At 64.0% G+C, this 115,343-nt stretch carries 96 protein-coding genes and 2 pseudogenes (1 of these 98 only partly in view); 65 read left to right on the forward strand and 33 right to left on the reverse strand.

Annotated features, from left to right (window positions below; genetic code table 11):
- Positions 1 to 189: 189 nt before the first annotated feature.
- The 5 genes from AB4Y42_RS07720 (at position 190) to AB4Y42_RS07740 (ending at position 7,662) form a co-directional block, all read left to right on the forward strand.
- On the forward strand, positions 190 to 1,689 hold the full coding sequence (locus tag AB4Y42_RS07720; RefSeq protein WP_368693821.1) for an AAA family ATPase: 1,500 nt from the start codon (positions 190 to 192) through the stop codon (positions 1,687 to 1,689).
- Between the two features lie 230 nt (positions 1,690 to 1,919).
- Positions 1,920 to 4,289, forward strand: coding sequence for a DUF2345 domain-containing protein (locus tag AB4Y42_RS07725; protein ID WP_368693822.1), 2,370 nt, complete (start codon positions 1,920 to 1,922; stop codon positions 4,287 to 4,289).
- A gap of 6 nt (positions 4,290 to 4,295) precedes the next feature.
- The gene (locus tag AB4Y42_RS07730; RefSeq protein ID WP_368693823.1) at positions 4,296 to 6,620 is read left to right on the forward strand and encodes a hypothetical protein; all 2,325 of its coding nucleotides are present in this window, start codon (positions 4,296 to 4,298) and stop codon (positions 6,618 to 6,620) included.
- The gene (locus AB4Y42_RS07735) at positions 6,617 to 7,372 is read left to right on the forward strand and encodes a hypothetical protein (protein WP_368693824.1); all 756 of its coding nucleotides are present in this window, start codon (positions 6,617 to 6,619) and stop codon (positions 7,370 to 7,372) included. The genes AB4Y42_RS07730 and AB4Y42_RS07735 overlap by 4 nt, the downstream gene beginning before the upstream one ends.
- A gap of 122 nt (positions 7,373 to 7,494) precedes the next feature.
- On the forward strand, positions 7,495 to 7,662 hold the full coding sequence (locus AB4Y42_RS07740) for a PAAR domain-containing protein (protein ID WP_368693825.1): 168 nt from the start codon (positions 7,495 to 7,497) through the stop codon (positions 7,660 to 7,662).
- A 525-nt stretch (positions 7,663 to 8,187) separates the two neighbouring features.
- Here AB4Y42_RS07740 and AB4Y42_RS07745 read toward each other — a convergent pair.
- Positions 8,188 to 8,493 carry a hypothetical protein gene (locus AB4Y42_RS07745; protein WP_368691008.1) on the reverse strand — a complete coding sequence of 102 codons (306 nt, stop codon included), beginning with the start codon at positions 8,491 to 8,493 and terminating at the stop codon, positions 8,188 to 8,190.
- 352 nt (positions 8,494 to 8,845) lie between these two features.
- On the opposite strand from AB4Y42_RS07745, the gene AB4Y42_RS07750 reads away from it, so the two are divergent.
- Positions 8,846 to 11,056 carry a TonB-dependent siderophore receptor gene (locus tag AB4Y42_RS07750; RefSeq protein WP_368693826.1) on the forward strand — a complete coding sequence of 737 codons (2,211 nt, stop codon included), beginning with the start codon at positions 8,846 to 8,848 and terminating at the stop codon, positions 11,054 to 11,056.
- Between the two features lie 62 nt (positions 11,057 to 11,118).
- Here the strand turns inward: AB4Y42_RS07750 and AB4Y42_RS07755 are convergent, their stop codons facing one another.
- The 10 genes from AB4Y42_RS07755 to AB4Y42_RS07800 all read right to left on the reverse strand — a co-directional run bounded on the left by AB4Y42_RS07755 (position 11,119) and on the right by AB4Y42_RS07800 (position 20,324).
- Positions 11,119 to 11,784, reverse strand: coding sequence for a DUF2278 family protein (locus AB4Y42_RS07755; RefSeq protein ID WP_368693827.1), 666 nt, complete (start codon positions 11,782 to 11,784; stop codon positions 11,119 to 11,121).
- Between the two features lie 159 nt (positions 11,785 to 11,943).
- Positions 11,944 to 12,297, reverse strand: coding sequence for a RidA family protein (locus AB4Y42_RS07760; protein WP_368693828.1), 354 nt, complete (start codon positions 12,295 to 12,297; stop codon positions 11,944 to 11,946).
- Between the two features lie 55 nt (positions 12,298 to 12,352).
- Complete coding sequence (locus tag AB4Y42_RS07765; protein ID WP_368693829.1) at positions 12,353 to 13,534, reverse strand: NAD(P)/FAD-dependent oxidoreductase; 1,182 nt, start codon at positions 13,532 to 13,534, stop codon at positions 12,353 to 12,355.
- Positions 13,527 to 14,957 (reverse strand): FAD-dependent oxidoreductase, encoded by a 1,431-nt coding sequence (locus AB4Y42_RS07770; RefSeq protein ID WP_368691003.1) that lies wholly within the window; start codon positions 14,955 to 14,957, stop codon positions 13,527 to 13,529. The genes AB4Y42_RS07765 and AB4Y42_RS07770 overlap by 8 nt, the downstream gene beginning before the upstream one ends.
- A complete protein-coding gene (locus AB4Y42_RS07775; protein ID WP_368691002.1) occupies positions 14,947 to 15,321 on the reverse strand; it encodes a (2Fe-2S)-binding protein in 375 nt (124 codons plus the stop codon). The genes AB4Y42_RS07770 and AB4Y42_RS07775 overlap by 11 nt, the downstream gene beginning before the upstream one ends.
- A gap of 7 nt (positions 15,322 to 15,328) precedes the next feature.
- Complete coding sequence (locus tag AB4Y42_RS07780) at positions 15,329 to 16,471, reverse strand: NAD(P)/FAD-dependent oxidoreductase (RefSeq protein ID WP_368693830.1); 1,143 nt, start codon at positions 16,469 to 16,471, stop codon at positions 15,329 to 15,331.
- Entirely contained in the window at positions 16,468 to 17,265 is a 798-nt protein-coding gene (locus AB4Y42_RS07785; protein WP_368691000.1) for an ABC transporter permease, read from the reverse strand. The genes AB4Y42_RS07780 and AB4Y42_RS07785 overlap by 4 nt, the downstream gene beginning before the upstream one ends.
- Before the next feature lie 12 nt (positions 17,266 to 17,277).
- Positions 17,278 to 18,150: an ABC transporter permease gene (locus AB4Y42_RS07790; RefSeq protein ID WP_368693831.1), complete on the reverse strand. Its 873-nt coding sequence runs from the start codon at positions 18,148 to 18,150 to the stop codon at positions 17,278 to 17,280.
- Positions 18,137 to 19,207 (reverse strand): ABC transporter ATP-binding protein, encoded by a 1,071-nt coding sequence (locus AB4Y42_RS07795; RefSeq protein WP_368693832.1) that lies wholly within the window; start codon positions 19,205 to 19,207, stop codon positions 18,137 to 18,139. Before AB4Y42_RS07795 ends, AB4Y42_RS07790 begins: the two co-directional genes overlap by 14 nt.
- A 49-nt stretch (positions 19,208 to 19,256) precedes the next feature.
- Positions 19,257 to 20,324 carry an ABC transporter substrate-binding protein gene (locus AB4Y42_RS07800; protein ID WP_368693833.1) on the reverse strand — a complete coding sequence of 356 codons (1,068 nt, stop codon included), beginning with the start codon at positions 20,322 to 20,324 and terminating at the stop codon, positions 19,257 to 19,259.
- Positions 20,325 to 20,515: 191 nt separating this feature from the next.
- Here AB4Y42_RS07800 and AB4Y42_RS07805 point away from each other — a divergent pair, with 191 nt between their 5' ends.
- On the forward strand, positions 20,516 to 21,463 hold the full coding sequence (locus tag AB4Y42_RS07805) for a LysR substrate-binding domain-containing protein (protein WP_368690996.1): 948 nt from the start codon (positions 20,516 to 20,518) through the stop codon (positions 21,461 to 21,463).
- Between the two features lie 9 nt (positions 21,464 to 21,472).
- Here the strand turns inward: AB4Y42_RS07805 and AB4Y42_RS07810 are convergent, their stop codons facing one another.
- On the reverse strand, positions 21,473 to 22,402 hold the full coding sequence (locus tag AB4Y42_RS07810) for a LysR family transcriptional regulator (protein ID WP_368690995.1): 930 nt from the start codon (positions 22,400 to 22,402) through the stop codon (positions 21,473 to 21,475).
- A 128-nt stretch (positions 22,403 to 22,530) separates the two neighbouring features.
- Between AB4Y42_RS07810 and AB4Y42_RS07815 the strand changes: the two genes are divergently transcribed.
- From AB4Y42_RS07815 to AB4Y42_RS07825, 3 genes are all read left to right on the forward strand, one after another.
- Entirely contained in the window at positions 22,531 to 23,481 is a 951-nt protein-coding gene (locus AB4Y42_RS07815) for a hydroxymethylglutaryl-CoA lyase (RefSeq protein WP_368691416.1), read from the forward strand.
- A gap of 16 nt (positions 23,482 to 23,497) precedes the next feature.
- Positions 23,498 to 24,649 (forward strand): CaiB/BaiF CoA transferase family protein, encoded by a 1,152-nt coding sequence (locus AB4Y42_RS07820; RefSeq protein ID WP_368693834.1) that lies wholly within the window; start codon positions 23,498 to 23,500, stop codon positions 24,647 to 24,649.
- Positions 24,650 to 24,811: 162 nt separating this feature from the next.
- A complete protein-coding gene (locus tag AB4Y42_RS07825; protein WP_368693835.1) occupies positions 24,812 to 26,251 on the forward strand; it encodes an MFS transporter in 1,440 nt (479 codons plus the stop codon).
- A 49-nt stretch (positions 26,252 to 26,300) separates the two neighbouring features.
- Here the strand turns inward: AB4Y42_RS07825 and AB4Y42_RS07830 are convergent, their stop codons facing one another.
- The 7 genes from AB4Y42_RS07830 to tssK form a co-directional block, all read right to left on the reverse strand.
- Positions 26,301 to 26,639 (reverse strand): DUF2322 family protein, encoded by a 339-nt coding sequence (locus AB4Y42_RS07830; protein WP_368691421.1) that lies wholly within the window; start codon positions 26,637 to 26,639, stop codon positions 26,301 to 26,303.
- A 279-nt stretch (positions 26,640 to 26,918) separates the two neighbouring features.
- On the reverse strand, positions 26,919 to 27,350 hold the full coding sequence (tssE, locus tag AB4Y42_RS07835; protein ID WP_368693836.1) for a type VI secretion system baseplate subunit TssE: 432 nt from the start codon (positions 27,348 to 27,350) through the stop codon (positions 26,919 to 26,921).
- 13 nt (positions 27,351 to 27,363) lie between these two features.
- A complete protein-coding gene (gene tssH / locus AB4Y42_RS07840) occupies positions 27,364 to 30,090 on the reverse strand; it encodes a type VI secretion system ATPase TssH (protein ID WP_368693837.1) in 2,727 nt (908 codons plus the stop codon).
- A 153-nt stretch (positions 30,091 to 30,243) separates the two neighbouring features.
- On the reverse strand, positions 30,244 to 30,729 hold the full coding sequence (locus AB4Y42_RS07845) for an Hcp family type VI secretion system effector (RefSeq protein WP_266229202.1): 486 nt from the start codon (positions 30,727 to 30,729) through the stop codon (positions 30,244 to 30,246).
- A 92-nt stretch (positions 30,730 to 30,821) separates the two neighbouring features.
- Entirely contained in the window at positions 30,822 to 32,600 is a 1,779-nt protein-coding gene (locus AB4Y42_RS07850) for an OmpA family protein (protein ID WP_368693838.1), read from the reverse strand.
- A gap of 13 nt (positions 32,601 to 32,613) precedes the next feature.
- Complete coding sequence (locus AB4Y42_RS07855; protein WP_368693839.1) at positions 32,614 to 33,327, reverse strand: DotU family type IV/VI secretion system protein; 714 nt, start codon at positions 33,325 to 33,327, stop codon at positions 32,614 to 32,616.
- Entirely contained in the window at positions 33,324 to 34,676 is a 1,353-nt protein-coding gene (gene tssK / locus AB4Y42_RS07860) for a type VI secretion system baseplate subunit TssK (protein WP_368693840.1), read from the reverse strand. Before tssK ends, AB4Y42_RS07855 begins: the two co-directional genes overlap by 4 nt.
- A gap of 508 nt (positions 34,677 to 35,184) precedes the next feature.
- On the opposite strand from tssK, the gene tssB reads away from it, so the two are divergent.
- From tssB to tssJ, 17 genes are all read left to right on the forward strand, one after another.
- Positions 35,185 to 35,697: a type VI secretion system contractile sheath small subunit gene (gene tssB / locus AB4Y42_RS07865; protein WP_368693841.1), complete on the forward strand. Its 513-nt coding sequence runs from the start codon at positions 35,185 to 35,187 to the stop codon at positions 35,695 to 35,697.
- Between the two features lie 73 nt (positions 35,698 to 35,770).
- Positions 35,771 to 37,303, forward strand: coding sequence for a type VI secretion system contractile sheath large subunit (tssC, locus tag AB4Y42_RS07870; protein ID WP_368693842.1), 1,533 nt, complete (start codon positions 35,771 to 35,773; stop codon positions 37,301 to 37,303).
- A gap of 84 nt (positions 37,304 to 37,387) precedes the next feature.
- On the forward strand, positions 37,388 to 39,736 hold the full coding sequence (locus AB4Y42_RS07875; protein ID WP_368693843.1) for a type VI secretion system Vgr family protein: 2,349 nt from the start codon (positions 37,388 to 37,390) through the stop codon (positions 39,734 to 39,736).
- Complete coding sequence (locus AB4Y42_RS07880) at positions 39,733 to 40,536, forward strand: DUF4123 domain-containing protein (protein WP_368693844.1); 804 nt, start codon at positions 39,733 to 39,735, stop codon at positions 40,534 to 40,536. Before AB4Y42_RS07875 ends, AB4Y42_RS07880 begins: the two co-directional genes overlap by 4 nt.
- Positions 40,537 to 40,954: 418 nt before the next feature.
- Positions 40,955 to 41,443 (forward strand): DUF3304 domain-containing protein, encoded by a 489-nt coding sequence (locus AB4Y42_RS07885; protein ID WP_368691404.1) that lies wholly within the window; start codon positions 40,955 to 40,957, stop codon positions 41,441 to 41,443.
- Between the two features lie 9 nt (positions 41,444 to 41,452).
- The gene (locus tag AB4Y42_RS07890; protein ID WP_368693845.1) at positions 41,453 to 43,069 is read left to right on the forward strand and encodes a DUF2235 domain-containing protein; all 1,617 of its coding nucleotides are present in this window, start codon (positions 41,453 to 41,455) and stop codon (positions 43,067 to 43,069) included.
- A 78-nt stretch (positions 43,070 to 43,147) separates the two neighbouring features.
- Positions 43,148 to 43,396 (forward strand): PAAR domain-containing protein, encoded by a 249-nt coding sequence (locus tag AB4Y42_RS07895; protein WP_368691402.1) that lies wholly within the window; start codon positions 43,148 to 43,150, stop codon positions 43,394 to 43,396.
- Between the two features lie 10 nt (positions 43,397 to 43,406).
- Entirely contained in the window at positions 43,407 to 44,645 is a 1,239-nt protein-coding gene (locus AB4Y42_RS07900; protein WP_368693846.1) for a hypothetical protein, read from the forward strand.
- Positions 44,642 to 48,175 carry an ImcF-related family protein gene (locus AB4Y42_RS07905; RefSeq protein ID WP_368693847.1) on the forward strand — a complete coding sequence of 1,178 codons (3,534 nt, stop codon included), beginning with the start codon at positions 44,642 to 44,644 and terminating at the stop codon, positions 48,173 to 48,175. Before AB4Y42_RS07900 ends, AB4Y42_RS07905 begins: the two co-directional genes overlap by 4 nt.
- On the forward strand, positions 48,172 to 49,755 hold the full coding sequence (gene tssA / locus AB4Y42_RS07910) for a type VI secretion system protein TssA (RefSeq protein ID WP_368693848.1): 1,584 nt from the start codon (positions 48,172 to 48,174) through the stop codon (positions 49,753 to 49,755). Before AB4Y42_RS07905 ends, tssA begins: the two co-directional genes overlap by 4 nt.
- 20 nt (positions 49,756 to 49,775) lie before the next feature.
- Entirely contained in the window at positions 49,776 to 50,099 is a 324-nt protein-coding gene (locus tag AB4Y42_RS07915; RefSeq protein ID WP_368693849.1) for a type VI secretion system baseplate subunit TssF, read from the forward strand.
- Positions 50,086 to 51,660 (forward strand): esterase/lipase family protein, encoded by a 1,575-nt coding sequence (locus AB4Y42_RS07920; RefSeq protein ID WP_368693850.1) that lies wholly within the window; start codon positions 50,086 to 50,088, stop codon positions 51,658 to 51,660. The genes AB4Y42_RS07915 and AB4Y42_RS07920 overlap by 14 nt, the downstream gene beginning before the upstream one ends.
- Positions 51,657 to 52,727: a T6SS immunity protein Tli4 family protein gene (locus AB4Y42_RS07925; RefSeq protein ID WP_368693851.1), complete on the forward strand. Its 1,071-nt coding sequence runs from the start codon at positions 51,657 to 51,659 to the stop codon at positions 52,725 to 52,727. Before AB4Y42_RS07920 ends, AB4Y42_RS07925 begins: the two co-directional genes overlap by 4 nt.
- Before the next feature lie 10 nt (positions 52,728 to 52,737).
- Complete coding sequence (locus AB4Y42_RS07930) at positions 52,738 to 53,106, forward strand: hypothetical protein (RefSeq protein WP_368693852.1); 369 nt, start codon at positions 52,738 to 52,740, stop codon at positions 53,104 to 53,106.
- A gap of 20 nt (positions 53,107 to 53,126) precedes the next feature.
- Positions 53,127 to 54,938 (forward strand): type VI secretion system baseplate subunit TssF, encoded by a 1,812-nt coding sequence (gene tssF / locus AB4Y42_RS07935; protein WP_368693853.1) that lies wholly within the window; start codon positions 53,127 to 53,129, stop codon positions 54,936 to 54,938.
- Complete coding sequence (tssG, locus tag AB4Y42_RS07940) at positions 54,935 to 56,047, forward strand: type VI secretion system baseplate subunit TssG (protein WP_368693854.1); 1,113 nt, start codon at positions 54,935 to 54,937, stop codon at positions 56,045 to 56,047. Before tssF ends, tssG begins: the two co-directional genes overlap by 4 nt.
- A 13-nt stretch (positions 56,048 to 56,060) precedes the next feature.
- Entirely contained in the window at positions 56,061 to 56,591 is a 531-nt protein-coding gene (gene tssJ, locus AB4Y42_RS07945; protein ID WP_368693855.1) for a type VI secretion system lipoprotein TssJ, read from the forward strand.
- Between the two features lie 10 nt (positions 56,592 to 56,601).
- On the opposite strand, the gene AB4Y42_RS07950 is transcribed toward tssJ, so the two are convergent.
- Positions 56,602 to 58,068 carry an MFS transporter gene (locus AB4Y42_RS07950; RefSeq protein ID WP_368691395.1) on the reverse strand — a complete coding sequence of 489 codons (1,467 nt, stop codon included), beginning with the start codon at positions 58,066 to 58,068 and terminating at the stop codon, positions 56,602 to 56,604.
- 236 nt (positions 58,069 to 58,304) lie between these two features.
- On the opposite strand from AB4Y42_RS07950, the gene AB4Y42_RS07955 reads away from it, so the two are divergent.
- Entirely contained in the window at positions 58,305 to 58,553 is a 249-nt protein-coding gene (locus AB4Y42_RS07955; RefSeq protein WP_368693856.1) for an EAL domain-containing protein, read from the forward strand.
- 162 nt (positions 58,554 to 58,715) lie between these two features.
- On the opposite strand, the gene AB4Y42_RS07960 is transcribed toward AB4Y42_RS07955, so the two are convergent.
- Positions 58,716 to 59,252, reverse strand: coding sequence for a hypothetical protein (locus AB4Y42_RS07960; protein ID WP_368693857.1), 537 nt, complete (start codon positions 59,250 to 59,252; stop codon positions 58,716 to 58,718).
- 336 nt (positions 59,253 to 59,588) lie between these two features.
- Positions 59,589 to 61,016, reverse strand: a complete 1,428-nt coding sequence (locus tag AB4Y42_RS07965; RefSeq protein WP_368691392.1) for a PLP-dependent aminotransferase family protein — start codon at positions 61,014 to 61,016, stop codon at positions 59,589 to 59,591.
- A 367-nt stretch (positions 61,017 to 61,383) separates the two neighbouring features.
- On the opposite strand from AB4Y42_RS07965, the pseudogene AB4Y42_RS07970 reads away from it, so the two are divergent.
- The 3 genes and pseudogenes from AB4Y42_RS07970 to AB4Y42_RS07980 all read left to right on the forward strand — a co-directional run bounded on the left by AB4Y42_RS07970 (position 61,384) and on the right by AB4Y42_RS07980 (position 64,880).
- Positions 61,384 to 62,423, forward strand: a pseudogene (locus tag AB4Y42_RS07970) (amino acid permease).
- A complete protein-coding gene (locus tag AB4Y42_RS07975; RefSeq protein ID WP_368693858.1) occupies positions 62,423 to 63,655 on the forward strand; it encodes an NAD(P)/FAD-dependent oxidoreductase in 1,233 nt (410 codons plus the stop codon). Before AB4Y42_RS07970 ends, AB4Y42_RS07975 begins: the two are co-directional and overlap by 1 nt.
- A gap of 76 nt (positions 63,656 to 63,731) precedes the next feature.
- Positions 63,732 to 64,880: a branched-chain amino acid ABC transporter substrate-binding protein gene (locus AB4Y42_RS07980; RefSeq protein ID WP_368693859.1), complete on the forward strand. Its 1,149-nt coding sequence runs from the start codon at positions 63,732 to 63,734 to the stop codon at positions 64,878 to 64,880.
- Between the two features lie 17 nt (positions 64,881 to 64,897).
- On the opposite strand, the gene AB4Y42_RS07985 is transcribed toward AB4Y42_RS07980, so the two are convergent.
- Positions 64,898 to 67,834, reverse strand: coding sequence for a PAS domain S-box protein (locus tag AB4Y42_RS07985; protein WP_368693860.1), 2,937 nt, complete (start codon positions 67,832 to 67,834; stop codon positions 64,898 to 64,900).
- A gap of 243 nt (positions 67,835 to 68,077) precedes the next feature.
- Between AB4Y42_RS07985 and AB4Y42_RS07990 the strand changes: the two genes are divergently transcribed.
- The 11 genes from AB4Y42_RS07990 (at position 68,078) to AB4Y42_RS08040 (ending at position 82,043) form a co-directional block, all read left to right on the forward strand.
- The gene (locus AB4Y42_RS07990; protein ID WP_368693861.1) at positions 68,078 to 68,938 is read left to right on the forward strand and encodes a Ku protein; all 861 of its coding nucleotides are present in this window, start codon (positions 68,078 to 68,080) and stop codon (positions 68,936 to 68,938) included.
- Positions 68,939 to 68,983: 45 nt separating this feature from the next.
- A complete protein-coding gene (gene ligD, locus AB4Y42_RS07995; RefSeq protein WP_368693862.1) occupies positions 68,984 to 71,587 on the forward strand; it encodes a DNA ligase D in 2,604 nt (867 codons plus the stop codon).
- Positions 71,588 to 71,721: 134 nt separating this feature from the next.
- Complete coding sequence (locus tag AB4Y42_RS08000; protein WP_368691386.1) at positions 71,722 to 73,134, forward strand: PLP-dependent aminotransferase family protein; 1,413 nt, start codon at positions 71,722 to 71,724, stop codon at positions 73,132 to 73,134.
- A gap of 109 nt (positions 73,135 to 73,243) precedes the next feature.
- Entirely contained in the window at positions 73,244 to 74,224 is a 981-nt protein-coding gene (gene eutB / locus AB4Y42_RS08005) for a hydroxyectoine utilization dehydratase EutB (RefSeq protein ID WP_368693863.1), read from the forward strand.
- 1 nt (position 74,225) lies between these two features.
- Positions 74,226 to 75,263, forward strand: coding sequence for a cyclodeaminase (locus AB4Y42_RS08010; protein ID WP_368693864.1), 1,038 nt, complete (start codon positions 74,226 to 74,228; stop codon positions 75,261 to 75,263).
- A gap of 9 nt (positions 75,264 to 75,272) precedes the next feature.
- The gene (doeA, locus tag AB4Y42_RS08015) at positions 75,273 to 76,481 is read left to right on the forward strand and encodes an ectoine hydrolase DoeA (RefSeq protein WP_028203796.1); all 1,209 of its coding nucleotides are present in this window, start codon (positions 75,273 to 75,275) and stop codon (positions 76,479 to 76,481) included.
- A gap of 5 nt (positions 76,482 to 76,486) precedes the next feature.
- Positions 76,487 to 77,515 (forward strand): N(2)-acetyl-L-2,4-diaminobutanoate deacetylase DoeB, encoded by a 1,029-nt coding sequence (doeB, locus tag AB4Y42_RS08020; protein WP_368693865.1) that lies wholly within the window; start codon positions 76,487 to 76,489, stop codon positions 77,513 to 77,515.
- A 7-nt stretch (positions 77,516 to 77,522) separates the two neighbouring features.
- A complete protein-coding gene (locus tag AB4Y42_RS08025; protein WP_368693866.1) occupies positions 77,523 to 78,005 on the forward strand; it encodes an Lrp/AsnC family transcriptional regulator in 483 nt (160 codons plus the stop codon).
- Positions 78,006 to 78,134: 129 nt separating this feature from the next.
- Entirely contained in the window at positions 78,135 to 79,613 is a 1,479-nt protein-coding gene (locus AB4Y42_RS08030) for an NAD-dependent succinate-semialdehyde dehydrogenase (protein WP_368693867.1), read from the forward strand.
- 20 nt (positions 79,614 to 79,633) lie between these two features.
- Positions 79,634 to 81,025 (forward strand): aspartate aminotransferase family protein, encoded by a 1,392-nt coding sequence (locus AB4Y42_RS08035; RefSeq protein WP_368691380.1) that lies wholly within the window; start codon positions 79,634 to 79,636, stop codon positions 81,023 to 81,025.
- Positions 81,026 to 81,386: 361 nt separating this feature from the next.
- Entirely contained in the window at positions 81,387 to 82,043 is a 657-nt protein-coding gene (locus AB4Y42_RS08040) for a helix-turn-helix domain-containing protein (protein ID WP_028203801.1), read from the forward strand.
- 81 nt (positions 82,044 to 82,124) lie between these two features.
- On the opposite strand, the gene AB4Y42_RS08045 is transcribed toward AB4Y42_RS08040, so the two are convergent.
- Positions 82,125 to 83,774, reverse strand: a complete 1,650-nt coding sequence (locus AB4Y42_RS08045) for an alkaline phosphatase family protein (protein ID WP_368693868.1) — start codon at positions 83,772 to 83,774, stop codon at positions 82,125 to 82,127.
- A gap of 298 nt (positions 83,775 to 84,072) precedes the next feature.
- Here AB4Y42_RS08045 and AB4Y42_RS08050 point away from each other — a divergent pair, with 298 nt between their 5' ends.
- Complete coding sequence (locus tag AB4Y42_RS08050; RefSeq protein WP_368693869.1) at positions 84,073 to 85,068, forward strand: Gfo/Idh/MocA family protein; 996 nt, start codon at positions 84,073 to 84,075, stop codon at positions 85,066 to 85,068.
- 22 nt (positions 85,069 to 85,090) lie between these two features.
- Here AB4Y42_RS08050 and AB4Y42_RS08055 read toward each other — a convergent pair whose 3' ends face one another.
- On the reverse strand, positions 85,091 to 86,026 hold the full coding sequence (locus AB4Y42_RS08055; protein WP_368691376.1) for a LysR family transcriptional regulator: 936 nt from the start codon (positions 86,024 to 86,026) through the stop codon (positions 85,091 to 85,093).
- 138 nt (positions 86,027 to 86,164) lie between these two features.
- On the opposite strand from AB4Y42_RS08055, the gene AB4Y42_RS08060 reads away from it, so the two are divergent.
- The 3 genes from AB4Y42_RS08060 (at position 86,165) to AB4Y42_RS08070 (ending at position 88,099) form a co-directional block, all read left to right on the forward strand.
- Positions 86,165 to 87,001 (forward strand): MFS transporter, encoded by an 837-nt coding sequence (locus AB4Y42_RS08060; RefSeq protein ID WP_368693870.1) that lies wholly within the window; start codon positions 86,165 to 86,167, stop codon positions 86,999 to 87,001.
- A gap of 49 nt (positions 87,002 to 87,050) precedes the next feature.
- Entirely contained in the window at positions 87,051 to 87,572 is a 522-nt protein-coding gene (locus AB4Y42_RS08065; protein WP_368691374.1) for a hypothetical protein, read from the forward strand.
- Positions 87,573 to 87,670: 98 nt separating this feature from the next.
- Positions 87,671 to 88,099, forward strand: coding sequence for a nuclear transport factor 2 family protein (locus AB4Y42_RS08070; RefSeq protein ID WP_342919983.1), 429 nt, complete (start codon positions 87,671 to 87,673; stop codon positions 88,097 to 88,099).
- Between the two features lie 79 nt (positions 88,100 to 88,178).
- Here AB4Y42_RS08070 and AB4Y42_RS08075 read toward each other — a convergent pair whose 3' ends face one another.
- Entirely contained in the window at positions 88,179 to 89,585 is a 1,407-nt protein-coding gene (locus tag AB4Y42_RS08075; RefSeq protein WP_368693871.1) for an MFS transporter, read from the reverse strand.
- 467 nt (positions 89,586 to 90,052) lie between these two features.
- Between AB4Y42_RS08075 and AB4Y42_RS08080 the strand changes: the two genes are divergently transcribed.
- The 6 genes from AB4Y42_RS08080 to AB4Y42_RS08105 all read left to right on the forward strand — a co-directional run bounded on the left by AB4Y42_RS08080 (position 90,053) and on the right by AB4Y42_RS08105 (position 96,823).
- Positions 90,053 to 91,021 carry an AraC family transcriptional regulator gene (locus AB4Y42_RS08080; protein ID WP_368693872.1) on the forward strand — a complete coding sequence of 323 codons (969 nt, stop codon included), beginning with the start codon at positions 90,053 to 90,055 and terminating at the stop codon, positions 91,019 to 91,021.
- Positions 91,022 to 91,156: 135 nt separating this feature from the next.
- The gene (locus tag AB4Y42_RS08085) at positions 91,157 to 92,215 is read left to right on the forward strand and encodes a sugar ABC transporter substrate-binding protein (protein WP_368693873.1); all 1,059 of its coding nucleotides are present in this window, start codon (positions 91,157 to 91,159) and stop codon (positions 92,213 to 92,215) included.
- 60 nt (positions 92,216 to 92,275) lie between these two features.
- Positions 92,276 to 93,106: an ATP-binding cassette domain-containing protein gene (locus AB4Y42_RS08090; protein ID WP_368693874.1), complete on the forward strand. Its 831-nt coding sequence runs from the start codon at positions 92,276 to 92,278 to the stop codon at positions 93,104 to 93,106.
- An 11-nt stretch (positions 93,107 to 93,117) separates the two neighbouring features.
- Positions 93,118 to 94,413 carry a sugar ABC transporter permease gene (locus AB4Y42_RS08095; protein WP_368693875.1) on the forward strand — a complete coding sequence of 432 codons (1,296 nt, stop codon included), beginning with the start codon at positions 93,118 to 93,120 and terminating at the stop codon, positions 94,411 to 94,413.
- 34 nt (positions 94,414 to 94,447) lie between these two features.
- Positions 94,448 to 95,176: an SDR family oxidoreductase gene (locus AB4Y42_RS08100; protein WP_368693876.1), complete on the forward strand. Its 729-nt coding sequence runs from the start codon at positions 94,448 to 94,450 to the stop codon at positions 95,174 to 95,176.
- An 18-nt stretch (positions 95,177 to 95,194) separates the two neighbouring features.
- Positions 95,195 to 96,823 carry an FGGY-family carbohydrate kinase gene (locus tag AB4Y42_RS08105; RefSeq protein WP_368693877.1) on the forward strand — a complete coding sequence of 543 codons (1,629 nt, stop codon included), beginning with the start codon at positions 95,195 to 95,197 and terminating at the stop codon, positions 96,821 to 96,823.
- 23 nt (positions 96,824 to 96,846) lie between these two features.
- Here AB4Y42_RS08105 and AB4Y42_RS08110 read toward each other — a convergent pair whose 3' ends face one another.
- The gene (locus AB4Y42_RS08110) at positions 96,847 to 98,112 is read right to left on the reverse strand and encodes a multidrug effflux MFS transporter (protein ID WP_368691366.1); all 1,266 of its coding nucleotides are present in this window, start codon (positions 98,110 to 98,112) and stop codon (positions 96,847 to 96,849) included.
- Between the two features lie 213 nt (positions 98,113 to 98,325).
- On the opposite strand from AB4Y42_RS08110, the gene AB4Y42_RS08115 reads away from it, so the two are divergent.
- Positions 98,326 to 98,589: a DUF6723 family protein gene (locus AB4Y42_RS08115; RefSeq protein WP_368691365.1), complete on the forward strand. Its 264-nt coding sequence runs from the start codon at positions 98,326 to 98,328 to the stop codon at positions 98,587 to 98,589.
- A 37-nt stretch (positions 98,590 to 98,626) separates the two neighbouring features.
- Here AB4Y42_RS08115 and AB4Y42_RS08120 read toward each other — a convergent pair whose 3' ends face one another.
- Complete coding sequence (locus AB4Y42_RS08120; RefSeq protein WP_368693878.1) at positions 98,627 to 99,742, reverse strand: Kelch repeat-containing protein; 1,116 nt, start codon at positions 99,740 to 99,742, stop codon at positions 98,627 to 98,629.
- 325 nt (positions 99,743 to 100,067) lie between these two features.
- Between AB4Y42_RS08120 and AB4Y42_RS08125 the strand changes: the two are divergent.
- Together AB4Y42_RS08125 and AB4Y42_RS08130 are read left to right on the forward strand one after the other, a co-directional pair.
- Positions 100,068 to 101,201 (forward strand): annotated as a pseudogene (locus tag AB4Y42_RS08125) (cysteine desulfurase family protein); the annotation flags it as partial.
- Positions 101,202 to 101,271: 70 nt separating this feature from the next.
- Complete coding sequence (locus AB4Y42_RS08130) at positions 101,272 to 102,078, forward strand: sulfite exporter TauE/SafE family protein (protein WP_368693879.1); 807 nt, start codon at positions 101,272 to 101,274, stop codon at positions 102,076 to 102,078.
- A gap of 20 nt (positions 102,079 to 102,098) precedes the next feature.
- Here AB4Y42_RS08130 and gcvA read toward each other — a convergent pair whose 3' ends face one another.
- The gene (gene gcvA / locus AB4Y42_RS08135) at positions 102,099 to 103,028 is read right to left on the reverse strand and encodes a transcriptional regulator GcvA (protein ID WP_368693880.1); all 930 of its coding nucleotides are present in this window, start codon (positions 103,026 to 103,028) and stop codon (positions 102,099 to 102,101) included.
- Positions 103,029 to 103,185: 157 nt separating this feature from the next.
- Here gcvA and AB4Y42_RS08140 point away from each other — a divergent pair, with 157 nt between their 5' ends.
- From AB4Y42_RS08140 to AB4Y42_RS08150, 3 genes are all read left to right on the forward strand, one after another.
- Entirely contained in the window at positions 103,186 to 103,989 is an 804-nt protein-coding gene (locus AB4Y42_RS08140) for a hypothetical protein (protein WP_368691361.1), read from the forward strand.
- 162 nt (positions 103,990 to 104,151) lie between these two features.
- Positions 104,152 to 104,421, forward strand: a complete 270-nt coding sequence (locus tag AB4Y42_RS08145) for a MoaD/ThiS family protein (RefSeq protein WP_266228259.1) — start codon at positions 104,152 to 104,154, stop codon at positions 104,419 to 104,421.
- Positions 104,422 to 104,479: 58 nt separating this feature from the next.
- The gene (locus tag AB4Y42_RS08150; protein WP_368693881.1) at positions 104,480 to 105,598 is read left to right on the forward strand and encodes a WD40/YVTN/BNR-like repeat-containing protein; all 1,119 of its coding nucleotides are present in this window, start codon (positions 104,480 to 104,482) and stop codon (positions 105,596 to 105,598) included.
- Positions 105,599 to 105,619: 21 nt separating this feature from the next.
- On the opposite strand, the gene AB4Y42_RS08155 is transcribed toward AB4Y42_RS08150, so the two are convergent.
- On the reverse strand, positions 105,620 to 106,537 hold the full coding sequence (locus AB4Y42_RS08155) for a LysR family transcriptional regulator (protein ID WP_368693882.1): 918 nt from the start codon (positions 106,535 to 106,537) through the stop codon (positions 105,620 to 105,622).
- Positions 106,538 to 106,668: 131 nt separating this feature from the next.
- Here AB4Y42_RS08155 and AB4Y42_RS08160 point away from each other — a divergent pair, with 131 nt between their 5' ends.
- From AB4Y42_RS08160 to AB4Y42_RS08185, 6 genes are all read left to right on the forward strand, one after another.
- A complete protein-coding gene (locus tag AB4Y42_RS08160) occupies positions 106,669 to 107,958 on the forward strand; it encodes an MFS transporter (RefSeq protein WP_368691358.1) in 1,290 nt (429 codons plus the stop codon).
- A gap of 75 nt (positions 107,959 to 108,033) precedes the next feature.
- Positions 108,034 to 109,536 carry a M81 family metallopeptidase gene (locus AB4Y42_RS08165; protein ID WP_368691357.1) on the forward strand — a complete coding sequence of 501 codons (1,503 nt, stop codon included), beginning with the start codon at positions 108,034 to 108,036 and terminating at the stop codon, positions 109,534 to 109,536.
- Between the two features lie 209 nt (positions 109,537 to 109,745).
- On the forward strand, positions 109,746 to 110,066 hold the full coding sequence (locus AB4Y42_RS08170) for a DUF4148 domain-containing protein (RefSeq protein WP_368691356.1): 321 nt from the start codon (positions 109,746 to 109,748) through the stop codon (positions 110,064 to 110,066).
- A 123-nt stretch (positions 110,067 to 110,189) separates the two neighbouring features.
- Entirely contained in the window at positions 110,190 to 110,591 is a 402-nt protein-coding gene (locus AB4Y42_RS08175; RefSeq protein WP_368691355.1) for a PPC domain-containing DNA-binding protein, read from the forward strand.
- A gap of 163 nt (positions 110,592 to 110,754) precedes the next feature.
- Entirely contained in the window at positions 110,755 to 111,198 is a 444-nt protein-coding gene (locus tag AB4Y42_RS08180; protein ID WP_368693883.1) for a hypothetical protein, read from the forward strand.
- A gap of 89 nt (positions 111,199 to 111,287) precedes the next feature.
- Positions 111,288 to 113,405 (forward strand): phosphocholine-specific phospholipase C, encoded by a 2,118-nt coding sequence (locus tag AB4Y42_RS08185; RefSeq protein ID WP_368693884.1) that lies wholly within the window; start codon positions 111,288 to 111,290, stop codon positions 113,403 to 113,405.
- A 90-nt stretch (positions 113,406 to 113,495) separates the two neighbouring features.
- On the opposite strand, the gene AB4Y42_RS08190 is transcribed toward AB4Y42_RS08185, so the two are convergent.
- The 3 genes from AB4Y42_RS08190 to AB4Y42_RS08200 all read right to left on the reverse strand — a co-directional run bounded on the left by AB4Y42_RS08190 (position 113,496) and on the right by AB4Y42_RS08200 (position 114,726).
- Positions 113,496 to 113,789 carry a hypothetical protein gene (locus AB4Y42_RS08190; RefSeq protein WP_368693885.1) on the reverse strand — a complete coding sequence of 98 codons (294 nt, stop codon included), beginning with the start codon at positions 113,787 to 113,789 and terminating at the stop codon, positions 113,496 to 113,498.
- A gap of 46 nt (positions 113,790 to 113,835) precedes the next feature.
- A complete protein-coding gene (locus AB4Y42_RS08195; protein ID WP_368693886.1) occupies positions 113,836 to 114,336 on the reverse strand; it encodes a Spy/CpxP family protein refolding chaperone in 501 nt (166 codons plus the stop codon).
- Between the two features lie 246 nt (positions 114,337 to 114,582).
- The gene (locus AB4Y42_RS08200; RefSeq protein ID WP_368693887.1) at positions 114,583 to 114,726 is read right to left on the reverse strand and encodes a hypothetical protein; all 144 of its coding nucleotides are present in this window, start codon (positions 114,724 to 114,726) and stop codon (positions 114,583 to 114,585) included.
- Positions 114,727 to 114,760: 34 nt separating this feature from the next.
- On the opposite strand from AB4Y42_RS08200, the gene AB4Y42_RS08205 reads away from it, so the two are divergent.
- Positions 114,761 to 115,343 carry the 5' portion of a phospholipase A gene (locus AB4Y42_RS08205; protein ID WP_368691350.1) on the forward strand. It continues 506 nt past the right edge of the window, so 583 of the gene's 1,089 nt are visible here — the first part of the coding sequence; its start codon is at positions 114,761 to 114,763; its stop codon lies beyond the right edge, outside the window.

The raw sequence follows: 115,343 nt of genomic DNA on the forward strand, positions 1-115,343 counted from the left end.
CCGCAGTGTGCTGCACTGTAACTATCACAGCCGGCTTGGCATGACCGGCAAGTCAGCGACCAAAAACGCGTATGCCTGCACCTGGTTCAACCGCTGCCGATGCACCTGGAACTCGAATCTGCGCTGTCTTCGCGGATCCGTAGCGGATCCGTCCGTCGCAATCCACTTGCGCACTCGACGTGGCAGCACATGTATGCGCAAGCCCATGGCCAGGCCTCGGAAAGTGGTTTCCGGTCCATCGCATCCACACTGAGCGTTGCGGGACTGAGCGGGATCGCCAAATCGACGGCACTGGAATCCATTCTCCGGCTATATCTGCAGGCTATCCGTCACCAGCAGTACAGTGGCCACGAGCCTGTTCAGGTGCAGATCCACTGGCTGAAGATCGAATGTCCGTTCGACGGTTCGCACACTGAGTTGTGCCACGCTTTCTTTCGGGCCGTTGACCCGGCGATTGGAGATGAGCGCTATGCCAAACGCTACCGGTCAGTACGCAGGATCGTCCCGCTTGTTCACCAGATTGAGCAGATCGCGAGCATGCATTTCGTCGGCGTACTGATCATCGACGACCTGAAGCATCCGCGTGTGGCGAAGACCGGTGGCAAGAAAAACATGGTCAGCTGCTTTGTGAACCAGGCAGGCACGGAAGACACGGGTGCGTTGGACGTGCGGGGCATGCTTGATTGCGTGCATTTCGTTCACGATCTGCTTAACTCCCCATTGGGTCAGGTAGGTCGCCTTCGCCTGCGTGTTGCGTATCAGAACCGTATTCGTGAATTGGGCTTTGGATGGGGATTGCAGGTACACGCGAAAGCATTCCAGGAACACTTGAACGGAGAATTGGATGATGCATTTCTTTGCACGGTAGTGCTGGCCCTGCAAAGAGTGTCCGATGAGGATGCAGTTCGCAACACGAGCACGAGGGCCGCTGAATCTCAATCTGGGCGTTCCCTGGCGTCGCCTCCATCCAAGCCACATGCGGCGCACCGAGGCCGGATACGCGACGAGCTGTCAAAAATCCCGAAAACGACGCTCGAAGACCTGTGGCGCAGAGCGAATCGCATCACGCCGTGGGTCTACGAGCATGACCGCACATGGCTTGTTGAAACGCTCTCAATGCCGGCAACGGACGGAACGCGCCGAAGATCGTCCTCAGAAACTGCGTCACCGGACGACGAGCGTTTCGCAGCGTACGTTGACACGGTGGCCGCCGAGTTACTCGCCCGGTCCGGCAAACCACAACAGGTAGCGAAGGAGCGCTTGCTCGCAGCGCTTCCAGTGTCTGTCGCGGACACACACCGACACCGCGAACACTATCCGCGCACGCTCGAGCGGGTTACCGACAACCGGGAGTCGACGTGGCACTTCAGCGCAAGGCGGTTGTGGTGGGCATGTGCGGTGCTAGGCGCACGCGGAGACGCGCCGCTGATGTTCGGAGCTGTAGTTCTGTCCGGTGTAGGACTATACGCTGCTCAGGCAATCATCGAATACTGCGGATGGGAGCATTTGCTACCTCTGGCTGCAAATATCGATGTGCCGGAAAACTGTCCGGCGCGGGAATTACGATCAAATGGGAAGGTCCCCCTGCGTGGCGAGGTCGGGCTATCGGGGGGGGCGGGCATATCGACGTCGGAAGTGAGGTGGATCGAGAGTCTTCAAGCGAGGCAGTTGGTGCGAACAGCTCCCTGAAAGTGCGTGGACGGTACGCCCTTCAGTCAGTGCCTCTGCTACCAAGAGATTCGATCCCGGAAAATAGGATAAATCGCATTTGTCATTTATTAACAAAAAGCGTTGATTATTTTAGACGTCTCCGTTCAATTCGATTGACGTTTTTTTGCCGTAACCCCTAAATGCCGGAGCCGATAGCTGCGAAGCCACGATTCTAACCTCGTGCCTTTCAACCGGAATGGGATGTGCGAATGACTGCTGTGGCCAAGAACTTTACCGATGCGCTTAGTCATCCGAGCGTACGCCTGAGTCAGCATTTCAGGCTGTGGATCGGCAAGCAGGAGCACGATCTCGATGTGCTCGATTTCAAGGTGCGCGGCGGATTCTGCAAGGACTACGTCGTCATTGTCACGGTCACGTCTGCGTGCCTCGACATCGACGGCAAGGACTACGTCGGGCGGCGCGCGGGCCTGCAGGTCGACGAGCGCGCCGCGGTGCCCTCGGCGAACTGGACGACGCCGGTCGACCATGCGGCGGCCACCTTCAACGGGGTGGTGACGCGCTGGAAGCGTATCCGCACAAGCCGCGACGAGGCGGCCTACGAGGTGCGCATCGAACCGCGTTTTGCCGCACTCGGCAAGCGCATGGTCCACTCCGATGTGCTCGACGATGCCACGTTCGAGGAGATGGTCAGGAAGAAGCTGGTCGACGGGCAAAACTTCGACGCCTTCGATGTCGAGTTCCATCTCGAAGGGCCGCAGGAAAAGATGCAGCAGATCGTGATGTACGAGGAGTCGGTTTGGCACTTCATCGCGCGCCATGCGAAGCGCAAGGGCATTTTCTGGTTTTACCGGCAGGAGCGCGGCGAGAACGGATTGCTCGATATCCTCGTATTCGCGAACAATCCGCGCGCCTATATCCGCTCGGTCAACTTGCCGTTGCTGGCCAGCGCGGGACTGCAGAGCAACTCGCACGAGGCGGCGCAGGCGGTCCACGAACAGCGCACGCTGGTGCCTGCGACGATCGAGGTGTGGGAGCGCAACTACCGCACGCCTGAGGAACCGCTACGGGCCACAGCAAGCGTCTCCGGGGAGACGGACGACTGCTCGGTATACGGGCAGATCAGCCGCAGCGCAGAGTTCCATCTGACGCAGCAGCAGGGCGAGACACTCGCGCAGACTCGACGCGACGAGCAGATCGCGCGTCAGGTGACGCTCGCTGGCGCGAGCGACGCGAAGGGCATTGCGCCGGGCGTGGTGATCAAGCTGACCAATACGAAGATGCCCAGCGCCGAATACGGCTTCGTGGTGACTTCGTTCAAGATGAAGGGGAGCCGTACAAAACCCGCTTATACCCGCTTCAAGGCGATGCCCGCGCATCTGGCCTACCGGCCGGTGTTTGACTACGAGCGGGACTGGCGATTTCTGACGGGGCCTGTCGTCGGCGTGGTCACTACCCTGGACTCGGCCCCCTACGCATACGTCGACGAATACGGGCGTTATCCCGTTGTACCGAAGTTCCTGCAGGGCTCGGGGAACACCAGTAACAAGCTGTTGAACCTGCGCCTGCTGCGTCCGTCATCGTCCTACCAGGGCGGCTTCCATTCGCCGCTGCTTCCCGCCACCGAGGTTTTGCTCGACGGGGCCCACGGCGATATCGATCGTCTCCATATAGCTGGCGCCCTGCACGATTTTTCGCACCCTGATGTGGTACGAAGCACCGACGCGCTTTTTAGCTATGCAATCTGGCGCTCGCCGCTCCTCGGGGCCGAGATCGTTTTCAATGACCTGAAGGGCAAGGAAAGCGCGCGTATCGCGACGGTCTATGGCCAGACTGCGTTTAACCAGGGCTACCTGCTCAACGGCAATAAGCTCCCTCGTGTGAACGGATTTGAGGCGACGACCCAGGGGTGGGGGACAGTGCGCGCAGCGAAGGGTCTGTTCTTCTCGGCGGACGCAGCCGCGGGACCGGATACGCCACAGCTCGAGATGCCCGCTGCCGTCGCGCAGCTCAAGGCGGCGTTACAGCGCGTAACGGACCTCGCGGCGGCGACGACGCAGGCCGGGGCCGACCCTGCCGACCGGGCGACGCAGGCGGCGCTCCAGGACGGCCTGAACCAGCTTCGCGATGCGGGCCTGCTCGCAAGCGCCCCCGGCGGCATGGCGTTCGTGACACCAAAGTCGGTACAGCACTCGGCGGGCGAGAACCTGATCGCGACTGCCCGGGACATGGACGTCAGCATTGCGGAACGTCTGCGCATGGCAGCGGGCGAGCTGATCTCGTTCTGCGCGCACAAGTTCGGTATCAATCTGGTTGCGGCGAAGGGGAAGTTCACGGCGTCGGCGCTCACCGACGGCATGGACCTGTTCGCACAGAAGCAGCTACGCATCGCGAGCGAGAGCGCGGACGTCCAGGTCTCCGCGAAGTCGAAAATCACGTTCAACAGCGGCGGCGCCTCACTCGTCATCGAGAACGGCAACATGACCTTCCATTGCCCTGGCGCGTTCACCATCAAGGCAGGCTCGTTCACGTTCGTCGGACCCGAGAACGTGCCGGCCCAGCTGCCCATCCTGCCGAAAAGCGACCTGACGCTCAATGAGCGGTACTCCCACACGAACTGACTCGCCATGATTATCAGCCCTCCGTTTCTGCCTGAATCCGGCCTTACGTCCACCGACGGATCGAAGCCGGACCCCATGATGGACGCTGTCGACAAGTTTGAACTCGTACACGGCATTTACCCGATAGCCTTCGACCGGCGCTGGCATTGCGGCGTCCATCTTGCGCCTGACACACATGGCCCTGTCCATGCCATCGCGGACGGCGAGGTCGTCGCGTACCGGGTCTGCCAGCATGCGATGGACTCGGGCAACGGTAACGCGGGCTTCGTCCTGCTCAAGCATTCGACGGAAACGGGCGACGGTCGCACGCTGACGTTCTATTCGCTCTACATGCACTTGCTGCCACTCGCCGAGTACCAGCCCGGGTACGGGCACGACGGGACGCGCTTGCCCGAATTCCTGCGCAAACCCTCCGGCCCGGATACCAAAGGACAGGTAACACCTGCGGCGGCTGGTAGTGATAACAAGGTACGGCGCAAGGACGTTATCGGTTTTGTCGGGCGGTATGAAGGAGTGGTGTATATGCACTTCGAGATCTTCATGATGCCGGGGGATTTCGATACGTACTTCAGCGATACGCAGCTTGGCATTGCAGCGCCGACGACGCCGACGGCGTCGGATTGCTGGGGGCATACGTACTACATGATTCCAGCCGGCCAGCAGTTCTTTGCGCTGCCGCCGCAAACGGACGTGCACAACAAGCTGCATGGCATCAAGTTCGAACCGCGCCAGACGGGTACGAACGCATCGCCGCTCGTCGTCGAGACCTACTTCAGCAAGGGGGCGAAATACACGAATGTCTGGAGCGTTGCAACGGACGGCTCGCGCACGCTGCTGACGGAGCAGCCAGTGTCCGAGGCCGACTATGAATACGATCTTTATCATCGTGCGACCGCGCTCTATGACACTTGTCCGAGCGATGGGTACGAGATGCTGCGCTTCGGGCGCATCCTCTCGACACCTCCGACTCTTGCCGAGGCGGTTTGTGCGACGTGGGTACAGGTAACATACGCTGCCGGACAGCAGGGATATATCAATATCAACAAAGCGGCGATCAAGAAGCTGTCCGATGCGGATTTCCCGTCATTCATGGGCTGGCAGAAGCTCAGCGATGGTGCTACGCCATTCGGCGGCGACGGGCTATGCGATATCGACGCGCTCAAGAAGCTCGTCAGAGATGCAGCGGCCAGCAACCATGAGCGGACGGTAGTTCTTGAAACGGCAGAGGTACAGACGGCGGATGAGCTTTCGAGCTACGTACGGAGAAACGATCAGGTACGCCAGGCGTTGCGCGGGTTTATCTGCAACGCCCCGAGCGAATGGGACAGCACGAACAACGAGACGCGCTACGCCAAATTGCTCGACGAGGGCGGCTTCTATCACGGTAACCAGCAGGGCTACAACAAGTTCCTCAACTACCTCAAGGAAATCCAGTTCTGGGATACGACCGGCTTGCCCGCCGGGCAGAAGCTCTGGTTCTTCCATCCACTCGCGTTTATCCGGCATCTCAGGAAGTGTGGCTGGTTAAGCCTTCAGGAACAGATTCAACTGCTACCTCGTAAGTCGATATCTGATGCTGGCGGTCACATATCGTGGCTCGAAAGCAAGAAGCGATTTGTTGTTGGTAACGACGATTCCAGGGGGCTATCGCCGAAGCGCATGTGGCTAGCGCTCAATCATATGTTTCTAAAATACGGATTTAATAGTGGCCTTCGGAAAGCCCACTTTTTGGGGCAGGCTTTCAAGGAGACTGGAGCTTTATGCTCGACAAGGGAAAATGGAAGCGCAGATTACTTCCGGAAAATGTATGAGAATTATACCGCTAGTGATGCCGCTTATGATTTCGACAATAAGTACAATTGGATTAAGAATCTTGGCTTTCTGAAGAGCCGTGATCGCGCTACATACATAGCCCAGCGTCCCGGTGAGGTTCACGCGAAAGCCGTGGCCGGTGGGAATGTACAGTCGGGAGACGGTCCTCGCTTCTGCGGTCGAGGTTTAATTCATCTCACCTGGCGAAAAGGTTACAGTGAATATGGAGCCTACCGCGCCAAGGATTTTACGAATGATCCGAACCCCACACTATTGCAATCTGACGCAGAAACGGCTGCAGATTCTGCCGGCTACTTCTGGGTCAAGACTCGTATCAACAGAAAGGCCGACCATGGTTCTAACAACACAGATATCCAAGGTTGCTTTGGCCTAGTGGGTGGTGCAGGTGGGTTGCCTGCGCGGCAGCAGTTGTTTCGTTACACGTATTTCATACTTGGCGATACGCCAGGTATGCCGACGGATAGCACGTTGGAACGTCAGATGGAGGAAGGGACGTGATCTGCTTTCCCGTCCAAAAAATGCAACGTCTTCAGATGGCATCCTCGGCTTTGTCTCGGTTGGGACATATCTCAGTTGAATTTTTCAGAGGCTCAGTTGTTATGAATATTCGATGGACTTCTACAGTTCATTTGTTGTTGGCGTCGTTTTTTCTGTTGATTTTCCAGCAGGTCTATGCAACAGACATTCCTGCTGCGATTCAGGCGGCGGTAAATGCTCGTACCGATGAAGGTCACAAATTGAAGCCGCCGATTATTGATGCTGGACCTGCGATGCAAGGAGCGTACATCTACTTTGTGACGAATACGTCCGATGTGCCAGGTTATACAACAGATAACAGACCTTACATATTGGATTCGCATTTACTCTTCGCAGACGGAAACCATATTTGGCACGATGAGCTATTTGATCGTTACCTGAAAGAAGATGGTGTTCCAGAAATTACTAGTTTCTTTTTTGCGAACGCAGATCATGATCCAAAAGATAAGGAGGTCGTTATTCTGGTACGAACGCCGCTCAATCACTACGATTACGGCGGCGAATATTTCGATGGTTACATTTATAAGTTAACTGGAAGCACTCAGAAGGGTGCGGTTTTTGTGGGATTGCAGAGCGATGCTAGCGCACCCTTTGTGGATCAATGTGAATGTGGCTTTCGCGATGGACACTCTACACATGCACAATATAATGACGCTGATTCGATCCGAAAGGCACTCGCAAAAAGATATCCTGTAGCGCCCAAGTTGAAGTGAAAGATGTGGGGGTGAGTCTGGTTTTGCAGTCCTTGAATTGATAATTTAAATCAACCAAATCGTGCCTCACGCAAAGAACCATCTTTCTGCTGGTCACGCTTGAAAACGGCAGTACAGGTGCAATGATGAAATCTCCTATCCGCAAAGGCGACAAACTGGAAAACGGCGGCGAAGTGACGGGCGGCTCCGAATGGCTCAACTTCATGGGTCGCCCGCTCGCCCGCAAGGGCGACGAAGCCATGTGCGACGACCCGACCGTCATCGACGATGGGCTACGCGAAGGCCCTTGACCGCGACGGCAAATGGGTTGCCTTCCATCACCACCTCTGCGCGTGCGGCTGCCGCCTGATCTCTCGTCGCTCCAGAACGTCAATATCGAGTAATGCCGGTCGACCTGTCTCCAGCCGGGCGCCCGAGTGCTTATCCGCGCCGCCCCCGGTTCTGGCCGTGGTGGTCCTGCATCTGGCTTGCCTGCAACGTATTCGGCGTCGCCGTCGCCATGCTGTTCTGGCCGAAGGGACAACCCGCCAGTGGTGGAGCGTTCTGGTTCTGGTTCGTTGGTGTTCCTAACGGCGTGTTCCTGATCCTGCTTCCTATCGAGCGCGCGGGCTACGAGAGCTTCTGGTACCGGGCGTACTGGCGTAACCATCATGAAGGCGCTTGCGTGCGCGCGGCGGCGAATGTGTATCCGAAATCTTCCGGTCTTCCCACGACCGCTTGCGATGGCGCTGCGACAGGGGAAATGAGTGGTCGACGAAGGCATGGCATGTCATATCCGGTCGCTGGTGTTGTCAAACTGTATTGTTCGTTCGCAGCTAGGGCTGCTGCCAGTGGAAACGATCGCCGCGCAGGGGCGCGCCTTCGTCGTCGAGCTTCTTATCGTCGCCCGGGAGCGCTTCGAAATACGTCTTGTCGTCTTTCTGAGTCCCCGTATGCAACGCGGCGCGCGAAATGCCCGGCGGGATGGACGAGGGGGAGGCGGGAGGCCAATGGAGCGTGGCAGGTGCCGCGCTCTGGGGAGAGGGCAGATCCGTGTTTTCGTTCGCCGCGGCGAGGCCCATGGCCCATGCGGCCGGGACCGAAGCCAGAACGATCAGCACGGGGAACGTAGCGTGTCTCATACTCGGTCACCACGTGAATGCACTGACTGGGCCTGTATTTTATGTCGCGGCTTAGCGAATTTCCAGGCGCTGGCATCACGCAAAGCAGCAAACCGGGCACGGGTGCGCCACCTTTCGTCCAGCTGTCCAATTCAGACGATTTCCGGAAATCATTGCGTGAAATAGACACTATCTGGCCGCTTTGAGTCCGTTTTGAGCAGTATTTCGAGGGAATTCATCAAAACTGACGAATGAGCCGCGGGTTCTAGGAAAAGTCGTAAGGGTTTGTTAATATCGCCCGCCAGTGAAAATGAGAATGCTTCTCATTGAAGTATCCTGGCAAGCACTGGCGAGACGACCCTTCCAAAACGACATGAACAACCGAGAACACGCGCGGCAAGCGCGACGCACGCTGCCGCGGCCGTTGCATATTGCGGCCTGGCTTACTTTCGCGGCGGCTCAAGCCGCTGTTGCCCAAACGTCGACGCAGGACAGCGCCGCGACGAGCGCAACCCAGAAGGCGCCGCCTCAGGCTGCCGCCACCAGTACGACCGGCACGGACCAGGCGCTGCCCGCCGTGAAGGTGAGTGCGAGCCAGGTCGCCGATTCGCCGCTGAACCTGAGCACGCCGGTGAACACCGGCGCGCTCGGCACGCGCTCGCAGCTCGACACGCCGTTCTCGACCACCGTCGTGACGGGCGAGAATCTGGCCGAGCGCCAGGTCTACAAGCTCGGCGATGTGTTTGCCGGCGACGCCTCGGTCACCAACAACAGCAACGCCTATAACGCGTGGGCCACCTACATCACGATTCGCGGCCTGCCCGTGGACTGGCAGAACGGCTTTCGCATCGACGGCAATCCGTTCATTTCGTACGGCATTACCATGCCCTACGAGCAACTCGAGCGCGTGGAACTGCTCAAGGGCCTGGGCGGCTTCATGTACGGCTTCGCGCAGCCGGGCGGCCTCGTCAACTACGTGACGAAGCGGCCGGAGAAGGACCCCGTCACGAGCCTCGACGTGGGCTATCGCATGGACGGCGTGCTGAGCACGCACGTCGACCTGAGCCGCCGCTTCGGCCCGGACGACATGTTCGGCGCGCGCCTGAACTACACGAAGGAAGCGGGCAAGACCTATAACGCCGGCGATATCAACCGCAACTCGGTTTCGCTCGCACTCGACGGCCAACTCACGCGCGACCTGCAGGTGTGGTTCAACGCGCTCTACCAGACGATCCGTTCGAGCGGCCAGACGCCCGCGATCTACACGGGCAGCTACACGGCGTCGAGCCTGCCCGCGGTGATCAGCGGCGGCAGCAACCTGCTGGGCGGCACCGACCAGCACATCAACACCAACTTGCAGCTCTACACGGCGGGCGTGCGTTACCAGCTCACGCCCGACTGGTCGTTCACCACCTCGGGCAGCTACAGCAAGTCGGCGCGCGACCGCAACGAGAGCACGCTCACGCTGCTCAACCAGGCAGGCGACTACACCGACGCACGCTGGAACGGCGACGAAGCCCATCAGGACATTTACTGGCAGGGCATGTTCGAGGGCAAGGTGAAGACCGGGCCGTTCACGCATCAACTCGTGATTGGCGGCGCGTACCAGCACCAGACCAACAACTACGCGTTGAACTCGATCTATACGGTGATCGGCAACGGCAATCTGTATCAGCCCAACCCGTGGCGCTTCTATTCGGGCGGCGGGCTCGAAACGTACCGCACGAGCGACATCACGCAGGCTTCGGCGTTCGTGAGCGACACGATGCAGATCACGAGCCGCTGGTCGGTGCTCGCGGGCCTGCGTTACACGAACTATAGTCAGAACAACTACGCAACCACGGGCGAAAAGACCTCCCAGTACAGCCAGAACGGCGTGCTCACGCCGACCTTCGCGCTCATGTACAAGCTCGAGCCGAACACGACGCTGTACGCGAGCTACGTCGAGGCGCTGGAGCAGGGCGCGATCGTGGACAGCATCTACGCGAACGGCGGGGCGATGCTGCGTCCGCTGCGCTCGCGCCAGTACGAGATCGGCATCAAGAGCGAACACGAGCGCTGGAGCGCCACGGCAGCGCTGTTCCGCATCGAGCGCGGCGCAGCCTATGCGAACGCCGACAACGTCTACGTGCAGGACGGCAATTCGATCTACGAAGGCGTCGAGGCGGCCGGCAGCGTACGGCTGGGCCGAAGCTGGCAGGTGGCCGGCAGCGTCACGCTGCTCGATACGTGGTACGCGAAGGGCCAGTCGTACAACGGCAATCGCGTAGCCGGCGCGCCGACCTTCGTCGCCGCGGGCCGCGTGACTTACGACGTGCCTTACGTGCAGGGCCTGCAGCTGGCCGCGGATGCGAAGTTCACGGGCAGCACCCAGGTGCGTCCGGCAAACAATCTGGAAACGGGCGGCTATATGCTCGTGAACGTGGGCGCGAACTACTTCACGCGCATTGGCGGCCACGACGTGACGCTGCGCGCGGCCATCGACAACATCACGAATCGCCGTTACTGGATGTTCCAGTACTCCGATTACATCGCGCCGGGCGACCCGCGCACGGTCAGCCTCAACGCGAAGATCGACTTCTAAACGTTCGATCCGCTTCAACGAGCGGGCGCATGGCGGGATTCCGGCATGCGCCCGCTCGCCGTTTACGAAATCGGCTGCGAATCCGGCGTGGGGTTGCCGAGATTGTCGGTGGGCACGTATTGCTGATCGAACGCCGCCACATACAAGGCCCATTCGGGGTCGCCCAGATCCACGAGCAGCGCGCCGTCCTGCCAGATGTCGTTGTGGTCGTTCGCGTCGTTGCCGGCCTTATGGATGAACTCGCCCTTCGAGCCCTGGTTCATGTGGACGTCGTGGATGCCGTCGCCTTCGCTGTAGAAGCGGCCAAACACGTAGACGTCGAGCGACGATTGTTGCGCACGCAACAGCAGGCGTTGCAGCGAAGCGACGGGCTCCACCTGGTCGGAGCCGTCCATCACGTCGCTGTTGCGCCACGCGCCCGTATTGGCGAGAAAGTCGCTGCGCTCGAAGTCGATGGCCGGCAGCGCTTCGGTGCCCGTGAGATCGGTCGAGCCTTCGGCCGCGCCCTCGAGCGTGGTCAGCACGTTATGGTTGAAGTCGAACACGAGCTTGTACTTGAGCAGGTCGTCCGCGTCCGTGGTGCCCACGTTCACAGCGATGTCCCAGCGCGCGCCATCGACCGTCACGCCGAAGTGCAGGTGATACTGGACTTCGTGTGGCCGCCGCGTGGCCTTCAACTGCGGCGCGGAAACAATTTTCGCCTTGACGTAGCCGTAAGGAAGGGCCATCGCGCGCTCCTCTAAGTTCGGGTGGACTCGCCATTGTGCCGCGCGAACGTGAACTTGCGCTTACAGCGTGCGCGCGATGCCGAGTCGTCGCTTTACGGTTGCTCGACTGTGGCTGTCGACGCGCTTTCATGGCGGCGCCGGCAGCCTCATGCGCGGCGCTTAACCCAGCGCCACGACCGCGATTTCCACGAGCAGTTGCGGCGACGCCAGCTGCGCCTGCACGGTCGCGCGCGTGGGCGCGCAACCTTCGGGCACCCACGCGTCCCACACTTCGTTCATGCCCGCAAAGTCGCGCGCGATATCGGCGAGCCAGACCTGCGCGGAGACGAGCCGGGTCTTGTCGATGCCGGCCTTGGCGAGAAAGCCGTCGATTTTCGCGAGCACGGCGGCGGTCTGGATCTTCACGTCGGGCGACGGATCGGCCGACGTCTGGCCGCCCACGAACACGAGTCCCGCGGCCTTCACGACGCGGCTCATGCGCTGACTGGTTTCGATACGAACGATATCGTTCATGTGTCTGCAAGCTCCTTCGCCGCAAGGGCGAGACAGGGTGAGGGAATCGATGGCGTCAATGCGCGGCAACGCCGGCCAGCGGCGCCTGCACTGCGGCGCGCTCGAAGCGGTCGATCGCGAACGCATCGAGCGAAAGCGAAGGCGCGCCGTCGAGCACGAGTTCGGAAACGAGGCGCCCGCACGCGGGCCCGAGTTGAAAGCCGCTGCCGCAATAGCCGAACGAGTAGTAGAGATTCGCGGTGCGCCGGCTTGCCGAGATGATCGGCAGCGAGTCGGCCGTGAACGCTTCCACACCGGCCCATGCGCGATTCACGCCCAGATGGCGCAGATGCGGAAACAGATCGACGACGGTCTGCGCGCTTTTCACGAGCCGCATGAAATCGACTTCGCCGTGGCGCCCCGGCAGATCCGCGATGCCGATCAGCTTGCCGCCGATCACCACCGTGCCGTTGTCGAACTGCTTGAACGAGAGCGGCCGGCCCGTTGCGCCGAGCGTCGCGCGGCAGAAGGGCGCCACGCGGTGCGTGACCATCAGCATGAGCCCTTCGGGGTGCACGGGCACCGGCTCGCCCGCCTGGCGCGCCAGCTCGCCCGCCCACGCGCCCGCCGTGACGAGCAGCTTGCGCGCGGCAAAGGTGCCGCGCGGGGTTTGCGCGATCCAGCGCTCGCCGCGCGGCTCGATGCGCGTGACCGCCGTGCCTTCGTGAAAGCGCGCGCCGTGCTTTTGCGCGGCGAGGCGAAACGCCGTGGTGGTGCGAAAGGGCAGCGCATAACCGTCGCGCTCGACCCAGATGCCGCCCGTCACGTGCTTCGCCAGTGCCGGTTCGAGTTCGAGCACCGTCTCGCGGTCGATCAGCTTTTCGTGCGTGAAGCCGTGCGATTCGAGCAGCGCGACGCGCTCGCGGCACTCATCCAGTTCGGCCTCGGTCTCGGCAATCTTCAGTTGTCCGGAGGGCACGAAACCGCCGTCGTCGCCGATGGTGTCGGGCAGCGCGTGCCAGATTTCGCGCGACATGAGGGCAAGCGGAATCTCGGGGAGCGGGCGGCCGAGCGTGCGCACGCCGCCCGCGTTCACGCCCGACGAATGTCGGCCCACGTAGTCGGCTTCGAGAACGATCACGCTCGCGCCGCGCCGCGCCATGTGAAAAGCGCTGCTGGAACCGTGCAGGCCGCCGCCGATTACGAGTACGTCCGCTTCCTGCACGGCGCTCGCAGGGAGAGTTCGGGCGTCATTCACCGGCGAGTTCTCCGAGCGTGAGCGGCTTGATGGGCGGGCGGATGCGGTAGTAGCCCACCTCGGCTGGCGGCACCTTGCGCGCCTCGGCGATCACTTCGGTCACGGTGAGGCCGCACAGGCGGCCCTGGCACGGACCCATGCCGCAGCGGCCGAACGACTTCGCCTGATTCGGGCCGAGGCAGCCCAGGCCGACGAAGCCGCGCAACTCGCCCGCCGTGACTTCTTCGCAGCGGCAGACAATGGTGCTGTCGGCGGGGATGCGGTTCGCATCGCGCGGGCGGTAGAGGCTGTCGAGGAATGGACGGATGCGCATCACGCGCTCGAGTTCCGCGCGATGCGGACCCGCCTCGCGATCGCGCGTGGCTGCATCGATCGAGCCTAGCTGTGCGGCGGCGGCGAGCGCGGCGAGCACGCCCTGTTGCGCCGCGGCCTGGGCGCCGCCGATGCCCGCGCCGTCGCCGGCCACGAAGATGCCGGGCACGTCCAGTTCGCCCCATGCATCCGTTTGCGGTGTGAAGCAAAGCTGTCCGTTGTCCCAGCGATGCGTGGCGCGCAGCGCCTGGGTGAACTGCGTGTTGGGCACCACGCCCTGGTGCAGCAGGATCACATCGGCTTCGATACGGTGTGCGCGGCCTTGCGACGTGAACGTGAGCGCGGCTGCGCGCTGCACGCCGTCACTGCCCTGGCGGCCTTCCACGGCGAGATCGTCGGCGGCTTCGAAAATGGGGACCCTGGCCTCGCGCAGCGTGCGGATCAGATGCAGGCCTTTGCTCAGGAACGGCCACGAGCGGAGCGCGGCAAGCAGGTGGCGTTTCGCGCGCCAGCGGTCTTCATGGCGCGTGGTGTCGACGAGTGCGCGAATCGGCACGCCTGCCCGTACGTATTGCCAGCCGAGCAGGTAGAGCAGCGGCCCGCAGCCCGCGAGCACGGGTGGCGAGGCGGGCACTTCGCCCGCACTTTTCAGCAGGATTTGCGCGGCGCCCGCCGTGAGCACGCCGGGCAGGGTCCAGCCCGGGATGGGAAACGGCCGCTCCATCGCGCCGCTCGCGAGAATCACGCGCTTAGCCTGGAAGCTGCCCACCTTGCCGTCCTTGAGGTAGTGAACGGCATGTTCGCGCGTGACCTGCCATACGCTGGCATGGGCGACATGGCGCGCGCCGGAATGCGCGAACGCCTGGGCGATGGCGTCGCCCGCCGCGTAGTCGGGGCCGAGTATCGCCTTGCGGCGCGCGTCGGCGCGGCCTATCGCGCGATAGATCTGTCCGCCCACGGCGTCCTGCTCATCGATCAGGACCACTGAGAGTCCGGCACGCGCCGAACGGGTGGCCGCGCTCATCCCGGCGGGACCCGCGCCGACCACGACGACATCGACGGCTTGCGCATTGAAATCGGCTTTGGCATCGCCTTGATAATCACCGGGCATGAGCGTTCTCCTTGAGCGTGTCGGCATGCGTGCCGGATTCGGGCGGCAGGTCGCGCGCGCCTTCCTGTGAGCGGACCTGCATGCCCGCACGCACGGGCACCATGCAGCTCTGGCGGCTCGGTACGCCGTCGATCTCCACGAGGCATTCGAAACACGCGCCCATCATGCAGAACGGCGCGCGCGGCGCACCCGAAACGGGCGTCGCGCGAAAGCGCGATACGCCCGCGGCGAGCAGCGCGGCGGCGACGGAGCGGTCGGCGGGCACGGACAGCGGCTGGCCGTTGAATGAGATATCGACGCGCGCTTCGGCGTCGGAGAGCGTCTTGAACAGCGGCGCGGGCGCCTGGGTAGATTGAGCTGTCATGGCGGGATTAGTGAGCGAGGATCGGTTCGGCAGCCGCATCGGTTGCGAAGCGGCGCGCGGAGAAAGCGGGCAGTTCGGCGGGCATCGGGCCGCCCGCGATCCACGGCGCGATGCGCAGCGCGTGGGCCGCGGCGAGCGTCACGCCGCTATGGCAGGTGACGACGAAGGCACCCGGATGCGCCTCGGACTGGTCGTAGATCGGAAAACCGTCGGGGCTGTACACGCGCAGCGCGGCCCACATGCGCACGAGCCGCACATGGGCGAGCATCGGGAACGCGCGCACGCCGCGCGCCGCGATCTGGCGCAGGATAGGCGTGGTGGTGAAGTCGTCGAAGCCGGCTTCTTCCATCGAGTCGCCGAACTGCACCGTGCCTTCGTCGGTCTGCCGCACGTTGATGGTCGGGTAGCCCAGAAACGGCGCGACGCGCTCGCTCACGAGCACCTGGCCGCGATTGGGCGCGACGGGCGCGTTCAGGCCCACGTGTGGGGCGAGCACGCGATTGCCGAGGCCGGCCGCGAGCACGACGCGCGCAGCGTGATACACGCCGCGCCGGCCTTGCACGCTGAACCCGTCCGGCCCCGCGACGATACGCTCGGCGCGTTCGCCCGAGACGAGCCGTACGCCGCGCCGCTGCATCGCGACATGCAGCGCGCGCAGCAGTTTGAGCGGGTTGACGTGGCCGTCCATCGGCGTATAGCTCGCGCCGACGACCGCGGGTCCGATGCCGGGAAGCCGTTCGCGCAACTCTGCACGATTTAGCAGTTCGAACGGATAATCGCCGATCTCGGCCTGCAGGGTGGAGAGCCGTTTATAACGCTCGGCGAGTTCTTCATCAGAGAAGCAGATATGAAAGCCGCCGGGCTGGCGCAGCGCGACGTCCACGCGCGCCTCGTCGGCGAGGCTTTGCGCGAGTAGCGGCCAGCGCTGCGCCGAACTACGGGACCAGCGCGCGTACGGCGAAAGGCCGTAACCCTTGCCCTGAATCCAGACGAGGCCGAAGTTGCCGCGCGAGGCGCGAAAGCCGCCGTCGTCCTCGTCGAGCACGCTCACGCGCGCGCCTTCGCGAGCAAGCCCGTAGGCCACGGCGGAGCCGACGAGGCCGCCGCCGATCACGAGCACGTCGGGGCTCGCGGTGGAGTTTTGTGTCATCGGGCTTCTCCGATCAGGATGCGGTCCAGCCCGACCATGCGGTCGAGCAGCAGCATCAGCAGGATCGTGCCGACGATCAGCACCGCCGACACCGAGGTGACGAGCGGATCGATCGTCTGCGCGATCTGGTTGTACATGGCGACGGGCAGCGTGGTGGTGCCGGGCGTCGCGACGAAAATGGTCATGGTGAGCTCGTCGAAGCTCTGGATGAACGAGAGCACCCAGCCGCCTGCCACGCCCGTGCGGATCATCGGCAGCACCACGCGGCGGAATGCCGTGAAGCGGCTCGCGCCACACGAAAGCGCCGCGCGCTCGGCGTCGCGATCGAGCCCGACCGCCGAAGAAAGCGCGAGACGCAGCGCGTACGGCAGCACGATCACCACGTGCGCGGCGACAAGCGCCCAGAACGAGCCGTTCAGGTTGAGCAGCGAGAGAAAGCGCAGGAACGCGATGCCGAGCACCACGGCGGGAATCATCATCGGCGAGAGGAAGAAGCTGACCAGCGCGCTGCGGCCCGAAAAGCGGTAGCGCGCGATGGCGAGCGCCGCGGGCACCGCGAGCGCGACGCCGATGGTGGCCGCTGCGAACGCGAGGCGCACCGAGAGCCAGAACGCCGAGACGATGTCACCGTTTTGCCAGATCGCGCGGAACCAGCGCAGCGAGGCGCCGTCGAACGGCATCGAGATATAGCCCTTGTCCGTGAAGGCGACGAGCAGCACCACGACGATCGGCGCGAGCATGAAGGTCAGAAAGAGCGCGTTGAACGCGAGCCCGAGGAATCCGTTGCGTTTCATGGCGGGGCCCCTTCAGTCGAAGATGTGCTTGAAACGGCGTTCGGCGAGACGGCTGCAGCCCATCACGATCGCCACGTTGGCGATCAGCAGCAGCACGGCAATGCTCGCGCCGAGCGGCCAGTTCAGGGTGCCGAGGAACTCGTCGTAGGCGGCCGTGGCGACGACCTTCAGGCGTCGTCCGCCGATCAGCGCGGGCGTGGCGAACGCGGAGGCCGAAAGCGCGAACACGATGATCGAGCCCGAGAGCACACCCGGCATGATCTGCGGCAGGATCACGCGGCGGAACACGCGCAGCGGCGAAGCGCCGAGCGAGCGCCCGGCCCATTCCACCTGCGGGTCGAGCTTTTGCAGCGTCGCCCAGACCGACATCACCATGAACGGCACGAGTACGTGCGTGAGGGCGATGATGGTGCCCGTCATGGTGAAGACGAGACGAATGGGCTCGTCGGTGATGTGCAGTGCCTGCAGCGCGTTGTTGAGCACGCCGTTATTGCCCAGCAGGATTTGCCAGCCGAGCGTTCGCACCACCACCGAGATCAGCAGCGGACCGAGCACGATCAGCAGGCAAACCGATTGCCAGGGCCTGCGCATGCGCGCGAGCACCAGCGTTTCGGGCACGCCGAGCACGATGGAGAGCAGCGTGACGGCGAATGCGAGTCCCGCCGTGCGCAGGAAAATTTCGCCGTAGTAAGGATCGCTCAGGACCTGCAGGTAGTTGGTGGCGGTCCAGCCGCGTTGCACGCCCGCGAGGTCGCTGAACACATGGAACGACAGCACGAAGGTGAGGATGAGCGGCACCAGCAGCAGCGCGAGGAACAGCAAAAGCGCGGGCGCGGAGAGCAGCCACGGCGCGGCGCCCGCGCGCGAGTCGTCAAGCGTTGCCATGAGTGCCCTCCCGCGTGAGCACGCGCAGATCGTCGTCGGTCCAGGCGAGTCCCACTTCGTGGCCTTCCTCGGGCGGCGGTGCGCCGTGGTTGGGCTGGGCGACATGCAGCTTGCCGAGCGAGGTGTCCACGGCGAGCAGCCACTGGTTGCCCACGAACACGCGTGTCGTCACGCGCCCCATGAGGCGCGCGTCGCCGTTGGCCAGGTGCACTTTTTCAGGACGGATATAGACGTTCACGGCGCCCGCCACCTCGCGGCCTTCGTGGGGCACGTGCAGCATCGTCCCGCCTACCTCGACCTCGGCGCAACGCGGATTGCGGCGCAGCACTTCGCCCGCGAGCGTATTGGTGCGGCCAAGGAAGGTGGAAGCGAAGGGCGTAGCCGGGCGCTCGTAGGCGTCGAACGGCGTGCTCAACTGCGCGATGGTGCCGCGGTGCATGACGGCAATCCGATCGCTCATCGTCATCGCTTCCACCTGGTCGTGGGTCACGAGAAGGGTCGTGATGCCAAGGCGCTTCTGGATCGCGCGCAGTTCGATATGCATCTCTTCCCGCAGCTTGGCGTCGAGGTTCGACATCGGCTCGTCGAGCAGCAGGAGTTCGGGCTGCATGGCCAGCGCGCGGGCGATCGCGACGCGCCGGCGCTGGCCACCCGACAGCTCCTTCGGATAGCGCGCGTCGAGCCCGCGCAAACGCACGAGTTCCAGCGCCTCGGCAATGCGCTCCGCGCGTTGCGCGCGCTTCATCTTGCGCATCTCCAGACCGAAGCCCACGTTACCGGCCACGGTCATGTGCGGAAAGAGCGCGTAGCTTTGAAACACCACGCCGATGCCGCGCTTCTCCGGCCGCTCGTGAGTGATGTCGCGGCCGTCGAGCATGATGCGGCCCGTGCTCGGCGTGACGAAGCCCGCGATCATCTGCAGTGTCGTCGTCTTGCCGCAACCCGAGGGACCGAGCAGCGAGAGAAACTCGCCGCGCTCGACCGTGAGGTCGAGCTGCTCGATCGCCGTGAAGTCGCCGTAGCGCTTCGAGATGCCTTGCAGGGTGAGGAAGCTCATGAGCGTCGGTCCTCGCTGTGCGTTGGGTGCGGGGCGGGGAGGGCGCGCATCAGCGCTCGACCGAACGGTTCCAGCGCTCGGTCCACTCAGTGCGATGCTCGTTGATGGTGCTCCAGTCCATCGCCGTGAGCTTCGCGATCTGGTCAGGACCGTAAGGCACGCGCGCGGCCACTTCCGGCGTGAGCTTGACGGTCTTGTTGACGGGGCCGAGGCCGATGTCCGCCGCCTGCTGCGCCTGTACCTGGGGGCTCAGCAGGAACTGGATGAACTGCTGCGAGAGCTGCGGCTGTGCGTTCTGCGCAATGGAGCACGCGGCCACCTGCAGCGCCACGCCGCCTTCCTTCGGGTAGATGAACTTGAGCGGGAAGCCGGTGTTCTGCAGCGCAACCGCGCGGCCGCTGCCATAAGGCGCGATGATCACGTCGCCGGACTGCATGAGGCCGTCCATTTCGCCGGGCGTGGGCGCCCACGAAAGCACGTTGGGCGCGACCTGCTTCGTCATCGCCTTGAAGCCGGGGTCGATGTCTTTCTCGCCGCCGCCGTTCAGGCGCGCGAGCATCACGAGCGTATGCAGGCCGTAGGTGTTGGTGATGGGCGGCACGCCGAGCTTGCCCTTCACGCGCGCGTCTTCGAGCGACTTCCACGAATCGGGCGCGGGCAGGCCGAGCTTCTTGAACGCCTGTTCGTTATAGCCGATGCCGGTCGCGACCATCCCCACGCCCACCGCGGTCGGGCCAAGGTGCGCGAGCGGATAGAGGTCCTTCATGACCGGGGCGTCGTCGAGCCTGCCGCACAGGCCGAGTTGCATCGCCTGATACATCGGGCCGTCGTCCATCACGGCGACGTTGATCTGCTCGTGGCCCTTTTGCGCCTGGAGCTTGGCGAGCGTGTCGCTCGAATTGCCCGCTACGTAGACGATCTTGACGTCATGCGCCTTTTCGAACGCCGGGATGATCTTCTGACGATAGAGCTGCTCGTTGGAGCCGCCGACGTTGGCGACGTACAGCGTGGTTTCGGCCTGGGCGTGCGAGGCTGCAGCGAGCGAGCCGGCGACGGCGAGTGCGACGAATAACGCTTTGTGGGGGATGGTTGCACGACGGCGCATCGCGGCTTTCATGACGACGATCTCCATTCGAGTGTGGGGAACGGCGAACCGGACAGTGCGCCGATGCATCGCAGTCTGTGCCGGGCTGACCATATCGTCCAATACGAATAAAATGCCAACCTATACGGGAATGATATGGACCAGGGTTAGGCCCTGGCGCAAGGACCAGGCTCAAATCAGGGTTAAGCCCAGGAGAAGTCACCTTGAATCTGAAGCACGTCGAAGCGTTTCGCGCGGTGATGGTGTCGGGCTCGATGACGGCCGCGGCGAAGGCGCTCTTCACCTCACAGCCCAACGTGAGCCGCCTGATCGGGCAACTGGAGCGCGAGACCGGCCTCACGCTGTTTCAGCGTGTGGGCATCCGCCTGATTCCTACGAGCGAGGGCAATGCGTTTTTTCGCGAAGTCGAGCGCGCGTACGTGGGCCTGCAAGGCCTCAGCACCGCCGCCGCGCAAATCCGCAATCTCGGCAGCGGGCGTCTGCGCATTGCCGCCATGCCTTCCGCGGGGCTCACGCTCGTGCCGCATGCCATCGACAAGTTCCGCCGCCTCTTTCCGGGCGTGACGGTCTCGCTGCACGTGAACACATCAGGCACGGTGAACCACTGGACCGGTTCACAGTTCTGCGACCTGGGCGTGGCGGTGTACATCAGCGAAGCGTCGAACTGCGAGGTCGAACTGCTTTCGAAGGTGGCGGCCGTCTGCGTGATGCCGGCCTCGCACCCGCTCGCGAAAAAGGCCATGATCCGGCCTGCCGATCTGGAAGGAGAATCGTTCATCTCGCTGTGTCACGGCGACGGCACGCGCACGCAAATGGACGAAGTGTTCCAGCGTGCGGGCGTGGAGCGCGTGCTCGCCATCGAGGCGCAGTACACGGCGATCTGCTGCGAGATGGTCCGCTGCGGCATGGGCGTGACGCTCGCGCATCCCATCGTCGCGCGCGATTTCGCGGGGCCGGACATTGCGATCCGGCCGTTCTCGCCGGCGGTGCTGTTCCCCACGTACCTGCTGTTTCCGCCGAACCGGCCGCGCGAGCGTCTCGTGGCCGAATTCGTCGAGGTGCTGCGCGAACACCACGACGGTTTGATTGCGCAGATGAAAACCGCCGATCGCGAGCCCGCGCGCAAACGCGCGAAGAAAGCGGCGGCTTGAGGCGCGCGATCAGGCGTCGCTTTTCGCGCCGCGCTTTTTCTGCGCCGCGCGCTCCACGAGATGCTCGACCATACGCTGCGCCGCTGGCTGAAGCGTGTCGAACGCACGAAAGCAGACGATGAAACGCCGCCGCGCCCAGGCGTCGGTGAGGGGGATGGTTTGTACGTCCAGGATGCGCCGGTAGGTGTTGCTCACCTCCTGGGGCACGACGCTGATGCCGAGGTTGGCGGCCACCACGCGAAACGCCGCATCGAGCGTCGATACGACCGCGCGATAGGCGACCGTACGCCCGCTGCGCGCCGCCGACTGCCGCAGCATCGTATGCACGGCCGTGGAGGTCGGCAGGCCCACGTGCTCGTAATCGAGCGTCTCCTCGAAGGCGATGGTGCGGCGTTTCGCGAGCGGGTGTTCGGGATGCACGGCGAGCACCAGCCGGTCTTCGCGCCAGGGGCGCGATTGCAGTCCCCCGAGTTCCACGTTGTCCCAGCACACGCCTAGCGAGGCCGCGCCGTCGCGCACGCGCTCCACGAGTTCGTGCGAGGTGCGCTCTTCCACGTTCACGCGAATGTTCTGATACGCGGGCAGGCGCATGAACGACGCGAGATCGTCGAGCAGGGCCTCGGCGATCGCGGAGGCCGAGGCGCACACGCTCACGCTGCCCGAGAGGCCGCTGCCGAGCGCGGCGACGTCGCTGGCCGCGCGCTCGAGCGTGAAGATCACGCTGCGCGCGTGCTCGAGCAGCGCCAGGCCCGCCGCGGTGGGCTGCACGCCACGGCGCGAACGTGTGAGCAGCGGCACGCCGAATTCGCTTTCGAGCTGGGCGATGCGTTTGCTGATGGCGGAGGGCTCGATGTGCTCCTCGCGCGCCGCGCGCCCCATGTTTCCGTGCTCGCACACGCTCACGAGAAGGCGCAGGGTCTTGAGGTCGATGTCGTGCACGGTGTCTCCTGACTGCGTTTCCGTGTGTTTCCAGATTGGAATCTTGAAGCTTCCAAAATACCGCTTTATGTATTTTGCGGAATGCCTAAAGTTAGCACATCGCTGGAGACAAAACCGGAGACACCTTCATGCCCCCATTACCTCAGTGGGCCCGGACGCGCGCCGTCATACGCGAAGTCGGCCTGCGCGACGGCCTGCAGAGCATCCAGACGGTGCTGCCGACCGAACACAAGATCGAATGGATCCGTGCCGCGCACGAAGCCGGCCAGCGCGAGATCGAAGTGGGCTCGTTCGTGCCTGCACGCCTCCTGCCGCAACTCGCCGATACAGCGGAACTCGTCGCTTACGCAAAGACGCTGCCGGACCTCTTCGTCTCGGTGCTGGTGCCGAACCTGAAAGGCGCCGAGCGCGCGCTGGAGGCGCAAGCGGACCTGCTGCTCGTGCCCCTTTCCGCGAGTGAGGCGCATAGCCTCGCGAATCTGCGCAAGACGCCCGATGAAGTCGTGGCCGAAGTGGCGCGCATCCGCGCCGCGCGCGACGCGAGCGGCGCGAAGACGCTGATCGAAGGCGGCATCGGCACGGCGTTCGGCTGCACGCTGCAAGGGCGCGTCGAGCCAGCCGAGGTGCTGCGCTGCATGCAGGCGTTGCTCGACGCGGGCGCGGACCGCGTGAGTCTCGCCGACACCGTGGGCTACGCCAACCCCGCCGCCGTGCGCGAACTCTTCGAGGCCGCACGCGAGATTGCGGGCGAGCGGCTGTGCTGCGCGCACTTTCACGACACGCGCGGCCTCGCGCTCGCCAACGTCTACGCGGCGCTGGGGGCGGGCGTCACGCGCTTCGACGCTACGCTCGGCGGCATCGGCGGCTGTCCGCATGCGCCGGGCGCGAGCGGCAATGCGTCGAGCGAAGACCTCGCGTTCATGCTCGCCGACATGGGCATCGACACCGGCATCGACATCAAACGGCTGCTGGCGCTGCGCGCGCGCGTGGCCCAGTGGCTGGAGGGCGAAACGCTGCACGGCACGCTCTGGCGCGCCGGACTGCCGAAGACCTTTGGCGCAATCGCGCACCACGCCTGATTAGTTTGAGATACTTATGAATACGCAAAACCGTTTGCCGCTAGAGGGCGTGCGTGTCGTCGAATTCACGCACATGGTCATGGGCCCGACCTGCGGGATGATTCTCGCGGACCTGGGCGCCGAAGTCATCAAGATCGAACCGCCCGGCGGCGACAAGACGCGTAATTTGCCGGGCCTCGGCATCGGCTTTTTCCGCTCGTTCAACCGCAACAAGAAGAGCGTGGTGCTCGACTTCAACACCGAGTCGGGCCGTGCAGCGGCCGTCGAGTTGATCGGCGAGTGCGATGTGATGCTCGAAAACTTCCGGCCCGGCCTGATGGAAAAGCTCGGCCTCGATTACGCCACGCTCTCGCAGCGCTATCCGCGCCTCATTTACGTCTCGCACAAGGGCTTTTTGCCCGGCCCCTATGAAAAGCGTCTCGCGCTCGACGAAGTCGTGCAGATGATGGGCGGCCTTTCGTACATGACCGGGCCTGCGGGGCGGCCGCTGCGCGCCGGAACCTCGGTGAACGACATCATGGGCGGCATGTTCGGCGCGATCGGCGTGCTGGCCGCGCTGCGCGAGCGCGACGCGACCGGGCGCGGCCAGGAGGTGCAGAGCGCGTTGTTCGAGAACTGCGTGTTCCTGAGCGCGCAGCACATGCAGCAGTACGCCATGACGCACGAAGCGCCGCCGCCCATGCCTTCGCGCGTGTCGGCCTGGAGTGTGTACGACGTGTTCACGCTCGCCGAGGGCGAACAGCTTTTCATCGGCGCGGTGAGCGACAAGCAGTTCGTGACGCTGTGCGACGTGATCGGCTGTCCGCAGCTCGCCGACGAGCCGCACTTCGCGAACAACGCGCTGCGCGTGGCGGTGCGGCCCGAACTGCTCGAACGCCTCGGCGCCGTGCTCGCCACGCAGCAGGTGGCCGAACTCATGCCGCGTCTCGAAGCGGCCGGCATTCCGTACGCGCCGATCGTGCGCCCGGACCAGTTGCTCGACGATCCGCACCTGAAGGCGAGCGGCGGACTCGTGCCGATGCAGACCGACGACGGCGGCACGACCGAAGTCGTGCTGCTGCCGCTCATGATGGGCGGCCGCCGTCCCGGCGTGCGCCAGCCGCTGGCAAAGGTGGGTGAGCATACCGAAGCGGTGCTGGCGGCCCTGAAGTCACACGCAGCGCCCTGAGCCGAGGGTAGACAAAATAACAGCAGCACGTTCGCGGTTCCCTCGCTGGTCTGCCATACGGTTGCGCGTGCCACGAGCCATCAGAAGCTCGCACGCGCCGCGCGCTCGCGGACCGGCGTTCACAAGAATGACGCCCGGCGAGGCGTCGTCACGGAGACAAGCATGCAACGAACCCTCGGCGCGGACGCCCCGCTCGACGCCGTCACGGCCCCACCCGCAGGCAATCGCGCAGCGGCAGCGCTTTCCGCGCGGCTCGACCGCCTGCCCGCCACGCGCCAGCTCTGGATGCTGGTCATGTTGATCTCGCTGGGCGGCTTCTTCGAGGTCTACGATCTCATCTTTACGGGCTATATCGCGCCGGGCATGGCAAAAAGCGGCATGCTGCAAACCACCACGCATGCATTCTTCGGCTTCAACGGCATCGGGGCCTTCGTGGCCGCGACCTTCGCGGGTCTGTTCATCGGCACATTCTGCCTCGGCTGGCTGCCCGACCGCTTCGGACGACGAAGCGTATTCACCTTCTCGTTGCTCTGGTATTCGGTGGGCTCGGTGGCGATGGCGTTTCAGCATACCTCGCAGGGGCTGATCCTGTGGCGCTTCATCACCGGCATCGGTGTGGGCATCGAGATCGTCACCATCGACAGCTATGTCACGGAAATGGTCCCGCAGCAGATGCGCGGGCGCGCCATGGCGCTGAATCAGGCGATCATGTTCGCCGCGGCGCCCATTTCGGCGTTGCTTTCGTGGTGGCTCGTGCCGCAGGCGCCGCTCGGTCTCGACGGCTGGCGCTGGGTCGTGCTCGCCGGCTCGCTCGGAGCGGCGATCGTGTGGTTCGTGCGCCGCGCCGTGCCGGAGAGTCCGCGCTGGCTCGTCACACACGGGCAAACCGGGGCGGCCGAACGGGTGATCGCGCAGATGGAGCAACGCGCCGTGCGCGAAAGCGGCAAGCTCCTGCCCGAGCCTTCGCCTACGCTCGTGCTGCCCGCGCACCGGCGCGCCTCGCTCGCGGAACTCTGGAAGCCGCCGTATCGGGCGCGCCTCATCATGCTGATCGCGTTCAACCTCTGCCAGGCCGTGGGCTATTACGGCTTCACGAACTGGGTGCCCACGCTCCTGATCGGGCAGGGCGTGACCGTCACGAAGAGCCTGCTCTACGCGGTCGTGATCGCCATTGCGCTGCCGTGCGGGCCGCTGCTCGCGATGCTCGTGGCCGATCGCATCGAGCGCAAGTGGCTCATCGTCAGCTCGGCGTTCGCGGTGATCGTGTTCGGGTTGATGTTCTCGCAGGCGCGCGGACCGCTCGCGCTGATTTCGCTCGGTGTCCTGATCAGCCTTGCGGGGCAGACCATATCCGTGTGCTATCACGCTTACCAGGCCGAGCTTTTCCCCACGGCAGTGCGTTGCAGCGCCAACGGTATCGTCTACTCCGCGAGCCGCGTGGGCGCAATGATGTCGGGCTTCATCATCGCCGCGTTGCTGCGCGACTTTGGCGTGAGCGGCGTGTTCGCCGGGATCACCGTGTGCATGCTCGCGGTGATGATTTCGATCGGCGGATTTGGACCGCGCACGAATGGCGTGCGGCTGGAAGAACTTTCGGCTTGAGTTGTCAGGGAAGGAGGCGTGCCGGCTGGCACGCCTGCGAAGGCAACGCTCAGGCTGCGGCGATCACGTCGATGCGCAGCGTCGGGCCGCCCGCCGCGATTTCGAGCAGACGATCGACGTTCGGATGTGCGCCCGGACGGTTGCGCGCGTCAGCGGTGTGCTCGGCGAACACGGCGAGGCCATGCTCGGCGGCGTTGGAGTCGAGCGTGCCGAAGGCTTCGCGCAGATAGTGGTAGACCGCGAGCGAGCCCTGCTTGCCGGGCATGTTTTCGATGCTCGCGGCGATGTTGCCCTGAGCGTCCACGAGATCGATGCGCTCGATGCCGTCGATGCCCGGCAGCAGTGCGAGATTGTCCTTGAAGGCGGCGCCCGGTTGAATTGCCTGAATCACTGAAAACACTCCGTTGGTTCAATAGATGGCTTTTGTGGAGCCGTATCTTAGCCGATCGGGGCGTTAGGCAGGTCGATCTAGTCGGCGGCGCCCGCTATTTCGCCCAGGCGAATGCGCGCGAGCAGGCGCGGGTCCTGGCACTGCGCGTACCCAGGGAGCCGGCTGCGGTGCGTCTCGTGGGCCTCGATCGGGCGATTAATGTGAGAGGTTTCTGTAAATATCGCAGTACCATTGCGGATTCGGAGACCCAGTCGCGCAAGAACGGTTGCCAACGCACTAGCGCTCACGCTCGCGATTGACGAGCCGCTCGACACGCATACGCCCGGGCGGCTCGAAATACGTTCCGAACCGGACCAGCCCGGCCTTTCTGAGATGGCAGACCATCGTGAAGCTCGCGAGGAGCCCGGGATCGGGCTTGTCGCTGATCTCGATGTCGATCGAACGCAGACGCGGCTCGAACTTGAGCAGCGTGTTCTCCATCTGGTTGCGCAAATCGTGGACTGACGCCGGCAGGTTCTTGTAGACGTCGGTCAGGTCCGGCAATCCAAAGTCGGGCACATGCTTGAGCGCACCCGCCCGAGTATTCAGGATTCGCCCGATGTTTGCCTGGATGCTCAGGATTTCGAGCGTGTTGTCATCGTGGTTTTCGAGTGCCTCGCCATTGATGTGGCCAAGCAGCATGTCGTAGAGGGACGGGCCTGTCGGCATGGTGAGGTCTCCGTTAGCCGGACGTGGTTTCGGTCGTGGCTGCGACCGGCTCGGCCTGATCCACGAAATCAATCGTGAGGCCGCCTTCAGCCGAACTCGACAGGACGATCTGCGCCGGCGATGTGCCGCTCGCCATGCGCGTGAGCAGTTCACGCGACACCGCCGGGAGTACGTGCTGGTTGAGGAAGGCATCGACGTTGCGTGCGCCAGAATCACGGGCAAGGCAAAGCTCGGCGATCGCATCAATCAGGGAATCGTGGCAAGCCAGTTCGACACCGTGCTGGCGATTCAGACGCCCGGCCACCTTGTCGAGCTTCAGCCGCACGACGGCGCCGAGTGCGATGGCGTCGAGCGGCTTGTACACCAGCGTCTGGAAACGCGCGAGCAGCGCCGGCTGGAAGTGGGCAACGAGCCGTGGACGGATGGCCTCGAGTAGCGCAGGTTGCGCGCTGTCCGGATGGTCGGCAGTCAACTCGTCGATCTGCGCACTGCCGAGGTTGGAGGTCATCAGGATCACGCAGTTGCGAAAATCAATCTCGCGTCCTTCGCCGTCACGCATCGCGCCTCGATCGAATACCTGGTAGAACAGGTCCAGCACGTCGCGATGGGCCTTTTCGACTTCGTCGAGCAGCACGACGCTGTACGGGCGTTGTCGCACGGCCTCCGTGAGCACACCGCCGCGGCCATAACCGACATAACCCGGCGGCGAGCCCTTGAGCTGCGAAACCGTGTGGGCTTCCTGATACTCTGACATGTTGATCGTGGTGAGCGCCGCCGCGCCGCCGAACAGCAGATCGGTCAATGCGAGTGCGGTCTCGGTCTTGCCCACACCGGAAGGACCCGCGAGCAAAAACACGCCGAGCGGTGCATGCTCGTTCTTTAATCCGACCTTGGCGGTACGCAGGCTTTCCGCGAGCGCGACAAGTGCGTCGTCCTGGGCGACGACCCGTTTCGCGAGCTGCGCCTCGAGCGTGAGAAGGCTCAGCAGTTCGTCCTCGACGAGACTCCCAACGGGCACGCCGGTCCATTCGGCGACCACGCGCGCAACTGCCTGGGCGTCCACGTCTGCGAAAATGAGGGGTGCCTTGCCCTGGATGCGCTGGAGCGCTTGCTGTGCCTGCGCGAGGGAGCCGGGCTCGCCACCCGATGCAGACGCTCGTTGTTCATGCAGTGCACGCACGGACGCAAGTTCCTGGTCATAGCGCTGCTGCAACGTCTCAAGCGCGGCCTGCGCCTCGACGAATGCCGCGCGAAGTTCCGCCTGACGCGTCTTCATCTCCGCGATGCCCGCCCGAGCGTCGTCTTCCACCGTCGAGCGTTCCAGCTCCAGCGCTGAGACGGCCGCGCGTGCGCGCTCCAGGTCGGCTGGGGGCGATTCGAGCCCCATCCGTACGCGTGCCGCAGCCGTGTCGATCAGGTCGACCGCCTTGTCCGGCAACTGGCGCGCCGGGAGGTAACGGCGCGACAGCTTGACTGCGGCCACGAGCGCTTCATCGCGAATGTGCACGTTGTGGTACTGCGCATAACGACTCTTGAGCCCGCGCAGCATCAGGCACGCTGCGTCGTCATCGGGCTCCTCCACCTTGATCAGCTGGAAGCGCCGCTCGAGCGCGGCGTCGCGCTCGAAGTATTCCTTGTATTCCGACCAGGTGGTGGCCGCGATCGTGCGCAACTCGCCGCGCGCGAGCGCGGGTTTGAGCAGGTTGGCCGCATCGGCGCCGCCGGCGGCATTGCCAGCGCCGATGAGCGTATGCGCCTCGTCGATGAAGAGCAGGATCGGCACGCTCGATGCCTGCACCTCGTCGATCACATTCTTCAGACGTTGCTCGAATTCGCCTTTCACGCCGGCACCCGCCTGGAGCAGGCCAAGGTCGAGCGTGAGGATACGCACGTCGCGGATCACATTGGGCACCGTGCCTTCGGCCACACGAAGCGCGAGGCCCTCGACGAGCGCTGTTTTTCCCACACCCGGCTCACCGACGAGGATGGGATTGTTCTTGCGCCGGCGCGCGAGCACGTCGACCATCTGCTGGATCTCGCGATCGCGGCCAAAGACCGGATCGATCTGGCCGTCGCGCGCCTTGCCGGTGATGTCGATCGCAAAGCGGGCGAGGGCGTCACCGTCGACGCTGCGTACGATCGCCGGCGTTGCGTTTGTCGGCTCCGCGAGATTCGCGCTACCGGCCGCTGGCGCCGTGGTGACAGCGGTCGTTTGCAGTTCTGGCCGTTCGGGCGGGTCTTCGCTCGTGCGCGATCCCAGACGAGGCAGCAGGCGCTGGATCTGCGCGCTGCTTACGGAGAGCAGCGGCCAGGTGGAGCGTGTGCGCAGCACGTGCGGCGCCTCGACGATGGCTTGCAGAACATGTCCCGAGCGGATCGTCGTTTCATGTGCATCGCGGGCGTTGAGCGCATGGGACCAGGCGTCCTGCAGGACGGCGGCCAGTTGCGGAGAGAGGCCCGGCCGGCCGCGCAGGTTGCGCGGGGTGTGCTCGATGGCGCCGAGTAACGCGTTCCATATGGGGTCCACGTCCAGATCGTAGTGGTCAAGGATAGCGGGAACATCGCCGTCGCCGGCTTCGAGCAGTTTGAGTAGCCAGTGCTCGACCGTGATTTCGTCAGCAAGCCGTGTCTGGCACAGACTTGCTGCTGCCTCGAGCGCCGCCGTGCAATGCGGATTGAGCCTGCGCAGAAGCTGGCTGATATCGCGGGAATGTGTGCTTCGATCGTTGTACAGGGTCATGTCGTGGCTGCCTGTGCGGGCGCAGAGGGCAAGGGGGCGGCCTCTGGAAGTGGCCGTCCGATGCAGCAAAAAGCACCAGTCCGCGTGCGCGGACTGGCGAAATGGGGGCCGTCATGCCGTGACGACCGCCGGACCAGCGTCGGGAAGCAAGGTTCAGGAGCGCTCGTTCCAGGTGTCCTTGTGGATGATGTTGCCGTCCTTGTAGGACCACGTGATGGTCTCGTAACGCAGCTCGACTTCCTCGAGGTGGTTGTGCTTTTCGTAGTCGGGGATCTTGATATCGAGCATCTTCGGCCGGACCGCCACGACCTTCACGTTTTCGAGCTTCGTGTTGAAGTATTCCTTCTCTTTGCCGGCGTCGTCGATCTTGTACCACTTGATCTCGGCCGACTTGAGCGTCTGGCCGCTCGTTACCGCCTTGTAGAGATACGGCGTCGACGCGTCGGTTTCCTTCACGAGCGTGATCGGCGCGTGCACGCGCGTGCCGGTCAGCTTGCCGGTGTTGCCATCGGTCGGAATGTGGAGGTCGTGGTTGAACTGCGTGATCTCGATGCTGCCCTCGCGCCCCTGAACAGTCACCGACCCCTTGATGTCAGCGCCACCATCGTCCTTGAGCCACATGTATGACGGGATTGCCATTGCTTAACTCCATTTTTTCGTACTACGAATTGCTCGGAAACAGTGACCGGGCCCGCGAAACCCGAAGCCTGGGCTTCGGGGGCAAACGCTCCCTACCTGGGCCCCGCTCCGGGCGCTACCGTTTGCGTGGCGGCAGCCGCCGGCGCGGTCTGCACCGCGTCAGGTACGAGGGTGATTTCTACACGTCGATTTTTCGCACGCCCGGCGTCCGTGTCGTTCTCCGCAAGTGGCCGGGTGTCACCGTAGCCCTGGATCGCGAATTGCGTCGCCGGGATGCCGGAGGCATCAACCAGCCAGTCGCGCACGGACTGGGCGCGCGCGGTTGAAAGCAGCAGATTGCTATCGGGCTTGCCGACGTTGTCGGTGTGGCCCGCCACGAGAATCCGCTTGTCCGGATGCGCCTTGATCAGCTCGAGCGCGTTGACCATGAACCGTGTCGAGCCGTCTTTGAGTTGGGCCTTGCCGCTGTCGAACAGCGACATGCTGTCAAGCGTAATAACCGTTGGCGGCGGCGGGGGCGGCTGATAGGAGGCAATCGCGTTGTTGAGCGCCGGGATTAGTTTCGCGCCGCGGTACAGTCCGAACGACAGATCGAGCGGGACACCCGTTCGTGCGTAGCGGTCGAGTTCGTCGCGATCATCCACCAGAGTCTTAAGCGCTTCGCGCCGTGCCACGTCGTGGTCGGCCGGAATCATCGAGTAACGCCCAAGATCGGCTTGAATACGCGAGAGCAGCGTTTGATTGTTTTTTCCGGCACAGTAAAACGCAATGCCGGCCGCGCACGCGAACATCGCAAGGGCATGGATCAGCGCCACGAGCCGGGGCGATCTCCAGTGCCGCACGGGCAGGGCCTCGATAAGCGGCTGCGGTAGTGGCCATGGCGCAGGTGACGCCGGCGCCGTGTTGCGCACCACGCTCGTCTGCATTTCCACATCCACGCTCCATGGGTTGCCTGCACGGCACGCGGGGCCGCAGTCGATCCAGCCGGCACCGAACAGCGCCAGGGGCATAGCCGGCTGCCGCGGGTCTGTAAGCGCGTGCAGCACGACGCGCTGTGTCCAGCCGATGAGCGACGCAAGTGCCGCGGCCCGCGTGGCCGCCACATTGCGGTTAGGCGCGCCCATGATCTCGTCTTCTGCGGCCCGTATCACGGTCTCGAATCGCTGCGCGTCAATCATGCGGGAGGCCGACGAAACACCGTGCCATTGCGGCCCGGCAAGCCCCGCGGCTTCGGTCGTCAGTCGCTGATAGACCGCGACATAGCCGGGAAGAACGCGCGCGCCGAGCAAGCGCGCGGCGTCGGCGAGTGCCTGACGTGCCGCGCGCAATGACTGGGTTAGAAGATCGACATCCGTATATCTTGCCGGCACAACCGAGATCACGACGCCATCGGGGGCGCGCCCGTCACGCCACTGCTTCACCGCGATGGCCAGACGCGCCAGTTCTTTGGGGCTGTCCACGCGTAGCCAGATTGCGCCTTCCCCGACATAGGTGAAACGCTCGCCTTCATTCCTGTTGAACAGTGCGGGCAGATCATCGCCCGTCACCAGCACGAGTGGCATTCGGGTACGGAGGTCGACGGGTATGCCGGCCGTTGCTTGCCCAAGTGCGGAAAGAACCTGCGCGCCCAGCCTGCGCGCGATGGCGATTCGCCGGGTATACATGACCACGAGCAGCATGGCGACAAGCACGACCGCGCCGGAGAACATCCACGCAAGCACCGGGCCGACTCGCGCCACGCACCAGACCAGGATGAGCGCCAGAGCCGTCCCAACAAGAACCTGCAGCCGGAACGGGTAGTCGAGTCCTTCGTGGCCGCGAAGCTGCGCATCGTTGGGGGCCGAAGTCAGCAGGGGCAGGTCTGACTTCACGGCTGCGCAACCTTTACCGACGGAATGTGTGTGACCTGCCCGTTGAGTGCGACGGCCCACGTACTCCAGATGATTGCGGCAACCATGCAGACGACGCGGCTATAACCCATGGCGAAAGCCGATGGAACCAGTCGGAAAGCGGGCGTCCCGCTCGGTCTGAGATAAACGACTGCGCCTCATGCGGTCGAAGCGTCTTCAGACGTGCGTTGAGCGCGCCCATGAGTTCGACGAGCTTGCTTTCCCCATCGAGCGCATAGCGCCCCCTAAAGCCCATGCCGAGGATCGCGGCGTAACCTTCGAGCAGGTCTGCATGCGGTGCCGCTTCTCGCAGGCGCGCCTCGATCCGGTCAATGACGAACTCGCCTGCGTCGTGCACCTTGAACCGCTCGACCTGAAACGGGTTGAGTGCCCACGCTGCCCGGCTGCCTTCAGGGAGATTCCGCAGCGCCGTTTCATCGATCAGGCCGCACTGCGCGAGCGAGACTTCGCGCTTGACGTCTTCGGGATAGCCGTATTGCGTGAGGGCGTCCGAGAACCTCTGGATCAGCTTGCGGCAGTCGTTGCGGAACTTCTCCGCATCCTTTACGGTTCCGTCGTCGCCGAGTGAGGTGACGAGCAGTCCGGTGTCACGCAGCAGGTCCCGGATGCCGGGTGTGCTCGCGCGGCCAAAGTCGGGCTCCGACGCGAGGCGCGCGGACGCGTCGTGGCGATCGTTCAGGACTTTCATGAGCGCAGCACCGCGTAAAGTTCAAGCGAGGCATCAGCGACCGACCCCGGCAGATAGATCTGGCAGGCTCTTGCAGCGAGCATCCTCTCGTATGCGGGACCGCTGGAGTCCAGCGAAAAATACTGGTTGTCCAGTCGCACGGGGATGGCGCCGGGCACGCGTTGGACCGCCTTGAGCGGAATGCCAGGCAATGCAGAATTGACGATGTGTTCGACATCATCCGGTGCGCCGATCTTGCACAGACGCGGAAACTGTTCGACCAGATCGAATGCAGTCATGCGCGCGTTGACAGACAGGTACCAGTCGGACACACCATCGACGATGCGCTCGTCAAGGAACTGTCCAGCCCATGTCGTCGGGGTTTTGCGCGTGAGACCAATTGGGATCACGCGGGACGGAATGATTGCATCGAGCAGGTCCCGGATCATCGATTCCAGCTTTGCGAACACATCGTCGGCATAGGCGTGGTCCCACACGGGAATGTCGGCAAGCTGCACGGCGGTGGAGAATGTCGTCAGGGCGCTGACCAGTTGGGCGAGCGTGATATAAAGCTGCTCAGGTGGCCGCGCGGGATGTGACAGGAAGAGCCGTATTTGCGGCCACGCCGTATGGATGCAGTGCAGCAGCCAGAACAGCTGCACGTCGGCAACGCCGTATTCGGTAACCTGCTCGACGCGTTCGCTGCGACGCGCGCCAAGTACGAGACTCTTTGCCTGCAGGATGTCCGCGAGGCGGTTGAGTCGCTCCATGTGCAGCGGATGACTGCCCAGCGTGAGACACGGCGGCACAAAGCGGTGATCGACCTGGAACTGGCCGTTCGCTGCGCGCGTGAGGCGCGCAATAGCGCAGACAGTGTCATCGGCATGCGGCTCGAAATCGAAGAGCAGGCGCAGCGCATGGCGCTCGATTGCGATCTCGGTCTCGGCTGTGCCATTCAGATCCACGACCTTCACGAACTCGCGATAGGAGCGTCGCGGCCGCGCGAGCGCGGTTTCGTCAAAACGACAGTTGTTGCCATTGGCGTCGGGCAGCGCGAGCGCGGCATAGACGATCAAGCTCTGGCGGTCCGCCGGAATACCCTGCGTCAGATCGCGTCCTCCGGGTGTCGCGTCGCTGACTGTCGAGTCGAAAGGGGTACCGTCGGGCAGGCGCAGCTTGAGTTGCTCGAGTTTCAGCCGGCCCGTCTTGAGCGCTTCTTCATCCACGACGACACCCAGCGTGCCCCACGGCTCGGCAAAAGCCGCGGCCACGAACTGCTGTACGGCGAATTCGGTCGCGCGCTCCATCTGCTGGAAGTGTTGCTGCGAAAGGATCAGGCCGTCGTGCCAGAGAGGTTTATGGATACGCATAGGCGATGGTCTCTTGTGGTTCGTACTTTTCTTCTTTCATTACGGTGACTTCAATCGAGGAAGTCGAACGGCTTTATACAAGGTAAACCGGAGTTTGTATCGAATTGGATTTGAGTTCTGACAAACGTTAACAACTCGCATAAAAATAATATGCTGATCGCGTATCTCGATATTTGTTTCTGAAAAATAACATGATGGATGTCAATCTCGAATGTTGATATTGATTGTTTTGGTTATCGTGAAATATTCAAGAATCTGATTCAAAAATTTAACAATTGAGTATTTAGAGATAAGGTCGAAAAGAAATTCCAATTGACGTCATGTGCATAATCAGATTTAATGGGCCGTCGCAAACAGGTCGCACGAATGGAGACCACGCCATGGGGTGCCTTCGGTACTAGATCCCTACGAGCATGCATGTGGCGAAGGACCGCGCATGCAGCGCGCGACACCGCATCGCGACCGTCCAGTTCTGCGCAATCGTGAACATTAATTAATTAGGCATACTATGGATAGCTTTCAGAGAGAAATCCCAAAAAGCCGCGTATCGATTACCCTGGATCTTCACACGGGCGGAGCCCGGAAGAAAGTTGAACTGCCGCTCAAGTTGCTTGTTGCCGCTAATTTTAGCGCGGGCGCGGAAAATGCACCGCTCGCCGCCAGAAAGAAGGTCAACATCGATAAAAACAATTTCGATGCCGTGCTCGGCGATTATGCGCCGAATTTGAAGTTTGGCGTTGAAAATACGCTGGCTGGAGATGGCGGCGAATTGCCCATGAACCTCTCGTTCCGTTCATTGAAGGACTTCGATCCGGAGCAGGTGGCCCGACAGATTCCCGAACTCCAGGCGCTGCTCGCCATGCGCAACCTGCTGCGCGACCTCAAATCGAATCTGCTGGATAACGGGACATTCCGCCGCGAATTCGAGAAGGTCCTGAAGGACAAGCGTCTGTCCGACAAACTGCGCGGCGAACTGGCGCAACTCGCGACGGCTGCGACCCAGCCAGAAGGGCATGCCTGAGCGGCGCCGCGCCAAGGCGGCATTCACCGCTTTTCGCAATCAGCTTGTGTTTCAAACGCAGACAGGAACCGCAATGAGCCAGAACAAAGCCGCCACGGGTGCAACCGAGACCGTTGTGCTCGATGGAGACAGCGTGTACGCCGCGCTGTGTAGCAGGATCAATCTCAAACCCGTCGCCGAGGCACGCCCGCTCGAAGCGTTCCGCGACGGCGACACGCTTTCCGAAGCCTCGGCCGACGAGCGCATCGCGCGCGGCATGGGCGCGTTTCTCGAACTGGTGGCGAAGTCGAGCCAGCCGGTCGATCGCCTCGACAAGTCGCTGCTCGACTTCCATATCGGGCAGCTCGATCGCCAGATCAGTCGCCAGCTTGATGCGGTGATGCACGCGCCCGAATTCCAGGCGCTCGAAGGTCGCTGGCGCGGCGTGAAGATGCTGGTCTCGCGCACCGACTTCCGCCGCAATGCACGCATCGAACTGCTCGACGTCTCCAAAGAGGCGCTGCAACGCGATTTCGAGGACGCGTCCGAACTCATCCAGAGCGGCCTCTATCGCCTCACGTACATTGAGGAATACGACACGCCTGGCGGCCAGCCAGTGAGCGCGATGATCAGCGACTTCGAGTTCGATAACTCGCCGCAGGACATCGCCCTGCTGCGCAACGTCTCGAAGGTCGCGGCGGCTGCCCACATGCCGTTCATAGGCTCGGTGGGCCCCGCGTTCTTCGGCAAGAAGACGATGGAAGAAGTCGCTGCCATCCAGGACATCGGCAACTACTTCGACCGCGCCGAGTACATCAAGTGGAAGAGCTTCCGCGACACCGATGACGCCCGCTACGTAGGCTTGACCATGCCGCGCGTGCTCGGCCGCCTGCCGTACGGCAAGGATACGGTGCCGGTGCGCGCCTTCAACTATGAAGAAGCGGTGAAGGGCCCGGATCACAACCGGTATCTCTGGGTGAACGCTTCCTTCGCGTTTGCAGCCAACATGACGCGCAGCTTCGTGAACAACGGCTGGTGTGTCCAGATCCGCGGTCCGCAGGCGGGCGGCAAGGTCGAAGACCTGCCGGTCCATCTGTATGACCTCGGGACCGGCGCCCAGCCGAAAATTCCCACCGAGGTGCTCATTCCGGAAACGCGTGAGTTCGAGTTCGCGAACCTGGGTTTCATCCCGCTGTCGTTCTACAAGAACCACGACTTCGCCTGCTTCTTCTCGGCGAACTCGGCGCAAAAGCCAGCGCTCTACGAAACAAAAGAAGCGACTGCCAACAGCCGCATCAACTCGCGCCTGCCGTACATCTTCCTGCTATCGCGCATTGCGCACTACCTGAAGCTCATCCAGCGCGAAAACATCGGGACGACGAAGGATCGCCGGCTGCTCGAGCTGGAGCTGAACAACTGGATCAAGGGTCTGGTGACCGAGATGAAGGACCCGGGCGACGAACTGCAGGCGTCGCACCCGCTGCGTGAGGCAAAGGTCACGGTCGAGGACATCGAGGACAACCCGGGGTTCTTCCGCATCAAGCTTTTCATCATCCCGCACTTTCAGGTCGAGGGCATGGACATCGGCCTGTCGCTGGTGTCGCAGATGCCGAAGGCCAAGAGTTGATCTGACGTTTCAAGTAGTCGCTGCCGGGGCGCGCCGGGCGCCCCGGCAGTTTTTTGCCGTCATTGTGTATCCGGGAGAGATTCGATGTCGATGGTCATGCCTCTGCAGGCTTATGAATTGAAGCTGGCGCCGCATCCCGCGCCGTTCTCGATCCTGAAATTCGCTGGCGAGGATAAGGTCAGCCGGTTGTACTGGTACGAGATTCAATTCACGAGCCCGACGGCGGGTATTCCGATGGACCAGGTGCTGGGGCGCCCGGCCAGATTCATGATCGATCCCGTTGATCCGAACCTCGGGGACCTTCACCGGATGTACGGAGAGAATGCGGATAATTTTAGCAAGAAGCCGCCGGTGTACACCATTCACGGCATCATCACGAAGTTCGACGAGCTTGAGACGTCCGCCGATGAAACGCGTTACCGCGTGCGCCTCGAACCGAAGCTGGCTGACCTCAATCGCGGCGTGACGAGTCGTTTGTTCCAGAAGCAGTCAGTCGAGGAGGTCATTACCGCTACGCTGCGTCACTATGGGTATCGGGCGGGTGTCGACTTTGTGTTCAAGCTGCGGGGCCAATACAAGCGGCACGAGTACGTCACCCAGTACCACGAGACCACATTCGCGTTTATCCAGCGCATCTGCGCGGAAGAGGGCATCTGGTTTCGCTGGGAGCAGAGAAAAGATTACGCCGTCGTGGTGTTCGGCGACGATCTCGACGCGTATTCGCGCAAGCAGCGTACGGTGCCTTATCGTCGCCATTCGGGCCTTGCAAATGTCGGGGCTGACTCGATCAAGACGCTCACGCGCCGTACCCACCGCGTGCCGGAAGCAGTGCGGCTGCATGACTACAACCACCGCCAGGCCGATGTATCGCTGCTGGTCGAGGAAAACGCGGCACGCGGCGACACGACGACGAACGCGGTCGACTATCACTGGGGCGAACACTATGAAACGCCCGAGGAAGGTCAGCGCATCGCGCGTTTGCGTCATGAGGCGCATCTCGCCGGCCAGGTGATCTTCACGGGGATGGGCAATCCATTCTGGCTGGAGGCCGGTGAAGTCATGAAGGTCGACCCGGTTCAGGTTGACGCAAAACATGGGATCTTCATCACATCGGTGCGCTCGCACGGCGCGCGCAATAAGTCGTATCGGGTGACGTTCGAGGGCATTCCGTCAGACCGCGTCTGGCGGACCTCGATGACTGACGTCAAACCAAAGGTCATCACGGGCATTCTCCCGGCCCGCATTACGTCGCCCGGAGATTACAAATACTCGTACTTGACCGAGCAAGGCTGGTATGTCATCAAGCTGCCGTTCGACCTGGACGAGTGGAGCCCCGGCGGCACAAGCCGGCCTGTGCGCCTTGCCAAGCCGTATAGCGGCGACAACTATGGTCATCACTTCCCGTTGATCGATTCGGCGGAGGTCGCGCTGGAGTTCACGGCGGGCGATCCTAATCGTCCGATCATCATCGGCGCGATGCACGATAGTTTGCATCCTGATCTCGTCAATAACCTCAACAACACCCGAAACCTCATCCGCACGGCCGCGCAGAACGAATTGCGGATGGAGGACAAGGAAGGTATTGAGCATATCCACCTGACCACGCCGTTTCAGACCAGCGAATTGAATCTCGGGCATATGGTTGATGGGGATCGCAAGGAGCGGGGGCGGGGCGCGGAGCTGCGATCGGACGGCCATGTAGCGGTCCGAGGTGCAAAGGGACTGCTCCTGTCGGCAGATAAAAAGCTCGATGCGCAGGGTAAGCAACTCGACATGCAGCCAGCCAAGGAGTTGCTCGATCGCGCTTTGGAGCAAATGCAGGTTCTCGCCGAGGCAGCAAGAGCTGCAAATGCGGTTGCAGCAGACTATGAAGCACAAAAAGCGCTGCTGAACGGAACGCTAGACGATTTGCGGCAGGCCGGAATACTTGCAAGTGCACCAGATGGCATGGGCCTGACCTCAGGAACCCACCTGCAGATGAGTGCGGCTGGAAATTTGATTGCAACCGCCGGCGGTAATGTGGACATCGGAGCAAAAAATCATTTTGCGGTAGCGGCTGGTGATTCGGTGTCTCTGCTCGCGTTGAACGATGGCTTCAAAGTTCTGGCCGCCAAGGGGAAGGGCGAAATAATGGCGCATAGCGACGAAATGCTAGTCGCTGCTCTGAAGGATCTCGCTGTAGCAAGCACGAACGGGCGGCTTGTTCTCTCGGCCAAAAAGGAAGTGTGGATCGGCGCCGGAGGATCCTACATCCGCATTTCCGCAGGCGGTATTGAAAATGGCACCCCGGGAAGCATTCTCGAGAAATGCGCCTCGTGGAACAAGTCAGGCGCTGAAAGTATGCAACCCGTTCTCCCCCTCCTGCCGAAATCGGTGTGCATTCCGTGCCTTCTTGCTGAATACAATCAAGGCGCATTGTTGGGTAACAAATGAATATAGAACTGCTTTCCAACGCCGTGCATGAATTCCAGCGTGCCAATTCTGAGCTCCTGGCGTGCGCACTTGTCTATGGGGTTGGGCAGCCGGCACTGTACGCAGAACTCACCCAGTGGTTTGGACCGGAAGTGGCGGACTCACGTCTCGCATTGATCTTTGATGCGAGACGCGAGACTGGAAACGACCAATACGGTCCATTTCTGGTGCGACTTTCTCAGGGAACCGAGCATCCGTCGAGATCGCTCGAAAGACTCGCAGAATGCTGTCTCGGTGATTTCAGAAGTGTCTCATTTCTTTTCTCCTCTCTCGAGTTCGAGCCACTCGCCGACGCACTGCGCGAGCGCCTTGATGTTGTCTTTGAAGACCATAGCGAATGGCATTTGAAGTATTTTGATACGCGGTCACTCGACGTTCTGGATAGAGCTCTCTCCGATGAGCAGCGAACGCCGTTTTTCGCGATGACCCGAGAATGGTGGTTCCTTGACAGAAATCTTCAATTGCGACGCGTTGAGGGCAGTTCAGGAGAAGTCGATCGCTATCGCGCGCCGTTGAGCTTGAGTGAGCAGCAGGCGAAGGCTTTCATTGATGCGAGCTTACCGGATTCAGTGCTTTACACACTTCGTTTGACCGATAGCGACCTTTTAGACGAATTCGATTCCGCAACCCGATATCGAATTTGCGAGCGATCCTTGGTTGATGCGAGCGAAGATGAGAAGAACAGCACACTCCTGTTGGCAAACCGTGTGCGAGCCTCACTGACGAGAGCTATGGGTGATTCAAGTGATGACTCTGCCTGATGGGGACGGTCATGCAGTATGGGTAGCGTATGGTAACTACGCCCATTTTGGTCGACGCGAGGCGAATAGATGATGACAATTTCAACGAGAATTAAGCAAATCACTGTCTTACTTTGCGAATTGTCAGCGGTGCCATTGATGGGATGCAAAAGAGAGCCATACATGCTCGGCGTATTCGGATATGACTATACTGATCGAGCAATTGCGTACTTCTCCCCAAGGATCCCAGCTATCTTGAGATTCACTTCTATCCGGATGGGCACATTGAAGGTGCCATTTCTGGGCGTGATGGACCTTCGCCGGCTCGGTTGAAGCTTGAGAGACGACTTCCCTATGTTCGTTAAGAATTCGATGAAATGAAACGGACCTCTGTGTGAAACGAGAGTCGACTTCCCTATGTTCGATAAAGGTTGAAAAAATGAAGAGAATTCGGAAAGATCGCGTAATCACCGTCTTGCTCTGTTTATTGTCAACCGCGACGCTGATGGGCTGCAAAAGAGAGCCCTACATGCTCGGCGTATTCGGTTATAACTATACCGATCGAGCGGTTGCGTACTTCTCCGTTAATGGTGCAGGGGGAGGGAATGTGGAATTGAGCACGCCAACGGCCGGCGGAGGAAAAACGATGTGTTGTGTCGTGATGGACCGCGACACCGTGACACCGTTCTGGGTAGAAGTAAAGTACAAAATGAGTGCTCTCGAATCTTATCCGCCCAGGAAGATGATTGAACCGTCCCAGCCATATAAGTCAGCAAAGGTGGAGGTAACCGGTCCTATCCCCAAGGACCCCAGCTATCTTGAGATTCACTTCTATCCGGATGGGCACATCGAAGGTGCCATTTCTGGGCGTGATGGACCTTCGCCGCCTCGGTTGAAGCTTGAGAGAAGGCTTCCCTATGTTCGATAAAGGACGAAGATGATGCTTGACAATGCCGAAATTCCCCTGGCGGCGGGCTTAAGGTCGCTTACGTTACTTGATCGGGAGCAGCGAGCCGCGGCGATGCACTGCACCGATCCGAAGAGGAAACCTGGCACCGCAGATTGCTCGCAATCGATCTGGCTATCGCTATTCTTCGACGGCACTGGGAACAATTTCGATTACGACACACCGAAGTTGAAACAAAGTAACGTTTCCAGGTTGTTCTCTTCGCATCAACTAGAAAACGACGAAACGGGAAGATATCCGATCTATATTCCCGGTTTGGGAACGCCATTTCCGGAAATAGGCGAGCGTACATACTCCGACCTAGGACTCGCGGTCGGAGTCGGTGGCGAGAAGCGCCTGAAGTGGGCTCGTCAACAGTTTGACGATCGAATTCGGAAAGCGAAGGCACGAGCAAGAAACCCGAGGCAGCCGATCCGGACAATCAACGCATCGTTGTTTGGCTTTTCCCGAGGAGCAGCGCTTGCACGTGCGTTTGCTGTTCGAATCGCCAAGGATTGCAAAAAAGTGGGTAATGGTTGGCAATACCAAGGTTATCCTATTCGACTGTATTTCATGGGATTAATGGATACTGTAGCTTCGGCTGGCTTGCCGCCTAGTGCAAAATATCTGGATCGCAGCCCAATTGTTAAGATTGCGACCGAAAGCTTTTTTCCATCGCTGAGCTCAGCCCTCACGTTTGTTCCGAAGGACGGACACTATGCTTGGGCAAAGAATCTGAAGATCCCTGCGATGGTTGAGCAATGCGTTCACTACGTAGCTGCGCACGAGGTGCGAGATTCGTTCCCGCTCGATTCGGTGCGTGACGGAAATCACTACCCTCCGAACTGTATTGAAGTAATTTACCCCGGTGTTCATTCCGACATCGGCGGTGGATATGCGCCTGGTGAGCAGACGCGGTCACTCACCGATGACGAAAAGCTAAGTCAGGTTCCGTTATTGCATATGTATCGAGCGGCGCTGGCGGCAGGTGTTCCCTTTCGAGCTTTCAATGAAATGGACGTGGATACGAAAACCACATTCGCACTGTCGCAAAGGACAGTCGCGCTCTTCGATGCTTACCAAGCACGGGCTCACGCATCCGGCCCGGTCGAGAAGGTCGTTGCGCAGCACCTTTATCCACTGTATTTAGCGCGGAGTTACTTGTCCAAATTGACGAACGACGAAGCCGCTCGTGCACGTGTTCCGGCTGCGAAGCAGGTGCTTGCGCAAACGGGAAACAACGATCTCGTGAAGGACGTCGAGGCTGAACTGGCCAAGATCACCGCCGGCGGAAATGCCGTCAATCGAGCGTCGGGCGATGCTGAGACAAAGAAACTGAACGGGAAGTCTCTGAGTTTACGTGAAGCAATGCTTGCGCGCGCGTACGAAGATGTTTCGTTGATTACAGGATCGAGTTCTACGCGCCAGTCCTTGCTTGATTTTTTTGACTACCTCGTCCATGACTCAGTGGCGGGATTCGGAGCCGATATGTCAAAACTGCAAAACTGGAGATTGATGTATTTCGGTGACCAAGGTTATGAGCCAGAAAACGACTGGAACCTTGCGAAGGAGGAGCGAACCAACGAAAGTACGGGCGCGACCGCATAGGTACGCGTGGCGAATCCATAAAGGCATTGTTAAAGAGAGCGGCTGTAGTTTTGATTCTTTAACATTGGAGAATTCAGAGTGATCAATATTATCAGATTGGGAGACGACACAGATCACGGCGGTCGGGTCGTGAGCGCTTCGAACTCTATGGAGTTCGAAGGGCGCAGGGTCGCGAGAAAAGGCGATGAAGTGACTTGTCCGCTCCACGATATCAGTCCCAACCTAATTATTGAAGGTGACGAAACAATCACGGATGACGGCGTGCCGATCGCACGACATGGGCATCGTGCCATGTGCGGGTGCCGTCTCCTTTCCAGCCTGATCTGAAAGGTCACGGATGCCGGTGGAACTCCCTCGAGAGAAGGGTGATGAACATGAGCCGTCACCTCCGAACGTCGTCAATTGGTTGGCCCTTCTCGTCATTACGATTGTCGTTGGCGCCGTCTACACGTTGACGACATGGCCTCCTGGCGATCCTGCCAACACCGCGAGGTTCTGGATTCAACTGTTCGGATGGCCATTTTTGGCATGGGCTGGATCGTTTGGCCTGAGAACCCTGTATTGGGAGCAGGAATGTGCGCGTATCGAAGCAGGCAATACCGCGCGGCAGGAGGACAGGCGTGAAGGCATCAAATTTGCCGGTGAACCTCTGGCGGTTCTAGGTTATTCATATCTGACGGGCGCTGGGACGAATGGAGTCAGCACGCTCTTGTGCAATAAATATGGGAACGGTTCATCAACGAAGGATAGTGGGGGTGAGCGAAGTCAATATGACTCGCTTGGGCTCGCCGGTGACGATGAGGATCCTACCCGCTATCGGGCTTGCTTCAAGGAACTCACGTCCTCAATCGCACGAGCTATCAGACTACTCCCTTCGGAAATTCCGCTTTCGATCCGATTGCAGTTGCCGGAGAACGTCAATCGGGATGCATTGTTAGAAGCTTGGAGAGGAATTTGGTCCTCAGCAAAGCTGCGGCCCGCAATCATTTCGCTAGTTTTTCCCGAGAGGGGGGTGATGGAGCTAGACGAATGGCTAGACATTCGTGGCGGCCCAACACTCGAACGCTGTACGCTGTATGTGAGCGCACGTTTGCGTGAAGGTCCGACGGGCCAAGGCGCTGAAGCAGCCACTGCAATTTTGCTCGGCTGGGCCCCTCTCGCGCGGCGGCATGGAATTCGCCCGATAGCGCTGTTGCATCGCCCTGTAGAGAGCCCCCCACAAGACTTCGAATCTGCGATAGCACGCGCGTTACTGTGGGGGGAGGCAAGTCTGGATAGGGTTGAGGACGTATGGCTAAGTGGCATAGGTGGTAGGGAGAAAGTCGCGATTGCAAAATACATCGAACCGCAAGCGGCGACCCGTCGTAAGGGAGGTGATGTTGAAGCGATTCGCGACATAAGCAGTTTCCTCGGCGATGTTGGCGAGGTATCTGCATGGCTCGCTATTGCACTCGGTATAGAGAACGCACTTCATGCGAAGTGCCCGCAACTTGTTGCGTCCCGCGAAGGGACGCTTCGGTTTTCGGTTGTTCAACAAGATGAAAATGAGCAGGATCACGCGGGTACTGAAGCATGAAATGGCCGAAATTCTCCGGATATTGGATCACCGTCGTAACCCTCACAGCAGGTGGAGCACTGTATGCTGTGGACCACGCTGCGACTTTCGATCCGTCGCCCGTACGACGAGTACTTTGGGTGTGCGGACTCGGTGTCATTCTGATCCTGGCGCGCGCACCGTTGACCAACGGTTGGGGTGCCGTAGCGCGTCATAGTCCACTACGTCGTCGCGACGCGTATAGGCGGGACCCACTCGCGCGGGAGGAATCAGCGGCTGGAAACGGACTGCAATTTGCCTTGGCACGACGGAACGCGTTGCATGTTGCGTTGAAAGCGCGGCACGGCATGTTCTGGCGTTTTCGCGAACGCTGGATTCTTGTGGCTGGCGATGAGCCACTGGTCATACGGCTGGCACCTGAGCTTGTCAGCTCGGGGTACGTGATCACCGGTGATACCGTCCTGCTCTATGCAAAGCAGACTAGCACCAAGATCGACATGGACTGGCTTGACCACATTCGCCGCCTTCGCTCTCGTCGCCCGGTTGACGCGCTCGTCGCAGTCACGTGTAATCGCATCGCGAGCAAGGCGCCGTTTGACTACGACGAACCCGGCCAGCGCCTCGCGCGCCACGCCCGGGCCCTGCGCTGGGCAGCACCCGCCTACCTGCTCAACGTCACAGACTTCGGCACCGAAACAGCGGGCCCGGATGAAGCCATCGGCCTTACTTGGTCAAACGCTCGTGTCAACGCCAGCGATATTGATACCTCTCTCGATAGTCTCACCCGCACGCTGGCCGACGTTGGCGTTGCACGCCTAGCCCAGGACAATCGGGACCGCTATCCGGCCGAGCTTTCGCAACATATCGAAGGGGTGGGCAGCGCATTGTCGGGACTCGTCTTGCGCACTGCGCAGCAGTGGCGCCACGCCGTGCACGGTCTCCTGTTCGCGCCGCTGTTCAAGGAGCGCGAGCTAGCCCCACCAACCGAAAGCAATAAAGGAGACGGCGAGTCCGAAGAGGAGAGCGCGTCCCCTCAGCACCACTCGATCTGGCAAACCATCGCGGACCACAGCCGCAAGGTGCACGGCCGGCGCGTCGGGTTTTCATTTTCGACGACAACCGCATGGATCGCCACGGCAGCCGTTGGCCTCTGGACCGTGGGCACCATGGTGTCGGGTTTCACGAACCGCGCAACGATCAGCGCCGCCAATGACACGATCGCAAGACTTGCGAGCACCCAGAGTCCCACGCAGGCAATGCAGACACTGGACAGCCTCGACAAGCAAATCGATACGCTCGAAGTGCGCCAGCGCGAAGGCGCACCGTTGATGACTCGCTTTGGCCTGAATCAGGACCGCACGCTGTTAGCCGCCCTCCGGCCCAGTTATGCCGATGCCGCCGGCCGCATCCTCGTCAGCCCGATCCGCCAGAAGTTCGAGGACCGTCTGCGCCAACTCGCCTCCATGTCCGATGAAGAAATCGCGAGCGGCGGCAACGCGCAGGCGCAGGCCGCCTACGACACGCTCAAAGCCTATCTGATGCTCGCGAAGCCCGAGCGTGCCGCGGCATCGTTCCTGACTCCGCAACTCCTTGCGACCGCCGTTCCGGCACGCCCGTTCGACTCATCGGTCACATCGGGGACATGGGACGATCTGCGTCAGCACACCATTGCGTTCCTGGCGAGTCACATCGGGACGCAAGCGTCGACCGGTAGCCGCGCGCTTGCCATTGCGGCAGATAGCAGCCTCGTCGCGGCCACCCGTCAGACGATCATCAGCGTGCGCGGCATCCAGAACTCGACGGATGCGGTCTATCAACAGATCCTTGACGACGCGAAACCGAAATACCCACCGGTCTCTCTGCCCACACTGCTCGGAGATACCACCGGACGCGGCCTCTTCAACACGACGCAGACGATCCCGGGCATCTTCACGCGCGACGCGTGGGAACAACGTATCTCGAAGGCGATCGACGAAGCGAGCGAGCAGGGCAGCGTTGCCGGCGACTGGGTGCTTTCGGATGCGAAGTCCGGAAGCCAGGCGTCGTCGACCCTGAAAGGCGAACTGCGACAACGGTACTTCGACGACTACGCGCGTGCATGGGAGCTGTTCCTCAACAGCCTGCGCTGGCAGTCCGCCCCGACACTGTCGGCAACTGCCGATCAGCTCACGCTTCTCGGCGACCCGCAACGCTCCCCGCTGGTCGCGCTCATGAACGCAGTCGTGTTTCAGGCGGGCGCGGGCGCAGCGACGCAATCGCTCTCGGATTCCCTGATCAGCAAGGCGCAGCAGCTGGTCGGCAACGACGAAAAGGATCCGTCGAAGCGGGCGCAGCCCCAACTCGTCCCGCTCGCGGACGCGTTCGGGCCGATCCTGCGTCTGACGGGCAGCGACCTCGTAACCGGCGCGCCGGCGCAAACCGGCAAGACCGCTGCGCAGATCGCGTCCACTTCGGACCTGAGTCTCGCCCGTTATCTCGAACGCGTGACGTCGATGCGCTTGAAGCTGCAACAAATGGCAAACAGCGCCGACACTGAGGCGATGGCGCGGGTGGCCGCGCAGTCCGTGTTGCAGGGCAAGACGTCCGACATCGCGGACAGCCGTGACTACGCGAGCCGTGTGGCCGCCAGTCTCGGCGAGCAATGGGCGGGTTTCGGCCAGATGCTGCAGGCGCCGTTGAATCAGACCTGGCAGGCGGTCGTGCAGCCGGCGGCGGCCAGTCTGAACGACATCTGGCGCAATTCAATCGTGGCCGACTGGAATCAGGCCTTCGGGGGCCGTTATCCGTTCGCGGACTCGGATAACGACGCTTCGATACCCGACATGGTTCGTTTCATGCGTCCCGACAGCGGCGTGATCGCACAGTTCGTCGCGACGCAACTGGCCGGCATCGTCGAGCGTCAGGGAGACAGGTGGGTGGCCGCGCAAGGTACGGATCACGGCGCGCTCATGCTCGATCCGGGCTTCCTCGACAGTCTGAACCGGCTGTTACGCGTCGGGATCGTGCTGTTCCCGTCCGGCGATGCCCATATCCGCTTTGATCTGCGCGGCGTCGCGACACCGGGCATTACGGATATGCGAATCGTGTTCTCGAACAACGATCTGCACTACTTCAACCAGCAGGAAGAATGGGTGCCGTTCGAGTGGCCGGGCCAGTCGCTGGATAACCTGTCGCACATCGAATGGCAGACGGAGCAGGGCGGCCTGCGCTCGGCCCTCGACGCACAGGGGCGGTTCGGGCCGATCCGTTTGCTGGAGCGTGCAAAGGCGTCCCAGCAGGACAACGCGCGCTATCTGCTGACATGGACGCCAGACTCGAGTCAGGGCATCCCGCTCAAGGTCCAGTTACGCAGCGACGGCGGTGCGGGACCGCTCGGCGTGCTGCAACTCCGTCACTTCACGTTGCCCACCAGGATCTTTGCAGGCGGCGGCGCGAAGGCAGGTCCGAGGATCGCCACGAGCAGTCCGTCGCCGTTGCCGCCGGCCGCATTGGCCGCGGCGAAACAGGCGGCCATGCCGTTGCCCCGTGGTTCCGCGCCGGAGGTCCAATGAAGCTCGGAGAACTGTTCAGAAGCCTGTTGCCGGCGCGTGAAGATGCCGGGGAACTTGTCCGCGCGCGTCTGGATGCGTGGGCGACCTGGCTGCAGCCGCTCGCGGGCGAGGCGGGCGTTGGCCGCGATCCCGGTTACGAGGATGCGTTCTTCGCCCTCAAGGATGAGGCGAGCAAACTTTCGGACATCGACGAGAGTTTGATCGTGCGTTCCTGCGAGCAGCTTTTGAAGGAGACCGGCAAGGATCTGCGTCTTGCGGGCTACTATGCGTTTGCGCGGCTGCGCGAGGATGGACCTGCGGGCTTCGCTGACGGTCTGGAACTCGCCGCCGCGCTCGTCGATCGTTTTGGCGAAGCCGTGCTGCCCGCGCGTGCCGAAGCGAAGAAGGGCGCGCTTGAAATGCTGGCCACCACGCGCGTGATGGAACTCCTCGATAGCCGCGGCGAATTTGCACCTGGCGACCTCGAGCGGGCGCTCGCGGCACTCGACGTACTGGTGACGCTCACCGGCGTCTGGCCGGAGACCGCACGACCCAACCTGCACCCGCTTGTCTCACGCTTCGAGCGCAAGAACGGTTCGGATTCCAGAGAAGAGGCGATTTCTGCACCCCCGTTGCCCGCCACGGCAAGTCCATCAACCGGACCGATCACTTCGACGCGTGACCTGCTCGATCAGGCCCGCACGATGGCGGCATGGCTGCACGACCAGGAAAACGGCTATCTGTCATCGGTGCGCCTCGTGCGCGCCGTGCGCTGGGACACGTTGCACGAGGTGCCACCATCGAATGCCGCTTCGCACACGCGCCTCACGGCCCCACGTGCGGAGTTGCGTCAGCAGATGAAGCGGCTCGTGCTGCAAAAGCAGTGGCATGAACTGCTGGAACGTGTCGAGGGTACGTTCATGGAAGGCGTGAATCATCTCTGGTTCGATCTGCAGTTTTTCCAGCATACCGCTCTCGACCACCTCGGCGCGCCCTACAACGCATGGCGCGAGCTGCTGCGCGCGGACTTCGCCCTGTTTCTCGAACGACTTCCCGGGATTGAGCGATTGTCGTTCAGCGACGGCACACCGTTCGCCGACGATACGACGCTCGAATGGATTGCGCGCCACGCCGTGGTGCGCGACCTCGAAGCGGGCGAGGGCATGGCACCGCTGCCGGTATCCGCAGACGGCGACGAGGAGAGCGCTGGCGACTGGCCGGAGATCGAGGCGCAGGCGCGGGATCTGGCCGGGCACGACGGTATAGAAGCAGCGTTTGCGTGGCTCGAAGCGCTACCAGGGATGCGGACCGAACGGCACCGCTATCTTCAGCGATTCGTGATGGCACGTCTCGCCGATCATGCCGGTCGCGCGGATACGGCAGTTGCGCTGCTTGTCGAACTGGACACGGCCGCACAATCGTTGCCGCTCATGCGCTGGGAGCCTTCTCTCGTGTTCGAGGTCAAGTCCCAGTTGCTGCGTGCGCTCAAAGCGGCAACCAACCGCAAGGATGCCGACAAACCCGTTCTCGCCCGCCGTATCGGTGAATTGCAGGCCGAACTGATCCAGCTCGATCCGGCCCGCGCGCTGGCGATCGCGTGAATCTGCTCCGGAAAAAATAGATGAACAACGACGATCCCATCCTGCGCTACTACGAAGCCGAGATGCGCTACCTGCGTGAATCTGGCAAAGAGTTCGCCAGGGCCCATCCCGACCGCGCGCGCATGCTTGTTCGCGCATCCGATACGCTCCTCCTGCCGGGTGACCGGATCGACCGTGATCTTAAGGCGCTTAGCGGGAGCGCGATCCGAATATCAATGAGCGAAAGCGACGCCGTAGCGTTGTGGGACTTCGCTTATCACACTTTGCGCCCACGTCAGAACGGAATCAGAAGTTGCGGGAAAGGATCTCTAGAACAGGAGCCAACGGCGCATGGCCACCATTGAGCGCGTCATTCAACCTGCGATCGCGGAAGATGGGTCTGCCCACTATACGTCTGTCACGTCCGCACCGGACGACAGCACGGCCGTGTGCTACATGGTGCCGAGGCGAGTCATACCCGTAATCTTTGTGCCTGGGGTCATGGGTACGAACCTCATTGCGACTGACGGCCCGTATAAAGGGCAAACGGTTTGGCTGGTAAACGGGATGGTGGGACCGGCGAGGAGTTGGGTAGGAAGTTTCCCGTCAACCCGAAAGCAAAAGCTGGATCCGAAAACTACGGACGTCTATGAAGGTGGCGATATCCCGTCCGGCACCGCGCAGAGCGAAGCCGAATTGCGTCGGCGAGGCTGGGGTACGGTGGCAAAAATGAGCTACGGAACTTTCTTGCCGTTTCTGGAAAACGCTCTTAATGACGCTCACGCCGCTGAGTCTGGTTTTCGCTCACTGCTGATGAAGCAACTCGTCGCACAAGAGCCCGGCGTTAGCGTACTGTCGTTCGAGGAAGTGGCGTTATCGTACAAATACCAACTTCCGGTGCACGCTGTCGGTTACAACTGGCTCCAGTCCAATGCGGATTCGGCAAAACATCTCGCAAAGAAGATTCGGGAATTTACGAGCTACTACAAAGCGAAGGGTTTGGCGTGTGAGAAAGTCATCATTGTGACCCATTCGATGGGAGGTCTCGTTGCTCGATATTACTCGGAAGTCGACGGTCATCGCGACGATGTCTTGGGTATCGTCCACGGTGTCATGCCGACAACGGGATCAGCGACGGCATACAAGCGCGTGGTTTCCGGCACCGAAGGCCTCGCTGGTCCAGTCCTCGGACCAAATAACGCGACAATGACTCCAGTGTTTGCGCAGTCCCCGGGCCCGTTACAGCTGCTTCCAACTCCGGAATACGGGATGGGCTGGCTCAAGATCAGGAACGGCAACGAACAGAGAACCCTTCCGTCTAGCGATCCCTACGAGGAAATATATTTGCAGCGTGGTAAATGGTGGAGTCTTGTCAAAGCCGAGTTGGTTAATCCGCCTGATTTTGGAAAGAAAAGTATCGATGCAGATTGGATATCATACGTTTTATTGATAAAAAAAGATGTGAAACCGTTTCATACGAGCATCGGTCGTAAATTTCACAGAAAGACGTACGCATTTTACGGAAATGACGACAAGCATGAAACGTGGGGAGAGGTCGTGTGGGAGAGCAAGCTTAATCCGGTTTTGAAGTGGGCGGGGACGTATTCGAAGATAGACGACTTAGAAGATGGTGTCGTATTGGTTGACAGCGGCACGCGAAATAAATCAGTACTGCAACGCAGTAGAAGCGATCCCATCAATAGCATGTATGTACTGCTGCCCGCCGCTGGAAATGGAGACGGCACCGTACCCGTTCGATCCGGGAAAGCTCCTTCGGGTAGAGCAGGCGTTCAAGCATGTGTGTCATATCCAGGCGTAGATCATGAAGGGGCATACAAGGAGCGTCCGCAGCAACTCTTCGCTTTGTGGGCGGTCACCCGCATTGTGGGTAATGTCAAAGGTACATCATTGGAATATAAACGATGACTTTTTTCCGGAGTCCGTGGCTCTTCGCGGTGCTGTTGCTAGTCTTTACTGCATGCACTCGTCAGCCCGCGCCTTTGACTGACCAGGAAAAGCAAAAAGTGAGTGAAATGACCAAAAACCTAAGACCGCGATGTATTGGTCGATATGTGATCAATATTCCGGCTGATGCACTCGTTTCTGGCGGTGCGACGGTTCATGGTGTAAAAATCGAGTCAAAGTCGATGTCGCAAGATGAGTATTTTCGGGAAATCGGGAAACGAGAGGCGGAACTCAGGGGCGTCAGGAGTATCGACGCGTATCCGTTTCTATATTCCGACGATGTGGTGGATGGTCCGAATACTCGCTACTTCATCCACCGTGGTGACGTGGGAGCCGATCCAGGAAACCGCGTTATCGAGGCCTACAAGTGGGATCGCGGTTATCGGTTCAAGCTCGGTATCGACGGGAGTGACTTTCTCCATCCAGATCAGACGAAGGATTCGATTGTCCAGCAGATCCCGGTAAAAAATGACGTCCCGGAAAAAAGACAGCTCGTGTTCGACTTGGTCAAAAGGCTACACGGTCGTGCAGATGACACCATTCCTTCAAAACCAGGTCTCTGTTTTCCCGGTGCATTTCTTTCAGGACAACCTGCAGACGGGGAGTACGTTTGGGCTCAGTTTGTGATGGACAGTTACCGGGATGTGAGTATCGGGATGGTGACTGACTCTTCCATCGTAGAGTCCAGGTCGCTCCTTGAGCGGGGTGATGAAATTAACAACGATCTGAGGGCGATAGATGGGAGGACCATCCGGAAGGGCACAGTCGCCCTGCAAGGGCTCAGCGCGGAAGAATGGATCTTTACTGGCAAGAGCAATTCCGGTGTTCAGGGTATCAAGTGCCTGCTTGAGGCAAATTCCAAAACTGGCGGCACCACTTCCCCCGCACTTCAGCTCGATCTGGATGCCGGTTCAAATAATGCATTTATGCAGGATCGTATAGCGGCTACCTCGATGAGCGAAAGCGAAGCCGTTGCACTGTGGGATGTCATTTCGCGCACGTTGCGTCCACGTCCGAGCGGGCTCTGAAGGAGCGGTGATGGCTGTCAATTTTTCGCTGCTGCGGCCGGAGGAGCCTGTGCCGGTCAAGCTGCCGCCACGGTTCCTCTGGACCGTCATATTCTCCGTCATCAGGACCATCGGAGATTTCATGATCCTGCTCCTTTGGCCGAAAGTTGAACCGCCGGCGCTCGCATTCTTCGCCGAGCTGGACACCTTCGCACGCTCGCTGCCGCTTATCTGCTGGAACCCGGCGCACGTCTTCGAGACCAGGCGTGACCCGCTGCGTCCCTTAACGACGGCAACCAATCGCAAGGATACCGACAAACCCGTTCTCGCCCGCCGTATCGGTGAATTGCAGGCCGAACTGATCCAGCTCGATCCGGCCCGCGCGCTGGCGATCGCGTGAATCTGCTCCGGAAAAAATAGATGAACAACGACGATCCCATCCTGCGCTACTACGAAGCCGAGATGCGCTACCTGCGTGAATCCGGCAAAGAGTTCGCCAAGGCCCATCCCGACCGCGCGCGCATGCTCAACCTCGACCGCGTCGGCGACCGCGATCCCTATGTCGAGCGGCTCCACGAGGGCTTCGCGTTTCTGGCAGGGCGGCTTCAGCAGAAGCTCGATGACGAACTGCCGGAGCTCACTGAAGGGCTCGTGAGCCTGCTGTGGCCGCACTATCTGCGCATGATTCCATCGCTTTCGATCGCTGAACTCATTCCCCTGCGGGAGAAACTCCAGCGCACTGAGGTCGTGCCGGCCGGCGTACCGGTGCGTTCGGCGCCGATCAGCGTGCCGCCCGCGGGCAGCGAGGGCACGACGGCACGCACCGTGCAATGTCTATACCGGACCACCCAGGCGGTCATGCTGCAGCCGCTTGCCATCACGCACGCGGGACCTTCCGTGCGCCATGACGGCCGCTCGGTCATTCGGCTGGGCTTCGAGTTGCAGCATTCGGCGCGCCGCGAGGAAACCGACCTTTCGCGCGTGCGCTTGCATCTGAACGCCGATCTGCCGGTGGCGTTCTCCATGCACCTCGCACTCACGCGCCAGGTCGACACGATTCTCTGGCGCATTCCACAGGTGCGCGACGGCGAGCCTGTGCCGCTGCCCGGCATCACGATCGAGCCCGCGGGTTTCTCGACAGAGGAACGGCTGTGGCCCAAAGCCGATGCTGCCTTTTCTGGATTTCAGCTCCTGCTCGAATATTTTTCCTTTCGCGAGAAGTTTCTGTTCGTCGATCTGTGCGGCCTGGACGTCGCGAAGCTCCCCCCGGAAGCGACCCGCTTCGAGCTGGAATTCGTGCTCAATGAGGCTTACCCATCAGACCAGCGTTTCACCAGCGAGAACATTCGACTGTTCTGCGCACCGGTGATCAACCTCTTCGAACTCGACGCGGAACCGATCGAAATCGACCATCACGAAACCGAGTATCGCGTCGTGCCAGCCGGTCATCACGGGGAGCACGTCGAAACCCATTCGGTCGATGCGATCGAGACGTTCGATCACGAGACGGCCGAGCGCTACGAGTACGTCCCCTTTGCCACGTTCAGGCATCGCGGGGGCATGCTCCGGCATGAGGCGCCGGAGCGGTACTTCCATGGCCGCGTACGGCTCGGGGTCTCCGGGCTGCACGAGACCTGGGTGATCCTTGGCGGTCATGCGTGGGAAACGCTGGAGACGCTACCTGAAGAAAGCCTCTCGCTACGCGTGACGGGCACCAACGGCATGCTGCCGCGCAAGGGATTGCGCGAGGCGAGCATCAGCGAACTCGCCGCGAGCACGCCGAACGTCACGGGCGTGCGCAATCTCGTCGCGCCCACGCTGCCGCTGTATCCGCCCACGGGCGACCGGTTCCAGTGGCGCGTGCTTTCGCATCTCGCTCCGAACTTCCTCTCGATGATGAACGCGGAGGTGCTGCGCGGCGCGCTCGCGCTCTACGACTGGACTGACGATGAGCTGAACCGCCGGCGCCTTGCCGCCATTCTCTGGGTTTCGCAGGAACTGCTCGAGGAAGTGTCGGGCGGCGCGGTCGAGCGCGGGGTGCTGATCGAAGTGACGCTCGATGCGCAGGCGTTCGCTGGCGAGGGCGACGTCATGCTCTTTGGTGAACTACTGCACCAGTTCTTCGCGCTGTATGCGGAAATCAATTTATTCACGAAGCTCTCGATCGTGAGCCTGCCGTCGCAGACCCGCACTGTCTGGCCGCGCAGCAAGGCACAACGCGCACCGCTATGAAGCCTCAGGATCCTCCCAATCTCGAACCGCTGGTCGCGTCCCTGCTGGCCCGTGCGCCGCAGATGAGTTTCATGCAACTGTGCCGCCTGCTGGAGGTCGGCGCCACAGATCGTCCCGGGTTCGGAACCCGCGATACGCCGGAGCATGAGCCGGTGCGTTTCGGCTCGTGGCCGCGCGCCGGGTTTCCCGCGAGCGAAGTCGCCACAGTCGACTTCGGCGATGCATGGGACGAGTCCAGACGGCATCAGACGCCTGTTGTGCGCACGACGTTCATGGGCCTCTACGGCGTCGACGCGGCGATGCCGTCACACACGATCGACGACATCGTTTTGCGCGAAGAGGGGCATGAGGCCGTCGAGTCATTTCTCGACTGCTTCAATCACCGCTTCGTCACGATGCTCTACCGTGCGTGGAAAAAGTACCGCTATGTGGAGAGTTTTCGTCCGGGCGCAACCGACCCGCATTCGCTCAATCTGTTGTGTCTGGTTGGGTTCGGCTGGGGTCACAAGCCCAAACGCGCCGGGCTGCCTGATGCACGCATGCTCGCGCTGCTGGGCCTGCTGACCCAGAAAACACGTACGCCAGAAGGGCTCGCGGGCGTCATTGCACTGGCCTTGCCGGGTGTGGACGTGCGCGTCGACGAGTTTTTTCCGGCGATCACGGGAACCGGCAAGCCGCGGCCGCTGACTTCATGCCCGACGACACCACCGGAACCCGTGATGGCCGGCGCGCAGGAAGGGCTAGGGGGAGGCTACGTGCTGGGCCAGCGACTGACCTATCGCAGTCGTGCCGCGCGGGCCACGCTGCGTCCGGGCAACGCACAGCAGGCGCACGCCCTGTTGCCCGGAGCGTGGCTCAACCGCGAACTGATGGCTTTCGTGCAACTGTATGTGGGCGTGAAGGCCGACATCCATCTGCGTATGCAGGTGTCCTCAAGGATTGCGCCACTGCCGGAAATCGGCTCGGCCGCCGCCGAACCCGCGCCGCGGCTTGGCTGGACAACGGTCCTGCCCTCCGAAGAAGAACGCATGATCACTATTCCACTCGGGGTCGTCGCGGCGTTTCCCACTCCGGCGCCGAACCCTTACCTGAGTCCGCAACGTGCATAACCGGGCATCTCTCATGTTTATCCGTCTGGCCGTTACCACCGCCGCATCTGTCTTCCTGCTGTCGGGTTGCGGAGCGTGGCAGGCTGTTTCCGACACCACGTCGAATGCTTTTCACGCGGTCTTCTACAAGAAGGTCAAGGTGCTCAACGTCGATCTCGCCGCGCGTCAGGCATTGAATCCGGATGATGCCGGTCGTCCGACTTCGGTCGCCGTGCGCGTCTATCAACTCAAGGACCGCAAGCTCTTCGATGGCGCCTCTTACGACGATCTGCTGAAGAACGATCGCACCGTTCTCGCGCAGGACCTGCAGGACAGCATGGCGGCCGCGCTCAACCCCGGGGCTTCCGCAAGCCTGACACAGGCGATGAAGGGCGATACGCAATACGTGGCGATCGTCGCGTTTTATCGCAATCCTGGTAGTGGCAATGGGTGGAAGTACGTGATCGAAAAGAAGAAGCTCGATCCGGACAAACCGCTCAAGCTCGAACTCGTGAACCAGCTGCTGCTCGCGGACGACGCACCTTCACAGAAGGCAACGCAGTAACGCAGCCAGCTCACTCCTCCCCCACAGCCGAAAGCGGCGCGGCCACATGTTCGAGCGACTTGCGCTCCGCGTCCACGCCCCAGATCGCGGCCACGAGTGCAGCCGCGATCATGAGCGCCGATCCCACCACATAGCCCGTGAACACTTCGCTGCGCTGGTGTGTATCGATCAGTCGTCCGAAGAACGCCGGGCCGATGATGCCGCCCAGCGCCGTGCCGAACGCATAGAACACGGCGATGGCAAGCGCCCGGATCTCCAGCGGAAACGATTCGCTCACGGTCAAATAGGCGGAACTCGCCGCCGCCGAGGCGAAAAAGAAAATCACCATCCACGCGCCGGTTTGCATCGTCGCAGTGAGCATGCCTTGCTCGAACAACCAGCCGCTCACCGTGAGCAGCACGCCCGAGAGCGCATAGGTCGCGGCGATCATCGTGCGTCGGCCAATCACGTCGAAGAGCCGCCCCAGCACGATCGGACCGAGGAAGTTGCCGAGCGCGAACGGCAGCAGATAGAGGCCAACGTCGCCGCCCGGCACGTGATAGAACTCGGTGAGCACGAGCGCGTAGGTGAAGAAAATCGCGTTGTAGAAGAAGGCCTGCGCGGTCATGAGCGATAGACCCACCAGCGCGCGACGGCGGTGCCGTACGAATATGGCATGAAACACCGCGCCCAGCGGGGTATGGCTGCGCGCATGCAGACGCAGCGGGTCGCCTGGCGGGTCTTCCAGCGTGTGGCCCACATCGCGGAAGCGCGTTTCGATGCCCTCCACGATGCGCTTCGCCTCGTCGTGCTCGCCGTGCGTGAGCAGCCACCGCGGGCTTTCGGGAATCCAGCGGCGCATGGGCAAGATGATGAGCGCGAGTACTGCGCCGATGAAAAAGCACACGCGCCAGCCCCAGTCCGCGGGCAGTAGGTGTGGGTCGAGCAGCACGAGCGAGCCCGCTGCGCCGATGGCCGCGCCCACCCAGAACGTGCCGTTGATGCTGAGGTCGGTCCAGCCGCGCACGCGCGCGGGCGTGAACTCCTGGATCGTCGAATTGATGGCGGCGTACTCGCCGCCGATGCCCGCGCCCGTGATCGCGCGAAACACCACGAAGCTCGCGAAGCTCCATGAAAACGCTGTCGCGGCGGTGGCCAGCAGATAAACGGCGAGCGTGATGAAAAAGAGCTTGCGGCGGCCCAGCCGATCCGTGAGCCAGCCGAAACCGAGCGCGCCGCATACCGCGCCGGCAATATACGCGCTGCCGGCCAGGCCCACCTGCGCATTGTCGAGATGCAGCACCGGGCTCGTTTTCAGCGCACTTGCTACCGCACCGGCAAGCGTGACTTCGAGACCGTCGAGCAGCCAGGTGACGCCCAGCGCCACGACGATGAGCACATGAAAGCGGCCCCACGGCAAGCGATCGAGGCGCGCGGGCAGCCTGGTTTCGACGATGGGAGGCTTATCAGTCGTCTCGGTCGTATTGGGAGGATTCATCGGGTAGAGCGCGGTTCAGCACGCGATGCCTTGTAGCATGCGCCGTTCCTGGAATGCGGGCGCGCGCGAAAACAGAAAAATCAGCCTGTGAGGAAACTGGCTGACGTAACATATCATCTGTTCATACAAAAGCACCTGTGCATGGATGGCGCGCCCCGTTCCGGACATGATCCGGGCATGGGCTCCCTGCACGTCACCCGCGTTTCCTGCTCGAACAGCGCGCCCGCACCGAGGCGGTGTTCGAGACGCTGAAGGCGCGCGGCGATCAGCTCGTCAAGGGGATCGTGGCGCTGGCCAGCCACTTCGACATGGAGATCATTGCGGAGGGGGTGGAGACCGAGGCGCAGCACGAGATGTTGCAACGCCTGGGCATTCGCTATGCGCAGGGCTATTTCTACCGGCGGCCGGGCTCGGCCGCGACTATTGCCGAAATGCAGCGCGACGCGAGCCTCGTGCGTTATGCGGTGTCGTCGCCGTTGCGCTAGCGCGAACAGGTGCGAGCTTGTCGTAAATGACGAATCCCGTAAGCGGTTGCGAAATGCCGGCTTACGGGAGGTCTGCAATCCTTACCTAAAATTGCCTCAAAAAGCACACTTGATTCCGGTTGCGCTAATTCTCGACTCGACGGCAAATTAAAATACGCGGATCTAGAAGCCGCGCCGCACCGTAACTGTCGCGCCAGTGCTATGCGAATGAAGAATGGCGACGCGCGCGGTGGCGGAAAACACCCACTCGTCTACGGTCAGCGAAAGCCTGCGCTGAGGCTGGGCGCCGATGTTCAGCGTGCTGTCCGGCACCTGCAGAATCGAGATTTGCGGCGCCGTGGAAGGGCCCATCTGCAAATAATCTGAAGTTGGCCGCGCAGCCTGCTGCGCACCGTAACTGCTGCCGGGCGCCGACTTCACGAAGTCGTAATGATATTTGTCCTGTGCCACCGGCGCGCTATAAAAACTCTCGACTTCCGCGTAAAACGGCTTTGACTGATTCGCCTGATATTCCATTGCGTACCGGTGGAGGTACGCCAGGGGTTCCGGTGGCAGCGCTGGAACCACTTCCATCGGCATGGACGGGATATTGGCCACCGTCATGGTTTCGGGAATGTTCACACCGGTGCTCTGAGCGAATGCATAACCGCTCAGCATCAAAAAGGCTGCACCGACAATCTTTTCGTTCAGGCACGTCATGAGCATGCCTCCAATGACGAACTCGAAACATCAAACTGTCGAACGTTCCTGCCGAACAGACTGCCTTTGCATCACTTGCACCAATGCATTCTAGTACCTCATTTGCTTCCTGCTAGCCGAATGTGTGCGCACGTGATGCAGATGGATGTGAAGTCCACCAGAGCGCGAACGGCACGCCACGTCGTTGCCTAACATCGCGGACGTTATGACCGATTCGGGCTGCGCGAGGCGCACTCGCAGCGGAAGAAATTGCGCATGGACGTGCGCATGGTCGATGGGCTCGCGCCGCAGGCGAGCCCGTCGACACCGGCTCATTGGGGAAAATCCGGGTGCGGCCTAGATCGTGCCGAAGAGGGCGCGCGGGCGGTCCTGCAGCGTGCGCGCGAGAACCTTCAGCGCGCGCGCCAGTTGCTCCCGTGAGGTTGCACACGCGAGGTTGATGCGCACGCCGTGCTCGAGTGTCGAGCGGTCCACCGCGAACGCCGAGGCGGGCATGGTGTTTACACCGCGCGCGAGTGCGTTGGCGGCGAAGTCGTCGGAGCGCCAGGGCGCAGGTACGCGCAGCCAGACGAACATGCACGCCGGGTCGCTGTTGAGCAGTTCGCGCGGCAGGATCTCGAGCGCGAGTTCCTGCCGCGCCTGCAGCTCCGCACGCTGCGCTTCGAGGATGAGCTGCGCGGTGCCGTCCTCGATCCAGCGCGTGGTGATGAGCGTGGTGAGCGGCGCGGGCATCCACGCCGTCGTACGCACCGCTTCGGCCGCGAGCGGCGCACCGTGCGGCGGCGTGAGCAGATAGCCGATGCGCAGCCCCGGCGCGAGCACCTTCGAGGTGGAGGCCACGTGGAAGGTCAGCTCGGGGCACAGGCTCGCGATGGTCGGCAGCCGCTTGCGCAGCAACGGCCCGTACACGTCGTCCTCGATGATCGCAACGTGATGGCGCCGCGCGATCTCCACGAGCGCGAGGCGCCGCTCGAGGCTCATCGTGACCACGCTGGGGTTCTGCAGGTTCGGCACGGTGAAGATCGCCTTCACCGGCATGCGGCGGCAGGCGTCTTCGAGCTGATCGGGCAGGAGGCCTTCGCCATCGCTCGGGATCCCGACCAGCTCGAACTGGAACACGGGCGCGAGCGCCTTGAGGCCGTAGTAGGTCAGCTTGTCCGAAAGGATCACGCCTTCGTGTCCCATCAGGCTGCTCAGGACCGCATAGAGGCCGTGCTGCGCGCCGCTCGTCACCACGAGATTCTCGGGCGAGGGCGTGAAGCCCGGTGCGGCGATCCATTGCGCGCCCGCGGCGCGCGCCCATTCGGCGCCCTGGGGCGGCTGGTATTCCTGGGTTTCGGCAAAGCGCGGGTCGCGCGAGATCGATGCCATCGTGCGGGCGAGCTGCGCGAGAAATTCTCCGGTCGCCGGCCGGTTGACGGTGAGGTCCACCACGCCATTTGCTTCAGCGCCGCTCGCCTGGCTGCCGCGCTGCGCCGCCGCGCCGACGGCAGGCATGGCCCCGCCGGTGACGATCGAGCCGCGCCGCTTGCTCGCCACGATCAGCCCGCGCGCCTGCAACTCCTTGTACGCGCGCGATACCGTGGAGACGTTGATGCCCAGTTCGACGGCCAGATCGCGCTGCGGCGGCAGGCGGCTGCCCGGCGGGTACTGACCGCTGCGCACCTGCTCCTCGAGATTGCGGGAGACCTCCAGATACGTGGCTTGACGACCTTTTGTCTGGATATCGTCACCCGATTTTGTCTGGTAATCGTCGGCTTTCATGCAGGTAGTAACTCCATACAAAACTCGATCGTCTGCCACATTGCCATGCTGATGTGAGATGCGTCACCAGTGCCGCTCTCCGCAGCTTTAACCCAATAATACGATATCTGGCAAGAACCTGGCTGCCTGCGCCATGGGCCGGGAGAGCATTCTCCAGGGAAGATCCTGGTCTCCACACAAAGCCTTTTTAATTGCACACAAAAAATTATTGTGTGAGTATGAATTCAAGGTTTTGTTCGGTCGGCAGTTCGGCGCAACACGCACTGTATTACAGGAGGACAGGCTCGTGGCAACCCGGCAACCCACACCCGCTTCAGGCGCAACATCCACCCCCCTTGGCCACTCGCTGCGCAAGCGCCACGTCACGATGATTTCGCTCGGCGGGATCATCGGTGCGGGGCTCTTTGTCGGCAGCAGCGCCACCATCAGTGCGATGGGGCCGGCGGCCTGCCTGAGCTATCTGCTGGCGGGCATCGTCGTGCTGTTCGTCATGCGCATGCTTGGCGAGATGGCGCTCGCGCATCCGGGCGTCGGCTCGTTCACGGAGTTCACGCGCATCGGTCTCGGCGACTGGGCCGGATTCACGAACGGCTGGCTCTACTGGTACTTCTGGGTAATCGTGGTCGCCGTGGAGGCGGTGGCGGGCGCGGGCATCCTGCAGCGCTGGATTCCCGCACCGGTCTGGGTGATCGGGCTCGTGCTCCTGTCGCTCATGACGGCCGTTAACCTGCTCTCGGTGAAATCGTATGGAGAATTCGAGTGCTGGTTCGCGTCGATCAAGGAGTGCCGTGGGCGAGCATCAAGGTGGGCTACTCGCCGTTCGTGGCCGCGCTCGAAACCATGCATATTCCGGGCGCTGCGGACACCATGAATGCAATCGTTCTGGTGGCGGTGTTGTCGGCGCTGAACTCCGGGCTCTATGTGTCCTCGCGCATCGTGTTCCGGCTCGCCGAGCGCCGCGACGCCCCGCGCGCGCTGCTCACGCTCTCGAAGAACCGCGTGCCGCGCCTCGCCGTGCTCGCGAGCAGCATCGTCGGCTACGTGGCCATCGTCGCGGCGATCGTGTCGCCACAGGGCGTGTTCCTCTATCTCGTCAGTGCATCGGGCGCGATCATGCTGTTCGTGTATCTCTCCATCGCCGTTTCGCAGATCGCGATTCGCCGGCGCCTGGAGGCAACGGCGCCCGAACGGCTCACGTTCAGGATGTGGCTCTTTCCCTGGCTTTCGTGGGCCGTGGTGGCCGCCATTGCCGGGGTGCTCTGCGCGATGGGCTTCGACCACGCGCTCTCGGGCCAGCTGATGGCGAGTCTCGCGAGCCTGGCGGTGGTGTCGGCGGCATACCTGGTCACACGCAAGAGGACTCACGTGCAGGAGTTCCGTGAGCCCGCAACCAACTGGAAGAAGTAATGGCGCAAGTGGCTGTCATCGGCGCGGGTTTCGTGGGGTTGTCGTGCGCGTACTGGCTCATGCGCGACGGGCACAGCGTGACGCTGTACGACGCGCAGGGGCCGGGCGAGGGCGCCTCCTACGGCAACGCGGGCACGTTCGCGAACTATGCGTGCATTCCCGTGAACAACCCGGACGTGTTCCGCAACATCCCGCGCTTTCTGTTCTCGTCGACGAGCCCGCTGCGTATCCGCTGGGGCGACGTGCCGGGGCTCGCGCCATGGCTCACGCGTTTCCTGCTGAGCGCCACGCCGCGCCGCTACGCGGGCAGCGTGAACGCGCTCGCGCAACTGCTCTCGCGCGCCTTCGAAGGCTACCGCGAAATGCTGGCCGTGGACACGCTCGCGGCTTTCGTGCGCGAACGCGAATGCCTTTACCTGTATTCGAGCGCTGCGTCGTTCGAGGCCGCGCAGCCGGCGCTCGAGCTGCGGCGCTCGCTTGGCGTCGCGTTCGAAACGCTCGCGCGCAGCGAGATCGCCCAACTGGAGCCCGGCCTCGCGCGGCTCTTCTCGCAAGGCACGCTCTTCAAGGGCAGCTGGTTTCTGAGCGATCCGCGCGGCTTTCTGCAGGCCCTGCATGCGATGTTGACGCAGCGCGGTCTGGTGCACCGGCGCGTGGCCGTCGAGACGCTGGAACCCGCGCCGAGCGCGGTGAAGCTGATCGATACGGCGGGCGAGGCCCATGACGCGGAGCAGGCCATTGTCTGCGCGGGCGCGTTTTCGGGCCGCCTCGCGCGCCAATGCGGCGACGCGGTGCCGCTAGGCGTCGAGCGCGGCTATCACGTGCGTTTTCCTGGCACCGCTAACCGGATTTCGCGCCCGTGCGGCTGGGCCGAGCGCGGCTTCTACATGACGCCGATGGACGGCGGTATCCGCGCGGCGGGCACCGTCGAGCTGGCGGCCAACGGCGCGGGCAAGAACGCGGACCTGCTGCGCCTGTTGACGCGCTCCGCGCAGGAGGCGCTGCCCGGCCTGCCGGAGCCGGACAGCGACTGGCTCGGCTTCAGGCCGAGCCTGCCCGACGCGCTGCCCGTGGTGGGCGCATCGAGCCGCTCGCCGCGCGTGATCTACGCGTTCGGGCACCAGCATCTGGGCGTGACGCTCGGCGGCGTGACGGGCAGCGTGGTCGCCGATCTCGTTGCCGGGCGTGCGCCCCCTCTCGATCTCGCGCCGTATAGTCCGCGACGCTTTTAACCCCTGATTCAAGCCACTTTCCAGCCAACCGCCACGTAACACCCACCGCAACAGTCTCCCAGCGAGGATGAGCATCATGAACCGCCGCACTCTCGTACTAACGATGGCCCTCGGGCTGATGGGCTTGCACGGCCCCGCGCAGGCGGCCGACCCCGAGGTTGTGAAGATCGGCTTTGCCGGTCCGCTCACCGGCCCGGTGGCGCGTGTCGGCAAGGACTTGCAGTACGGCGCGCAGCTCGCGATCGACGAGGAGAACGCCAAACATCCCGTGATCGCGGGCAAGCCGGTGAAGTACGTGCTCGACGTGCAGGACGACCAGGCCGATCCGCACGTGGCCGTACAGGTGGCGCAAAAGCTCGTGGACGACGGCGTGGTCGGCGTGATCGGCCACTACAACTCGGGCTGCAGCATCCCCGCCTCGACGGTGTATCACAATGCGAACGTCGCGATGATCACGCCGGGCTCGACCAACCCGGCGCTGACCCAGCAGGGCTACGCGAACGTGTTTCGCACCATGGGCAACGACGGCATTGGCGGCGTGATCGCCGGCAAGTTCGCGGTGGAGCAGTTGAAGGCGAAGCGCATCGGCATCATCGACGACCGCACGGCCTTTGGCCAGGGGCTCGCCGACGCGTTCGAGAAAGGCGCGAAGGAGGCCAACGGCAATATCGTCGACCGCGAGTTCACCAATGACAAAGCCGTCGATTTTCGCGCCATTCTTACCTCGCTCAAGCAGAAGAACGTCGACGTGATTTTCTTTGGCGGCCTTGACGAACAGGGCGCGATGCTCGCCAAGCAGATGCGCACGCTCGGCATGCCGGCGCGCCTGTTCGGCGCGGGCGCATTGAAGAGCAATGCCTTCCTGCAGATCGCGGGCCCGGCGGGCGAGGGCACGCAGGACCTCGAACCGGGGCCGGCGCTCGACAAGCTGCCTTCGGCGCAGGCGTTCGCGAAGCGCTACAAGGCGCGCTTCAATCAGGATGTCGAACTGTATGCGCCGTTCGCCTATGATGCCGCGCTCGCGATGATCAAGGCGATTCGCGACGCCGATTCGCTCGACCGCGCAAAGATCGTCGCGAGCTTCCCGAAGGTGACGGTGGTGGGCGTGACGGGCAATATCGCGTTCGATCCGCACGGCGACCTCATCAAGCCGCCTTATACGCTCTTCGAGGTGCAGCAGGGCCAGTGGAAGAGCCTCAAGACGCTCGGGGGCAATGGCGTTTAAAGCGCGTGAGGGGCCTTTCAGCGCGCGACCAGCAGCTCGAATAGCGTGTGGAAATCGACCGGCTTCGTGAGATGCGAATCGATTCCGCTCATGCGCGAGCGCAGCCGGTCGGCGTGCTGGCCCCAACCCGTCAGCGCGATGATCTGCAGGCCGGCGTAGCGCGGGCTTTGACGGATCTGCCGCGCGATTTCGTAGCCGTCCATGCCGGGCATGCCGATGTCGAGCACGACCGCATGTGGCACCGACTGCGCCAGCGCACCGAGCGCTGCGGCGCCGTCATAGACCACGCGCACTTGCGCGCCTTCGCCCGAGAGCACCATGGCGAGCGAATCGGCGGCGTCGCGGTTGTCGTCGACCACGAGAATGCGCTTGCCCGCGAGCGGCTTCGCGGCGCGGGCCACGTTCGCCGGGGTCTCGCGCGCTTCGGCGGGCGTCTGCTGCGAGAGCGGCAGGCGTACGGTGAAGGTGCTGCCTTTGCCGGGCCCGGCGCTCGCCGCCTCGACCGTGCCGCCGTGCATGCGCACGAGATGGCGCACCATGGTGAGGCCGATGCCCAGGCCGCCCTGGTTGCGATCGGCGGGGCGGCTGACCTGGGTGAACATTTCGAACACCTGATCGATCTGCCCCGCCGACATGCCGATGCCCGTATCGCTCAGCGCGACCACGACCCACTCGCCTTCGCGCGTGGCGTCGAGCCGGATCTGGCCGCCCGTGTCGGTGTAGCGCGCCGCATTGTTGAGCATGTTCGCGAAGACCTGCGTGAGCCGCACGCGGTCGGCGTCGAGCACGAGCGGCGTGTCGGGCAGCGTGATGCTCAGTTCATGGTGCGCCTGATCGATGGCGGGGCGGCTCGTTTCGACGGCATTCTCGATGATTTCCGCGAGCGCCACCGGCGCCTTCACGAGGCCGATCTTGCCGCGCGTGATGCGCGACACTTCCATCAGGTCGTCGATCAGCCGCACCATGTGATGGACCTGGCGATCGAGCATGTCGAGAATCGGCGCGGAGTCCGCGGGAAACGCACTGTGCCTGATGAGGTGCAGCGCATTGGCAATCGGCGCGAGCGGATTGCGCAGCTCGTGCGCGAGCGTGGCGAGGAATTCGTCCTTGCGCCGGTCGGCTTCCTTGAGCGCGTCTTCGGCGTTCACGGCTTCGGTCACGTCGATCGAGACACACACGTGGCCGCGAAACTCGCCGTTCGCGGAAAACCACGGCGCGCAGCAGGTCTCGAACCAGTGCCAGCCCGCATCCTTGATTTTCACGCGCAGGCGGCTCTGGAACGCGCAATGGTCGAGCTGCGCGGCCTGTACGCGTGACAGAAAACCGGGCAGATCGCGCGGATGCACGATGGCGTGCCAGCCGGTTTCGAGCAGTTGTCCGGGCGTGAGGCCGATCGCCGTGAGATAGCGCTGGTTCAGATAGACGGTGTTGCCTTGCGTGTCGATTTGCCAGATCAGTGCGGGCGACGCTTCGGCTAGCGCGCGAAAGCGCGCCTCGCTCTCGCGCAGCGCTTCCTGGGCGCTGCGGCGGTCGTCGACGTCGATATTCATGCCCACCCACTTGCGCACCGTGCCGTCCGGATTCCAGATCGGCGCGGCGCGCACGTTGGTCCAGCGCCAGCCGCCCGTGGCGACGCGCAGGCGGTATTCCGCGTTCACCACACGTCGCGCCGCGATCGCGTCCTTCCATTGGCCCAGCGCGTAGGCGCGGTCGTCGGGATGAACGGCGTTGGCCCAGCCTTCGCCGAGCCACTCTTCACCGGGCTGGCCGGTATAGTCCGACCAGCCCGGCGAGACCGACTCGGCCTGACCCAGGGCATCGGCTTCCCAGACGGCCTGCGCGAAGCCTTCCACCAGTGCGCGAAAGCGCTCTTCGCTATCCACGCATTCGGTTTCCACGCGCTTGCGCTCTGTAATGTCCAGCGCGAATTCGGCGCACTTCGAGGCCATGCCCGTGCCCGAGATGCGCGTGGGCGCGAAAAGGCCCCACCAGCGCGTGCCGTCCTTGCGGATCAGCTGCCGTTCATAAGGCTGGGTGCGTCCGGAGGTGGCGAGGTCGGTGACCGCGCGCGTCGTGACGCCGAGAAATTCGAGCGGCACGAGCCGGTCCCAGTGCGCCGCGGCGCGCAAGTCCTCGCGGCTATAGCCGCTCATCTGTTCGAATGCGCCGTTGGCGTCGGCCATGCCGCCGTCGAGATCGAAGAACAGCACGCCCACGGTTTCGATGGAGATGGCGGCCTGCAGGCGCGCCTCGCTCTCGCGCAGCGCGTCTTCGACCTGCTTGCGGTGCCCGGCTTCGTCGCGGAGCTTCGTGTTGATGTCCTGCAGCGTGCGCGTGCGCTCGGCCACCTGCTGCGCGAGATTGCGGCCCGCGTCCTGGGCGTCGCTCAGCGCGCTCGTCAACTGGTGTGCGGCGCTCGCGCAGGAGGCGAGGCTTTGCAGCAACCGCGCGTCCTCGGCGTCGAAATGTCTTTCTTCGCCGTGCGTCACGGCCCAGACGGTCCCGACTGCCGTGCCGTTGACGCGCCAGGGCACGTGCAGCGCCTCGCGGATGGGCGGGGCGATCGAACGGTACGAAGCAAAGCAGCGTGCCGGGCGGTCGAACAGAAGCATGGTATTGCGCCCCTCGGTCACGCCGCTCGCGCAGTCGTCGCCGGGAAGCGTGCGGTCCACGTTGCCGGCCAGTTCGCCGGCCACCGCGTCCCAGCGGAACCGGGCCGTGGGTCCGTCGCGCTCGGGCACGCTCACGCCGGCCGACCCGGCGCGACAAAGCGCGAGGGCGAGCCGCGCAAGCATAGGCAATACACCTGAGGGATTGCTCGCCATTTCCTGCGTGAGCGCAGCAAGCGCACGGCTCTCGCCCTGGTAATCGGGCAGTCGGTTCGGGCGGTTCACCAGTGCTTCGGTGATCAGCGTTTCCTCGACCGTGAGCGCAGGTGCGCCGTTCTCTTGCATGCTGCCTCCGCTTTAGTCGTCCGCCGCGCCTGCATTCGCATCCTGGGTGCAAGGTGCGAACGCCGACGGCGCCCATTGTGTTCGGAGGTGCGCATCGCGTATTCCCGTAGATGAAAACCGCGAGAGGCCGGTGCATTTGTTGCGGCCCTTTGAACGCCGCATCGCGCGGGGTGAGCGCAAAGCAAGGTGGGCACTGCGTTTGCTTGAAACCGGCACAATGCGAAAGACGAGGAGGAAGCGAGCATGCCACGCGCGATATGGAAAGGTGCCATCACCTTTGGGCTCGTGTATGTGCCGGTCGAAGTGTTCCCGGCTACGCAGAGCGAGCGTACCGGCTTCAACCTGCTCGACCGGCGCACGCTGGACCCGGTCGGCTACCAGCAGATCAACAAGCGCACGGGCAAGCCAATCCAGCACGCCGACATCGTGCGCGGCTACGAATATGAAAAGGGCGCCTACGTGGTGATGTCCGAGGAGGAGATCAAGGCCGCGAGCCCCGAATCGACGCAGACGGTCGAGTTGCTCGCATTCGTAGAGGCGTCTCAAGTCTCCTTCCTCTACCTCGACACGCCGTACTGGCTCGCCCCCGACAAGCGCGCGGGCAAGACCTATGCGCTGTTGCGCGACGCGCTTGCGGCGAGCGGCAAGATCGGCATTGCGAGCGTCGTGCTGCACAGCCGGCAGCATTTGGCGGCCCTTGTGGCGGCGGGCCCCGCGCTTGCGCTGCAAACGCTGCGGTGGGCGACCGAGGTGCGCGAGTTCGACGCGGTGAAGCGCCTGCCCAAGGGTGCAAAAGCCACGGGTGTGAGCGCGCATGAATTGCAAATGGCGCGCAAGCTCATCGACGACATGAGTACGGACTGGGACCCCGAAACGTATCGCGACACCTACCACGACGCGATTCTCGAACTGGCCGGGCGCAAGGCGCGCGAAGGCAAGGCGCACGAACTCACGCACGTCGAGGCGCCTGCGGCCGGGCGGAGCGGCGCGGAGATCGTCGACCTTTCCGAACTGCTCAAGCGCAGTCTCGGCAAGCGCGGCGAGGGTGGCGCGAGTGCGCCTCCCGGGAAACCGGCGCCGAAGCGCGGACGGCGCGCGGCGTGATGAACGCGCGTGCGGCTCAGATCGCGCACTAACGAGGGGCGAACGATGAAGCACAAGCTCGAAGTCTACGAACAGAAGCGCCGCTTCGATGAAACGCCGGAGCCGCGCGGGAGGGCCGCTCGCGAAAGCGCGCGGCCACGAGACGGTGAAGGGGCGTTCGTGATCCAGCGTCACGACGCGCGGCGGCTGCACTACGACTTTCGCCTCGAACTGGACGGCACGCTCATATCGTGGGCCATTCCCAAGGGCCCGAGCCTCGACCCGACGGTGAAACGGCTCGCCGTGCATGTAGAGGATCATCCGCTCGAATATGGCTCGTTCGAAGGGCGCATTCCCGAAGGCAGCTATGGCGCGGGCACGGTGACGATCTGGGACCACGGCGTGTGGCGCCCCGAGGGCGGCCTGCGCGGCGCGCGCGAAGGCTATGCGCAAGGCAAACTCAAATTCACGCTGGAGGGCGAGCGGCTGCACGGCGGCTGGGCGCTCGTGCGCAGCCCCATGCACGACGGCAAACAGGAGAGCTGGCTGCTCATCAAGCAGCGCGACGACGAGGCCGTGCCCGAAGACGAATTTCACGTCGTCGAGGACGAACCCGCCGCGCCGAAAGTGTCGAAAGTGTCGAAACAACGCACCCGGTCGGGCAACGGGGCCGCAAAGCAGGGGGCATCGACCGCCCTGGAAGGCGCGGTGCGCGCGCCGCTGCCGGACACACTCGCCCCCGAACTCGCGACGCCCGCCGACGCCCTCCCGGGCGGCAACACCTGGCTCTACGAAATGAAATTCGACGGCTACCGTGTGCTGGCACGCATCGACCGGCACGCGCGCGGTAAGGGCGATGTGCGCATCTTCACGCGCACCGGCAACGACTGGACCGCGAAGTTCCCGCGCCAGGTGCAGGCGCTGCGCGCGCTGAAGGTCGAATCGGCGTGGCTGGACGGCGAGGCCGTGGTGCTCGACGCTGCCGGCGTGCCCAACTTCCAGTCGCTGCAGAATGCGTTCGACGCGGGCCGTGCCGGCGACATCACGTTCTGGCTCTTTGATCTGCCCTGGCTCGACGGCGTGGACTTGCGCGGTGTGGCGCTCGAGGCGCGGCGCGAAAAACTCTCGGCGCTGCTTGCCCGCAAGCCCGATGACGCGCTGCGTTTTTCGGAGGCCTTCGAGGGCGAGCCGCAGGCCCTGCTCGAAGCCGCGTGCGAGGCGAATCTCGAAGGGCTCGTCGCCAAGCGCCGCGACAGCCCTTACACGTCCACGCGCAGCGCCGCGTGGCTCAAGCTGCGCTGCTCACGGCGCCAGGAATTCGTGATCGGCGGCTTTACGGAGCCGAAGGGCAGCCGCGAGGGGTTCGGCGCGCTGTTGCTCGGTGTGCATGGCGACGATGGCGCGCTGCAATATGCCGGCAGGGTGGGAACGGGTTTCGACGCGGCGCGGCTCGAAGCGATTGCGGGCGAATTGCGTGCGCGCGAGCGCAAAACGTCGCCGTTCGAAGCGGTGCCGGCGGCCGAGCGTCGCGCGAGCGTGCACTGGGTGCATCCCGAACTCGTGGCGGAGGTGCGCTTCAAGACATGGACGAGCGCGGGCGTGGTGCGTCAGGCGTCGTTCGTCGGACTGCGCGCGGACAAGCCTGCGAAGGACATCGTGCGCGAAGCGCAATCGCCGCCCGTGCAAGCGGCGGCGAACCAGCGTGAAAAGAAGGCCGCAAAGCAGGCTTCGACGAGCGCGCCAAGTACGGCGAGCCGTACGCGCCGCGCCGCCCGCAACGAAGCCGAGGTCGCCGGCGTGCGCGTCACGCATCCCGAACGCGTGATCGACGCGCAAAGCGGACTGCGCAAGATCGATCTCGTTGAGTACTTCGAAGCGATTGCTGAACGGCTGCTGCCGCACGTGCAGGGGCGGCCCGTCGCGCTTGCGCGCGCCCCCAAGGGCGTGGGCGGCGAGCTGTTTTTCCAGAAACACGCCAACGCGCTGCAGATTCCGCATGCCACGCAGCACGCCGGCCTCGATCCGGGCCATGCGCCGCTGCTCACGCTCGATACCACCGAGGCGCTGGTCGGCGCAGCGCAGATGGACACGATCGAACTGCACACCTGGAATGCGCTCGCGGCTAGCATCGAAAAGCCCGACCGCATCGTCTTCGACCTGGACCCCGATCCCTCGCTCGCATGGGAGCGCATGCTCGAGGCCGCGCAGCTCACGCGCGAACTGCTCGACGCGCTGGGCCTGCGGGCATGGTGCAAAACGAGTGGCGGGCGGGGCCTGCACGTGGTGGTGCCGCTCACGCGCCATGCCGGCTGGGACGAGGCGAAGGACTTCGCGCGCGCGGTGGCGAGCCACATGGCGGCGACGCTGCCCGAGCGCTTCAGCGCGAAGATGGGGCCGCAAAACCGCAAGGGCCGCATTTTCGTCGACTATCTGCGCAACAACCGCGGCGCGAGCACGGCCGCGGCTTATGCGCCGCGGGCGCGGCCCGGTCTCGGCGTGTCGGTGCCGGTGGACTGGGAAGAGCTGCACGCGCTCACCAGCGGCGACCAGTGGAACGTCGCGAACGTGCGCGAGCGGCTCGACGCGCTGCGCGCCGATCCGTGGAGCGGCTACGAAAAGGCGCGCCAACGCATCACGGCCTCCATGTGGAAACAACTCGGCGGGAAGTGAAAGCATATCGTCAGATTGACGAAGGCCGATTTTCCGGACCCGATTGTCCTTTTTTTACCTGCAATTGTCCTGAGACAATTATTTTTCGCCCCGTTTCTGAGCGACCATGAACGCTTACCGAGGAGCGGATCGAGATGGCGTGGGCGACGATTTCGGGCGAGTGGCGTGACGCGGTCGGGGCCGCGCACGGCGCGGAGTCCAAATACAAACGGCTGGTCAAGGCGATTGCACAGGACATCGAGCGCGGCGCGCTCGTATCCGGCGTGCGCCTCGCGCCGCAGCGCGAGGTGGCCGCGGAACTGGGCGTGAGCGTGCAGACGGTCACCAATGCCTACAAGGAACTCGAAAGGCAGGGCCTGATTCGCTGCGAGGTGGGGCGCGGCAGCTTCGTCGCCGCGCGCGTGACCGAGTCGATGTCGAACTACATTCTCGACACGGCCGAGCGCGAGATCGTCGACTTTTCCATTGCGCGCATCGTCCACACGCCGCAGCACGACGCCGCGTGGCGCGACGTGTGCGCCACGCTCGCCACGCTCGACGATCAACCGTGGATCCGTTCGTTTCGCCCCATCGCGGGCTTCGAGCATCATCGCCAGGCGGGCGCGGCGTGGCTCGCCTCGCTCAACATGCCGGTGAAACCCGAGTCGCTCCTCATCACCAATGGCGCGGCGCACGGCATTTTCCTCGCGCTCGCCTCCACGGTCGGTCCCGGCGACACCGTGCTCTGCGAAAGCCTTACTGACCACGGCGTGATCGGCTCGGCAAACGTGCTGGGCTTCACGCTCAAGGGGCTCGAAATCGACGAATACGGCATCCGTCCCGAGCATTTCGAGGAGATGTGCGACAGCGAGCGCGTGAGCGCGCTCGTGTGCACGCCGACCTTCAACAATCCCACCATGGCCGTCCTGCCCGATTCGCGCCGCCGCGCGATTGCGCGCATTGCGGAGCGCTATGGCGTGTACGTCATCGAGGACGATGTGTATGGCGCGCTGCCCGCGAAAGCCAATACGCCGATCGCGAGCCTGATTCCCGAGCTGGCGTTCTATTGCACGAGCATGACCAAATCGGTGCTCACCGGCCTGCGCACGGGCTATCTCGCCATGCCGCGCCGCCTTGCGCTGCGCGTGGAAAGCGTGCTGCGCGTGAGCAGCTGGATGGCGACCTCGCCGATTGCGGAGATCGCCACGCGCTGGATCATGGACGGCACCGCGCGGCGCCTCGTGGAGCTGCAGCGCGAGCGGCTCGCGGCGCGCCAGGCGATGGTGCGCGCCGCGTTGGGCGACTATGTGCTCGGCGCGCATCCCAATGCGCTGTCTGCCTGGTTGCGCGTGCCCGATTACTGGCAGGCGGACCGCCTCGTGCGCGAATTGCGCAATCGCCAGATTGCCGTGACGTCGCCGGACCCATTTCTCGTGGGCGGCACACCGCGTCCCAATGCGGTGCGCATCAGCCTTGGCGCGGAAGCGTCGGACACCGCGTGCCGCAACGCGCTGCAGACCATGGCGGGTGTGTTCGAGCAGTATCCGCACGTGCACGATTTCAACTAGACGATGGCGACCGCCGGGCCGGGCGCGCGGATTGTACCAGGACATTAGAAAGCCCGTTTTGGCTCATTAGACTGGATTGCACAGATTCACTGCAAGGAACGTGCATTTCATGTCGTCGCTTTCGCATTCGTCACTCTCGCTTGCCGATGTCTACCGCGCGCGCCAGCGCCTCGAAGGCCGCGTAGCGCACACCCCGCTCGTGGCGTCTCCCACCTTGTCGGCGCGCGTGGGCGTGCCGGTCTACTTCAAGCTCGAAACCGTGCAACCCACGGGCAGCTTCAAGTTGCGCGGCGCGACCAACGCCGTGGCGCATCTCGCCGAGTCGGGCGTGAAGCGCGTCGTCACCGCATCCACCGGCAATCATGGCCGTGCGCTCGCGTATGCGGCCCACACGCTCGGCTTGGAGTCGGCCGTGTGCATGTCGTCGCTCGTGCCGCCCAACAAGGTCGAAGCCGTCGCCGCGCTGGGCGCGCGCGTGGTGATCGCGGGCAAGAGCCAGGACGAAGCGCAGATCGAAGCGCAGCGTCTCATGCGCGAAGAGGGCTATGCGTTCGTGCCGCCGTTCGACGACCTGCGCGTGATCGCCGGACAGGCCACCATCGGCCTCGAAATTCTCGAAGCGCTGCCCGACACCGCGACCCTCGTGGTGCCGCTGTCGGGCGGCGGACTCTTCAGCGGCGTGGCGTTTGCGGCCAAGCAGATCCGGCCGGACGTGCGCGCCATCGGCGTGTCGATGGCGCGCGGCGCGGCCATGCATGCGAGCCTCGCGGCGGGCCATCCCGTCGACGTTGAGGAAAGCGAAACATTGGCCGATTCGCTGGGCGGCGGCATCGGTCTCGACAATCGCCACACCTTTGCGCTGACCCGCGCGCTGGCCGACGAAGTCATCCTGCTCGGCGAGCCCTCGATCGGGCGCGGCGTGGCCCATGCGTACCGCGAAGAGCGTCTCGTGGTGGAAGGCGCGGGCGCGGTGGGCATGGCGGCGTTGCTCGACGGGCAGATCGAGCGCAGCCAAGGCCCGCTCGTGATCGTCGTGAGCGGCGCGAACATCGACATGACGGTGCACCGCCGTCTCGTGACGGAGGTTTGAAATGCATTCCGAATTGTCATCTGAGTTGCCACCTGAGTTGCCGCCGGTTGCGTTGCTGGGCGCCCAGCAACTGCGTGAGCTGGTTCCGCTCGACCTTGCGGCCATCGATCAGGTCGAATCCGCTTTCGTTTCACTCGCAACCGAAGCCGTCGTCATGCCGCCCATTCTGAACCTCGCGCTGCCCGAGCGGCATGGCGAGGTCGATGTGAAGACGGCGTATCTGCCGCGCTTCGAGCAGTTCGCCATCAAGATCAGCCCAGGCTTCTTCGACAATCCGTCGCTCGGCCTGCCGAGCCTGAACGGGTTGATGCTGGTGCTCTCTGCGCGCACAGGTCTTACCGAAGCCGTGCTGCTCGACAACGGGTATCTGACTGCCGTGCGCACCGCCGCGGCGGGCGCCGTGGCCGCGCGCTGGCTGGCGCGTCCCGACGCGCGCCATGCGGCGATCATCGGCGCGGGCGAGCAGGCGCGCCTGCAACTCGATGCGCTCATGCTGGTGCGCAAGATCGACAGGGTGAGCGTTTGGGCCCGCGATCCGGCGCGCGCTGCCGCTTTCGCCGCTGACGCCGAACGCCGCCATGGCTTACGTGCGCGCGTTGCCGCTTCGGTGCACGACGCGCTCGCGCAGGCCGACGTGGCCGTGACGACCACGCCCAGCCGCGCGCCGCTCGTTCACGCGGCGGACCTGCATGACGGCTTGCACCTCACGGCCATGGGCTCCGACGCCGAGTACAAGAACGAACTCGCGCCTTCGGTGTTCGAAGCGGCGCGCTATGTCTGCGACCGCTTGCAGCAAACGCGCGTGCTCGGCGAACTCAGGCACGCGATCGAAGCGCGCAAGGTTGCGCCCGATCGCGGCTTCGCGGAGCTGGGCGAAGTGATCGCGGGCCGCCGCGAGGGCCGCGTGCACGCCGACGACATCACGATCTGCGACCTCACCGGCACCGGGGCGCAGGACACCGCCATTGCCGTTCTCGCCTTGCAGCGCGCCCGCGCGGCCGGTGCGGGCACGGTGTTTCACAACGCAGTCACGCCTTGAGAGGGAAAGATGTCCGCAGCAACTGAAAAGAGTGAGGTGGCGCCGCGCCTCGTGTTCGCACGCAGCGAATACGACGCGCGCATTGCGAAGACGCGCCGCGCGATGCAGGACGAAGGCATCGATCTGCTGATCGTCACGGACCCGACCAACATGAACTGGCTGACCGGCTACGACGGCTGGTCGTTCTATGTCCATCAATGCGTGCTGCTGACCATGGACGGCGAACCCGTCTGGTTCGGCCGCGGCCAGGACGCGAACGGCGCGAAGCGCACGGCGTTCATGTCGCACGGCAATATCATCGGCTATCCTGATCATTACGTTCAGTCACCCGTGCGTCACCCGATGGACTACCTGAGCACGGAAGTCATCGCCGCGCGCGGCTGGGACACGTTGCGCATTGGCGTGGAGATGGACAACTACTACTTCAGTGCGGCGGCCTACGCGTCGCTCCAGCGTCACTTGCCCAAGGCGCGCTGGGTGGATGCCACCGCGCTCGTGAACTGGCAGCGCGCGGTGAAGTCGCCGCGCGAGATCGAGTACATGCGCGTTGCAGCGCGCATCGTCGAGAAGATGCACGCGCGCATTCTCGACGTGGTCGAGCCGGGCATGAGGAAGTGCGACCTCGTTGCGCAGATCTATGAGGCGGGCATTACCGGCGTGGAAGGCCACGGCGGCGACTATCCCGCCATCGTGCCGCTCCTGCCCACCGGCGCCGATGCCGCCGCGCCGCACCTCACGTGGGACGACTCGGCCTTCACGGCGAATGCGGGCACGTTCTTCGAGATCGCCGGCTGCTACCACCGCTATCACTGCCCGCAGTCGCGCACCGTCTATCTCGGCAAGCCGCCAAAGCACTTTCTCGATGCGGAGAAGGCCGTGGTGGAAGGCATCGAGGCCGGTCTCGCCGCCGCGAAGCCCGGCAACGTGTGCGAGGACATCGCCAATGCGTTCTTTGCGGTGCTGCGCAAATCGGGCATCGAGAAGAACAGCCGCTGCGGCTACCCCATCGGCGCGAGCTTTCCGCCGGACTGGGGCGAGCGCACCATGAGCCTGCGCCCGGGCGACCGCACGGTGCTCGAACCCGGCATGACGTTTCACTTCATGCCGGGCCTGTGGCTCGACGACTGGGGCCTCGAAATTACCGAAAGCATCCTGATTACCGAAACCGGCGTCGAGACGTTCTGCACCACGCCGCGCAAACTGTTCGTGAAGGAGTAGGGCCGATGCGTGCGTCACCGATTACGCCGACCGTCGATTACGACGCCAATGGCGTGCAACACGGCTTTTTGAGGCTGCCTTATTCGCGCGACGATTCCGCGTGGGGCGCGATCATGATTCCGCTCACCGTCGTCAAGCACGGCGAGGGGCCGACCGTGCTGCTCACGGGCGGCAATCACGGCGACGAATACGAAGGGCCGATCGCGCTCGCCAAGCTGGCGGGCGCGCTGCAGGCCGCGGACGTGAACGGCCGCGTGATCATCGTGCCGTACATGAACTATCCCGCGTTTCGTGCGGGCACGCGCACCTCGCCGATCGATGCGGGCAATCTGAACCGCAGCTTTCCGGGACGCCCCGACGGCAGCGTGACCGAAAAGATCGCCGATTACTTCCAGCGTGAGTTGCTCGCGCGTGCCGATTACGTGCTCGATATTCACGCGGGCGGGCGCACGCTCGACTTCGTGCCGTTCGCGGCGATCCATGTGCTGCCCGATGGCGATCAGCAGGCGCGCTGCGAGCGTGCGATGCGGGCATTCGGCGCGCCGTACTCGATGCGCATGCTGGAACTCGACAGCGTCGGCCTGTTCGACAGCGCCGTGGAGGAAGCGGGCAAGGTGTTCGTTTCGACCGAACTGGGCGGCGGCGGCACTTCCACCGCGCAGAGCGTGGCGATTGCGGATCGCGGCGTGCGCGGCTTTCTTGCGCACGCCGGCGTCATCGAGCGCAAGGCCGGCGAGCGCGGCGCCGGCCCGCGCACGACCACCTTGCTCGACATGCCCGATGGCACTTGCTACACCACGAGCGAGCATCGCGGCATGCTGGAGATGTGCCGCGATCTCGGCGATACCGTCGAGGCGGGCGAGTTGCTCGCGCGCGTGCACGACATCAATCGCACCGGCGCGCGCCCTGTGGAATATCGGGCGCAACGCGGAGGGCTGCTCGCGGCGCGCCATTTCCCAGGGCTCGTGCAGGCGGGCGACACCGTGGCCGTGGTGGCCGACGTCGTCGAACGCAACCTGCCCGTGGCGGCGTGAGCACGCCGTGATCAAGCTCGACCGTTACGACCTCGCCATCCTGCGCATCCTCGAACGCGATGGCCGCATCACGAAATCGAAGCTCGCCGAAGAGGTCAATCTTTCGATTTCGCCGGCCTGGGAGCGTGTGCGCAAGCTCGAGGAAAGCGGCGTGATACGTGGCTATCACGCCGAGGTGGACTGGGTAGGCGCGATGCGTGGCAGCCGTATCGTCGTGGAAGTGACGCTATCGCGCCATACCGCGCCCGACATGCGGCGCTTCGAAGAACGCGTGAGGGCGGCAGAAGAAGTCATGCAGTGCTATGCGACGGGCGGTGGAGTGGACTACGTGCTGCACGTGATGGCGCGCGACATCGACCACTACCAGCGCTTTATCGACGCGCTGCTGATGGAGGATCTCGGCATCGAGCGCTACTTCACCTACATCGTGACGAAGGTGGTGAAATGCGCGCCCAGCCACGCCCCTGCGTGGGCCCTGGAAAGCGCGTGAATTTTTCGCGCCCGCGCGCTGCGGTTCCAAAAAAAGCGCAAGTGCACGGGGCCGAAAACCAAAAAATTCGCGATGCCGCCGGCCCCAGAATGGATGGCATACCGACAGACCTGACTAGGAGTAGACGAGATGCTGCCAGGACACCCCATTCTGTTCAAATCGCTGTGCTACGTGGACGGCCGCTGGGTGCATAGCGACAGCGCGGCCACCGTGGCCGTGCACAACCCCGCGGACCAGTCGGTGATCGGCCACGTGCCCATGCTCGAGCGCGAGCAGATCACCGGCGCAGTCGACGCCGCACAGCGCGCCTTCGAATCGTGGCGCTGGGTCTCGCAAACGCAGCGCAGCGCGGCACTGCTGCGCTGGCACGAACGGATCGTGCGGCACCAGGAGGATCTGGCGGCACTGCTCTCGCTGGAGCAGGGCAAGCCGCTGGCCGAATCGCGCGGCGAAATCCGCTATGCGGCGAGCTTCGTCGAGTGGTACGCGCATGAGGCGAAACGCCTGGCAGGCCGTACGATTCCCACCCATATCGACGGTGCGCATCTGGGCACGGTGATGGAGCCGGTGGGCGTCGCGGCGCTCATCACGCCATGGAATTTTCCGGTGGCGATGATCACGCGCAAGGCCGCCGCCGCGCTCGCCGCGGGCTGCACGGTCGTCGTGAAACCCGCGCACGAAACGCCGTATTCGGCGCTCGCCCTGGCGCAACTCGCAGAGGAAGCCGGCTTCCCGGCGGGCGTCTACAACGTGGTGCTCGGCGAGCCGCAAATGGCGATGGAAACGCTCGTGAGCGACACGCGCGTGCGTGCCGTGAGCTTCACGGGCTCGACGCGCGTGGGCTCGCTCGTCACCCAGACGGCGGCGCGTGCAGGCATCAAGAAGGTCGCGCTGGAACTGGGCGGCAACGCGCCGTTCATCGTCACGGAAGACGCCGACCTCGAGCAGTCCGTCAGGATCGCCGTGGGCGCGAAATTCCAGACCTCGGGCCAGGACTGCTGCGCGGCGAACCGTATTTTCGTGGCGCGGCCGCTTTACGAAGGGTTCGTCGAGCGCTATGCGGCCGCGGTGCGCGCGCTCAAGACCGGCCCCGCGTTCGAGAAAGAGGTGGACGTGGGCCCGCTCATGCACCAGGCCGCGTTCGACAGCACGGCCGCGCGCGTGGCCGATGCACGCGAGAAGGGCGCGCGCATCGTGGCGGGCGGCCAGCCGCATGCGCTGGGCGGCTGGTACTACGAGCCCACCGTGATCGCCGATGCCGCGCCCGGCATGCGCGTGTACGACGAGGAAAACTTCGCGCCCATTTCGGCGGTCTGCGCGTTCGACACGCTCGACGAGGTGATCGCGAGGGCGAACGACACGGAATACGGCCTCGCGGCCTACGTGTGCGCGACGCGCATGGACACGATCTTCCAGCTGGTGCGGCGGCTCGACTTCGCGATGGTCTCGGTGAACGGCGTGAAGTTCACGGGCGCGCCCATTCCATTCGGCGGCATGAAGGCCTCGGGTCTTGGCCGCGAAGGCAGCGCGGAGGGCTTCGAGCCCTTCGTGGAAACCAAATATTTTTGTCTTGGCAATCTCGGCCTGCCGCTCGCGGCCATGGCCTGAACCGGAATCAGGAGGACTACATGACTCAACGCATCGACGCACTCTTCGAGCAGGACCGCGCGCACTTCATGCACCCGTCCACGCACGCCTACGACCACGAGAGCGGCGCGCTGCCGGGCAAGATCGTGCGCGGCGGCAAGGGCATCCGCATCGAGGACCACGAGGGCAAGCAGTATATCGACGCCTTCGCGGGCCTCTACTGCGTGAACATCGGCTATGGCCGCACCGAAGTCGCCGACGCCATGTACGAGCAGGCGAAGCAGCTCGCCTACTACCACACCTATGTAGGCCATTCGTCGGATGCGATCATCGAGCTGTCGTCGCGCATCATCGACTGGTCGCCTGCCGGCATGAAGAAGGTGTATTACGGCATGTCCGGTTCGGATGCGAACGAAACCCAGGTCAAGATCGTCTGGTACTACAACAACGTGCTGGGCCGCCCGAACAAGAAGAAGATCATCTCGCGCGACCGCGGCTATCACGGCTCGGGCATCGTCACGGGCAGCCTCACCGGCCTGCCGAGCTTCCATCAGCATTTCGATCTGCCGATCGACCGCGTGAAGCATACGGTCTGCCCGCACTGGTATCGCAAGGCACCCACGGGCATGAACGAGGCGCAGTTCGTCGCGTACTGCGTGGAAGAGCTCGAAAAGCTGATCGCACGCGAAGGCGCGGACACGGTCGCCGCATTCATCGCCGAGCCGGTGATGGGCACGGGCGGCATCATCGAGCCGCCCAAGGGCTACTGGCCGGCCATCCAGGCGGTGCTGCGCAAGCACGACATCCTGCTGATCTCCGACGAGGTGGTGTGCGGCTTCGGGCGTCTGGGCTCGAAGATGGGCGCGCAGCACTTCGGCATCGAGCCGGATCTCATCACCGTCGCGAAGGGCCTCACGAGCGCGTATGCGCCGCTTTCCGGCGTGATCGTGGGCGAGAAGGTCTGGGACGTGATCGCGCGCGGCTCGCAGGAGCACGGACCGATGGGGCACGGCTGGACCTATTCGGGACACCCGGTGTGTGCCGCCGCCGCGCTCGCCAATCTGGCGATCCTCGAGCGTGAAAAGCTCGTGGAGAACGCCGGGCAGGTCGGCTCGTACTTCGGCGCGAAGCTGCGCGAGGCATTCGGCGCGCATCCGCTCGTGGGCGAGGTGCGCAGCGTGGGCATGCTGGCGGCGCTGGAATTCATGGCCGACAAGGAAGCGCGCAAGCCGTTCGAACCGGCGCTGAAGATCGGGCCGAAGGTCTCGGCGGCGGCGCTGCAGCGCGGCGTGATCGCGCGCGCCATGCCGCATGGCGACATCCTGGGCTTCGCGCCGCCGCTCGTCATGACGCGCGCCGAGGCCGACGAGATCGTCGGAATCGTCAAGCAGGCCGTGGACGAGGTGGCCGAGCACAGTCTGGTAGCGGGGTAAGCTGCCAGGCGCGCGTCAACTGTTGACGGTTCAATGTCGCGAGCCGCCGTACGCCAGTACGGCGGCTTTTTTGTTTGTGCTGGGCTTGCGCAGGTGTTGCTTTTCGGTCGCTTGCGCTTGCGCAATGGGCCGTGAAACCGTTGCCTGACAAGGCTCAAAGGCCCGCGGTTCTAGTGCGCGGCATTTTGCCACCACATTGACGCACGCGCATGGTGTGACAATGCGTCGAAATCTTAAAAAATGTTAAAGAAGGAGTCGTTCGATGCTCTCACCCGTCGCAGGATCGGCTATCGTCGTGCGCCAAAGCAGCCGCGCTCCTCTCGCCGGAACGCCGCCAAGCGCACGCTGTTCCGGATGCGCCATGCGCCACCTTTGCATGCCGCAAGGTCTGCCGGCAGAAGACCTGCCGAAGCTCGAGGCGCTGATCTGCGGGGCGCGCAAGGTGCGCCGCGGCGAGGCGCTGTATCGCTCGGGCGACCGCTTCGACAGCCTCTACGCCGTGCGCTCCGGCTCGCTCAAGACGCTGATCGTCAACCGCGACGGCCGCGAGCAGATCACGGGGCTGCGTCTCGCGGGCGATGCGCTGGGGCTCGACGGCATCGCCACCGACGTGCACGCGTTCAGCGCCGTTGCGCTCGAAGACAGTTCGATTTGCACGCTTCCCTACGCCGCGCTCAAGGGCTTGTGCCGCGAAAGCGGCACGATGCAGGACCGGCTGCACCGGCTCATGGGCGACCAGTTCAACCAGGAGGCCTCGCAGATGATGGTGCTGGGCTCGCTCACCGCCGAAGAACGCGTGGCCGCCTTCCTGCTCGACGTGTCGTCGCGCAACTGGCAGCGCGGTTATTCGCAGGCGGAGTTCCGTCTGCGCATGTCGCGCGAGGACATGGGCAGCTACCTGGGCATCACGCTCGAAACCGTGAGCCGGATCTTGTCGCGCTTCCAGAAGCGCGGTCTGATTGATGCGCAGGGCAAGCTGATCCGCATCTGCGATATCGAAGGGCTGCAGACGGTCTAGGCGGGCCGCTGACGAGGCAGCCATCGGACCGTCCGATGACTGCCGCAGCCAGCCGCGCCTTGCGCGGCTTCCAACCTCTCCTTACTTCTCGTCGAGACCCAGCCCCGGCAGGCGATGCGTGCCTTCGAGCTGAACCGCGTGCAGCAGATGCGGATCGAGGTCGAGCGCGCTCAGGATCGTCGGTGCAACCTGGGTCGTGAAGACGTAGTGGTCGTCCGTACGGCCGGCGTGATGAATGCCGGGGAACGACACGACGAGACCCAGATGGCTGTCGTCGGGCGCGTTGCCGCCGTGCTCTTCATCCTTCGCCGTGCTCGACGTATAGATCACGCCCGGGTTCGGCTGCACGATGATGTCCGGCGTGCGGCCGTTCGACGGATTGCCGAACCAGTCGGCGAGGCGGTCACCCGTGAGGATGTACGCCTGCGGGCCGTCCGCGCAAATGCCCGGCGCGTTACAGCTCAGGTTCGCCTGCAGCGTCTTCACCACGGCGTCCTTCTGGCTCTGATCGCGCAGCCAGACCAGGCCCACGTCGTCGGTCTGCACCATGCCCGTGCCCGGGAGGCCCGAACCGTCGTTCAGGTTGCCCGTTTTCGTGTTGTTCTGACCGAAGTTGCCGGTCGAGTCCAGATAGTTGTTGGCCTCGAGCAGCTTCGTGAGCGTGTCGCCGTTCTTCACCAGCTTCGAGTGATCGGTCGGCGACTGGCCGTGCTTGGCCGTCACGATGATGAGCGTCGACGAGTACAGGTTGCGCTGCTTCAGTTCCTGCACCACGCGGCCGAGCGAGTTGTCCAGGTACGTGATGGCGGCCGCGACCTGCGGGCCCGGCGTGAAGTCGGCGTCGAGATAGCCGCCTTGTTTTGCCACCGGCGACTTCTGCGCGACGCTGAGCGTCTGGAAGTTCGTGCCGAACATCGTGGGCACCGGCGCGCTCGTCTTGCCCGTCGAGTCGAGGCCGTCGATCTCGTTGATCAACGCCTGCACGTGGATGTTGTCGAAGACTTCGGTATGCGTGTAGGTGTCGAGGTAATACGTGCCCGTCTTGGGGTCGATCGAGTTGATCTCGGTGCGCGCCAGATCGTCCACGCCCTTGCCCGAAGGACCGTTGACCCAGTCGTAGCCCCACGCATGCTTGTCCGCCCATGCGGTGCGCGCGCCGTGGATGTTCTGCTTGATGACTTCGAAGACCGTGTTCGTCTTGATGTAATTGTGCGGGTACACGGGCGTGCAAACGCCGTTGACCTTTGCGTAGGGAATGGCTTGCGGATTGAACGCGCCACCGCCGTCGAGGTGGGTCAGCGCGCCGCCGTTCTCGCCGTCGATGCCGGTCGTCTCGTCGAACACGACGTTCCAGCCTTGCGGGCCCTTGCAGTGCGAATCGAGCGGTGCGTAGAGCGTACGGTCATATGACACGTCATAAAAGAGGCCTGCGCTCTTCGGCGAGCCGCCCGTCACCAGCGCCGTGAGGCCCGGGAACGAGTCGGACAGATGCGGCGTATGGGCGTTCGTGTAGGTCACGCCCGACTTCGCGAGCAGCGCGAGGTTGGGGCAGGAATTGCTGCCGATGCAACGCGCCACGTCCTGTTCGTGCAGGCCGTCGAAACTGATGAGCAGGACGTGCTTCACATCCTTCATGTCGCCTGCGTAAGCCGTTGTGTGCACACCCGCAAGTGCCATGGCACCCGCGCCAACGACTGCGCCTAACCGCGACCACCGGTTCGTATTCTCCATCTTTCACCTCGTTTTTGGTTTGCATTGTGGGGAACTGCGAGGGACCTGCGCACAGCCCGAGCAATGTGGGGGTGGACGGCGAATTTCTCGTGACGCCATGCTTTCATCTCGCCGTCAGTTGTTATCAGTTGTTGCAACACGCGTTCGCAAACGCGTGAGGTGAGGGTTTTCGCGGGTGTAAACTCCTGCATTCGAGCGTATGCCGTTCACTGTGCAGCGCTCGTTTGCAACCCTCGTCAAGAGTGAGTTCCATTCAGTCCATTCCGGGCATCACATCATCGAATTCAAAGGGAACGTCATGGCAAAGGATGAAATCGTCTGGGGTATCCTGGGTACGTCGAAGATCAACGACAAGGTCGTCGTGCCCATGCACCACGCACCGAAGTGCCGCGTTAAAGCGATTGCTTCGCGTTCAGCGCAGAAGGCCCAGGCGGCCGCGGCGAAGTACGGACTCGCGCACGCGTACGACAGTTACGAGGCGCTGCTGGCCGACCCCGAAATCGATGCGATCTATATACCGTTGCCCAATCATCTTCACGTGGAGTGGACGATCAAGGCCGTCGAGGCCGGCAAGCATGTGCTATGCGAAAAACCGATCGGGCTCGATGCGCTGCAGGCGCAGCAATTGATCGCCGCGCGCGACAAGAGCGGTCGGTACATCCAGGAAGCCTTCATGGTGCGCACGCATCCGCAGTGGCTCAAGGTGCGCGCGTTGATCGAAGAGGGCGCCATAGGCGAATTGCGGGCGGTGACCGGCGGCTTTACCTACTACAACACCAATGCGCAGGACATTCGCAACCATAGCGAAATGGGCGGCGGCGGCCTGCTCGATATCGGCTGTTATCCCATCACGACGTCGCGCCTCATTCTCGGGCGTGAGCCGAAACGCGTGGTCGCGCTGATGGAGCGCGACCCGTCGTTCGACGTGGACCGGCTTGGCTCCGTGCTGATGGATTTCGACGGCGTGCAAGCGAGCTTCTTTTATTCCACCCAGATTCATCCTTACCAGCGCATGCAGTTTCACGGCACGACCGGGCGAGTCGAGGTCGAGATTCCATTCAACGCGCCGAACGACCGGCCGACGCGGCTGCTGTTGAGCCAGCAGGGACAAGCGGATCGCTGGCTGGAGTTGCCGGTATGCGACCAGTACGGCGTGGCAGCGGCGGTTTTTGCCGAGGCGATTTTGAACGGCACGCCCCAGGCGATTGCGCTGGAAGACGCCAGCGCAAACATGCGCGTGATCGACGCCGTGTTCCGTTCGGCCCGCTCGGGCGCGTGGGAAAGCATCGCTTGACGTCGACGCGCCGCGGGTGGGTTCAGTGGTTTTTGGCTTGACCCGCGCCCGCCTTGCGGCTCTTTACATGGTCGATGAACGCGCGCAGCTTGGGCATGATCTGGCGGCGGCTCGGATAGCAGAGAAACACGCCCGGCAGCATCGGTGCGTAGGCGTCGAGCACACGCACGAGTTTGCCCGCTTTCACCGCTTCGGCGACCATCGGCTCGGGTAGCTGGGCGAGGCCTATGCCTTCCAGCGCCGCCCCCATCATGGTCGGGAAATCACTGGCGATCAGCGGTCCGGAGACGGCGATCTCCATGGCGTGTCCGTGGTCGTCGAATGACCATGAGGCCAGCGCGCCGTTGGAGCGCCGCCAGCGCAAGCAGGCGTGCTCGCGCAGATCGTCCGTGTGGAGGGGCCGTTTGTTGGCGGAAAGATAGGCAGGACTACCGACGACGACGAGACGAAACGGCGGTGTCAACGGCACCGCCACCATGTCGGCGGCCACGAGCTGACCGAGCCGGATGCCGGCGTCGAAGCCTTCCGCCGCGAGATCGACCACCTCCTTGCTCACGGCGATTTCCACCTCCACTTCGGGATACGCCTGGCAGAACGAAGCGAGCAGCGGCTCCAGCAGCAACGGCACGACCGCGCGCGGCACGGATAGCCGCAACAAGCCCGTAGGGCGCTGGCCGAGGTCGCGCGCGACTTCGCTCGCGGCGACCAGTTCCTCGAAGGCGGGCTTGGCGCGCGAGAGAAACCGTTCGCCGGCTTCGGTCAGGCCGACGCTGCGCGTGGTGCGCACGAAAAGCGCCGCGCCGATGCGTTCTTCGAGCACACGCACCGCCTGGCTGATGGCCGAAGGCGTCACCCCGAGGTCCGCTGCCGCCTTGCGAAAACTGCGGTGCCTGGCAACGCTCAGGAACGCTTCGACGCCATCGAGCGCGCCTTGCCTGACTGTGAAGTTCTGCTTCATAGCGCATCAACATTGTGATGAATAGTCGCTCGCGGGAAACGATGGTACACCTAACGTGCCAGCCGATGACGCACGCAAAGCCCGTCGCGCGCAGGCAGGATCCACCGCGAAGTCCGGCATTCATCTGGAGAACCGTCGATGAGCACGCCCGCCGTTCCCGTTGGCATCATCCCGCCGCGTCCGGCCTGGCGCAGCCTGCGCTGGATCGCGCCGCTCACGTTGCTGTGGATTGCGGTGATGTACTGGCTGCCCGCGATTCCGGGCAGCGGTTTTCAAACCACGGCGCACCAGCTCGTGGCCCAGATGTTCATGGCGCTCGGATTGTGGCTCGGCCTCGAACGCACCGACCTGACGCTAAGCCAACGTCGCGCGACCTGGCTAGCGATTCTCATGGCGCACGCGCTTTGGTTTGCAGTCGTCTGGAGCGCGGCGATCCATGGTGTCTTTCGGCTGAGCGCCGTACCGCCGCCGCTGCCATGGCTGCCGTTGGCGATCTTCCTGCCGCTGATCGTCGGCGCGCCGCTATTGCTGCTCTCGAAGCGGGTGGGGCAAGTGCTCGACGCGATGCCGGCGGCCTGGCTCATCGCGCTGCAGTTTTACCGCGTGTTCGGCAGTTGGGCGATCGCAGCGTGGCTGCACGGCGCCATGGCCGGCGTGGACGCGTTGCCGGCGGGCACCGGCGACCTGCTGACCGGCCTGTTTGCCGTGCCGGCGGCCGTCGCGGTGGCGAGCGGGACGGCGCAGGGGCGCAAGGCCGCCATCGCCTGGAACCTGTTCGGACTCGCCGATTTCGCCGTCGCCGTGACGCTGGGGATGGTCACGGCGCCCGGCCGGTTCCAGTTGATCGCGCCGGATCTGCCGAGCCTCAACGCGGGCACCTGGCCGTACGTACTGACGCCCGCGTTCGTCGTGCCCAGTTCGATCCTGTTGCATGCGCTTTCGCTGCGGCAACTGTTCCGGCGTCGCGCCGCATGATCTCGCTCCGTTTTATCCACTCATCGCAACGCACCTTGCAGGAGGCAGCATGTCACCGGAATCGATTTTTCGTTTGCATCTCGCGCTAGGGTATGTCGCGTGGCTCCTTTGTTTTACCGTGTACGTCTGGCCCCGGCTCAAGTCGATGGACCCATTCGACGCACAGCGCGCGATCGCCACGCTGCACAGCTTCCGCTTCTTCGGGCTGGTCTTCATGCTGCCGGGCGTCGTGAGTCCCGATCTGCCCGCGAGCTTCGCCGTGCCCACCGCCTATGGGGACCTCGCAACGGGTGCGCTGGCCATGCTGGCGCTACTCGCGGCAAGAAAGCGTCCCGTGTTCTGGTTCTTCGTCGTGGCGTTCAATCTCGTGGGCGCGGTGGATCTGGCTTTCGCCTACTACCACGCCACCCAGGCCGGCGTGCCTGTACACGCGGGAGAGCTGGGCGCGACCTACGTGATTCCCGTGATCGTCGTGCCGCTGCTGGCGATTACGCATGGCGCCGCCTTTTATTTGCTGCTGCGTCCGCAGGGCAAGGCCGCCCGGGTGCTCGCCAACGCTTCGCGCACCTGAAAGACAGGGCGGCGAATTCACTGGACAGAGGCCAGGCGGCGTTGCTTTAATAAGCAGCCGTTCATTCGCCAACGCAACCTGGTTCAGGAGACAACCCAGTGGACAAAGCCGCCGATCCGGTCTTGCAGGTGCTGCACCAGTACAAAGCCGCGGTACTGGCCAAAGACGTCGACGCGTTCGTCGCGCTCTACGACCCCGACATCCTGGCCTTCGACATGTGGGGCGCGTGGACGTACGAGGGCATCGCGTCATGGCGCAACATGGTGGAGGGCTGGTTTGGCTCGCTGGGCGCCGAGCGCGTGATCGTGGATTTCAGCGAGGCGCAAACCGTCGTCTCCCAGGACCTCGCCGTGGTCCACGCCTTCGTGAGCTACAAAGCGGTGGCGGCGGACGGCGAGGAATTGCGCTCGATGGACAATCGCATCACCGCGACGCTCAGGCAGACGGGCGAGGGCTGGAAGATCTTCCACCAGCATTCGTCCTCGCCGATCGATCCCGCGACGACGAAGGTCATTTTCAAACGTTAGTCGCCGCAAAGCAAAATGCCCGACACACGGTCGGGCATTTCAGGCGGAGCATGACGGCCGCGAGCGGCCCGCCATGCCGTTACGGCTGCGCCTTGCCAGGCACCTGTTGTCCGCGCAACGAGCAGCCCTTCGTCTCGATCACGAAGAAGAGCGCGACGGCGCCCACCGCGCACGCGGCCATCATGTAGTACGCCGGGACGAGCGGGCTGCCGGTCTTGTCCACGAGCCAGTCGCTCACGATCGGCGCGGTGCCGCCGAACAGCGAGGTCGAGACGTTGTAGGCAATCGCCATCCCCGCGTAACGCACTTGCGTCGGGAACATGGCGGGGAACATCGCCGAGATGGTCGCGAGCTGCGGCGCATAGAGCAGGCCGAGCACGGCGAAGCCGATCAGCGCGCCGGCCACGCCGTGGCGCATCAGCATGAACATCGGCACGGCGGCAACGAACAGCCCGACGAGCGAGAACCACCAGAGCGTCTTGCGGCCCACGTGATCGGAGAGCCGGCCCGCGAACGGCAGCAGGGCCATCATCGTGAGCATGCCGATGAGCGGAATGAGCAGCGACATGTTCTCGCTCACGCCCAGTTCCTTGTGCATATACGTCGGCATATACGCGAGCAGCACGTAGTTCACGACATTGAGCGCAACCACGAGCCCGCCCAGCAGCACGAGCGGCACGCGGTGCTCGCGCAGCAGCGTGCCCAGCGAAATGGCCGGGCGCTCCCGCTCCTGTTGCTCGAACTTCTCTTCCATCTCGCGGAACACGGGCGTGTCCTCGATGCGCGAACGCAGATAGAAGCCGATCAAGCCCAGCGGCGCCGCGACGAGGAACGGCAGGCGCCAGCCCCACGCATGCATCGCATCGTTGCCGAGCGTAAGCGACGCCGCGAGCATCAGCAAGGCGCCCAGCGAAAAGCCGGCCAGCGTGGCGAATTCGAGGAAACTCCCGCAGAAGCCGCGCCGCGCGTCGGGCGCGTATTCGGCCATGAAGGTCGCTGCCCCGCCATATTCGCCGCCGGTGGAGAAGCCCTGGATCATGCGCAAGACGATGAGCGCGGCCGGGGCGATCCAGCCGGCTTTCGCATAGGTCGGCAGCAGGCCCACGAGCAGCGTGGCGCCCGACATCAGCAGCACCGTCAGCGCGAGCACTTTCTTGCGCCCGAAGCGGTCGCCGAGCGGCCCCCAGAACAGGCCGCCGAGCGGGCGAATCAAAAATGAAATGGCAAACGTGCCGAGCGCGAACAGCGTGGCGCTTGCCGTGCTGCCCGGAAACAATGCCGCGGAGATATAGGCGAGCCCATAGGCGTAGATCCCATAGTCGAACCACTCCGTTGCGTTGCCGAGCGCGGCGGCGGTAATGGCGCGGCGTGGCAGCGTGTGCGCGCTGCCGGTAGGGGCGGCGTGCTGGTCGTGGTCGGGAGTCGACGTATCGTCCCATAGGGACCGGCCCGGCGTGGGGGAATGCCAAGTTTCGGCGAATCGCATAAGACGTCCTCTTGTCAGGAACCGCGGCCCGAATGGCGCGCTTGAGCGATCAAGTTAGTCCCGTCAATTTCTGTTTCCGATGTCATAGGACGATTTCGCATCGGGACTTTCCCTGCCTGCGCATCACGAGCGCCCGTCGCGCGCGGGAAGTGGCGATTTTTGACCGCTCTTTGGCTTCGCGCTCAATCATGCGGCAGCAACATTTGCCGTTTTTGTGGTGGTTGACCTGTCTCGCCGTCCGCCGGCGAGGGCTGTTGCTATGCACAAAAGTTGACTTCCGGCACACTGGAATCGGCCCAGGACTAACCCGAATGCAAGAAAGTATCAGTCTGCGGTCTGATTTTCAGTGGTGGATACGTGCCGCGGCGGGTAATTTTCAGTCATGGCGGCGCGCGGTCCGAGGGTAGGTCGAGCGTATGCGCGAGCAACCGTCGCAGAACAAGAAAAACCGTGCAGGAGGAGTCGAGATGCAAACCATTGGGGCAGCCACGACGCGCGCAAGCGCGCCTTGCGCCACACATTCCCAGCCAGACCTCGAACTGGTCGCGGTGCCGCGCGACGAGTCGTTCAAGGTCTGGTCGCACGGCTACCCCTATCGAACGGTGCGCTGGCACTTTCATCCCGAGTACGAGATCCACCTCATCACCGCGACCACGGGCAAGTATTTCGTGGGCGATTTCATCGGCAGCTTCGCGCCCGGCAATCTCGTGATGATCGGCCCGAACCTGCCGCACAACTGGGTAAGCAGCGTGCCGCACGACGAGCCGGTGGACGAACGTTGTCTCGTCCTCCAGTTCGATGCGGAATTCATCGCGCGCGCGATCGAGGCGTTTCCCGAATTCAGGCGCGTGGAGGGGCTGCTCGACGCGTCGCGCTGGGGGCTGCTGTTCACGCCGGCAACGGGCGCGACCGCCGAGCCGATCCTGCGCGAGATGCTGGGCGCACAGGGCATGCGGCGCGTCACGCTCTTCATCGACCTGCTCGATCTGCTCGTGCAAAGCGAGGAGCCCGCGGCGCTCGCCAGCGAGGCGTATCGCGCCGACCCGGCTCGCTATGCGGGCACGCGCATCAATCACGTGCTGGCCTTCATCGGCAAGAATCTCTCCCAGGAGCTGCGCGAAACGGAGCTGGCGGAACTGGCCGGGCAGAGCGTAAGCGCGTTTTCGCGCTATTTCCGCCGCCATACGGGCGTGTCGTTCGTGCGCTACGTGAACCAGCTGCGCATCAATCTGGCGTGCCAGCTGCTGATGTCAGGCGAACTGAACATCACGGACATCTGCTATCAGGTGGGCTTCAACAACCTCTCGAATTTCAACCGCCAGTTCCTGTTGATCAAGGAAATGTCGCCGTCGCGCTGGCGCTCGTATCAGCGGCTCAACGCCGCGAGCGCGGCCAGCAAGAGCGAAGCCGTGTACGGCGCGCCCGCGATCGGCTAGCGGATCTCCCGGCAAGACACTTTCAAACGCAGTGCGCATGTCAGGTATTGCGCAGGACGAACTCACACGTTCACAAGGCAGCACGACAGCACCGGCAACCCTACCAGGCATTCAACCAAAAAACGGAGACACCCAATGACCCGACTTCACAACCAACTGATCGGCGCCGCCGCGCTCAGTCTCGCCCTCGCGGGCATCACGTCGGCTCACGCCGCGCCGAGCGGCACGGTCGCGTTCCTGATGCCCGACCAGGCCTCCACGCGCTACGAGCAGCACGACTTCCCCGGCTTCAAGGCCGAAATGGGCAAGCTCTGCCCCGACTGCAAGGTGCTCTACCAGAACGCGAATGCCGATGCCTCGCAGCAGCAGCAACAGTTCAATTCGGTGATCGCCCAGGGCGCGAAGGTCATCGTGCTCGACCCGGTGGACTCCACGGCGGCGGCTTCGCTCGTGCATATGGCGCAGAGCCAGGGCATCAAGGTCATTGCGTATGACCGGCCCGTGCCGTCCACGCCGGCCGACTACTACGTCTCGTTCGACAACGAGGAAATCGGCAAGTCCATCGCCCAGTCGCTCGTGCAGCACCTGAAGGAGTCGGGCGTGGCCGGCAGCAAGGGCGGCGTGCTCGAAGTGAACGGCTCGCCGACCGACGCCGCCGCGGGCCTCATCAAGAAGGGCATTCACGAAGGGCTGCAGGGCAGCGGCTACAAGACGCTCTCCGAGTACGACACGCCGGAGTGGGCGCCGCCCAAGGCGCAGCAGTGGGTGAGCGGGCAGGTCACGCGCTTCGGGCCGCAGATCGTGGGCGTCGCGGCCGCCAACGACGGCACGGCGGGCGGCACCATTGCGGCCTTCAAGGCGGCGGGCATGAATCCGGTTCCGCCGGTCACGGGTAACGACGCGACCACGGCGGGCCTGCAACTGATCATCGCGGGCGACCAGTACAACACGATCCTCAAGCCCAGCGAGATCGTGGCGGGCGCGGCGGCCAAGGTGGCCGTGGGCTTCCTCGACGGCAAGCCCGTGAAGGGCGAGACGACGCTCTTCAAGACGCCCACGCAACTGTTCAAGCCGGCCGTTATCACGCAGAAGAACATCAAGGCCGAGGTAGTGGACAAGGGCTTCGCGAAAGCGTCGGACCTGTGCACGGGCCGCTACGCCGACGGCTGCAAGAAGCTCGGCATTGGCGGCTGATACGCATGGCTGGGCCCGGCGCGCGCCGGGCCCCGAGAGCAACGAAGAGGTACCCATTTCATGACTGACGAATCAACGAACCGCGCAACGAACCGCGCCACGGCACACGGCGCGCCCGGCGAGCTGGTGCTGAGCCTGCGCGGCGTCTCGAAGCACTTCGGCGCGGTTTCGGCCCTCACGGATATCGAGCTCGACGTGCATGCGGGCGAGGTGGTCGCCCTCGTCGGCGACAACGGCGCGGGCAAATCGACGCTCGTGAAGATTCTGGCGGGCGTGCACCAGCCGAGCGCCGGGACGATCACGTTTCGCGGCCAGCCGGTGAACCTGTCCGATCCGGGCACGGCCCTCGACCTGGGGATCGCGACGGTGTTCCAGGACCTCGCGCTGTGCGAGAACCTCGACGTCGTGGCGAACATCTTCCTCGGCCGCGAGTTGAGCCCGTACCGGCTCGACGAGGTCACGATGGAAGTGAAGGCCTGGACGCTCCTCAACGAGCTTTCGGCGCGCATTCCCAGCGTGCGCGACGTAGTCGCCTCGCTCTCGGGCGGCCAGCGCCAGACCGTGGCGATCGCGCGCTCGCTGCTGCTCGACCCGAAACTCATCATGCTCGACGAACCGACCGCCGCGCTCGGCGTGGCCCAGACCGCGGAGGTGCTGAACCTGATCGAGCGCGTGCGCGACCGCGGCCACGCCGTCATCATGATCAGCCACAACATGGAAGACGTGCGCGCCGTGGCCGACCGTATCGTCGTGCTGCGCCTCGGCCGCAACAACGGGATTTTCTATCCCGACTCTTCCAACGCCGAACTCGTGGCGGCGATCACCGGGGCGACGGAAAACGCGGTGTCGCGCCGCGCGGGCCGCCGCCAGGCGCAACAGGACGTGCAATGAAAGGAACGATCATGAGCAAGACTATCCATGGCGCTCCGCAGCCTGAAAACCCGGACGGCTCGAAGCCCGATGCGAAGCCTTCCACGCTGCTCGACCGCAGCGACGTACGCGTGAAGCATGCGAGCGGAATCGGCGAGAGCGTGTCGGCATTCGTCGATCGCGTGCGCTCGGGCGACCTCGGTTCGCTCCCGGTCATCGCGGGGCTCGTCATCATCTGGACGGTGTTCACGAGCCTGAACCCGGTGTTTCTTTCCGCCGACAACCTCGTGAACATGCTGTTCGACTGCTCGACGGTCGGCGTCATTTCGCTCGGCATCGTCTGCGTGCTGCTGCTCGGGCAGATCGATCTCTCGGTGGGCTCGATGAGCGGCTTCGCCTCGGCGCTGGTCGGCACATTGTGGGTCAACGACGGCTGGCCGGTGCTGCTCGCCATCGTTGCCGCGATCGCGGTGGGCGCGGTGATCGGCGCGCTGTATGCGCTGCTGCTCAACTGGATCGGCATGCCAAGTTTCGTCTCGACGCTCGCGGGCCTGCTCGCCATCCTCGGGATGCAGCTCTACGTGCTCGGTTCGACGGGTTCGATCAATTTGCCCTACGGTTCGGCGATGGTGAACTTCGGACAACTGATGGTGATCCCGCCGATCGTCTCGCACCTGATCGCGCTGCTGCCCGGTATCGTGCTCCTGCTGCTCGGCATGCGCACGCGCACGCGCCGCCATGCGGCCAGGCTTTCGGCGCCGTCGGTCGCAGGCCTGCTCGGGCGCGCGGTGGCGCTGACGGTGTTCCTCGAAATCGTCGTGGCCTATCTCAACCGCGGGCGTGGCGTGCCGCTGATGTTCGGCCTCTTTCTGGGTCTTGCGGTCGTCATGCAGTACGCGCTCACGCGCACGCGCTGGGGCCGTTCGATGCACGCCGTGGGCGGCAACCACGAAGCCGCGCGGCGCGCGGGTATCAAGGTCGGCGCGATCTATACGAGCGCCTTTGTGCTGTGCGCGAGCCTGGCCGCGATCGGCGGCGTGCTGACCGCCGCGCGTCTCGCTTCGGCGAGCCAGCAGGCCGGCACCGGCGACGTCAACCTCAATGCCATCGCGGCAGCCGTGATCGGCGGCACGAGCCTGTTCGGCGGGCGCGGCAGCGCATGGTCGGCCGTGCTCGGCATCATCGTGATCCAGTCGATTGCGAGCGGTCTGACGCTGCTGAACCTGTCGTCGTCGCTGCGCTTCATGATTACCGGCGCCGTGCTGGCCATTGCGGTGATCGTCGATTCGCTCGCCCGCCAGTCGCGTGTTTCGCATGGCCGCGCCTGAGGCGTTCGTACCTGATTCAAGGAGAAAGTCACCCATGTCTGAATCGATCAAGGGAAAGGTCGCCGCCATTACGGGCGCGGCGTCCGGCATCGGCTTCGCGTGCGCGCGCGCGTTGGTGGACGAAGGCGCGAAAGTCGTGCTGATCGACCGCGCAGAGGACCGGCTCGCGAAATGTTGCGCGGAGCTGGGGCCCAATGCGCTGCCGCTCGCCATGGACCTGCTCAACCCGGCGGACTATGCGGCCATGCTGCCCAGGATCCTCGATCTCGCTGGCGGGCTCGACATCTTCCACGCCAACGCGGGCGCGTATATCGGCGGCGAGGTGGCGAACGGCAATCCCGACGAGTGGGACCGCATGCTCAACCTGAACATCAACGCCGCGTTTCGCTCGGTGCATGCGGTGCTGCCGCACATGATCGCGCAGAAGTCGGGCGACATCATTTTCACGAGTTCGGTGGCGGGCGTCGTGCCGGTGGTGTGGGAGCCGATTTACACGGCCTCGAAGTTCGCGGTGCAGGCCTTTACGCACACCGTGCGCCGCCAGGTCGCGAAGCACGGCGTGCGCGTGGGCGCGGTGCTGCCGGGCCCCGTGGTCACGGCCTTGCTCGAGGACTGGCCCAAGGCGAAGATGGACGAAGCGCTGGCCCAGGGCAGTCTCATGCAGCCGAAGGAAGTAGCCGATTCCGTGGTATTCATGCTCACGCGGCCGCGCAGCGTCACCATTCGCGACCTCGTGATCCTGCCGAACAGTGTCGATCTGTAAACCCACAGTCAACCAGCCATGACCTCAAATAACCATGCTGGCGGCGCACGCCATACCGTCGGTGTCGATGTGGGCACGGGTAGCGCCCGTGCCGGCATTTTCGATTCCGCGGGTCGTATGCTGGCGTCGGCGAAGCACGACATCAGCGTGTTTCACGAGAGCGGCGCCATCGTCGAGCAATCGAGCACGCAGATCTGGAACGCCGTGTGCCAGGCGGTGAAGGACGCGCTCGCGCAGGCCGCGATCTCGCCGGAGCAGATCGCCGGGATCGGCTTCGACGCCACTTGTTCACTCGTCGTGCTGGGCGAGGGCGGCACGCCGCTGCCCGTGGGCCCGTCCGAAGTGGCCGAGCGCGACATCATCGTGTGGATGGACCATCGCGCCGTGGCGCAGGCCGAGCGCATCAACGCCACGGGCCACGATGTGCTGCGCTTCGTGGGCGGCAAGATCTCTCCCGAGATGGAAACGCCCAAGCTGCTGTGGCTGCTGGAAAACCGGCCCGAGGTGTTCGCCGCGGCCTGGCAGTTCTTCGACCTGACCGACTTCCTCACGTGGCGCGCCACGGGCGATCTTTCGCGCTCCACCTGCACAGTGACCTGCAAGTGGACCTATCTCGCGCACGAGCAGCGCTGGGACGAAAGCTACTTCCGCACCGTGGGTCTCGGCGTGCTTGCCGACGAAGGCTTCGCGCGCATCGGCCGCACGATCGTCGAGCCGGGCACGCCGCTCGGCAGCGGGCTCACGCCCGAGGCCGCCGCGCAACTCGGCCTGCGCGCGGGCACCGCTGTCGCGACGGGCGTGATCGACGCGCACGCGGGCGGCATCGGCACGGTCGGCGCGCAAGGGCAGCCCGAGGCGTGCCTCGCGTATGTGTTCGGCACCTCGTCATGCACGATGACGACCACGCGCGACCCCGTGTTCGTGCCCGGCGTGTGGGGGCCGTACTACGCGGCGATGGTGCCCGGTGCGTGGCTCAACGAAGGCGGCCAGTCGGTGGCGGGCGCGGCGATCGAGCGCTTGCTCACGATGCATCCGCTCGCCACGGAGGCGGCGAGCCGCGCGGCGAGCGAGGGCCAGTCGCTGCCGGCGATGCTTGCCGGGCTGGCGGTTCAGGCTGGGCAGGGTGAGTCGGGCGCGGTGCGCCTCGCGTACGATGCTGGTCTGCACGTCGTGCCGGAATTCCTCGGCAACCGCGCGCCGTTCGCCGATCCGCACGCGCGGGCCGTCATCGCGGGGCTCGGCATGGAGACGGACATGGCGAGCCTCGTCGCGCTCTATGTTGCGGGCATTGGCAGCATCGGCTATGGACTGCGACAGATCATCGAGGTGCAGGCCCAGGCGGGCGCGCCGATCGAGCAGGTCGTGATCAGCGGCGGCGCGGGCAGGCTCGACCTCGTGCGCCAGCTGCTCGCGGACGCAACGGGCAAGCCCGTGCTGGCCACTCACGCCGAGGAGCCCGTCCTGCTGGGCGCGGCCATGCTGGGCGCCGTGGCGGGCGGGTTATATGAAAACGCGCGCGAGGCGATGGCCGCGATGTCGCAGATCAGCAAGGTCTACGCGCCGGCCACGGGCGAGATCGCGGCGCTGCACGACGCGCGTTACCGCGCCTTCACGCAGTTGCAGGACGTGGCGCGCGCGATCCGCTAACGGCCTGACTGGAAGCTAGCGGCTCACGCCGCCTCGCCGCTGCGCTGCGCGAGCGCGGCGGCGGCCTCACTCTGCGCGAGGTGGCGCAGCAGCTTCGTCACCATCACGACGACGGTGAGCGCGAGCAGCACGAAGAACACCGCGAGCGGCGTGAGCACGTGCACGGAGACAAAGCCGGCCAGCCCCATCATCGCCGAGGAAACGAGCAGCAGCGCGCAGCCGAGAATCGCGCTCGTCAAGCCCGCGATATGCGGGAACAGCGAATTGCCCTTGGCCATCAGCGTGGGGTACATCGCACCCGCGCACAGCCCCATCACGAGTACCGGAACGGCGAGCGTCCACACGCGCAGGCCCACCGTGAGCGCGAGCACGAGCATCGCGATCGACGCGCCCGCCATCACGCGCGCCCCCACACGCAGACGTTGCTCCGGGGTGGGCAGGCGCGGGCCGTGGAGCCGGTTCGAGAGGCCGCCCAGGAAATACATCAGGCCGATGCCGAGCGCGAGATAGCCGAAAAAGGTAGGCGGCCGATGCAGCGTGTTCTGCACCATGAACGGCCCGACGACGTTGAAGACGAGCAGGATGCTGTAGCACAGGCCCTGGGCCAGAAAGCAGCTCTGGAACACGGGGCTCGCGAGCACCTTGCCCGCGTTCGCGATGAGCGTGCGCGGCTCCAGCCGCACCGGTTGCCGCAAGGTCTCGCGAAAGCGCCACAGCAGCGCCCACATCACCAGCGAATACAGGAGCAGGAACACGAGGCAGGCCTTCCAGCCGAACAGCTCCTGCAGATGCGCGCCGATCACGGGCGCGATGATCGGCGCGAGCCCCCACGTAATCGACATGTAGGTGAACGCGTGCATGAGCGCGGTGCCCACGAACGAGTCGGTGATGATGGCTTTGGCGAGCAGGTTGGTCGCGGCGATGCCGAAGCCCTGCAGGCAGCGCGCCAGCACGAAGGTTTCCAGATTCGGCGCGGCCAGCGAGAGCAGACAGCCGAGCGTATAGATCACGAGCCCGAAGGCCAGCACGCGCTTGCGCCCGAGGGCGTCGGAAATCGGCCCGAAGATGAGCTGGCCGAACGCGTAGGCGGCGAGATAAACGGACACGCTCGACTGGATCGCCTGCGGCGACGTCGCGAAGTAGCGCGCCATGGCCGGCAGTGCGGGCACGTAGATGTCGATGGCGAGCTGTCCGGCGGAGGCGAACAGGCAGATCAGGAACAGCAGGAAGCGCGGCGAGTTCGCCGGGCGTGCGGCGGTGGCTGGACGTTCGGGCAGATCGTGGGTCATGACAGCGTGAGAAGGGCGGATTCCGGTGCGGCGGCGCGGGAGCGGTCGGGCTGCCTGTTCGGAAAGCGCGTTCGAATCGCGAACACAGCGTCCGGCGCGGCGGCGTAGGCGCGTATTGTGCCCGTTATCGCCGACTTCCGTGCGACGCCCCTCTCAGGCGCGGCGCTTGCTGGCATCCGCATATCTCGCCCTGGATATCCCCGGAGTGCCGACATGCCAGAGAAAAGGCCGAAAGAGGCCGCGCGCCGCCCGACTAGTACCGAAGACTACGAAGTCTTCTGCGGCGAGCAGATCGACGGCGCGGGCCGCTACTACGGATTGCTGCGGATTCGCCGCAAGACCGATGGGCGGCTCATCTATCCGTTCGACGGCTGTCCGCGTCCGGGGCCGTGCGCGACGGGGCCGCTGGCAAGGCAACAGGCACTCACGCTCGCCGATGAGCTGATTCGCGCGGACATCGCGATGCCCGAAGGGTGAGCCGGCCCTGCATGCCGAAGGCGGAGCATGTCCAGGCTCAAAGCGCAAACACTTCGTGCACCGAACTCTGAAACACGCCGCCATTCATCGGGCCGCCGCCCGCCACATGAATCGCATCGCCCACGACCGCCGCGCCCATGCCATGCCGCGGCGTGAGCATGGGCGCATAGGCCTGCCATGAATCGGTGGCCGGATCGTAGCCTTCGTTCTGCCCGAAGACGCGCCGCGTGCCTTCCCCACCCATGCAGAAGAAGCGCCCGCGCCACGCCGCGCCGCCGTGGCCGGAGCGCGGTGTGGGCATGGGCGCGCGCTCTTCCCAGGCGTCGCGCTTCGCGTCGTAGGCCACGTGCATGCCGGTGTTGAAGTCGAACGTATCCATGCGGCCGCCGGCCACGAGGATCCAGCCCGCGAGCGAGACGGCCGCCGTATGGTCGCGCGGACCGGGAATGGGCGCGAGCGTCTTCCAGCTGTCGCTCTGCGGGTCGTACGCCTCGTGCCAGTCCACCGAGCGCGTGTCGCGGCCGCCGATCGCGTGCAGCAGGCCGTCGTGCGCCACGACGGAAATCGCACCGCGCGAGCCGCGCGAAAGCGGGTGAATCGCGTGCCAGCGGTCGTCGGCCACGACATAGGCGTAGCAGTCGGGCACGGCGATGCGGTTCTGCTCGACGAAGCCGCCCATCGCATAGACCACGCCGTCGAGCGCCGCCACGCCGATATGATTCGCGCCGCGCGGAACCAGCGCGGCGTTGCGCCAGGCGCCGAGCGCCGCATCGAATACGTGGTGATAGGCTCGCGCGACCTGGCCCGCGCCATAGCCGCCGATCACGTGCATGCGCTCGCCCTCGCTCGTCGCCCACGCCATTTCGCTGCGCGGCAATGGCAAGGGCGCGGCCGTGGTCCACGCGCCTTGCGGCGTGGCGCGCGGCGCGCTCGAGTAAAAGAAGCGCTGCGTGAACGCCGCGGGCGGCAGCTGCGTGGCATTGGGGTCGCGCAGGCTCGCGTACAGTCCGCCGCGCTGGGCCGTCTGCATCGCTTGCGGGTCTTCGGGCATGGCCGGCATGTCCTCCGCAGCCATCGCACCACGCTGTTCGTACCAGGCGGTGCTGCCCGCGGCGAGGCTCAGTTCGAGGAAGCGGCGACGGGAAAGCGGCATGGCGAACCTCGCGGAGGTGGGCGGGAGGCGGGACGGCATCGAGCGCGCTTTTTCCGGCGTTTTTCTCACTCGCGCGGCGCGCAGTGGACACGGTACTCGCTTACGCTGTCGCCCACCTTGCGTGAGTGTGTACGCGCGATTGAGGGTGCGATCGGCTCCGCGTCGCCACACTGCATCGGCGGGCGTGTCGAGAATGTCATTTCGCGATGGGCCGGTCGGGGAGAATTGGATACTCCGCCCTTTGGAGAATCCGCTTAATTTTGGAACCATTTTTTAGCGCCCGACGCGTAGCATTTTTCGAAATTCCGTTGTGCGAGAAACGAAGATGAGCGAGAAGGGCGATTTGCGTTACTTTGACTATGCCGCGACCACCCCGGCGGACCCGCGGGTGATCGAGGCGATGTTCGGCTGTCTGGGCATGGAAGGCGACTTCGGCAACCCGGCCTCCAGCTCGCATGGCGCGGGCCAGCGGGCGCGGCGGCTCGTCGAGCAGGCGCGCAAGGATGTGGCGGCGCTCATCGGCGCCGATGCAGAAGAGATCGTCTGGACGTCCGGCGCGACCGAGTCGAACAATCTCGCGCTCAAGGGCTATGCGGACCGCGCGACGCAAAAGCGCCATCTCATCACGAGCCAGCTCGAGCACAAGGCCATTCTCGATACCATGACGAGCCTCGAAGCGCGCGGCATGACCGTCACGCGGCTCGCACCGGACGCGCACGGCGAAATCACGGCGCAGGCCGTGGCCGCCGCGCTCACGCCCGACACCGGGCTCGTCTCGCTCATGCTGGTCAACAACGAGCTGGGCACGCTCACGGACGTCGCGGCGATTGGGCGCGTGGTGCATGCCGCCGGCGCGCTGCTGCACGTCGATGCGGCGCAGGCGCTCGGCAAGACGCCCATCGACGTGAAGGCGATGGGCATCGACCTCCTTTCGATGTCGGCGCACAAGGTCTACGGGCCGAAGGGCATCGGTGCGATCTATGTGAGCCGTGAGGCGTTCGAGCGCATCGCGCCGCAGATGCATGGCGGCGGCCACGAGCGCGGTCTGCGCTCGGGCACGCTGGCCACGCATCAGATCGTCGGCATGGGCGTGGCGTGCGTGATTGCGCGCGAAGCGCTGCAAGCGGACAGCGAGCGCATTGCGCGGCTGGGCGAGCGCCTGCTGGCCGAGGTGCTCACGTTCCCGGGCGTCACGCTCAACGCCGCGCGCGCGCAGCGCATTCCCCACATGCTGAGCCTCACGATCGATCTGCCGGGCTTCTTCCCGTTCCTGCTGACCGGCGACCTTGCGATCTCGTCGACTTCGGCCTGCAACTCGGCGGCGGGCACGCCGTCGCATGTGCTCACGGCCATCGGGGTTGGCGAAGAGGCGGCAAATCGCACGGTGCGCCTGAGCCTCGGGCGCTTCACGAAGCCGGAAGACGTCGATTTCGCGGTGGACTGCATTCGTCGCGCCGTGGCGCCGTGTCTGCCGGCCGCTGTGCCCGCCTGAGCCTGACGGACAAGGTCACGATGAACATCGATACCCGATGATCGTTTCACTCGTACTCGGCGCCATGATCGGCGCAATGCTGGGACTCACGGGCGCGGGCGGCGGCATTCTGGCCGTGCCAGCCATCGTGGTGGGACTGGGCTGGCCCATGCAGCAGGCCACGCCGGTCGCCTTGATCGCCGTGGCGAGCAGCGCCGGGATCGGAGCGCTCGAAGCCTTCCGCAAGCGTCTCGTGCGCTATCGCGCGGCGTTCTGCATGGCGCTCGCGGGCGTGCCGACCACGTGGCTCGGCGTGCGCCTCGCGCAGGCCATGCCGCAACGCCTGCTGCTCGCGCTCTTTGCCGGCGTGATGCTGTTCGTGGCGGTGCGGCTGCTGCGTCAGACCATCGGGAAAAAGCGCGCGTTGCCCGAAGCGTCGCCGCTTTGCGTGGGCCGCGTCAATCCCGACACCGGCCGCCTCGTGTGGTCGAGTGCGACGGCGCTCGCGCTGGCCTCGACCGGCGCGTTGACGGGTCTCATGACGGGCCTGCTCGGCGTGGGCGGCGGCTTCATCATCGTGCCCATGCTGCGCAAGCTCACGAACATTTCCATGCACGGCATCGTCGCGACGTCGCTGATGGTCATCGCGCTCGTGGGCTCCGGCGGCGTGGCGGCGACGGTGCTGCACGGCGTGCCGCTGCGGCTCGACCTCACGCTGTGGTTCAGCGTCGCGACCGTCGCCGGCATGATGCTGGGGCGTCACCTTTCGCACCGCGTTTCCTCGCGGCATACGCAGATGGGCTTCGCCGCCATTCTGGTGTGCGTGGCGTGCGGCATGCTCGCCAAGGTGGCACTCGGCTACTGAGCCTTGCGCTTGATTCGCGCTCAACCGGCCTCGGCGAGAAAGACGCGGATTTCGTCGGCGAGCCAGTCGCGCACGGCGCGCACCTCGGGGTCGTCGCGGCTGCCGATGCGATAGACGAGGTCATGGCCGCGCTCGGACTCGAGACGCAACTGCGGGAACGGCGCGACGAGCCGGCCGGCCGCGATGTCATCCGCCACGATCACACTGCGCCCCAGCGCGACACCTTCTCCGCGGATCGCCGCCTCGATCGCGAGGCTCCCGTGGCTGTAGGCCGTGCCGCGATCGCTGCGCACGCCGCTCAATCCCGCCAGCGCCAGCCATTGTTCCCAGTTCGCGAGCATGCCGCCCTCGTGCAGCAAGGTGCAGCGCGCGAGGCTCTCGACCGATGCCAGGCCGCCCATCTTCGCCCGATAGTCAGCACTGCAAACCGGCGTCACGGTTTCGTCGAGAATGCGCTCGGCCAGCACGCGCGGATAGCGTCCGCTGCCGTAGCGAATCGCCACGTCGACATCCGAGTCGTTGAGATCGACGTATTTGTCGGTCACGTCGAGGTGGACGTCGAGTTCCGGATGGCGGGCCTTGAGGCGAGGCAGGCGCGGCGCCAGCCAGCGGTTCGCAAAGGACACGCTGGCGTTGATCTTCAGGCGCGTGACGCTGTCGTGCGTGCGCAGGCGCTCGGACTCCTTGGTCAGTTCGGCGAGCGCGTGGTTCACGGCCAGCAGGAACTCGGCGCCCGCCTCGGTCAGGACGATGCGCCGCGTGAGGCGCTGGAACAGCGCCACGCCCAGATGGCTTTCGAGCGTCTTGATGTGCCGGCTCACGGCGCCATGCGTGACGTGCAGCTCCTGCGCCGCCAGCGTCATGCTGAGGAGCCGCCCGGTGGCCTCGAAGGCGCGCAGGGTTTGCAGCGGGGGAAGGCGGTCGAACATGGAGCCGGGTAGGTGTGTCACGTGTGAGTTTTGCTCACGCATTATATGACGACAAATGGTTTGTCAGCCACGTTGACGGGCTTCAATATGGGCATAAAGCCGCAGGACGTAACGTAACCCGTGCTACGCCCGCGGCGCATTCCTGACAGTTGGCATTTTCCGCATTGCGTCGCTCATCATGGATCTTCTGCTTTTCAAGCTCGTCTTTACGCCGTTGTTGCTGTTGGCCGCCAGTCTCGCCGCTCGCCGCTGGGGCGAAGCGGTCGGCGGGTTGCTCGTGGGGCTGCCGCTCACCTCGGGGCCGGTCTCGGTTTTTCTCGCGCTGGAGCACGGACCGGCGTTCGCCGCGCAAGCGACGGCGGGTTCGCTCGTCGCAACGGCTGCGCAGGCGGCGTTTTGCGTCGTCTATTGCCGGCTCGCGGCGCGCGGGTGGAAGGTGGCGCTGGCGGGTGCAGGCGCCACGTTCGCCCTCGTGGCCCTCGTGCTGCAATGGGGCGCGCTGCCTACGCATGGTCTTTATCTGTTCGCCATTCTGGCCATTGCTCTTGCGCTCAACCTGATTCCCAACAAGCCGGCAAGAACGGTGCGCCTCACGCCGCCGTGGTGGGATTTGCCGTCGCGCATGGTGCTCATCGCCGGTCTCGTGGTGAGCGTGACACTGATCGCGCCTTACGTCGGACCCGAGGCGAGCGGCGTGCTCGCGTCGTTCCCGTTCATGGCGATCATTCTCGCGGTGTTCGCGCACCGTCTGATCGGTCATGAGGCAGCGCAGCAACTGATGCGCGGCATGACCACGGGACTGCTGGGCTTCGCGTCGTTCTTCTTCGTGCTGAGCCTCACGCTCACGCACTGGAATCTGCTGGCGGCCTACGGGACCGCGATTCTCTGCGTGCTCACGATCCAGGCGATTTCCCTGTATCGCATGCGCCTGCCGACACCGTGCCTGCACGGCAAGTCCAAGCCCGAAGGCAGCGCGCCGTAACGGCCGGCTTTACATCCGGCGGGCCTGGACGGGCCGCGCCGCGCGTGCTGCGCCGCATCGCGGGACGTTGGCTGCGGGCCGCGCCAACGACTCGACGCCCACGGCGGATGGCCTACACTACAGAACCGGCGGATGCGGCCGTTTCCGCACCGTCGGCCCGCCATGGCGCACCTCTTCTTCGCAGCTTCGATTCAGCGGCACGTCGCGACGCCCGAGCGCGAGATCGACGCGCACACGCTTCGCGAAGCGTTCGATGCCGTGTTTGCCGAGCAGCCGCGTTTGCGCGGCTATATCCTCGACGATCAGGGCGCGTTGCGTAAGCATCTGGCGGTGTTCGTGGACGGCGTTCGCCTGCGCGACCGGGAGCATCTGAGCGACGCGCTCGGCGAGCAGAGCCGCGTGTACGTCGTGCAGGCGCTGTCCGGCGGATGAGCCGCCGCTTTGCATGGGACCAGAGCGCTGACTCTGGCTCGACAGGAGGGCACACGAGATGAGCGATCGACTGCTGGTCGCAACCCGCAAGGGGTTGTTCGTACTGCAAGCCGATGGAGCGGGCGGCTGGACAATCGGCGAACCCGAATTCGTCGGCGAGCCGGTGAGCATGGTGATGCCCGACGCGCGCGACGGCTCGCTCTATGCCGCACTCAACCTGGGCCACTTCGGCGTGAAGCTGCATCGCCGGCGTGCGGGCGTGGCGGACTGGGAAGAATGCGCGGTGCCCGTCTATCCGCCACAGCCTGCGGAGGAGATTGCGGCCAGCGAGCCGGACGCATTGGGCCGGCTGCCCGCGCCGTGGTCGCTCCAGCAGATCTGGTCGCTCGAACCGGGCGGCGCGGACGAGCCGGGCGTGCTGTGGGCGGGCACGATCCCTGGCGGCCTGTTTCGCTCCGGCGACGGCGGCGCCAGCTGGGAACTCAACCGGCCGCTGTGGGACCGCCCGGAGCGGCGCGAATGGGCGGGCGGCGGCTACGACGCGCCGGGCATTCACTCGGTGATGGTCGATCCACGCGACAGCCAGCATGTGACGGTGGGCGTGTCGTGCGGCGGCGTCTGGCAGACCGGCGACGGCGGCGCAAGCTGGCGCCTCACGGCCGAGGGCATGGAAGCCGACTACATGCCGCCCGAGCGGCGCGGCGAGCCTAACGCGCAGGACCCGCACCGCGTGGTGCAATGCGCGGCGAATCCGGATGTGCTGTGGACCCAGCATCACTGCGCGATCTTCCGCTCGACCGATGGCGCGGCCCACTGGCGGCGCATCGAAGCGCAGCCGTCGAGCTTCGGTTTCGCGGTCGTGGTGCATCCGCGCGAGCCCGATACCGCGTGGTTCGTGCCGGCCCAAAAAGACCAGTACCGCGTTCCCGTGGATGGCCGGTTCGTCGTGACGCGCACGCGCGACGGCGGGCGCACCTTCGAGCGCTTCTCGAACGGCTTGCCGGCGGCCCCGGCGTACGACCTCGTCTACCGGCACGGACTCGATATCGACGACTCCGGCACGCGCCTCGCCATGGGCTCGACCACGGGCGCGCTCTGGACCTCGGACGACGGCGGCGAAAACTGGCGACTCGTTTCGGCGCACTTGCCGCCGGTGTATTGCGTGCGGTTCGGGTGACCGACGTCTTCCCGCCCGCCGTTATCCCGCGGGCTGAAACATCGTCATGCGCTGCAGGATCCAGTCGAGCAACTCATGCGCGGCCGCCACGAGCGGCCGCCCCGACTTCACGAGCACGCGCGCCTTGGTGCCGCGAAAGAGCGTGTGATCGATCGGCACGGTCACGAGTTCACCGGCCTCGATCTCGCGCGCGGCGGCGAACTCGCCGATCAGCGTCGCGAAGTTTTCCACGGCGACAAAACGCTTGAGCGCGGTCAGCGAATTCGTGGTGAGCGTCGCGCGTATCTCGACGTTCTCCGCGAACGCCAGCATGTTCGCGAGATGCCCGATGCCGAACGTGCTCGGCATCAACGCGAGCGGCCACGCGAGCAGGTCGTCGATCGTCGCAGGCGTGCCCCGCCGCGCGAGCGGATGGTCGCGGCGCACCAGCAGCACGACGGGCTGCGCTGAACTCGCGCGGTACTCGATGCGCTCGTGCGGCGGCGGATTGAACGCGAGGCCGATATGCGCGCGGCTCTCGGCGACCTCATTGAGAACGTCGTCGACGGGCAGCATCGTGAGGCTCACGTCGAGCTTCGGATAGTGCGCGCAGAACGGCGTGACGACCTCGGCGACGAGCGCATCCACGTAGCCCTCGCTCACGGCCAGATCCACGCGGCCTTGCTGGAGCCCGCGCAACGCGTGTAACTGGTCCTCGAACTTCTCCTGCTGCGCGCGATAGCCGCGCCAGAACTCCAGCAGATGCGCCGCCGCTTCGGTGGGCTTCACGCCGCGCGCCTGGCGCTCGAACAGTTGCGCGCCCAGTTCGTCTTCCAGCAGCCTGATTTGCCGCGTGATGACCGAGGGGGAGGTGTTCAGGCTGTCCGCGGCGCCGCGGATCGTGCCGTGCGTGAGCACCTCGTGGAAATAACGCAGCCGCTGCTGATTGATTTCGCGCATCGCGCCCTCATTCGCGTAAACGGACTGTTGCCGAAAAAAGAACGATATGTGAACTTTGTTGCTCTTGCTAGCGAAGTTTGCCCTGGCCAGGATGGTATTGCGCAGGACGCAAACCAGACAGGAGACAGGACATGGCCGCCATTCTTCCCCGCGCGAGAAGCCTCGACGCTTCCGCGCTCTACAACAGGATCAACGCGCGCTTGCTGCCGTTTCTGCTGATCTGCTATTTGTTTGCTTACCTCGACCGTGTAAACGTCGGGTTTGCCAAGCTGCAGATGCAGACCGACCTCGGCTTCTCCGATGCGGCCTATGGCGTGGGGGCGGGCATTTTCTTCATCGGCTATGTGCTGTTCGAATTGCCGAGCAACCTGCTGTTGCCGAAGATCGGGGCGCGCAAGACCTTCGGGCGCATTCTCGTGCTGTGGGGCATCACGTCGGCGTGCATGCTGTTCGTGCGCAGCGTGCCCGCGTTTTACGCCATGCGCTTCCTGCTAGGCGTGTTCGAAGCGGGCTTTGCGCCGGGCATGATCTTCTATCTCTCGCGCTGGTACGGCCCCTCGCGCATGGCGCGCGCCATTGCAATGGTGTTTCTGGCCGGCCCGATCGGCGGCATTGTCGGCGGCCCGGTTTCGGCGGCCATCATGAGCACGCTTGCGGGGAAGGCGGGCCTTGCGGGCTGGCAATGGATGTTTCTCGTGGAAGGCCTGCCGTGCATCGTGCTCGGCATCGCGACGTTCCTCTATCTGCCCGACCGTCCGGCCGACGCGGCGTGGCTGAGCGACACCGAAAAGCGCCAGATCGAAGCCGAAGTCGGCGCGCCCGAGGCCCATGCCACCTCGTTCGGCAGCGTGCTGCGCGATCGCAAGGTCTATGTGCTCGCGTTTGCGTACTTCTGCATCATCGCGTCGATTTACGCCATCAGCTTCTGGCTGCCCGCCATTCTCAAGGCGCAGGGCGTGAGCAATCTGATCACGCTGGGCTGGTACACGTCGATTCCGTATGTCGCGGCAGCAGTGGGCATGCTTTATATGGGCCGCCGTTCGGACCGGCTCGGCGAGCGGCGCTTTCACTGCGCCGTGCCGGCCGCGGTCGCCGCGCTGCTTTTCGCGCTGTGCGCGGCCACGGGCAATCACCTGGCGCCCACGCTCGCGCTGCTCACGCTCGTGACGATGGCGCTGTGGATGGCCTACACGGTGTTCTGGGCGATTCCGCCCGAGTACATCAAGGGGCCGGCCGCGGCGGGCGGCATTGCGCTCATCAACACCATCGGGCTTTCCGGCGGATTCTGGGGGCCTGCGGCGATCGGCTGGATCAAGACGGCGGCCGGCAGCCTGCAGCCGGCGCTGCTCGCCATGGCGGGCGTGTCGCTCGTCGGCGCGCTGCTGATTCTTTCGGTCAGGCTCGCAGGCGCGAAGCCCTGAACGTACGTTGCTGCCTTCAAGGCACGGCACGAAACCGGTTTGATCAGTCATCCTATGCAAGTGAGGTAAAGGAAAATGAAGATTCTCATCGCGGGCTTCCAGCACGAAACCAACACGTTCGCCCCGACGAAAGCCAGTTATCAAAGCTTCGTTCAGGGCGAGGGCTTTCCGCCGCTCACGCGCGGCGCCGATGTGCTCTCGCTGCGCGACGTGAACGTGCCCGCCGGCGGCTTCATCCAGGCGGCGGAAGCGGCCGGCCATACGCTCGTGCCGGTCATCTGGGCCGGGGCGAGCGCTTCCGCGCACGTGACCGAAGACGCGTTCGAGCGCATTGCCGGCGAAATCGTCGATGCCGTGCGGCGCGGCGGCTTCGACGCGATCTATCTCGACCTGCACGGCGCGATGGTCACCGAGCATCTCGACGACGGCGAGGGCGCGCTGCTCGCGCGCGTGCGGGCCATCGTGGGCCGCGAGATGCCCGTGGTGGTCTCACTCGATCTGCACGCCAACGTGACCGAGCAGATGTTCACGCACGCGGACGCCATGGTCGCGTATCGCACGTATCCGCACGTCGACATGGCCGAAACGGGCGCGCGCGCCGCGCAGATCCTCACGCGCCTCTTCGCGGACCCCGGGCGCAGGCTCAAGCGCTACGTGCGCCGCATTCCGTTCCTGATTCCCGTGAACGGCATGTGCACGCTCGCGGAACCGGCGCGCGGCACCTACGCCCATCTCGCGCAGCTGGAGGACGATTCGGTCGTCTCGCTTTCGTTCGCGCCGGGTTTTCCGGCCTCTGATTTTCCCGAATGCGGCGCGGCCGTGTGGGGTTACGGCTTCGATGAAGCCGCCGTCATTGCAGCGGTGAACGAACTGGCCTCGGCCGTCGTCGAGCAGGAGCGCGACTGGGAAGTGCGCTTTCTCGACCCCGACGCCGCCGTGCGCGAAGCCATGCGCCTCGCCGACCACGCCACGCAGCCGGTAATCATCGCCGACACCCAGGACAATCCGGGCGTGGGCGGCGATTCGAACACGATGGGCCTCGTGCGTGCGCTGTTGCGCCAGGGCGCGCGCGACGCGGCCGTGGGCCTGATCTGGGACCCGCAGGCGGCCGCGAAGGCGCACGAGGCGGGCGTGGGCGCGACGATCGAGCTGGCGCTCGCGGGCGGCACGGGCGTGCCCGGCGACGCGCCGCTCGCCGGGCGCTTCGTCGTGGAGCACCTCGCCGATGGCCGTGTTCGTTTCGACGGCCCGATGATGAACGGCATGTGGACTGAAATCGGGCCGGTGGCGTGCCTGCGCATCGACGGCGTGCGGATCGCGGTCAGCTCCGTGAAGATGCAGATCTTCGACCGCAATCTGTATCGCGCAGCGGGTATCGAACCGGAGCGCATGAAGATTCTGGTGAACAAGAGTTCGGTCCACTATCGCGCCGATTTCGACGCCATCGCCTCGGCGCATCTCGTGGCGAAGGCGCCCGGCCCCATGGCCGCCGACCCCGCCGACCTGCCGTGGCAGCGCATCGATACGCGCTTGCGCCTGCGACCGAACGGGGTGTCGCTGAGCGAAATGCGGGAGTAGCGAGGGGTTTTGTATCGTTGTGTATCCACCGCGCCGATGGACAAGGAGGCTTGCAAAAGCAGGGGTGCGCGGAAACAAGCGGGATACGTGCGGGGGTTCAAATACACCCATGCCAGTCAGCGACGTCGCACCAGAGACATCGAAAAAGACTGGACGCGCGAGCCACGCCATCGTGGTCCGAACCAACTCATTGCTTACAGGTGGATACCATGAAACTCATCAAGTCGCTGATCGTTGCCGCTGTCGTCGCCGTTCCCGTCGTCTCCTTCGCGCAGTCGGCCGAGCCGCTCACGCGTGCCCAGGTCCGCGCCGAACTGGTGCAACTCGAAAAGGCCGGCTACAACCCGGCGGCCGACTACAACGACTATCCGCAGCACATCGAGGCTGCCGAAGCGAAGGTGAGTGCGCAGAGCGGCGCGGTGGCTTCGGCGTTCGGCGGCGTGGCGAATGGTTCGTCGGCGGCGGGCGCGGCCACGGCTGCGGCGCCGCACGACATTCCCGGCTTCGGTTCGATCTACGCGCATCAGTGATCGGCGCGTGAAGGCGCGAATGCAGGAGCGGCCCGCCTCGAGCGGGCCGTTGCCCATGTCGCGACTTGCCTCGTGCTTCGCTCCGGCCTAACCTGTGCCGGATACGACGACCCCGAGGCCAGCATGCAAATCCATCCCGTACGGCTGTCTCCCGGCGACGATCTGCGCGCCGCCGTCGAAAGCTTGCTGGGCCAGCAAGCCTCGCATGCGGCGTTCGTCATGCAGGGCATCGGCAGCCTGAGCGTCGCGCAGCTGCGCTTCGCCGGCGCCGAAACGCCGACCGAACTTCGCGGCGACCTCGAAATCCTCACGCTCGCGGGCTCGGTGTCGCCCGATGGCGCCCACCTGCACATGTCCGTGTCCGACGCGCAAGGCCGCGTGACCGGCGGCCACGTTGCGCGCGGCTGCATCGTGCGCACCACGGCGGAACTGTTGCTGGTGCTGCTGCCCGGCCATCGTTTCTCACGCGAACTCGATTCCGCGACCGGCTACCCGGAACTGCAGATCCGCAACGCGCCAGGCTGATCCGCCTGCGCCGCACTTCGAGCGAACCCTCGCACCGTCACAAAATTTAAAAGCGGCATCGCTATGCTTCGGCGTTGCCTCGCCGCTGTCTGTGCTGCGCGCGAGGCCCCGCTCGGGCCGCTCCTCGAGCCGTTGTTGTGCCTCTATCTGGACGGAGACTTCGATGACGGTCGAATCCGCGCTGGCGCGCTTGCCATGGCAAGGCGCGTCGCGCAGACGCTTGAGCCTGCCCGCTACATTCACGACGATGCGTGCGCCCGCCATGCTGCTTGCATGCGCAGCCGCGCTGTGTGCGCTTGACGCATGCAGCGCACGCGATAGCGACGCGCGCGCCGCGCTCACCACGAACGCCGCACGCGAACTCGCGCAAGCGCAGCCGGGCAGCACGCCACCGCGCCCGCAGTTGGCCAATGCCTTTACGCTGGCCTCGGATGCGGGCGCATCGAATCTCCCAGATAGTGCGAACAGCATGGCAAACGCCGGCGTCGCCTTGCCCGCGAACGCCGTGCGCTCGCCGGCGAAGCCACCCGCCGGCGGGAGCGCGCAAGACACACAAGCCGCGCAGATCGAACCGCTTGTCACACCCGTTATCCACACCGCCGATTGACGTACCCGGCCGCGCGGCCTTGCCGCCTGCCGCCCGTCAAGGCGGCGTGCCGTGCGTGCCTTTCTCAACCTGAAGATGGAAACCACAAGATGACCTCGAGAAGCCGCCGTGACTTTCTCCGCACCGCTGCGATGAGCGCCGGTTCGGCCACCGCCCTGACGATGCTGCCGCAGGGCATTCGCAATGCGCTCGCGATTCCCGCGAACAATCGCACGGGGAGCATCCGCGATGTCGAGCACATCGTGATCCTCATGCAGGAGAACCGTTCCTTCGACCATTACTTCGGCACGCTGCGCGGCGTGCGCGGCTTCGGCGACACGCGCGCGATCACGCTGCCGACCGGCAAGCCCGTGTGGAACCAGCCGCTCGCGGCCGGTGGTGTGGGCGAAGTGCTGCCGTTCCATCCCACGGCGTCCAACCTGGGCCTGCAGTTCATCCAGGACCTGCCGCACGACTGGACCACGACGCACGCCGCCTGGAACGGCGGCCGCTACGACCAGTGGGTCCCGGCCAAGGGCACGACCACGATGGCGTACCTCACGCGCGACGACATTCCGTTTCACTATCAGCTCGCCGACGCGTTCACGATTTGCGACGCGTACCACTGCTCGACGATGACGGCCACCGACCCGAACCGCTACTACATGTGGACCGGCTGGGTGGGCAACGACGGCAGCGGCGGCGGCCCCGTGATCGACAACGCGGAAGCGGGGTATGGCTGGTCCACGTATCCCGAAGTGTTGCAGAGCGCGGGCATCACGTGGAAGATCTATCAGGACGTCGGCGAAGGTCTCGACGCCAAGGGCTCGTGGGGCTGGACGGGCGACAACGCGTACATCGGCAATTACGGCGACAACTCGCTCCTGTATTTCCATCAATACCAGAACGCGCAGCCCGGCAATCCGCTGTATGACCGCGCACGCACGGGCACGAACGTGCTGGCGGGCGGCGGCTATTTCGACGTGCTCAAGCAGGACGTGGCGAACAATGCGCTGCCGCAGGTCTCGTGGATCGTTGCGCCCGAGGCGTACTCTGAGCATCCGAACTGGCCCGCGAACTATGGCGCGTGGTACGTCGACCAGGTGCTGCAGATCCTCACGTCGAACCCGGACCTGTGGAGCAAGACCGTGCTGCTCGTGAACTACGACGAGAACGACGGCTTCTTCGATCACCTGGCGCCCCCGTTCCCGCCCGCATCGAGCGCGAACGGCCTCTCGACCGTCGACACGACGAACGAAATCTTTCCGGGCAGCAGCAAGTATGCGGCGGGCCCGTACGGCCTCGGACCGCGCGTGCCGATGCTCGTGGTCTCGCCGTGGTCGCGCGGCGGCTGGGTGTGCTCGGAGACGTTCGACCATACTTCCGTGATCCGTTTCATCGAGAAGCGTTTCGGTCTGCATCACGACCTGCGCGAGCCGAACATCACGCCGTGGCGCCGTGCCGTGTGCGGCGACCTCACATCGGCATTCAACTTCGCCACGCCTAATGCGGCGATTCCCGCGCTGCCTTCCACGACGGGCTATGCGCCGCCCGACAAGCTGCGTCACCCCGACTACGTGCCGGTGCCGCCAGTCGTGGGCAGCGTGCCGAAGCAGGAAGCGGGCGTGCGCAACGCGCGCGCGCTGCCGTACGAGCTGTTCGTGCGTTTCGATGCGAATGCCGGCACGGGCGACGTCACCACGCGCTTCGTCAATTCGGGCCGCGCCGGTGCCGTGTTCCTCGTCTACACGGCGGGCAGCACCGATGCGCCGCGCACCTATACGGTCGAAGCCGGCAAGCATCTCCAGGACAAGCTCGCGCTTGGCGCGAGCGGCGCGTACGACTTCAGCGTGCATGGGCCGAACGGGTTTCTGCGCCGTTTCGCGGGCACCCAGGTCAAGTCGGGCTGGTTCGGCGGCAACGAAACGGCGCGCCCCGAAGTGGTAGAGGGCTACGACGTGGCGAACGGCAACCTGCAACTGCTCCTCGAGAACAAGGGCGGCGCGCGCTGCCAGTTCACGATCGTCAACGCGTATGACCCGGGCACGAAGATCCAGCGCACCGTGACCGGCGGCGACACCGGGCAGCTCTATCTCGACCTGCGCAACGCGCACGGCTGGTACGACCTGACGATCACGGTCGATAGCGATGCGACGTTCGTGCGCCGCATTGCGGGCCACGTCGAGACGGGTCATCCGAGCTATAGCGATCCCGCGCTCGGCGCCTGATATCGCTGAGGAGTGAGATGAGCCACGGCTTTCGCGAGCCGTGGCTTTTCTTGTTTACCGCGTAATCGAGCAGGGGCGACCAGGGCGCCTCTAGCGCCAGCGTGGCGGCGGCGGTCCCCAGCCGGGATGGCGGACGTGTCGCGGACCCATGAAATGCGGAGGACGGTGCCACGGAGTAAAGCCGTGGCGCGAATACACGACGGGAGGCGGCCACATCGGCGCGGCGGGATGCATGAAGAATACGGGCGGCGGCGGCGCGTAGAACGCCCCAGGAATCCCGATGCCCACGCCGACATTGACGTTCACGCGCGCCTGTGCGGTTTGCATCGCGCACAGCGTCGCCGCGATACAAAGGAATGCAAACTTCAACACACGGAGTTTCATCGCCGATCCTCCGTCGCGAGTGCGCGTTGCCAGCGCTCGCGGCTGGTTATTTCGTGTGCGCTTCAGTGGGTCGGAAAGCGGCGTCCGCAAGCTTCTTCTGCGAGTCGGGCATGGCCGCGTAAAGCGCCGAGAAGGCATCGAGCATCGCCTTGCTGCCGTCGGCATTCGCCTGGGCGATCTCGTTCCACGATTGAAGGTTCTCCACCGCGGTTTGCTGCTGGGCATTATCGTGCCGCTGCTGGATCAGATCATCCACCGTTTTGGCGTTATTGCGCATGACGTCGGCCACTTTCGCCCACTGATCCTCTTCGGCGGGAGTAATCTTCAGTTCGGCATGCAGTTCTTTCACGCGGTCGTCGACGGTTTCAACGTGATGCTGATGCGACGACGCAGCCGGAGCGCTGGCCTGGGCCCAGCACGTGGAAGTGCCGAGCAGGGCTAGCGCAAGCAGGACAGGTTTCATTGTCAGCCCTCGCGAAAAGCGTTTGCCGGCAATGGCCGGCAAGTCGGAACGAACCATTTTGATCATAGCAGCGGCGGCAACCAATTTCGGCATCCTCTATGTAACAGCGAATAACAGGGAATAGGGCACGATTCCCGAATGCACCACGCTTCACTCACGCAGAAAATCGGCCTGGCTTGCCCGGCAGCGAGTCATTCTGACGATACCAGGAGGCAACGTGGCGATTCGATTGGCATTTCAGAGGGCATCGCATTCGCATTCCGCTCCCGTCGCCCGGTTGGCTTGGGGCAGACTGGCGTGCGCCACCCTGGCCGTGGCAACTTTGGCGGGCTATGTGCCTGCGAGCCGCGCCGCCGTGTCCATCATGCGCCCGCCGCGCGAGGCGAGATCCGACGAACCGCTCGTCGTGACGATCGTGTATTCCGGCGATGCGCCGACCGGCAGTTCGATCGATGTGCCGCGCGATTTGAGCATCACGCTGACCAATGGCGAGGCGTTGCCGAAGGCCGTGCTGCTCGCGCGCGAACCAGGCGCACCCGAGCATTTGCGGCTCGCCGCCGGAGAGATGAAGGCGGTGAGCTATAGCGCGGCATGGCCCAAGTGGGCGCGCGGCGCTTTGAGAGTGGATGTGCCGGGCGTGGACGTTTCACCTTCCGTGGTCCTGCTCACGCGCATGCCGGCCTCGGCAACGGCGAACGCCGCGGCTCCTGCCTCCGCGCCTTTGGTGCCGGCGGCAACGGTTGCGTCCGCATCGGAACCGGTCGCCACGGCGCCAGTTGAAGGACCGATGGCGGGCAATGCTTCGCTTGCGGCGCAAATGCCGCCCTCCACCGTAAAGCCCTCGAATTCGCTGGTGCCTGACATTGGCACTTTCCTCGCGGGTCGTCTTTCGTTCTACCAGCCAAACTATTTCGCGGACGGCTGGTCGTCGAGCGACGCGGATCTCGCCAGATTCCAGATCAGTATCAAATTCCGCTTCATATTGCCGGACGATCCGCGTTCACGCGGTTTCCTCGACAACCTCTATTTTGCCTATACGCAGACTTCGCTTTGGGATGTCCGCGGGGACGAGTCGCCGTTCCACGATACGA

Source organism: Paraburkholderia sp. EG286B (genome assembly GCF_040965655.1).
Taxonomy (GTDB): domain Bacteria; phylum Pseudomonadota; class Gammaproteobacteria; order Burkholderiales; family Burkholderiaceae; genus Paraburkholderia.

What these genes read in the sequence shown, in the direction of transcription:
- AB4Y42_RS07720 (WP_368693821.1), top strand. Translation starts at nt 190, where the DNA reads ATGTATGCGCAAGCCCATGGCCAGGCCTCGGAAAGTGGTTTCCGGTCC.
- AB4Y42_RS07725 (WP_368693822.1), top strand. Translation starts at nt 1,920, where the DNA reads ATGACTGCTGTGGCCAAGAACTTTACCGATGCGCTTAGTCATCCGAGC.
- AB4Y42_RS07730 (WP_368693823.1), top strand. Translation starts at nt 4,296, where the DNA reads ATGATTATCAGCCCTCCGTTTCTGCCTGAATCCGGCCTTACGTCCACC.
- AB4Y42_RS07740 (WP_368693825.1), top strand. Translation starts at nt 7,495, where the DNA reads ATGATGAAATCTCCTATCCGCAAAGGCGACAAACTGGAAAACGGCGGC.
- AB4Y42_RS07745 (WP_368691008.1), bottom strand. Translation starts at nt 8,493, where the DNA reads ATGAGACACGCTACGTTCCCCGTGCTGATCGTTCTGGCTTCGGTCCCG.
- AB4Y42_RS07750 (WP_368693826.1), top strand. Translation starts at nt 8,846, where the DNA reads ATGAACAACCGAGAACACGCGCGGCAAGCGCGACGCACGCTGCCGCGG.
- AB4Y42_RS07755 (WP_368693827.1), bottom strand. Translation starts at nt 11,784, where the DNA reads ATGGCCCTTCCTTACGGCTACGTCAAGGCGAAAATTGTTTCCGCGCCG.
- AB4Y42_RS07760 (WP_368693828.1), bottom strand. Translation starts at nt 12,297, where the DNA reads ATGAACGATATCGTTCGTATCGAAACCAGTCAGCGCATGAGCCGCGTC.
- AB4Y42_RS07770 (WP_368691003.1), bottom strand. Translation starts at nt 14,957, where the DNA reads ATGCCCGGTGATTATCAAGGCGATGCCAAAGCCGATTTCAATGCGCAA.
- AB4Y42_RS07775 (WP_368691002.1), bottom strand. Translation starts at nt 15,321, where the DNA reads ATGACAGCTCAATCTACCCAGGCGCCCGCGCCGCTGTTCAAGACGCTC.
- AB4Y42_RS07780 (WP_368693830.1), bottom strand. Translation starts at nt 16,471, where the DNA reads ATGACACAAAACTCCACCGCGAGCCCCGACGTGCTCGTGATCGGCGGC.
- AB4Y42_RS07785 (WP_368691000.1), bottom strand. Translation starts at nt 17,265, where the DNA reads ATGAAACGCAACGGATTCCTCGGGCTCGCGTTCAACGCGCTCTTTCTG.
- AB4Y42_RS07790 (WP_368693831.1), bottom strand. Translation starts at nt 18,150, where the DNA reads ATGGCAACGCTTGACGACTCGCGCGCGGGCGCCGCGCCGTGGCTGCTC.
- AB4Y42_RS07795 (WP_368693832.1), bottom strand. Translation starts at nt 19,207, where the DNA reads ATGAGCTTCCTCACCCTGCAAGGCATCTCGAAGCGCTACGGCGACTTC.
- AB4Y42_RS07800 (WP_368693833.1), bottom strand. Translation starts at nt 20,324, where the DNA reads ATGAAAGCCGCGATGCGCCGTCGTGCAACCATCCCCCACAAAGCGTTA.
- AB4Y42_RS07815 (WP_368691416.1), top strand. Translation starts at nt 22,531, where the DNA reads ATGCCCCCATTACCTCAGTGGGCCCGGACGCGCGCCGTCATACGCGAA.
- AB4Y42_RS07820 (WP_368693834.1), top strand. Translation starts at nt 23,498, where the DNA reads ATGAATACGCAAAACCGTTTGCCGCTAGAGGGCGTGCGTGTCGTCGAA.
- AB4Y42_RS07825 (WP_368693835.1), top strand. Translation starts at nt 24,812, where the DNA reads ATGCAACGAACCCTCGGCGCGGACGCCCCGCTCGACGCCGTCACGGCC.
- tssE (WP_368693836.1), bottom strand. Translation starts at nt 27,350, where the DNA reads ATGCCGACAGGCCCGTCCCTCTACGACATGCTGCTTGGCCACATCAAT.
- tssH (WP_368693837.1), bottom strand. Translation starts at nt 30,090, where the DNA reads ATGACCCTGTACAACGATCGAAGCACACATTCCCGCGATATCAGCCAG.
- AB4Y42_RS07845 (WP_266229202.1), bottom strand. Translation starts at nt 30,729, where the DNA reads ATGGCAATCCCGTCATACATGTGGCTCAAGGACGATGGTGGCGCTGAC.
- AB4Y42_RS07855 (WP_368693839.1), bottom strand. Translation starts at nt 33,327, where the DNA reads ATGAAAGTCCTGAACGATCGCCACGACGCGTCCGCGCGCCTCGCGTCG.
- tssK (WP_368693840.1), bottom strand. Translation starts at nt 34,676, where the DNA reads ATGCGTATCCATAAACCTCTCTGGCACGACGGCCTGATCCTTTCGCAG.
- tssB (WP_368693841.1), top strand. Translation starts at nt 35,185, where the DNA reads ATGGATAGCTTTCAGAGAGAAATCCCAAAAAGCCGCGTATCGATTACC.
- tssC (WP_368693842.1), top strand. Translation starts at nt 35,771, where the DNA reads ATGAGCCAGAACAAAGCCGCCACGGGTGCAACCGAGACCGTTGTGCTC.
- AB4Y42_RS07875 (WP_368693843.1), top strand. Translation starts at nt 37,388, where the DNA reads ATGTCGATGGTCATGCCTCTGCAGGCTTATGAATTGAAGCTGGCGCCG.
- AB4Y42_RS07880 (WP_368693844.1), top strand. Translation starts at nt 39,733, where the DNA reads ATGAATATAGAACTGCTTTCCAACGCCGTGCATGAATTCCAGCGTGCC.
- AB4Y42_RS07885 (WP_368691404.1), top strand. Translation starts at nt 40,955, where the DNA reads ATGAAGAGAATTCGGAAAGATCGCGTAATCACCGTCTTGCTCTGTTTA.
- AB4Y42_RS07890 (WP_368693845.1), top strand. Translation starts at nt 41,453, where the DNA reads ATGATGCTTGACAATGCCGAAATTCCCCTGGCGGCGGGCTTAAGGTCG.
- AB4Y42_RS07900 (WP_368693846.1), top strand. Translation starts at nt 43,407, where the DNA reads ATGCCGGTGGAACTCCCTCGAGAGAAGGGTGATGAACATGAGCCGTCA.
- AB4Y42_RS07905 (WP_368693847.1), top strand. Translation starts at nt 44,642, where the DNA reads ATGAAATGGCCGAAATTCTCCGGATATTGGATCACCGTCGTAACCCTC.
- tssA (WP_368693848.1), top strand. Translation starts at nt 48,172, where the DNA reads ATGAAGCTCGGAGAACTGTTCAGAAGCCTGTTGCCGGCGCGTGAAGAT.
- AB4Y42_RS07915 (WP_368693849.1), top strand. Translation starts at nt 49,776, where the DNA reads ATGAACAACGACGATCCCATCCTGCGCTACTACGAAGCCGAGATGCGC.
- AB4Y42_RS07920 (WP_368693850.1), top strand. Translation starts at nt 50,086, where the DNA reads ATGGCCACCATTGAGCGCGTCATTCAACCTGCGATCGCGGAAGATGGG.
- AB4Y42_RS07925 (WP_368693851.1), top strand. Translation starts at nt 51,657, where the DNA reads ATGACTTTTTTCCGGAGTCCGTGGCTCTTCGCGGTGCTGTTGCTAGTC.
- AB4Y42_RS07930 (WP_368693852.1), top strand. Translation starts at nt 52,738, where the DNA reads ATGGCTGTCAATTTTTCGCTGCTGCGGCCGGAGGAGCCTGTGCCGGTC.
- tssF (WP_368693853.1), top strand. Translation starts at nt 53,127, where the DNA reads ATGAACAACGACGATCCCATCCTGCGCTACTACGAAGCCGAGATGCGC.
- tssG (WP_368693854.1), top strand. Translation starts at nt 54,935, where the DNA reads ATGAAGCCTCAGGATCCTCCCAATCTCGAACCGCTGGTCGCGTCCCTG.
- tssJ (WP_368693855.1), top strand. Translation starts at nt 56,061, where the DNA reads ATGTTTATCCGTCTGGCCGTTACCACCGCCGCATCTGTCTTCCTGCTG.
- AB4Y42_RS07950 (WP_368691395.1), bottom strand. Translation starts at nt 58,068, where the DNA reads ATGAATCCTCCCAATACGACCGAGACGACTGATAAGCCTCCCATCGTC.
- AB4Y42_RS07960 (WP_368693857.1), bottom strand. Translation starts at nt 59,252, where the DNA reads ATGACGTGCCTGAACGAAAAGATTGTCGGTGCAGCCTTTTTGATGCTG.
- AB4Y42_RS07965 (WP_368691392.1), bottom strand. Translation starts at nt 61,016, where the DNA reads ATGAAAGCCGACGATTACCAGACAAAATCGGGTGACGATATCCAGACA.
- AB4Y42_RS07975 (WP_368693858.1), top strand. Translation starts at nt 62,423, where the DNA reads ATGGCGCAAGTGGCTGTCATCGGCGCGGGTTTCGTGGGGTTGTCGTGC.
- AB4Y42_RS07980 (WP_368693859.1), top strand. Translation starts at nt 63,732, where the DNA reads ATGAACCGCCGCACTCTCGTACTAACGATGGCCCTCGGGCTGATGGGC.
- AB4Y42_RS07985 (WP_368693860.1), bottom strand. Translation starts at nt 67,834, where the DNA reads ATGCAAGAGAACGGCGCACCTGCGCTCACGGTCGAGGAAACGCTGATC.
- AB4Y42_RS07990 (WP_368693861.1), top strand. Translation starts at nt 68,078, where the DNA reads ATGCCACGCGCGATATGGAAAGGTGCCATCACCTTTGGGCTCGTGTAT.
- ligD (WP_368693862.1), top strand. Translation starts at nt 68,984, where the DNA reads ATGAAGCACAAGCTCGAAGTCTACGAACAGAAGCGCCGCTTCGATGAA.
- AB4Y42_RS08000 (WP_368691386.1), top strand. Translation starts at nt 71,722, where the DNA reads ATGGCGTGGGCGACGATTTCGGGCGAGTGGCGTGACGCGGTCGGGGCC.
- eutB (WP_368693863.1), top strand. Translation starts at nt 73,244, where the DNA reads ATGTCGTCGCTTTCGCATTCGTCACTCTCGCTTGCCGATGTCTACCGC.
- AB4Y42_RS08010 (WP_368693864.1), top strand. Translation starts at nt 74,226, where the DNA reads ATGCATTCCGAATTGTCATCTGAGTTGCCACCTGAGTTGCCGCCGGTT.
- doeA (WP_028203796.1), top strand. Translation starts at nt 75,273, where the DNA reads ATGTCCGCAGCAACTGAAAAGAGTGAGGTGGCGCCGCGCCTCGTGTTC.
- doeB (WP_368693865.1), top strand. Translation starts at nt 76,487, where the DNA reads ATGCGTGCGTCACCGATTACGCCGACCGTCGATTACGACGCCAATGGC.
- AB4Y42_RS08030 (WP_368693867.1), top strand. Translation starts at nt 78,135, where the DNA reads ATGCTGCCAGGACACCCCATTCTGTTCAAATCGCTGTGCTACGTGGAC.
- AB4Y42_RS08035 (WP_368691380.1), top strand. Translation starts at nt 79,634, where the DNA reads ATGACTCAACGCATCGACGCACTCTTCGAGCAGGACCGCGCGCACTTC.
- AB4Y42_RS08040 (WP_028203801.1), top strand. Translation starts at nt 81,387, where the DNA reads ATGCGCCACCTTTGCATGCCGCAAGGTCTGCCGGCAGAAGACCTGCCG.
- AB4Y42_RS08045 (WP_368693868.1), bottom strand. Translation starts at nt 83,774, where the DNA reads ATGGAGAATACGAACCGGTGGTCGCGGTTAGGCGCAGTCGTTGGCGCG.
- AB4Y42_RS08050 (WP_368693869.1), top strand. Translation starts at nt 84,073, where the DNA reads ATGGCAAAGGATGAAATCGTCTGGGGTATCCTGGGTACGTCGAAGATC.
- AB4Y42_RS08055 (WP_368691376.1), bottom strand. Translation starts at nt 86,026, where the DNA reads ATGAAGCAGAACTTCACAGTCAGGCAAGGCGCGCTCGATGGCGTCGAA.
- AB4Y42_RS08060 (WP_368693870.1), top strand. Translation starts at nt 86,165, where the DNA reads ATGAGCACGCCCGCCGTTCCCGTTGGCATCATCCCGCCGCGTCCGGCC.
- AB4Y42_RS08065 (WP_368691374.1), top strand. Translation starts at nt 87,051, where the DNA reads ATGTCACCGGAATCGATTTTTCGTTTGCATCTCGCGCTAGGGTATGTC.
- AB4Y42_RS08075 (WP_368693871.1), bottom strand. Translation starts at nt 89,585, where the DNA reads ATGCGATTCGCCGAAACTTGGCATTCCCCCACGCCGGGCCGGTCCCTA.
- AB4Y42_RS08080 (WP_368693872.1), top strand. Translation starts at nt 90,053, where the DNA reads ATGCAAACCATTGGGGCAGCCACGACGCGCGCAAGCGCGCCTTGCGCC.
- AB4Y42_RS08085 (WP_368693873.1), top strand. Translation starts at nt 91,157, where the DNA reads ATGACCCGACTTCACAACCAACTGATCGGCGCCGCCGCGCTCAGTCTC.
- AB4Y42_RS08090 (WP_368693874.1), top strand. Translation starts at nt 92,276, where the DNA reads ATGACTGACGAATCAACGAACCGCGCAACGAACCGCGCCACGGCACAC.
- AB4Y42_RS08095 (WP_368693875.1), top strand. Translation starts at nt 93,118, where the DNA reads ATGAGCAAGACTATCCATGGCGCTCCGCAGCCTGAAAACCCGGACGGC.
- AB4Y42_RS08100 (WP_368693876.1), top strand. Translation starts at nt 94,448, where the DNA reads ATGTCTGAATCGATCAAGGGAAAGGTCGCCGCCATTACGGGCGCGGCG.
- AB4Y42_RS08105 (WP_368693877.1), top strand. Translation starts at nt 95,195, where the DNA reads ATGACCTCAAATAACCATGCTGGCGGCGCACGCCATACCGTCGGTGTC.
- AB4Y42_RS08110 (WP_368691366.1), bottom strand. Translation starts at nt 98,112, where the DNA reads ATGACCCACGATCTGCCCGAACGTCCAGCCACCGCCGCACGCCCGGCG.
- AB4Y42_RS08115 (WP_368691365.1), top strand. Translation starts at nt 98,326, where the DNA reads ATGCCAGAGAAAAGGCCGAAAGAGGCCGCGCGCCGCCCGACTAGTACC.
- AB4Y42_RS08120 (WP_368693878.1), bottom strand. Translation starts at nt 99,742, where the DNA reads ATGCCGCTTTCCCGTCGCCGCTTCCTCGAACTGAGCCTCGCCGCGGGC.
- AB4Y42_RS08130 (WP_368693879.1), top strand. Translation starts at nt 101,272, where the DNA reads ATGATCGTTTCACTCGTACTCGGCGCCATGATCGGCGCAATGCTGGGA.
- AB4Y42_RS08140 (WP_368691361.1), top strand. Translation starts at nt 103,186, where the DNA reads ATGGATCTTCTGCTTTTCAAGCTCGTCTTTACGCCGTTGTTGCTGTTG.
- AB4Y42_RS08145 (WP_266228259.1), top strand. Translation starts at nt 104,152, where the DNA reads ATGGCGCACCTCTTCTTCGCAGCTTCGATTCAGCGGCACGTCGCGACG.
- AB4Y42_RS08150 (WP_368693881.1), top strand. Translation starts at nt 104,480, where the DNA reads ATGAGCGATCGACTGCTGGTCGCAACCCGCAAGGGGTTGTTCGTACTG.
- AB4Y42_RS08155 (WP_368693882.1), bottom strand. Translation starts at nt 106,537, where the DNA reads ATGCGCGAAATCAATCAGCAGCGGCTGCGTTATTTCCACGAGGTGCTC.
- AB4Y42_RS08160 (WP_368691358.1), top strand. Translation starts at nt 106,669, where the DNA reads ATGGCCGCCATTCTTCCCCGCGCGAGAAGCCTCGACGCTTCCGCGCTC.
- AB4Y42_RS08165 (WP_368691357.1), top strand. Translation starts at nt 108,034, where the DNA reads ATGAAGATTCTCATCGCGGGCTTCCAGCACGAAACCAACACGTTCGCC.
- AB4Y42_RS08170 (WP_368691356.1), top strand. Translation starts at nt 109,746, where the DNA reads ATGAAACTCATCAAGTCGCTGATCGTTGCCGCTGTCGTCGCCGTTCCC.
- AB4Y42_RS08175 (WP_368691355.1), top strand. Translation starts at nt 110,190, where the DNA reads ATGCAAATCCATCCCGTACGGCTGTCTCCCGGCGACGATCTGCGCGCC.
- AB4Y42_RS08180 (WP_368693883.1), top strand. Translation starts at nt 110,755, where the DNA reads ATGACGGTCGAATCCGCGCTGGCGCGCTTGCCATGGCAAGGCGCGTCG.
- AB4Y42_RS08185 (WP_368693884.1), top strand. Translation starts at nt 111,288, where the DNA reads ATGACCTCGAGAAGCCGCCGTGACTTTCTCCGCACCGCTGCGATGAGC.
- AB4Y42_RS08190 (WP_368693885.1), bottom strand. Translation starts at nt 113,789, where the DNA reads ATGAAACTCCGTGTGTTGAAGTTTGCATTCCTTTGTATCGCGGCGACG.
- AB4Y42_RS08200 (WP_368693887.1), bottom strand. Translation starts at nt 114,726, where the DNA reads ATGCTCAAATCGCGCGGCACATCGATCGAACTGCCGGTCGGCGCATCG.